Annotated in this window: 103 protein-coding genes and 5 tRNA genes (1 of these 108 running past the window's edge); 85 read left to right on the forward strand and 23 right to left on the reverse strand. The window is 30.4% G+C overall.

Annotated features, from left to right (window positions below; translation table 11 throughout):
• The 31 genes from BM227_RS12655 to BM227_RS00155 form a co-directional block, all read left to right on the forward strand.
• On the forward strand, positions 1-255 hold a 255-nt coding region (locus tag BM227_RS12655), incomplete at its 5' end, for a hypothetical protein (RefSeq protein ID WP_177201930.1).
• Positions 252-938 carry a nucleotidyl transferase AbiEii/AbiGii toxin family protein gene (locus BM227_RS00010; RefSeq protein WP_092909631.1) on the forward strand — a complete coding sequence of 229 codons (687 nt, stop codon included), beginning with the start codon at positions 252-254 and terminating at the stop codon, positions 936-938. The genes BM227_RS12655 and BM227_RS00010, both read left to right, overlap by 4 nt.
• A 163-nt stretch (positions 939-1,101) precedes the next feature.
• Complete coding sequence (locus BM227_RS00015; RefSeq protein ID WP_092909634.1) at positions 1,102-2,436, forward strand: UDP-glucose dehydrogenase family protein; 1,335 nt, start codon at positions 1,102-1,104, stop codon at positions 2,434-2,436.
• 10 nt (positions 2,437-2,446) lie between these two features.
• The gene (gene tviB, locus BM227_RS00020) at positions 2,447-3,760 is read left to right on the forward strand and encodes a Vi polysaccharide biosynthesis UDP-N-acetylglucosamine C-6 dehydrogenase TviB (protein ID WP_092909637.1); all 1,314 of its coding nucleotides are present in this window, start codon (positions 2,447-2,449) and stop codon (positions 3,758-3,760) included.
• Between the two features lie 189 nt (positions 3,761-3,949).
• A complete protein-coding gene (gene rfbA, locus BM227_RS00025; RefSeq protein ID WP_092909640.1) occupies positions 3,950-4,813 on the forward strand; it encodes a glucose-1-phosphate thymidylyltransferase RfbA in 864 nt (287 codons plus the stop codon).
• Position 4,814: 1 nt separating this feature from the next.
• Complete coding sequence (locus BM227_RS00030; RefSeq protein ID WP_092909643.1) at positions 4,815-5,030, forward strand: hypothetical protein; 216 nt, start codon at positions 4,815-4,817, stop codon at positions 5,028-5,030.
• An 84-nt stretch (positions 5,031-5,114) separates the two neighbouring features.
• The gene (gene rfbB, locus BM227_RS00035; protein ID WP_092909645.1) at positions 5,115-6,176 is read left to right on the forward strand and encodes a dTDP-glucose 4,6-dehydratase; all 1,062 of its coding nucleotides are present in this window, start codon (positions 5,115-5,117) and stop codon (positions 6,174-6,176) included.
• A gap of 41 nt (positions 6,177-6,217) precedes the next feature.
• Positions 6,218-7,711: an AAA family ATPase gene (locus BM227_RS00040; RefSeq protein ID WP_092909648.1), complete on the forward strand. Its 1,494-nt coding sequence runs from the start codon at positions 6,218-6,220 to the stop codon at positions 7,709-7,711.
• Positions 7,711-8,562 (forward strand): HNH endonuclease, encoded by an 852-nt coding sequence (locus BM227_RS00045; protein ID WP_092909651.1) that lies wholly within the window; start codon positions 7,711-7,713, stop codon positions 8,560-8,562. Before BM227_RS00040 ends, BM227_RS00045 begins: the two co-directional genes overlap by 1 nt.
• Positions 8,563-8,655: 93 nt before the next feature.
• Positions 8,656-9,837, forward strand: a complete 1,182-nt coding sequence (locus tag BM227_RS00050) for an ATP-grasp domain-containing protein (RefSeq protein WP_092909654.1) — start codon at positions 8,656-8,658, stop codon at positions 9,835-9,837.
• A gap of 28 nt (positions 9,838-9,865) precedes the next feature.
• Positions 9,866-10,585, forward strand: coding sequence for an amidohydrolase family protein (locus BM227_RS00055; protein ID WP_143089665.1), 720 nt, complete (start codon positions 9,866-9,868; stop codon positions 10,583-10,585).
• Complete coding sequence (locus BM227_RS00060) at positions 10,582-11,223, forward strand: RraA family protein (RefSeq protein WP_092909659.1); 642 nt, start codon at positions 10,582-10,584, stop codon at positions 11,221-11,223. The genes BM227_RS00055 and BM227_RS00060 overlap by 4 nt, the downstream gene beginning before the upstream one ends.
• Positions 11,224-11,632: 409 nt before the next feature.
• Positions 11,633-12,721 carry a DUF262 domain-containing protein gene (locus tag BM227_RS00065; protein WP_177201931.1) on the forward strand — a complete coding sequence of 363 codons (1,089 nt, stop codon included), beginning with the start codon at positions 11,633-11,635 and terminating at the stop codon, positions 12,719-12,721.
• 2 nt (positions 12,722-12,723) lie between these two features.
• Positions 12,724-13,851, forward strand: a complete 1,128-nt coding sequence (locus BM227_RS00070; RefSeq protein WP_092909663.1) for an AAA family ATPase — start codon at positions 12,724-12,726, stop codon at positions 13,849-13,851.
• Between the two features lie 50 nt (positions 13,852-13,901).
• Positions 13,902-14,768 carry a hypothetical protein gene (locus BM227_RS00075; RefSeq protein WP_143089666.1) on the forward strand — a complete coding sequence of 289 codons (867 nt, stop codon included), beginning with the start codon at positions 13,902-13,904 and terminating at the stop codon, positions 14,766-14,768.
• Between the two features lie 9 nt (positions 14,769-14,777).
• The gene (gene rffA, locus BM227_RS00080) at positions 14,778-15,917 is read left to right on the forward strand and encodes a dTDP-4-amino-4,6-dideoxygalactose transaminase (protein WP_092909669.1); all 1,140 of its coding nucleotides are present in this window, start codon (positions 14,778-14,780) and stop codon (positions 15,915-15,917) included.
• Positions 15,901-16,446, forward strand: coding sequence for a serine O-acetyltransferase (locus BM227_RS00085; protein WP_092909671.1), 546 nt, complete (start codon positions 15,901-15,903; stop codon positions 16,444-16,446). The genes rffA and BM227_RS00085 overlap by 17 nt, the downstream gene beginning before the upstream one ends.
• Before the next feature lies 1 nt (position 16,447).
• On the forward strand, positions 16,448-17,887 hold the full coding sequence (locus tag BM227_RS00090; protein WP_092909676.1) for an MOP flippase family protein: 1,440 nt from the start codon (positions 16,448-16,450) through the stop codon (positions 17,885-17,887).
• The gene (locus BM227_RS00095; protein ID WP_092909680.1) at positions 17,884-19,248 is read left to right on the forward strand and encodes a hypothetical protein; all 1,365 of its coding nucleotides are present in this window, start codon (positions 17,884-17,886) and stop codon (positions 19,246-19,248) included. Before BM227_RS00090 ends, BM227_RS00095 begins: the two co-directional genes overlap by 4 nt.
• A 2-nt stretch (positions 19,249-19,250) precedes the next feature.
• Entirely contained in the window at positions 19,251-19,724 is a 474-nt protein-coding gene (locus BM227_RS00100; RefSeq protein ID WP_092909682.1) for an acyltransferase, read from the forward strand.
• On the forward strand, positions 19,717-20,589 hold the full coding sequence (locus tag BM227_RS00105) for a sulfotransferase family protein (protein ID WP_092909685.1): 873 nt from the start codon (positions 19,717-19,719) through the stop codon (positions 20,587-20,589). Before BM227_RS00100 ends, BM227_RS00105 begins: the two co-directional genes overlap by 8 nt.
• The gene (locus tag BM227_RS00110; protein ID WP_092909689.1) at positions 20,589-21,485 is read left to right on the forward strand and encodes a polysaccharide deacetylase family protein; all 897 of its coding nucleotides are present in this window, start codon (positions 20,589-20,591) and stop codon (positions 21,483-21,485) included. The genes BM227_RS00105 and BM227_RS00110 overlap by 1 nt, the downstream gene beginning before the upstream one ends.
• Before the next feature lie 24 nt (positions 21,486-21,509).
• Positions 21,510-22,649: a glycosyltransferase gene (locus BM227_RS00115; protein ID WP_092909691.1), complete on the forward strand. Its 1,140-nt coding sequence runs from the start codon at positions 21,510-21,512 to the stop codon at positions 22,647-22,649.
• A complete protein-coding gene (locus BM227_RS00120) occupies positions 22,646-23,491 on the forward strand; it encodes a hypothetical protein (RefSeq protein WP_092909693.1) in 846 nt (281 codons plus the stop codon). The genes BM227_RS00115 and BM227_RS00120 overlap by 4 nt, the downstream gene beginning before the upstream one ends.
• Positions 23,482-24,015: an acyltransferase gene (locus BM227_RS00125; protein ID WP_092909696.1), complete on the forward strand. Its 534-nt coding sequence runs from the start codon at positions 23,482-23,484 to the stop codon at positions 24,013-24,015. Before BM227_RS00120 ends, BM227_RS00125 begins: the two co-directional genes overlap by 10 nt.
• Entirely contained in the window at positions 24,012-25,127 is a 1,116-nt protein-coding gene (locus tag BM227_RS00130; RefSeq protein WP_177201932.1) for a glycosyltransferase, read from the forward strand. Before BM227_RS00125 ends, BM227_RS00130 begins: the two co-directional genes overlap by 4 nt.
• Positions 25,120-26,208 (forward strand): glycosyltransferase, encoded by a 1,089-nt coding sequence (locus BM227_RS00135; protein WP_092909700.1) that lies wholly within the window; start codon positions 25,120-25,122, stop codon positions 26,206-26,208. The genes BM227_RS00130 and BM227_RS00135 overlap by 8 nt, the downstream gene beginning before the upstream one ends.
• Complete coding sequence (locus BM227_RS00140) at positions 26,205-27,371, forward strand: glycosyltransferase (RefSeq protein WP_092909703.1); 1,167 nt, start codon at positions 26,205-26,207, stop codon at positions 27,369-27,371. Before BM227_RS00135 ends, BM227_RS00140 begins: the two co-directional genes overlap by 4 nt.
• Positions 27,368-28,516: a hypothetical protein gene (locus tag BM227_RS00145; RefSeq protein WP_092909706.1), complete on the forward strand. Its 1,149-nt coding sequence runs from the start codon at positions 27,368-27,370 to the stop codon at positions 28,514-28,516. Before BM227_RS00140 ends, BM227_RS00145 begins: the two co-directional genes overlap by 4 nt.
• Before the next feature lie 2 nt (positions 28,517-28,518).
• Complete coding sequence (locus tag BM227_RS00150; protein WP_092909708.1) at positions 28,519-29,403, forward strand: glycosyltransferase family 2 protein; 885 nt, start codon at positions 28,519-28,521, stop codon at positions 29,401-29,403.
• A complete protein-coding gene (locus BM227_RS00155) occupies positions 29,403-30,146 on the forward strand; it encodes a glycosyltransferase family 2 protein (RefSeq protein ID WP_092909711.1) in 744 nt (247 codons plus the stop codon). The genes BM227_RS00150 and BM227_RS00155 overlap by 1 nt, the downstream gene beginning before the upstream one ends.
• On the opposite strand, the gene BM227_RS00160 is transcribed toward BM227_RS00155, so the two are convergent.
• A complete protein-coding gene (locus BM227_RS00160; protein WP_092909713.1) occupies positions 30,143-31,069 on the reverse strand; it encodes a sugar transferase in 927 nt (308 codons plus the stop codon). The two genes, BM227_RS00155 and BM227_RS00160, sit on opposite strands and share 4 nt — an antisense overlap.
• A 118-nt stretch (positions 31,070-31,187) precedes the next feature.
• Between BM227_RS00160 and gmd the strand changes: the two genes are divergently transcribed.
• The 5 genes from gmd (at position 31,188) to BM227_RS00185 (ending at position 36,016) form a co-directional block, all read left to right on the forward strand.
• A complete protein-coding gene (gmd, locus tag BM227_RS00165; protein WP_425431702.1) occupies positions 31,188-32,069 on the forward strand; it encodes a GDP-mannose 4,6-dehydratase in 882 nt (293 codons plus the stop codon).
• A 14-nt stretch (positions 32,070-32,083) separates the two neighbouring features.
• Positions 32,084-33,238, forward strand: a complete 1,155-nt coding sequence (locus BM227_RS00170; protein ID WP_092909715.1) for a GDP-L-fucose synthase family protein — start codon at positions 32,084-32,086, stop codon at positions 33,236-33,238.
• A gap of 189 nt (positions 33,239-33,427) precedes the next feature.
• Positions 33,428-33,814: a hypothetical protein gene (locus BM227_RS00175; RefSeq protein ID WP_092909718.1), complete on the forward strand. Its 387-nt coding sequence runs from the start codon at positions 33,428-33,430 to the stop codon at positions 33,812-33,814.
• An 11-nt stretch (positions 33,815-33,825) separates the two neighbouring features.
• Positions 33,826-34,860 carry an ATP-binding protein gene (locus BM227_RS00180; RefSeq protein ID WP_092909720.1) on the forward strand — a complete coding sequence of 345 codons (1,035 nt, stop codon included), beginning with the start codon at positions 33,826-33,828 and terminating at the stop codon, positions 34,858-34,860.
• A gap of 91 nt (positions 34,861-34,951) precedes the next feature.
• Positions 34,952-36,016 (forward strand): ATP-binding protein, encoded by a 1,065-nt coding sequence (locus tag BM227_RS00185; protein WP_092909723.1) that lies wholly within the window; start codon positions 34,952-34,954, stop codon positions 36,014-36,016.
• Positions 36,017-36,049: 33 nt separating this feature from the next.
• Here BM227_RS00185 and BM227_RS00190 read toward each other — a convergent pair whose 3' ends face one another.
• A complete protein-coding gene (locus BM227_RS00190) occupies positions 36,050-37,231 on the reverse strand; it encodes an AAA family ATPase (protein WP_092909726.1) in 1,182 nt (393 codons plus the stop codon).
• A gap of 171 nt (positions 37,232-37,402) precedes the next feature.
• On the opposite strand from BM227_RS00190, the gene BM227_RS00195 reads away from it, so the two are divergent.
• The 26 genes from BM227_RS00195 to BM227_RS00320 all read left to right on the forward strand — a co-directional run bounded on the left by BM227_RS00195 (position 37,403) and on the right by BM227_RS00320 (position 71,143).
• Positions 37,403-37,603 carry a hypothetical protein gene (locus BM227_RS00195; protein ID WP_092909728.1) on the forward strand — a complete coding sequence of 67 codons (201 nt, stop codon included), beginning with the start codon at positions 37,403-37,405 and terminating at the stop codon, positions 37,601-37,603.
• 60 nt (positions 37,604-37,663) lie between these two features.
• Complete coding sequence (locus BM227_RS00200) at positions 37,664-37,888, forward strand: hypothetical protein (protein ID WP_092909731.1); 225 nt, start codon at positions 37,664-37,666, stop codon at positions 37,886-37,888.
• A complete protein-coding gene (locus BM227_RS12660) occupies positions 37,878-38,093 on the forward strand; it encodes a PIN domain-containing protein (RefSeq protein ID WP_092909734.1) in 216 nt (71 codons plus the stop codon). The genes BM227_RS00200 and BM227_RS12660 overlap by 11 nt, the downstream gene beginning before the upstream one ends.
• The gene (locus BM227_RS13295; protein WP_092909737.1) at positions 38,083-38,292 is read left to right on the forward strand and encodes a PIN domain-containing protein; all 210 of its coding nucleotides are present in this window, start codon (positions 38,083-38,085) and stop codon (positions 38,290-38,292) included. Before BM227_RS12660 ends, BM227_RS13295 begins: the two co-directional genes overlap by 11 nt.
• A gap of 158 nt (positions 38,293-38,450) precedes the next feature.
• Positions 38,451-38,741 (forward strand): nucleotidyltransferase domain-containing protein, encoded by a 291-nt coding sequence (locus BM227_RS00215; RefSeq protein WP_092909740.1) that lies wholly within the window; start codon positions 38,451-38,453, stop codon positions 38,739-38,741.
• Entirely contained in the window at positions 38,738-39,232 is a 495-nt protein-coding gene (locus tag BM227_RS00220; protein ID WP_092909742.1) for a hypothetical protein, read from the forward strand. The genes BM227_RS00215 and BM227_RS00220 overlap by 4 nt, the downstream gene beginning before the upstream one ends.
• Before the next feature lie 92 nt (positions 39,233-39,324).
• Entirely contained in the window at positions 39,325-40,911 is a 1,587-nt protein-coding gene (locus BM227_RS00225; RefSeq protein ID WP_092909744.1) for an ATP-binding protein, read from the forward strand.
• A 47-nt stretch (positions 40,912-40,958) separates the two neighbouring features.
• Positions 40,959-41,864 carry a transposase gene (locus BM227_RS00230; protein ID WP_092909747.1) on the forward strand — a complete coding sequence of 302 codons (906 nt, stop codon included), beginning with the start codon at positions 40,959-40,961 and terminating at the stop codon, positions 41,862-41,864.
• A gap of 182 nt (positions 41,865-42,046) precedes the next feature.
• On the forward strand, positions 42,047-44,854 hold the full coding sequence (locus tag BM227_RS00235) for an SLBB domain-containing protein (protein WP_092909750.1): 2,808 nt from the start codon (positions 42,047-42,049) through the stop codon (positions 44,852-44,854).
• The gene (locus tag BM227_RS00240) at positions 44,854-45,825 is read left to right on the forward strand and encodes a Wzz/FepE/Etk N-terminal domain-containing protein (RefSeq protein ID WP_092909752.1); all 972 of its coding nucleotides are present in this window, start codon (positions 44,854-44,856) and stop codon (positions 45,823-45,825) included. Before BM227_RS00235 ends, BM227_RS00240 begins: the two co-directional genes overlap by 1 nt.
• 372 nt (positions 45,826-46,197) lie before the next feature.
• A complete protein-coding gene (locus BM227_RS00245) occupies positions 46,198-48,585 on the forward strand; it encodes a hypothetical protein (RefSeq protein WP_092909755.1) in 2,388 nt (795 codons plus the stop codon).
• 14 nt (positions 48,586-48,599) lie between these two features.
• Entirely contained in the window at positions 48,600-53,963 is a 5,364-nt protein-coding gene (locus BM227_RS00250) for a hypothetical protein (protein WP_092909758.1), read from the forward strand.
• A gap of 12 nt (positions 53,964-53,975) precedes the next feature.
• Entirely contained in the window at positions 53,976-55,556 is a 1,581-nt protein-coding gene (locus BM227_RS00255) for a hypothetical protein (RefSeq protein WP_092909761.1), read from the forward strand.
• A 151-nt stretch (positions 55,557-55,707) separates the two neighbouring features.
• Positions 55,708-57,345, forward strand: a complete 1,638-nt coding sequence (locus BM227_RS00260; RefSeq protein WP_092909763.1) for a DUF6055 domain-containing protein — start codon at positions 55,708-55,710, stop codon at positions 57,343-57,345.
• A gap of 20 nt (positions 57,346-57,365) precedes the next feature.
• Positions 57,366-57,797: a hypothetical protein gene (locus BM227_RS00265; protein WP_092909766.1), complete on the forward strand. Its 432-nt coding sequence runs from the start codon at positions 57,366-57,368 to the stop codon at positions 57,795-57,797.
• Positions 57,794-58,561 (forward strand): hypothetical protein, encoded by a 768-nt coding sequence (locus tag BM227_RS00270; protein WP_092909768.1) that lies wholly within the window; start codon positions 57,794-57,796, stop codon positions 58,559-58,561. Before BM227_RS00265 ends, BM227_RS00270 begins: the two co-directional genes overlap by 4 nt.
• A gap of 5 nt (positions 58,562-58,566) precedes the next feature.
• The gene (locus BM227_RS00275; RefSeq protein ID WP_143089667.1) at positions 58,567-59,655 is read left to right on the forward strand and encodes a hypothetical protein; all 1,089 of its coding nucleotides are present in this window, start codon (positions 58,567-58,569) and stop codon (positions 59,653-59,655) included.
• 208 nt (positions 59,656-59,863) lie between these two features.
• Positions 59,864-61,273: a mannose-1-phosphate guanylyltransferase/mannose-6-phosphate isomerase gene (locus BM227_RS00280; RefSeq protein ID WP_092909773.1), complete on the forward strand. Its 1,410-nt coding sequence runs from the start codon at positions 59,864-59,866 to the stop codon at positions 61,271-61,273.
• The gene (locus BM227_RS00285; protein WP_245756988.1) at positions 61,274-62,047 is read left to right on the forward strand and encodes an ABC transporter permease; all 774 of its coding nucleotides are present in this window, start codon (positions 61,274-61,276) and stop codon (positions 62,045-62,047) included.
• Positions 62,047-63,264 carry an ABC transporter ATP-binding protein gene (locus BM227_RS00290; RefSeq protein WP_092909776.1) on the forward strand — a complete coding sequence of 406 codons (1,218 nt, stop codon included), beginning with the start codon at positions 62,047-62,049 and terminating at the stop codon, positions 63,262-63,264. The genes BM227_RS00285 and BM227_RS00290 overlap by 1 nt, the downstream gene beginning before the upstream one ends.
• Positions 63,257-64,780 carry a methyltransferase domain-containing protein gene (locus tag BM227_RS00295; protein ID WP_092909778.1) on the forward strand — a complete coding sequence of 508 codons (1,524 nt, stop codon included), beginning with the start codon at positions 63,257-63,259 and terminating at the stop codon, positions 64,778-64,780. The genes BM227_RS00290 and BM227_RS00295 overlap by 8 nt, the downstream gene beginning before the upstream one ends.
• 110 nt (positions 64,781-64,890) lie before the next feature.
• Positions 64,891-65,235, forward strand: coding sequence for a hypothetical protein (locus tag BM227_RS00300; protein ID WP_092909780.1), 345 nt, complete (start codon positions 64,891-64,893; stop codon positions 65,233-65,235).
• Positions 65,232-67,613: a glycosyltransferase family 4 protein gene (locus BM227_RS00305; RefSeq protein WP_092909783.1), complete on the forward strand. Its 2,382-nt coding sequence runs from the start codon at positions 65,232-65,234 to the stop codon at positions 67,611-67,613. The genes BM227_RS00300 and BM227_RS00305 overlap by 4 nt, the downstream gene beginning before the upstream one ends.
• Positions 67,610-68,722, forward strand: coding sequence for a glycosyltransferase family 4 protein (locus tag BM227_RS00310; protein WP_092909785.1), 1,113 nt, complete (start codon positions 67,610-67,612; stop codon positions 68,720-68,722). Before BM227_RS00305 ends, BM227_RS00310 begins: the two co-directional genes overlap by 4 nt.
• Before the next feature lie 31 nt (positions 68,723-68,753).
• A complete protein-coding gene (locus tag BM227_RS00315; RefSeq protein WP_092909788.1) occupies positions 68,754-69,845 on the forward strand; it encodes a glycosyltransferase in 1,092 nt (363 codons plus the stop codon).
• Positions 69,827-71,143, forward strand: coding sequence for an exopolysaccharide biosynthesis polyprenyl glycosylphosphotransferase (locus tag BM227_RS00320; protein WP_092909790.1), 1,317 nt, complete (start codon positions 69,827-69,829; stop codon positions 71,141-71,143). The genes BM227_RS00315 and BM227_RS00320 overlap by 19 nt, the downstream gene beginning before the upstream one ends.
• A gap of 30 nt (positions 71,144-71,173) precedes the next feature.
• Here the strand turns inward: BM227_RS00320 and BM227_RS00325 are convergent.
• Positions 71,174-71,258 (reverse strand) — tRNA-Leu (locus BM227_RS00325).
• A gap of 154 nt (positions 71,259-71,412) precedes the next feature.
• On the opposite strand from BM227_RS00325, the gene hisD reads away from it, so the two are divergent.
• Together hisD and BM227_RS00335 are read left to right on the forward strand one after the other, a co-directional pair.
• On the forward strand, positions 71,413-72,702 hold the full coding sequence (gene hisD / locus BM227_RS00330) for a histidinol dehydrogenase (protein ID WP_092909793.1): 1,290 nt from the start codon (positions 71,413-71,415) through the stop codon (positions 72,700-72,702).
• A gap of 99 nt (positions 72,703-72,801) precedes the next feature.
• A complete protein-coding gene (locus BM227_RS00335; RefSeq protein WP_092909794.1) occupies positions 72,802-74,850 on the forward strand; it encodes an FIST N-terminal domain-containing protein in 2,049 nt (682 codons plus the stop codon).
• On the opposite strand, the gene BM227_RS00340 is transcribed toward BM227_RS00335, so the two are convergent.
• From BM227_RS00340 to BM227_RS00365, 6 genes are all read right to left on the reverse strand, one after another.
• Entirely contained in the window at positions 74,840-75,394 is a 555-nt protein-coding gene (locus BM227_RS00340; RefSeq protein WP_092909797.1) for a response regulator, read from the reverse strand. The two genes, BM227_RS00335 and BM227_RS00340, sit on opposite strands and share 11 nt — an antisense overlap.
• 218 nt (positions 75,395-75,612) lie before the next feature.
• A tRNA-Asp gene (locus BM227_RS00345) sits at positions 75,613-75,689 on the reverse strand.
• Positions 75,690-75,703: 14 nt separating this feature from the next.
• Positions 75,704-75,779: transfer RNA gene (locus BM227_RS00350), tRNA-Val, on the reverse strand.
• 8 nt (positions 75,780-75,787) lie between these two features.
• A tRNA-Glu gene (locus tag BM227_RS00355) sits at positions 75,788-75,863 on the reverse strand.
• Positions 75,864-75,887: 24 nt separating this feature from the next.
• A tRNA-Lys gene (locus tag BM227_RS00360) sits at positions 75,888-75,963 on the reverse strand.
• A gap of 83 nt (positions 75,964-76,046) precedes the next feature.
• Positions 76,047-77,132 carry a CinA family protein gene (locus tag BM227_RS00365; protein ID WP_092909799.1) on the reverse strand — a complete coding sequence of 362 codons (1,086 nt, stop codon included), beginning with the start codon at positions 77,130-77,132 and terminating at the stop codon, positions 76,047-76,049.
• Positions 77,133-77,228: 96 nt separating this feature from the next.
• On the opposite strand from BM227_RS00365, the gene ileS reads away from it, so the two are divergent.
• The 10 genes from ileS to BM227_RS00415 all read left to right on the forward strand — a co-directional run bounded on the left by ileS (position 77,229) and on the right by BM227_RS00415 (position 89,692).
• Positions 77,229-79,985, forward strand: a complete 2,757-nt coding sequence (ileS, locus tag BM227_RS00370; protein ID WP_092909802.1) for an isoleucine--tRNA ligase — start codon at positions 77,229-77,231, stop codon at positions 79,983-79,985.
• A 198-nt stretch (positions 79,986-80,183) separates the two neighbouring features.
• Positions 80,184-81,533 (forward strand): Asp-tRNA(Asn)/Glu-tRNA(Gln) amidotransferase subunit GatA, encoded by a 1,350-nt coding sequence (gatA, locus tag BM227_RS00375; RefSeq protein ID WP_092909805.1) that lies wholly within the window; start codon positions 80,184-80,186, stop codon positions 81,531-81,533.
• Positions 81,534-81,547: 14 nt separating this feature from the next.
• On the forward strand, positions 81,548-82,993 hold the full coding sequence (guaB, locus tag BM227_RS00380) for an IMP dehydrogenase (protein ID WP_092909807.1): 1,446 nt from the start codon (positions 81,548-81,550) through the stop codon (positions 82,991-82,993).
• Between the two features lie 143 nt (positions 82,994-83,136).
• A complete protein-coding gene (locus BM227_RS00385) occupies positions 83,137-84,402 on the forward strand; it encodes an O-acetylhomoserine aminocarboxypropyltransferase/cysteine synthase family protein (RefSeq protein WP_092909810.1) in 1,266 nt (421 codons plus the stop codon).
• 8 nt (positions 84,403-84,410) lie between these two features.
• Positions 84,411-85,514: a homoserine O-acetyltransferase MetX gene (metX, locus tag BM227_RS00390; RefSeq protein WP_092909812.1), complete on the forward strand. Its 1,104-nt coding sequence runs from the start codon at positions 84,411-84,413 to the stop codon at positions 85,512-85,514.
• 32 nt (positions 85,515-85,546) lie between these two features.
• Positions 85,547-85,759 carry an exodeoxyribonuclease VII small subunit gene (gene xseB / locus BM227_RS00395; protein WP_092909815.1) on the forward strand — a complete coding sequence of 71 codons (213 nt, stop codon included), beginning with the start codon at positions 85,547-85,549 and terminating at the stop codon, positions 85,757-85,759.
• Positions 85,756-86,553: a carbon-nitrogen hydrolase family protein gene (locus BM227_RS00400; protein ID WP_092909818.1), complete on the forward strand. Its 798-nt coding sequence runs from the start codon at positions 85,756-85,758 to the stop codon at positions 86,551-86,553. Before xseB ends, BM227_RS00400 begins: the two co-directional genes overlap by 4 nt.
• A complete protein-coding gene (locus BM227_RS00405) occupies positions 86,550-87,245 on the forward strand; it encodes a HesA/MoeB/ThiF family protein (RefSeq protein WP_092909821.1) in 696 nt (231 codons plus the stop codon). Before BM227_RS00400 ends, BM227_RS00405 begins: the two co-directional genes overlap by 4 nt.
• A gap of 27 nt (positions 87,246-87,272) precedes the next feature.
• Positions 87,273-88,643, forward strand: a complete 1,371-nt coding sequence (locus tag BM227_RS00410; protein WP_143089668.1) for a YcjX family protein — start codon at positions 87,273-87,275, stop codon at positions 88,641-88,643.
• Positions 88,640-89,692 (forward strand): TIGR01620 family protein, encoded by a 1,053-nt coding sequence (locus BM227_RS00415; RefSeq protein ID WP_092909824.1) that lies wholly within the window; start codon positions 88,640-88,642, stop codon positions 89,690-89,692. The genes BM227_RS00410 and BM227_RS00415 overlap by 4 nt, the downstream gene beginning before the upstream one ends.
• Before the next feature lie 6 nt (positions 89,693-89,698).
• Here BM227_RS00415 and BM227_RS00420 read toward each other — a convergent pair whose 3' ends face one another.
• The gene (locus BM227_RS00420) at positions 89,699-90,529 is read right to left on the reverse strand and encodes an ankyrin repeat domain-containing protein (RefSeq protein WP_092909827.1); all 831 of its coding nucleotides are present in this window, start codon (positions 90,527-90,529) and stop codon (positions 89,699-89,701) included.
• Positions 90,530-90,572: 43 nt separating this feature from the next.
• Here BM227_RS00420 and BM227_RS00425 point away from each other — a divergent pair, with 43 nt between their 5' ends.
• Entirely contained in the window at positions 90,573-91,451 is an 879-nt protein-coding gene (locus BM227_RS00425; protein ID WP_092909830.1) for a hypothetical protein, read from the forward strand.
• A 1-nt stretch (position 91,452) separates the two neighbouring features.
• Here the strand turns inward: BM227_RS00425 and BM227_RS00430 are convergent, their stop codons facing one another.
• The 7 genes from BM227_RS00430 to BM227_RS00460 form a co-directional block, all read right to left on the reverse strand.
• Entirely contained in the window at positions 91,453-91,839 is a 387-nt protein-coding gene (locus BM227_RS00430) for a chemotaxis protein CheX (RefSeq protein ID WP_092909833.1), read from the reverse strand.
• Positions 91,836-92,270 (reverse strand): chemotaxis protein CheW, encoded by a 435-nt coding sequence (locus BM227_RS00435; protein WP_092909836.1) that lies wholly within the window; start codon positions 92,268-92,270, stop codon positions 91,836-91,838. The genes BM227_RS00430 and BM227_RS00435 overlap by 4 nt, the downstream gene beginning before the upstream one ends.
• A complete protein-coding gene (locus BM227_RS00440; protein WP_092909838.1) occupies positions 92,251-94,548 on the reverse strand; it encodes a chemotaxis protein CheA in 2,298 nt (765 codons plus the stop codon). Before BM227_RS00440 ends, BM227_RS00435 begins: the two co-directional genes overlap by 20 nt.
• Positions 94,548-96,266, reverse strand: a complete 1,719-nt coding sequence (locus BM227_RS00445; protein ID WP_092909842.1) for a methyl-accepting chemotaxis protein — start codon at positions 96,264-96,266, stop codon at positions 94,548-94,550. The genes BM227_RS00440 and BM227_RS00445 overlap by 1 nt, the downstream gene beginning before the upstream one ends.
• 19 nt (positions 96,267-96,285) lie before the next feature.
• Entirely contained in the window at positions 96,286-97,221 is a 936-nt protein-coding gene (locus BM227_RS00450; RefSeq protein ID WP_092909844.1) for a chemotaxis protein CheV, read from the reverse strand.
• On the reverse strand, positions 97,211-98,449 hold the full coding sequence (locus BM227_RS00455; RefSeq protein ID WP_092909847.1) for a response regulator: 1,239 nt from the start codon (positions 98,447-98,449) through the stop codon (positions 97,211-97,213). Before BM227_RS00455 ends, BM227_RS00450 begins: the two co-directional genes overlap by 11 nt.
• Positions 98,450-98,727: 278 nt before the next feature.
• A complete protein-coding gene (locus tag BM227_RS00460) occupies positions 98,728-100,311 on the reverse strand; it encodes an inorganic phosphate transporter (RefSeq protein WP_092909849.1) in 1,584 nt (527 codons plus the stop codon).
• A gap of 173 nt (positions 100,312-100,484) precedes the next feature.
• Here BM227_RS00460 and BM227_RS00465 point away from each other — a divergent pair, with 173 nt between their 5' ends.
• The 3 genes from BM227_RS00465 (at position 100,485) to BM227_RS00475 (ending at position 102,822) form a co-directional block, all read left to right on the forward strand.
• The gene (locus BM227_RS00465; RefSeq protein ID WP_092909851.1) at positions 100,485-100,673 is read left to right on the forward strand and encodes a hypothetical protein; all 189 of its coding nucleotides are present in this window, start codon (positions 100,485-100,487) and stop codon (positions 100,671-100,673) included.
• Positions 100,673-102,394 (forward strand): bifunctional ornithine lipid synthase OlsF, encoded by a 1,722-nt coding sequence (gene olsF / locus BM227_RS00470; RefSeq protein ID WP_092909853.1) that lies wholly within the window; start codon positions 100,673-100,675, stop codon positions 102,392-102,394. Before BM227_RS00465 ends, olsF begins: the two co-directional genes overlap by 1 nt.
• A gap of 227 nt (positions 102,395-102,621) precedes the next feature.
• A complete protein-coding gene (locus tag BM227_RS00475; protein WP_092909856.1) occupies positions 102,622-102,822 on the forward strand; it encodes a hypothetical protein in 201 nt (66 codons plus the stop codon).
• 55 nt (positions 102,823-102,877) lie between these two features.
• Here the strand turns inward: BM227_RS00475 and BM227_RS00480 are convergent, their stop codons facing one another.
• From BM227_RS00480 to pstS, 6 genes are all read right to left on the reverse strand, one after another.
• Positions 102,878-103,237 (reverse strand): phosphate-starvation-inducible PsiE family protein, encoded by a 360-nt coding sequence (locus BM227_RS00480; protein WP_092909860.1) that lies wholly within the window; start codon positions 103,235-103,237, stop codon positions 102,878-102,880.
• 2 nt (positions 103,238-103,239) lie between these two features.
• The gene (gene pstB / locus BM227_RS00485) at positions 103,240-104,025 is read right to left on the reverse strand and encodes a phosphate ABC transporter ATP-binding protein PstB (RefSeq protein ID WP_092909864.1); all 786 of its coding nucleotides are present in this window, start codon (positions 104,023-104,025) and stop codon (positions 103,240-103,242) included.
• Positions 104,025-104,873, reverse strand: coding sequence for a phosphate ABC transporter permease PstA (gene pstA, locus BM227_RS00490; RefSeq protein WP_092909867.1), 849 nt, complete (start codon positions 104,871-104,873; stop codon positions 104,025-104,027). The genes pstB and pstA overlap by 1 nt, the downstream gene beginning before the upstream one ends.
• Complete coding sequence (gene pstC, locus BM227_RS00495) at positions 104,870-105,733, reverse strand: phosphate ABC transporter permease subunit PstC (RefSeq protein ID WP_092909870.1); 864 nt, start codon at positions 105,731-105,733, stop codon at positions 104,870-104,872. The genes pstA and pstC overlap by 4 nt, the downstream gene beginning before the upstream one ends.
• Positions 105,734-105,939: 206 nt before the next feature.
• Positions 105,940-107,160, reverse strand: coding sequence for a hypothetical protein (locus BM227_RS00500; protein ID WP_092909873.1), 1,221 nt, complete (start codon positions 107,158-107,160; stop codon positions 105,940-105,942).
• Positions 107,161-107,204: 44 nt separating this feature from the next.
• Complete coding sequence (gene pstS / locus BM227_RS00505; RefSeq protein ID WP_092909875.1) at positions 107,205-108,200, reverse strand: phosphate ABC transporter substrate-binding protein PstS; 996 nt, start codon at positions 108,198-108,200, stop codon at positions 107,205-107,207.
• Positions 108,201-108,349: 149 nt separating this feature from the next.
• On the opposite strand from pstS, the gene BM227_RS00510 reads away from it, so the two are divergent.
• The 7 genes from BM227_RS00510 to BM227_RS00540 all read left to right on the forward strand — a co-directional run.
• Positions 108,350-109,021, forward strand: a complete 672-nt coding sequence (locus BM227_RS00510) for a phosphate signaling complex PhoU family protein (RefSeq protein ID WP_092909878.1) — start codon at positions 108,350-108,352, stop codon at positions 109,019-109,021.
• Positions 109,021-109,689 carry a response regulator transcription factor gene (locus tag BM227_RS00515; protein WP_092909880.1) on the forward strand — a complete coding sequence of 223 codons (669 nt, stop codon included), beginning with the start codon at positions 109,021-109,023 and terminating at the stop codon, positions 109,687-109,689. The genes BM227_RS00510 and BM227_RS00515 overlap by 1 nt, the downstream gene beginning before the upstream one ends.
• The gene (locus BM227_RS00520) at positions 109,683-111,101 is read left to right on the forward strand and encodes a HAMP domain-containing sensor histidine kinase (protein ID WP_092909883.1); all 1,419 of its coding nucleotides are present in this window, start codon (positions 109,683-109,685) and stop codon (positions 111,099-111,101) included. The genes BM227_RS00515 and BM227_RS00520 overlap by 7 nt, the downstream gene beginning before the upstream one ends.
• A gap of 80 nt (positions 111,102-111,181) precedes the next feature.
• Entirely contained in the window at positions 111,182-112,375 is a 1,194-nt protein-coding gene (locus BM227_RS00525; protein WP_092909885.1) for an ATP-binding protein, read from the forward strand.
• A gap of 257 nt (positions 112,376-112,632) precedes the next feature.
• Entirely contained in the window at positions 112,633-113,271 is a 639-nt protein-coding gene (locus BM227_RS00530; RefSeq protein WP_092909887.1) for a 4Fe-4S dicluster domain-containing protein, read from the forward strand.
• Position 113,272: 1 nt separating this feature from the next.
• A complete protein-coding gene (nrfD, locus tag BM227_RS00535) occupies positions 113,273-114,172 on the forward strand; it encodes an NrfD/PsrC family molybdoenzyme membrane anchor subunit (RefSeq protein WP_092909890.1) in 900 nt (299 codons plus the stop codon).
• 14 nt (positions 114,173-114,186) lie between these two features.
• Positions 114,187-115,343: the beginning of a molybdopterin-dependent oxidoreductase gene (locus BM227_RS00540; RefSeq protein WP_092909892.1), read on the forward strand. The gene runs 2,137 nt beyond the window's last position; 1,157 of the gene's 3,294 nt are visible here — the first part of the coding sequence; its start codon is at positions 114,187-114,189; the stop codon falls past the right edge of the window.

The raw sequence follows: 115,343 nt of genomic DNA on the forward strand, positions 1-115,343 counted from the left end.
GCTGGTGAACTGATAGAGGCAGGAATGCCAAGAGCCGTATTGTGGAACAATGCAAAAGATAAAAAAGTTCCCATTGATATCTTTATCGTCTCGACACTTCAAAAAGCCTATAACGATTTTGTTATCGATAAACTTGTAGAGTTTTTTGGTGAAGAAAAAGTGCTTACTGCTTTGATCAAGCATAGAGATCATCTATCTGATAGACTGATACAAAGTGTGCTTTCTCATATCAAGACACTTCCTCAAAGCGCATGATTAATCCTCAAACAAACACACTTCTGAAGCGATTCAAAGAGATTCCGCTTTTTAAAGAATATCGAGCGATTCTGATTGGCGGTACCGCTTTGGCGTATCATGTTGGACACAGAGAGAGTTTCGATCTGGATATCTGTTTTCCTTTCGCAGATACGCTACCGACATTGGATTTTTTAACTCAATTTGAAAATGTGATTCCTATCGAGTTTGACCAGGGCATTATTGATACGGCTATCAATGAAGGCGGCGATATCCACGAAATAATGCAGCGTTTCATCATCGATGGAGTTAAAGTCGATTTTATGATCAATCCTTCCAGCAACATTTATGAAAGTGAAATACTCCAAAAAGATGATGCCCTCCCTTATGGGTCATTACATATCGCTTCGATAGAAAGTATTTTCAAACTTAAATCCCTATTGCTTCTCGATCGTAATAAGATCCGGGATCTTTATGATGTGGTTTATCTGATCAAACACAAAGGATTTACCGGAAAAAATCTAATCGAAACGATCAGATACTATCGTATCACTTATCTTCCCGAAGATATTGTTCAACTGATCCAAGCAAAAAAAGAAGATCCGTTTGATACGGAGGGAGTAGAGAATCCGGCGATAGAGCTTGTGGAGTATGAAGTACTCAAACAAACTCTTTTAGAAGAATTACTCAAACAATTAGGGTGAACTACCAATTGCTAAAGACAATTAGGTAGTGAAATTAATTGTAAAAAGCATAATAAGCAGGTCAAAGGTTTACTTTTTCAATTAACCAACTTTAATCATCTTCAAAGTCAAATCAAAATAAAATACAACACTTAATTATAACTTCCAAAGGACTTTAGTTAAAATGAAACTAAGCATGGTAGGCACCGGCTACGTAGGTCTGGTAACAGGCACCTGCTTTGCCGAGATGGGCAATAGCGTAATCTGCGTAGATATAGATGAAAACAAAATAGAAAAACTAAAACAAGGTATTATTCCCATCTATGAGCCGGGCCTAGAGAGTATGGTCAAAGAGAACTATAAAAAAGGTACTTTGGAATTTACTACAGACATTAAAGAGGCTCTAAAAAAATCAGATGTCATCTTCATAGCAGTTGGAACCCCTCAAGGTGAAGATGGAAGTGCAGATTTACAATATGTCCTAAAAGTTGCCCAAGATATTGGTAAATATATGACTCATAAAATGATTGTAGTAGATAAATCAACTGTTCCAGTAGGAACTGCTGATAAAGTAAAAGAGACAATCCAAAAAGAGTTAGATAAACGTAAAGTAAATATTCCTTTTGAAGTAGTAAGTAACCCAGAATTCCTAAAAGAGGGCTCTGCTATTGAAGATTTTATGAAACCAGATCGTGTAGTAATCGGTGCTGAAAATGAAGAGACTTTGGAAGTTATGAAAGAACTATACGCTCCATTTACCCATAACCACGAACGCTTCATAGCAATGGATGTAAGAAGCGCTGAGATGACTAAATATGCAGCTAACGCAATCTTGGCTACAAAAATTAGCTTTATGAATGAGATAGCAAACATCTGTGAAAGAGTAGGAGCAGATGTAAATAAAGTACGCATAGGAATAGGAAGCGATAAACGTATAGGCTATAGTTTCATCTATCCAGGTTGCGGTTACGGTGGAAGCTGTTTTCCTAAAGATGTTCAAGCTCTAAATAAAATAGCTCTAGATGCAGGATATAAACCAAGAATTATCCAAGCAGTAGAAGAGGTAAACAGAGATCAAAAAAGAGTACTTGCCCAAAAAGTAATAAAAAGATTTGGTGAAGATTTAAATGGAAAAACATTTGCCATCTGGGGACTTAGCTTTAAACCTGAAACTGATGATATGAGAGAGGCTAGCTCTATTACAATCATAAATGAACTCACTAAAAGAGGTGCTAAAATAAAAGCTTACGATCCTAAAGCAATGGATGAAGCAAAAGAGTTTTACCTAAAAGATAATCCAAACGTAGAATATACTCAAAGCAAATATGATGCACTAAACGGTGCTGATGCAATGCTTTTGGTTACAGAGTGGAAAGAGTTTAGAAGCCCTGACTTTGATGAGATGAAACAGAGACTGAAAAATCCTATCATCTTTGATGGACGAAACCAGTATAACATTGAGAAGATGAATAAAAAAGGGTTTGAGTATTATCAGATTGGGGTGCCAGAAAGTATATGAGGAACTATTAATGAGTAATTACAATATAAATATAAAAAATCCAAAAATAGCAATAATAGGTCTAGGTTACGTAGGGCTTCCCCTTGCCCACGCATTCAGCGCTAAATTTAAAGTAGTAGGTTTTGATATTGCTCAAAGCAGAATAGATGAACTCAGAAATGGTTACGATAGAACCTTGGAGTTAAGTGAAGAGCAGGTTAAAGAAGCTATCTCCAATGGAATGGAGTTTACAAATCAATTAGAAGATATTAAAGATTGCAACATCTACATAGTAACAGTTCCAACTCCAATAGATGAGCATAAAACCCCAGACCTGACACCGCTGAAAAAAGCGAGTGAAACCATAGGAAAAGTTCTGAAAAAAGATGATATTGTAATCTATGAGTCAACTGTTTACCCAGGAGCTACAGAAGAGGTTTGTGTTCCTATCTTGGAAAAAGTAAGCAGACTAAAATTTAATGAAGACTTTTTCTGTGGCTACTCTCCTGAGCGTATAAACCCAGGCGATAAAGAGCATACAGTTACAAAAATCTTAAAAGTAACATCTGGTTCAACTCCAGAGGTTGCAAAATTCATAGATGATCTATATAAAAGCGTAATAAGTGCAGGAACCCATTTGGCTCCAAGCATAAAAGTAGCAGAAGCTGCTAAAGTCATAGAGAATGCCCAACGAGACATAAACATAGCATTCGTAAATGAATTGGCTCTTATCTTTGATAAACTGGGCATAGATACACAAGATGTCTTAAAAGCAGCCGGAACAAAGTGGAACTTCTTACCTTTTAAACCAGGACTTGTAGGAGGTCACTGCATAGGAGTTGATCCTTACTACCTAACATACAAAGCAAAAGAGGTAGGCTACCATCCAGAAGTCATTCTAGCAGGTAGAAGAATAAATGACAATATGGGAATTCATGTAGCTAACAAAGTAGTAAAACTGATGATCCACAAAGGTCACACCATAAAAGGCTCCAGAGTATTAGTACTTGGAATAACATTTAAAGAGAATTGTCCAGACATCAGAAACAGTAGAGTAATAGATGTCATTAGAGAGCTTCAAGAGTTTGGTTGCAATGTAGATGTTTATGATCCTTGGGCGGATAAAGAAGAAGTAAAAAGAGAATATGATATTGATCTTTTACAAATAACTAATAACCAATTACCAATAACAAATTACAACTCTATCATTTTAGCAGTGGCACATAATGAATTTAAAAAACTAAATGATATAATCCAAAATTTAAATTCGGATATTAAAGACTCTTTAGTAGTTTATGATATTAAAGGAATTTTAGATAAAAATAGTGTTGACAATAGATTATAGTTTAAATATAAGGATAAGTTAAATGTTACCAACTAAAATGTTAATAGGCTTTTTTTTAATTTATATTTCAATATTTTTTATTGATTTTAGAAAAAATAAAGCTTTAACTGTTTTACTTTTTTTAATAGGAATATTTTATTCACTTAAAAATATATAATTTTAAATAAGAAAATAAGGAATATTATTTGCATGAAAGGCATCATTTTAGCAGGTGGAAGCGGAACAAGACTTTACCCTGTAACTAAGACTATAAATAAACAACTACTTCCAATTTACGATAAACCTATGATCTACTATCCGCTTTCAGTTTTGATGCTTGCAGGGATAAAAGATATTTTACTTATCTCAACTCCAAAAGATTTATCAAGATTTGAAGAGTTATTGGGTGATGGTGGCAATTGGGGGATCAACCTTTCCTATAAGGTACAGAAATCACCAGATGGTTTAGCAGAAGCGTTTATAATAGGTGAAGAGTTTATAGGTAAAGATAGTGTTTGCTTGATTTTAGGTGATAATATCTTTTATGGGCAAGGGTTTTCTCCTGTTCTTCAGAGATCAGCTAAATTAGAAGATGGAGCTATTGTTTTTGCATACCAAGTAAAAGATCCACAACGATTTGGTGTAGTAGAGTTTGATGAAAATAGACAAGCAATAAGCATAGAAGAGAAACCCAAAAAACCAAAATCAAACTTTGCTGTTACTGGTTTATATTTTTACGATAATGATGTAGTTGAGATTGCTAAAAATGTTAAACCTTCAGATCGTGGTGAATTAGAGATCACATCTGTAAATGAAGAGTATCTAAAAAGAAGAAAGTTAAAAGTAGAGCTTTTAGGGCGCGGGTTTGCTTGGTTAGATACAGGAACGCACGATAGTTTAATAGATGCAAGTCAATTTGTACAGACAATCGAGCATCGTCAAGGTTACAAAATAGCCTGTTTAGAAGAGATAGCTTACCGAAATGGATGGATAGATAAAGAGAAGGTACTTGAAATTGCAAAGCCATTAAGTAAAAATGGATATGGCAAATATCTTCAAGAATTGGTGAAATAGTATGGCTAAAATAGATAAAGTTAAAGAATTTATTGGTTTTTTAAAAGCTGTTTTTATTACATCTATTGTTATTATGTCTTCGTTAATAGCATATTTATATAATAAAAACATTGAAGATAATTATTTGGTTGTGGTTGCACTATTGATTGATTTTGTTATTATCGTGTTATTGTTTAAAAAAATAATCAAAGAGATAAATCTATTGGAGGACTTATAATGAATGCATTTGAAATAGGGTTAAGTATAGGTATGGTTGCATTAATATATATTACATACGAAATACTAAAATATGAACCGTTAAATGAAAAGTAGTAATAGTAATATACTTATAACCGGTGGAGCAGGATTCATAGGAAGTAATTTCATTCCATACTTTTTAGAAAAGTATCCAAACTATAAACTCATAAACTTAGATCTTCTAACTTACGCAGGAAACCTTGAAAACTTAAAAGAGGTAGAAGAACATCCAAGATATAAGTTCATAAAGGGAAATATCTGCAATAGAGAGTTGGTAGAGTATATATTTAAAGAGTATGACATAAGAGGTGTCATTCACTTTGCAGCAGAGAGTCATGTAGATAACTCTATAAAAAACCCAGGGGTCTTTGTAGAGACAAATGTAAATGGAACATATACCCTTATAGATGTAGCAAAAAATTACTGGATGGAAAAACCATTTACTTACAAAAAAGAGTATGAAAATTGTAGATTCCACCATATATCTACAGATGAAGTTTATGGAACATTAGGAGAGACTGGACTATTTACAGAAGAGACTCCATACGCACCAAACTCTCCATACAGTGCAAGTAAAGCAAGTAGCGATATGATAGTAAGAAGCTACCACCATACTTACGGCTTAAATACAATCATAACAAACTGTTCAAACAACTACGGACCAAAACAGCACGATGAAAAACTCATACCAACTATCATAAGAAATGCTTTGCAAGGAAATCCCATACCAATCTATGGAGATGGGAAAAATATAAGAGACTGGCTATATATACTAGATCACTGTAAAGGAATAGACTTAGCTTACCATAAAGGCAAAGCAGGAGAGACCTACAACATAGGAGGAAGAAACGAAAGAACAAACATCTATATAGCAGAAAAAATTTGTGAAATATTAGATGAACTTCTACCTATAGAAAAAAATAAAAAATTTAATTCATCATCTATCATCCATCATCCATCATCTTACAAAAGTTTAATAACCTTTGTACCTGATCGTCCCGGTCACGATAGACGCTATGCTATAGATGCTACTAAAATAGAAAAAGAACTTGGCTGGAAAGCAGATGAAAATTTTGAAAGTGGAATAGTTAAAACAGTAAAGTGGTATTTGGAGAAATATTTATGAAAATTCTACTAAGTAATACGATAATAAGGTTATAAAAAGATATGCAATTAACTTTTTTTGTCATTCCAAATAATACTTGCTTTCCAGAAACTGGAAAATCTCAAGTATATTTAAGAATAGATAATTGGAATGATTATAGTTATAAAACTTTGTATGAGATTGTTTTATTTGATGAAAAAGGCAACAAGCGTGAATTAGGATATGTAAAAATTGCTAATTTTGGTCAAACTACAGAAGAGAGAATAGAGTTACCAAAACAGTTTGAATTTTTGGATGAAAGATTTTTTTCTTTAGGTCAAAGTGATCATTATTATTCGACTCTTATGACACTAGAACGACAATTGAGAGAAAAGTTTCTTAGAAATATAAATGATATAGTTTTTAATGAAGAACTGCTTAAAAAGGCTTTAGACGAGGATGTAACAACTACATCATTACTTCGAGATACTAGTTTAACCACTATAAAAGGACAGTACCGACGAATACTTAATGACGGTGCCATACTTACTAGATATAATTTTGCGTATGAAACAAAACAAACAAATAATGAAGCTGGGTATAGATTGGAATTTAAGGTAGAGCCAGAATCTAATCCACCTACAAATATTCATGTACTCATAGGTAGAAATGGTGTAGGTAAAACACATCTGTTAAACAATATAGTTAAAACACTTATCAAAGAACCAAGCAATAAAGGTAGATTTGATTATATATCTGATAAGCAGAATGAAGGATATTTTTTCTCAAGAGTTGTTTCTGTGTCATATAGTGCATTTGATCCATTTAAACCATATATAAAAACAGAGGGTTTAAGATATGAATATATTGGCTTAAAAGAGATTAGAAAAGATAATATAACATCATTAAAAAATCGCGATCAATTAACAATTGAATTTGTAAAAAGTTTTGAGCACTGTTTTCATGTGGGCAAAAAAGATAGATTAAAAAAAGCTATATCATCTTTAAACTCAGATCCGTTATTTGAAGAGCTTGAGATAACTTTATTATTAGAACAAAATTGGGATGAAAATAAGATTAAATATATATTTGATAGATTAAGTTCTGGACATGCTATTGTCTTGCTCACTATTACCAAGTTAGTAGAAACTTTGGAAGAAAAAACTTTATTACTTTTAGATGAACCAGAGGGGCATTTACATCCACCACTTTTGTCTGCTTTTATAAGAACACTATCTGATATTTTAAAAGATAGAAATGCTGTTGCTATTGTTGCTACTCATTCACCTGTAATAGTTCAAGAGGTACCACGCAGTTGTGTTTGGAAATTGAGTAGATTTGGCTTAGAAGCAAAAGCTGAAAGAGTAGATACGGAAACTTTTGGAGAAAATATAGGGACATTAACTCGTGAAATATTTGGTTTGGAGGTTAGCAAATCTGGTTTTCATAAGCTATTAAAAGATGATGTTGAAAATGGATTAACTTATGAGCAAATAATTCAAAAATATAGTAATCAATTAGGTTTTGAAGCAAGGCTATTACTTAGGGCTTTATTGTCTGATAAGGATATTTTTTAATGATATATATAGCTTTTTCCGATGAGATAAAACCAGTAAAAAGTTATATGACTTGTGTCCATAGTATAAAAAAATCTATAGATAAAGATAAGTATTATAGAGTAGTTATAAACTATGCACTTATGGTAAAAAAATATATAAGGTATGCTATAAATGGCGACTTATATATTTTTAGTAATCATAAGGGAATGTTGTCTTATAAAAATCTTTTTAACACTGACGATATATCAACAGATGATTTGAAAAATTTATATACTAAAATGGTTGACAATAAAGAACCAAGAAAAATATATAACAAATTAATCTCATTGGCTCCATTAGATAGATGTCCATACTGTGGTATAGGACAAGTTAGCACACTTGATCATTATTTACCAAAAAGTAAGTTCCCAACTTTTTCTGTTTTACCTTACAATTTAGTTCCATCTTGTAAAGATTGCAATACTGGAAAAGGTCAAAGTTTTACAACTGTAAAAGAAGAGCAAACTTTACATCCATATTATGATGATTTTACAAAAGAGCAGTGGCTGTTTGCAGAAGTACAAAAAACTTCTCCAGTATCTGTAAAGTTTTTTGTAAAGGCTCCAAATAAGTGGGATGATACTGATAAAAAAAGATTGGAGAGCCATTTTAAAAACTATAATTTAGCTAAAAGATTTGCCATAGAAGCTTCTAATGAGTTAGCAACTATTAGAGAAGAATTTAAACTTTTTCTAATGAGTGAACAAGATAGAAAGTCGGAATTAAATAAAAGATTTATGACTTATAATAAAAGATACATAAATTCTTGGCAAACAGCCTTGTATCAAGCATTGGTAAATAGTGATTGGTATTGTAAATATGAACTTTAAAATACAAATTATATATCGGTATATTTTATTCAAATATACTATAATTGCTAATATTAAATAAGGTTATTAAAATTAATTAACAAGGTATTTTCAATGAATAAAAAAATAATGGTTATAGGTGGTGGTAAGTGGCAAATTCCAATAATAAAAAAAGCAAAAGAATTAGGCAACTATGTAATATGTACAAATTTATATAAAGATTCTTTAGCTTTTAAATATGCAGATAAATCTTTTGTTGTAGATGTTTTGGATAGAGAAAAAAATTTAGAAATTGCATATAAAATAAAACCTGATGGTATTATAACAGATCAAAGTGATATAGCTGTAAAGACAGTAGCTTATATATCTGATCAATTAGGTTTAAAAGGTGTAGGAACTGATATAGCCGAATTATATACTAATAAATTTAGAATGAGAAAAGAATTAAATGTTAAAAATCTTTTTCATCCGCGATATAAATTATGTGAGTCTTTAGAAGATGTCATTGAATTTTTTAATGAAATACAAAATTCTATAGTAATCAAGCCATTATCAAATCAATCTAGTCGTGGTGTATTTAAAATTGATTCAATTGAAAAATTAAAAGAAAAATTTGATATAACAATGAGTTTTTCTATAAATAATAAAATATTAGTTGAAGAATATATTGGAGGAGTTGAACTAACTGCTGAAGGGTTCAAATCACCTGATAGGCATTATACATTAGCAATTTCAATTAAAGAACATTATAAAAATTTGCCATCAGTTGCTAAATCATTAACTTATAAGTATAAATTTAATGAGTTTGATAAAAAAACTCTTGAAAATATAAATGATAACCTTTTTAGTAAACTTTCTTTTGGTATTACACATGTGGAGTACAAGTATTATAATAGCAAATTTTATCTTATTGAAGCGGCAATAAGAGGTGGCGGGACAAAAATTTCTTCTCATATTATTCCTGTAATATCAGGCGTAGATGTAAATGAATTATTAATCAAATCTGTTTTAGATGAAGAAATTTATATTAAAAAAAATGAAAATAAAAATTTTGTAATTCTAAAATTTTTTGATTTTAAAACTGGTAAAGTATTAAAAATTCATGGGATAGAATATCTAATTAATAATAAAAATATTATTGATTTTGATTTTGAATTTAAAGAAGGTGATTTTATTTCATCGCCAAATGATGATAGAAGTAGATTAGGGTATTTTATAGCATATGCAAATTCAGAAGAAGAATTAGAACATATTGTTAAAAACATTGATAAAAAGGTATACCTAGAATATGTTTAAAATATTTGACTCACATATACATTTTAATATGAAAGAAAAAGATATAGTTAGTGACTTTAAAAAACAAGCAGAAACTTTAGATGGATTTATTTTAATTTTAAATAATCAAGAAGAAAAAAAAATTTTTGAAAAAAATTTTTTAAAAGATTTTATTTATCAATTTCCTTTGTCTGCAATTGCAATCAATTATGAATTAGCAAATTATGAATTTTTAGAAAAGATAAATAATAATGGAATAACTTTAGGTATTAAACTACATCCAAGATTATCCAACATTACAAGAGATAAATTTACAAGAGTTGTAAATGTTATAGAGCAAATTGATCCTGAGTTTATTATTATTGACTGTTTTTACTATGGTTCAAGCCTTGAAACTCATATAAATTTAGATTTGTCAATATATATTGCAAAATATTTTAAAAATAATAAAATACTATTAGCTCATAGTGGTGGACATAAAATTTTAGAATATATGCTTTATACAAGAGATTTAAAAAATATTTATTATGATTTATCTCTTACTTCAAATTATTTAAGATATACTTCTGTAAGATTAGATATGATTAATTTTATAAAATTTAATTACTCTAAGATTTTCTTTGGTTCAGATTACCCAGATTTTAGTATTGAGTCTGCAGTTGATATTTATTTAGATTTAACTAAGGAAGCAAAGCTAAATTATGACAAAATAAACTTGATTTTTGAACAAAACTTTGTATCATTTCTAAATTTGGAGGGTAAATTATGAAAAATCAGATTATAGATTTTATAAAAAGAAATAGAGTTTCATCTACAGAAATAGCAGATTGTTTAGGTAAACAAGGTGCTATATTTAATGCCAATGCAATTAATAAAGGACATTTTGCAGTTGGAAATGTATTTTATGCTTATGCAATTAATGGAACAAACTGGGATGTTCATGAACAAATTCAGACAGTTAATGATGGTGATATAGTTTTTATTGAAGCTTTTGATAATTTAGATAAAGCAATTTTTGGTGATTTGGTTTCAAAATATTTGCTTCTTTATAAACAAGCAAGTGCAATTGTTACAAATGGACTTTTAAGAGATGCACCAAGACTTATAAAAGAAAATTGGAAGATATGGTGCAAAGGATTTAGTCCTGTTGGATATATAAATGATAAGGTTGAGTTAAGTTCAGAGCAAAATAAAATAATAAAAAAACATAAAGAAAAATATCAAGGGGCAATTGCTGTCTGTGATGATACTGGTGTAGTTATTATTCCAAAAGAATATCATACAAAATCTTTTTTAGAAAGAATTGAGTTTATAGAGCAACAAGAAGATATATGGTTTGATTGTATTGATAGGAGAAAATACTCAACATTTGAAACAGTTTGTTTAAAAAAGTATAAAAGTCAATAATTATGAAAGGACTTTAAATAAATTAGATAGGTTATTAGAAAAACAAAGTAAGAGGAAAATCAAAATAACTACAGAGTTTCCTTTTATTGGAAGAGGAAATGTTTTAAGAGATGGGATTATTACGCATTAAAAGATTAATCAAGAGATAGATAAGATTTTAGGGTAAATTATGCAGATAAAAGATGTGTTTGAATTTTATCAAGAGTATATCAAACCGACTTATGCAGAAATAGAATCGAAAAGAAATCAAATATCGATTGAACTTTTGTTTGAAACATATGAATCATTTGATCATCTAAAAAGATTTTATTTTAGATCAAGAAAATTAAAATAAAAAATAAAAATAGTATAAAAGATTTATCTAATTAAAAAAAATTATGAGAAATAATTTTTTATACAAGGAATGAAAATGACACAAGAGATTGAAATAGTAGATGATATAGAAAAAGAAGAGTTGAGTAATATAAGTGAACCATATGATGTGTCTAAAATAGATATTTTAAATGAACCTGAATATGTTGACAGAATGATAAAAAAGTATGAAAATAAAGAGCTTATTTTGAATCCTGATTTTCAAAGAAATGAAGTTTGGAATGATAAACAAAGAAGTAGATTAATTGAATCTATTTTAATAAAAATACCAATTCCAAGTTTTTATATAGATGCAAGAGATGAGAGTAGATGGATAGTTATTGATGGATTGCAAAGATTAAGTAGTATTATAAGATTTACAAAAAATGAATATCCATTGAAAAATCTTGAGTTTTTAAAAGAATTAGAAGGAAAATATTATAAAGATTTAGATAGAAATTATCAAAGAAGAATAGAAGATTATAAGTTGACACTTTATTTAGTCAGACCAAATACTCCAGAGGAAATAGCTCTTAATATTTTTACTCGTATTAACACTTTAGGATCACCTCTTTCTCCTCAAGAATTAAGACATGCTATTTATAATGGTAAATCAACAGAATTATTAAAAGAAATAAGTAATTCAAATATTTTTAAAAAAGTAGTCTCACCAACTTCTGCTATGACAAAAAGGATGGCAGATAGGGAATTAATTCTTAGGTTTTTGGCTTTTAAAATTCATAAATATGAAAATTATCCAAAATCAAATAATTTATCTGTTTTTTTAGCAAATACAATGAAAGGTATTAACGATATGAATGATAAAGAAATTGATAAATTAAAAAATTATGTTTATAGTGCTTTAGAAAAAACTTTTATAGTATTTAATGAATATTCTTATAGAAAAATTTATCTGGTTGATGACAAAAAAAGACCTATAAATAAATCTCTTTTTGAAACAATTAATTATTTCATTGTTGATTATAGTGATGAGTATTTAATTTCTAACAAAAAAGTAATAGAAAAACATTTAAGAGATTTATTAACAAATGATAAAACATTTGAACTTTCTATCTCACGATCAACTAATAATTATGATAATGTAATGTATAGATTTGATAAAATCAAAAATATTTTTAAGGTTTGAAAATGAAAAAAATAACACTAAAAAATTTTAAATGTTTTGAGCATCAAGAAGTGGAATTTAAAAATTTGACTGTATTATCAGGAATAAATGGTAGTGGAAAATCGACTATTATTCATAGTTTGCTTTTATTATTACAAAGTAATCAACCTTATTATAGTTTAGTTTTAAATGGTTATTATCTTGAAGCTGGAGTTGCTAAAAATATTTTGTATCATAATGCAAAAGAAGATATTATTTCTTTCCTTTTAGAGTTTGACAAAGGGAGTGTAGAGTTTAGTTATATGGTTGATGAAGCTAATGAAAGAATTATTTTTAAAAATAAAGATATAAAAAATACTTCAAATGATAAACATTTAGTAACTTCGCAAGAAGAATTTATTATGAGGCGATATTATATAGAAAATTTTGTATCAAAAGTTATAGATTTTATTAGTGCTGATAGGTATGGTCCAAGACTACAATATCCTGTTAGTAATATGAGTAAAAAAGTTGGTAAATTTGGAGAATTTACTCCTTATGTTATCAATGAATATAAAGATGAAATTATTAAAAATAAAAATATTTATTTCAACAAAGAGATTAAAAATAGTTCACTATTAAGTGAAATTAACCATTGGCTTTCATATATTTTAGATGGTGCAAGAATAAATACTAAAACATTAGAAGAGGTAAATATATCACTTCTTGAAATTACAAATTATCCTTCAAGCATCTTAGATTTTACATCTCCTGTTCATATGCCATATGGTGCGAGTTATATACTACCTATAATAGTAAGTTGTTTAATGGCTTCTTTTGTAAATAAATCTATAGTAATTATAGAAAATCCAGAATCTCATCTTCATCCATCTGCTCAATCAAAATTAGGAGAGTTTTTTGCTATTTGTGCAAATGCTGGGATTCAGATTATATTAGAAACTCATAGTGATCATATTATAAATGGAATAAGAAAAGCAGTAAAAAAGGGTATTATTTCAAATAATGATGTATTATTTAACTTTTTTTCAAAGGGTGATAATTTAGGTGAGCATAAATTACATAAAATAGAAATAAATAAAGATGCACAACTTTCTCATTGGCCAAAAGGCTTTTTTGATCAATATGAAAATGATTTAATGGATTTGTTATGAAATATATCTATTTAAATCAAATATGCTTAGAAAATTTCAAAAGCAGTTTAATGAATGAAACTATAATAGAATTTTTTAAAAATTTGATTTATTTATTAAAAAATTTAAGGGAAATTGAAGTAGAAATTATTTTTGATTCTAACATTTCTCAATTTAAATATAATAATCAAAGTTTGTATTATTTTTTAAAAAACTTGCCAAGAGATATGAAAGAAATATTATTGGTAAAAATTACTAAGAATATACCGTTTTGTTCTAATGAGTTTGATGAGTATAGTGATAATGAAAATATAGTTTTAGGTGATTGTAAAATTAAAGAGATGAATATAGATATCTTAGATAGTTTTTTAGCTTGTGCTTTGTATCATAATGCACCAATTTTATCTACAAAATTGTGCGATATAGAAGAGCTTACAAAAGAATATATATTTATTGAATGTAAAAATAATAGTCATAAATTAGCTAATTTTTGTATAGAAAATAAAAATGAAATTGTTGATTCATTAAATAAAAACTATCAAAATGAAATAAATAATTGGCAAAAATGGAAAGAGTCAATTAATGTTTTGTATAAATTTGTTAATATTACTGATGAATGTTTTGAAGAATTATGTAAATATAGCTTTAATTCAGTTTATGGTAAAATAGTTAGAAATTTTATGAAAAATATTGATTATTATATTAAAAAAAATGAATCTATACATTTAGATTTTTCAAAATGTTGCTCAAATACAAAAATAGAATCTGACACAAGATTGATTAAATTTAAAAGAGAATTAAGTATAGTAAATTGCAATGGAAATAAAGAAATTGCAAATTGGCATACTTGGATAAATAAAGATTTTAGATTATATTTTACTATTGATAAAATTAATAATAAAATTTGTTTTATAAAATTTTGTAAAAAAATAATATAAGAGAAAAAAATGATTCCATTCAATAAATCACCATACACAGGCAATGAAGATAAATATGTTTTAGAGTCTTTGCATAGTTCTAAAATTAGTGGCGATGGAATTTTTAGTAAAAAATGCCAAAGTTGGTTTGAAGAAAAATTAAAATGTAAAAAAGCTCTTTTAACTCCATCTTGTACTCACGCTTTAGAAATGGCTGCAATGCTCATAAACATTCAACCTGGTGATGAAGTTATTATGCCATCATATACATTTGTATCTACTGCAAATGCTTTTGTGTTAAGGGGAGCTAAAGTTGTTTTTGTAGATATTCGACCAGATACTCTAAACATAGATGAAACAAAGATAGAATCTGCTATTACAGAGAAAACTAAAGCCATAGTTCCAGTACATTATGCTGGTGTTGGTTGCAAGATGGATGCTATTATGAAGATAGCAGATATATACAATCTTTTTGTCATAGAAGATGCTGCTCAAGGCATGATGAGTAGTTACAAAGGTAAACCATTGGGAACTATAGGGCATTTAGGAGCTTTTAGTTTTCACGAAACAAAGAACTATACGAGTGGTGGTGAAGGTGGTTTGCTTATCATAAATGATGATCGTTTTAAAGAAAGAGCAGAGATTATTCGAGAAAAAGGAACAAATAGAAGCCAATTTTTCAGAGGGATGGTAGATAAATACTCTTGGGTAGATATAGGAAGCAGTTATCTTATGAATGATATTAGTGCTTCTTATCTTTGGGGTCAGTTAGAAAAAGCTGATGAGATAAATAACAATAGACTTGAAAGTTGGAAAATGTACTATGAAGGACTAAAAAGTTTAGAATATGATGGCTTTTTAGAGTTGCCAGTTATTCCACAAGAGTGTATTCATAATGCTCATATGTTTTACATTAAAGTTAAAGATTTAAGAACCAGAACAGATCTTTTGGAACATCTAAAATCTAAAGGTATTAATGCTGTGTTTCATTATGTACCTTTACATAGTAGTGAAGCAGGCAAAAGATTTGGTAGATTTAATGGAGTTGATGAGTTTACTACTAAAGAGAGTGAAAGATTGATAAGGTTGCCTATGTATTATGAACTTAAAGCAAAAGACGTAGAAAGAGTAATAGACGTTATAAAGGATTTTTATGATAAAAAGTTATGAAAAATTTAAAGAATATATAAATGAAGATGAAAAAGTTAATTTTGGTAAATCCCTTTCTTTTAAAGAAAAAATATTTAATAATAAATATAAATTACTACTACTACTACTACGATATTGTAACTTTATGATCAATAAAAAAGATAAGAATTTAGTAGAAAAGATAGCTTTTAAGATAGCATTAAAATTTTATAATCATTACAAACATAAGTTTAATATAGAAATAAAACCTAAAGTAAAAATAGGGAAAGGTTTTAGAATACCACATCCAATAGGTATAGTCATAAACTCCAATGCTAAAATTGGAGATTACTTTACAATTTTACAAAATGTTACTATTGGCAATAAGAGAGAAATTGATGATGTAGCTGTTATTGGTAATAATGTTTCAATTGGTGCTGGTGCAGTTGTTGTTGGTAAGGTGAAAATAGGTAATTATGTAGAAATTGGAGCAAATGCGGTAGTTGTTAAAAATGTGCCTGATAACTGTATAGTAGCTGGAGTTCCGGCCAAAATAATCAAACAAAAATAAAATGTCATTAAAACGAAAAACTATAAGTGGCTTAAAGTGGACATCGCTTTCTAGCATATTTACTGCAGGAATATCTTTTTTACAGTTAATCATTTTGGCTCGTATTTTAGGACCTGAAGTTTATGGGATTATGGCTATACTTATGGTTATCATTGGATTTGCAAATCTTTTTGTAGATTTAGGAATTAGTAGGATTATCATACATAAACAAGATAATATTACTCAAAATGAACTTCATTCAATGTATTGGATGAATGTATTTTTAGCACTGTTTATGTATTTAGTTATATATTTGTTATCTCCATTTATTGCACATTTTTATGCAAATATTCAAAATCTTGAAATTTATATTAGATTAATTGCAGTTACATTTATATTTAGTTCGTTTGCAATGCAGTATGTTGTTTTATTTCAAAAAGAGATGGAGTTTAAAGTTATTGAAGTTGCAAATATGATAAAAGTACTTGCAAATTTTTTAATTGCACTATTTTTAGCTCTTAATGATTTTGGCGTTTTAGCATTAATTTACTCGACTATACTCTCTTCTCTTCTTTATAGCATTATTATAGTTTTTAAGGGAATGAAGTATCATAAGATAAAATTTTATTTTAATTTTTCAGAAATAAAAGATGCTATGAAGTTTGGACTATATTTTTCTGGTAGTAAAATAATAGGTTCCATTACGGGATCTTTAGATGTTATTCTTATAGGTAAGTTTTTTTCTCAAGAAGTTTTAGGAGTTTATAACATAGGCAAAAAACTTATTTTTCAAATTTTATCTATTATGATGCCAATTATACAAAAGATCATTTATCCTTTGCTTGGAAAACTGCAACAAAATAGAGATAAACTAAAGATTATTTATATAAAGGTTATATCTATTATCTCTTTTATAGTGATTCCAGTATATTTTTTATTTTTTATTTTAGCTGATGATATAGTTTTTATCTTTTTAGGTAGTGACTGGATAAATGCAAGTAACATTATAAAAGGTTTTGTGATTTATGCAATTTTTGTAGCTATAGGAACGCCTATAGGTAGTTTATTGACAGCTACAGGGAAAGTTAAGATAGGGTTTTATTGGAATATTTACAGCTTAATAGTAAGTTTTTTAGTTGTCTATTTATCTGTAAATAGTGGAAACATAAATTATGTACCTATTGGTTATTCTGTACTTGTAGTTTTAAACTTGATAGTAAATTATTTATTTGTTATTAAAAAAGTTATTGATACGACTTTTTTTGAGTATTATAAAAATATTTTTTTAAATATATTTATAGGACTAATAGTATCGTCTTTTGTCTATTTGATAAAGTATAAATTTACTAGTAGTTTATTTACTATTATAATAATATATATTATTTATATAGTATTATATCTTATTTTAGTATATTTAATTAATAATAATATATTCAAGTATATCAAGGAGATTAAAAATTGAAGCAAATAATAAAAAGAATCTTGCTTGCAATTGTGCAAAAAGGGTATTTGAATTTTATTGCTAGAAATTTAAAACTAAAGTTTTATAAAGAACTTGAAATTAAAAAAGTACCATTAATAAGAGATGTTTTATATACCTATTATGAAAGTATACTTAATAGAAAACATATAAATTGTGATGAAGATTTAGAGAGTCAACCAAGAGTGTTTTTTCTTACAAATATCTTTCCCTTATGGGAAAAAAGTACAAGTAATTTTTTGAAAATAAATGCAGATATAGCTAATGTTTATATAAAAAATGGAATAGAAGTGAATTTTATATTAGCTAATCATTCTCATCTTTCATATTTAACAAATAGAGGAATTAAATGGAAAGATTTTATGAATGTAGATTATGAACAAATAGAAAATAAAATTAAAGAAGATCTTTATAATATGTATAAAATTGAGAGGGATAAAGTTAAGGTACATATATTAAATAAAAATAATGGAAATATAAAATTAAAAGATTATATAGAAAATGTCATTAACTTTTTTAATAGTTTAAATTTAACGAAAAAAGATATAGTAGTGTTTAGTGGAGGTAAATGTAAATCTGATTTGCTTCAAATAATTATGCCTAAGTTATGTTCAAAAAAAATATATTTAACTACAGGGGCAAAAGAAGAGGTAGAATGTAGCAATTATGATTATGTATTAACTTCCAACAGTAATTTGCTAAACAAATATAAAAATGCAATACTGCCAATCAATGTAAACTTTTCACCTTTTAAATGGGAAGAAGATGAAAATATCTCTAATAAAGAAAAGATAATAATTGAAAGTTTAGAAAAAGAAAGTATTATATTTGTATCGTCTAAACAACGATATGCCGATAGTATAGATAACAAATATATAGATATATTAAATAACATTATGTTGAAGCATAATAATTTATATTTAATCTTGATAGGTGATAGCAAAGAAAGAATATTATCAATATTAGAAAATAAAATTGAATTTAATAGTAATAGAATCATTTGTATAGAATTTATAAATAGTTTATATACTTTTTTCAAAGAGTTAAATAATAATAATTTTAAAACTTTATATATCTTACCAAGAATTACAGGTAGTGGAGTTAGTAATTTAATGGCTGCTTGTGCTAAAATTCCAACAACAATTTTTAAAGGTAATGATGCTGATGGAAACTGGATACCTTCTAAATATTTTGTAGAAACAAAGGAAGAGTACATAAATCAGATAGAAGAGTTTATAAAAGATGAGAAAAAAATAGAAGAGTTTATAAATGATTTTGAAAAGTTTAGAAGAGAAAAACAAAAAATTGGTGAAAAGTTTTATTTGGAGTTATTAAAAGGATAATTATGAATTTATTAGAATATATATGGAAACAATATAACTATAAATGGCTACTTCCTTTTAGAAAATTAAAATTTTATATGATAGGGTCTAAAGTTGGAAAAGTAAAAATTTATGGAAAAGTAAAGGTTGGTGGTTGGTATCATAATATTACTATTGAAGATAATGTAACATTGAATGAGGGTGTTTATTTACAAGCAAGAGAAAAGATTATAATTAAAAAGAATAGTAGAATTTCTTCTTTTGTAAAGATTTATACAGCTAAACTTACTGTAGAATCTTCTAGAAAACATATAAGTAAACCAGTAGTCATTGAAGAAAATGTATGGATTGGTAGTGGTGCAATCATATTGTCTGGAGTAAAGATAGGAAAAAATAGTATTATTGGAGCAGGTTCAGTTGTCTCAAAAAATGTAGAAGCAAATAGTTTTTATGCTGGAAACCCTGCAAAAAAAATAAAGGATTTAGAAATTGAATAAGTTACCAAGTTTTATTTTAGTTGGAAGTGCAAAATGTGGAACAAGCTTTTTATTAAAATATTTAAGGCAACATCCTGACATATTTTTACCAAGAACAAATGAATTATATTTTCATTCTAGTTTTAAAGACTATAATGGTCCATTTGATAAACCATATGAAAAAAAAGTTACTAAAACATTTGATGATTATAAAAAAAATTTTGAAAAAGCTAATGACAGACAAATAATAGGAGAATTTGCTACAGATTATTTATATGCTTATGAAAATTCAATTGAAAGTATTAAAAAGTTTATTGGTGATCCTAAGATTTTAATTATTTTAAGAAACCCTATAGATAGAACTTTTTCTCATTATAAACATATGCTTAGTAAGTTTGAAGAACCATTAAGTTTTTTTAATGCATTGAACGCACAAGAAGAAAGAAGAAAAAAAGGATGGAGATGGGTTTATCAGTATAGTAGAATAAGTTCATATTATGAACAAGTAAAGGCTTATTTAGAAAATTTTAAAAATGTAAAAGTCATAGTTTATGAAGACTTAAGAGACAACCCTGAACAAACTATAGATGAGATTTATGAATTTTTAAAAGTTAAGAAAATTCACTTTGAAAATATTAGTGAAAAAGTAAATGTAAAAAAGATTCAAAAAAATAGGCATATTGCTCATATAGGCTCAATCATTTCTAAAATTGAAAAAGTACTTTATAAAAAATCTTTATTAGGCGGATACATAATAAGTAAAAATGAAATAAAAATATCATTAAGTACTTTAGAAAAAACAACTTTATATGAGGATAGATTTAAAACTGATATAGCAAAACTGGAAAGTTTACTAAATCGTGATTTATCAATTTGGAGATATTAATGAGTAGTTTTATTTTTAATTTGTTTCCTATGTATTTTATAAAATTTAATCCTATTTTGCTTTATCATTCATTAGGTAAAAATAGTAATTTTGAAAAAAATATTGATCATGTAGATCTTGAAGTCTTGGATTCAACTTTGAAAACTATGAAAAAATATTTTAAGTTTGTATTTATAGATGAGTACATAACTGCTAAAGATAAAAGCAAGCTAGGTGTAATTACTATTGATGATGGATACAAAAATGTAATCGATGAAGCATTACAAGTTTTTGAATACCAAAATATTCCTATTACTATATTTATAAACTCTTCTACATTTGAAGGGAAAATTTTCTGGAGAGATAAAATAAGATATATTATAGATAATCATTTGGAAAAGGAGTTTATTAGTAATTCTAAATTAGGTAATGTAAAAAATTTTTATAGAGATACAAAATCTCCAAATATCAATAGTGCTATAGTAGATAAAAAACTAGATCTGTTTTTTGAACAAAATAATATAAAAATTGAACAAAGTTTATGTTTTAATAGTAAAAAATATTTAATAAAGCATCCATTAATTATGTATGGCAATCATACATATTCTCATTATGTATTGTCATCTCTTACAAAAGATGAGCAGTATATTGAAATAAGTAAAACAAAATTATTTTTACAAAAACAAGATATTAATTTATCAAATGTATTTTCTATTCCATTTGGTGGTATTGATACGTATAATCAAGATACTGTTGATATAGTCAAAGATTTAGGCTATAAGTCTATGCTTTTATCAAGAAGTAGATTGAATAATCCAACAAAAGATACTTTTTTTATTGAAAGGATTATGTTGAAAGATAATGATTTAAGTTTTATTAAAAAAGCATATTTTTTAAGTCTAATTAAAGATGATTAATTATTATAAAGGATGTTTTAAATAATGAAAATAACATACATAGCAAACTCATCAGTTCCATCAACAAGTGCAAATAGTGTTCATGTAATGAAAATGTGTGAAGCATTTAAAAAGAATGGAATCAATATAAAACTGGTTACTCCAGATAAAGGAGAAAAAGAGTTATTAAAAAATTTAAATGAATATGAGTTCTATGGTATCACATATAAATTTCCTATTAAATTTTATAAAATGTTTTTTAACTCAATGAGAGGTATAAAAGTTTATTTATATTATTTATATGTGGTTTGGAAAGAGTACAAAGATGCAGATATTATTTTTACAAGAGAACCAATAGCTTCATTTTTTTGTATACTTTTTAGAAAAAAACATATTTTAGAATTACATGGTCAATTAAAGTTTGTTTCATATAAATTATTTAAATTATTTAAATTATTTAAATTATTTAAATCAAGATATATGTTAAATATAATTGTAATATCTACACCACTGAAAGATATATATTTAAAAGATTTTGATATAGATGAAAATAAAATAAATGTTTTACCTGATGGTGTAACAGTTGAAAATTTTACAAATATAAGTAAAAAGCAATTGCTTAAAAGTGATATTAACATAGGGTACACAGGAAGTTTATATAAAGGTAGAGGTATAGATATCATTTTACATATTGCAAGCAATCTAACTGAAATTAATTTTAATATATACGGGGGCGAAAAAGAGCAGATAAATTATTGGAGAGATTATTGCAAAAAAAATTGCCTGAAAAATGTAGTATTTTTCGGTCATATACCAAATAAAGATATTCCCAAAGTACTGTGTAATCAAGATATTTTATTAATGCCATATCAAAAAAAAGTTCAAACAAGAGGAATTCAAAACACATCATCTTGGATGTCTCCTATGAAAATGTTTGAATATATGGCAAGTGGAAGAATTGTTGTTTCTTCAGATTTACCAGTATTACGAGAAGTTTTAAATGAAAAAAATGCATATTTAGTTGCTCCAGACGATAAAGACGAGTGGGTAAATATGATTAAATATATTCTTGAGAATAGAGAAGAAGGCATAAAAAAAGCAGAACAAGCTAAAATTGATGTTTTAAAATATACTTGGCAAAATAGAGCTAAAACCATAGTAGATTCTATAAAAGGGAAATTATGAAAACTATTGTATCAATTACATCACTTGAAAGAAGTGGCTCTACAATACTTGATCTAAGCCTATCTAAACATCCTAAAATGATTAGTTTTGGAGAAGTTTGGAGAACCTTGTCTCCTGGTAGAAGTATAGACAGGGTTAAAAATATGGATTGTAATTGTGGTCATAAAGTAAAAGATTGTGAGTTTTGGAGTAAAGTTTTTGAACAAATAGAAAGAGAAAAGTCAATAAAATGGATTGAGAGATATTACATTTTTTTAGAAATATTTTATAGTTTTTATGGAGATGATTTTATTCCTATAGACTCATCAAAATTCTTAAGGGCTATTGAAAAGTTTAAGTTGTTAGATGATTACCAAGTAAAAACAATTTTTACAATTAGAGATGTTAGAGGTTGGACATATTCCATTAAGCTATCTGAAAAAAGAAAGAAAGAGATGCCTTTAAAGCTTATTTTTGATTTTAATGAATTTAAATGGCAATGGAAAGCATACATAAGATATAATTTTCTTAGAAAAGTACCTGGATGGCTCTCTTATGAGTGGATGTATAGAAATAGAAAGATATTAAAATTTTTAGAAAAAAATAACTATAATTATCTAAAAATAAGTTACGAAGAATTAAACTTTAATGATAAAGTTTTTGATAAAATATTTAATTTTATTGGTTTAAATAATACTGTTTTGCAGAACTCAAAAGCTCATATTGTTGATGGAAATAGAACAGCATTTTCTAAAGATTTATCTCTAAGATATGATTTAAAGTGGTTAAGAGATAAGCCTATTAATATAATGTTACCTCAAGTAGGATATTTTAATAAAAAATATGTCTGGGAATGGGACTGATGATATATAAATTAATTAATAATTTAAGGTTTTTTAAGAAAAATAATATCTATATTTCAAAATCAGCTAATATAAGCTTATTGACAAAAGTTAGAGTTTTAAAAGAAGGCAAAATTAAAATAGGTAGTAATAGTAAAATTTATGAAAACTGTTTAATAGATGCAGGAAAATCGAAATTAATTATAGGAAATAATGTAAAAATTCATAGATTGTGTACATTGAGTGCAGGTAAATATTCAAGATTAATAATAGGAGATAATGTATTAATTGCAGAAAAGACTTCAATTTTTGCTTCTAATCATCAGTTTAAAGAAAAAAATATTTTAATAAATCAAAGAGGAGTAATTTCAAAGGGCATAGTAATTGAAGATGATGTATGGATAGGAGTAAACTGTATAATTTTAGATGGAGTAAAAATTGCTAAGGGATGTGTTATAGGGGGGGGAAGTGTGGTAACTAAGAATACTGAGCCATATGGTATATATGTAGGCAATCCTGCAAGAAAAATAGGAGAAAGGGTTTGAAAATTTCTATATTTATTCCTTCTTTTGAAACAGGAGGTGTAGAAAATAATGTTATATTATATTCAAAAATTTTTGTAGAAAATTCTATTGAAACTGAACTAGTATATGTAAGAGCAGTTGAAAAGAAATTAAGTAAAGTAGATGAAAAAGTAAAAAAAATTAAAATTGGTAAAAAGATAAATATACCGTTTATTCATCCAAGAGTTTTAGACTCTTTAAGTTTAATTTGGGACTATTATAGATATTTAAAAAATAATGAGGTATTAATTTTTTCATTTCAAAATAGTGTTGTAGCTATTATTCTGGCAAAATTAACAAGGAGAAAAATAATTATAAGAGTTGCTAATCATCCAAATAGTGCAAAAATTGAAAAATCTTTTACTGTAAAACTATCTAATTTTTTAAAAAAGGTAATTTATAAATATGCAAATTTGATCATTACAAATTCTGAAGTTACAGCACAAGCCTTAAAACAAATTACAAAAAATAATAATGTAAAAACAATATATAATCCATCTTATTCTCTAGATCTTATAAGTAAAAGTAAAGAGGATATAGTGGATGAAAAATTTAATAATATAATCGGATCAAAAATTATAGCAGTTGGAAGATTAGTAATTCAAAAAGATTTCATAACTTTACTAAAAGCATTCAAAATCGTAAAAGAAAAAATCAATGATGCAAACTTAATAATAATCGGTGAAGGAAGCGAAAGATTAAAAATAGAAAAGTTAATAAAAGAACTAAATTTATATGATGTATATTTACTTGGATTTCAAGACAATCCACATAAATATGTTTCAAAAAGTGATTTATTTGTGTTAAGTTCATTATATGAAGGCTTGCCAAATGCATTAATTGAAGCTATTGGAGTTGGAACACCTGCAGTTTCAACAAATTGTTTAAGTGGACCTAGTGAAATATTACTTGATGGAAGAGGTGGAGATTTGGTAGAAGTAGGAAATTATAAAGCTTTAGCAAAATGTATAATTAAAAATTTAGAGGATAGAGATTATGCTATATCAAAATGGAAAATTGCATATGACAATTTAGATAGATTTTCTTATGATAATATAAAAAATAAATTACTTGAAATTATAAAAAATGTATAAGAAAGAAGTAATATTTTTTCATCCTTATTTTAGTGATGGGGGTGTTGAAAGAACAAATTTAACTTTAGCAAAAGGTTTAATTGAAAATAATTATAAAGTAACATTTTTAACAACAAATTTTACAAATCATTTTTTAAAAGAGATTGAAGGTATTGGAATCAATTTTGTATCTTTAGGAAATAAATCTGTTTCAAGAGCCATTTTTGATATTAAAAATTTTTTAGATAAAAAACAAGAAAAAGTTTATTTTATAAGTTGTCAATATTATGTAAATGTAATAAGTATGATAGTCTCTAAAATAGTAAAAAATAGAAATAATATAAAATTTATAAATTTTGAAAGAAATCATTTAGACGAATTTAAATATAAAGAAGGAATAAAAAATAAATTAATTCCATTATTTGTAAAAAAACTGTATAAAAATTCGGATGTCATTTTAGCGAATTCTAAAGAAACTGCTAATGATTTACAAAGGTTTATAGATAAAAAAGTAGAATATGTATATAATCCTACAATCAATAAGAGATTAGATTTTTTAAAAGATGAAAATATTTGTGAAGAATGGTTTTTAAAAGATAATAGACCCTTTGTTTTAGGAATTGGTAGGTTAGCGATTCAAAAGGATTTTCAAACACTTATAAAAGCATTTAAACTTTTTAATGAAAACAAGAATTATAGACTAATTATTTTAGGTGATGGTGAGTTGAGAAATAAACTTCAAGAAGTGGCAATAAATTTAGGCATAAAAAATGATGTTTTTATGCCAGGTTTTGTAAAAAATCCTTATAAATTTTTAATAAAAGCTGATTTATTTGTATTAAGCTCATTATATGAAGGTCTTCCCAATGTTCTTATAGAGGCATTATATGTAGGTTCTAAAGTATTATCTACTAATTGTAAAAGTGGTCCAAAAGAGATTTTATTAAATGATGATAGATTTTTATGTAATGTTGGAGATGTTAATGGTATGGCAAATAAAATGAAATTTTTAGTTAAAAATGAGATTAAAAGAGATTTTAGTTTAGAAAGATTTAAGTATGAAAATGTAATAGAAAAATTTATTAAGGTTATTGAACAATGAAGAAAATAGTTTTTTGGGCACCATATTTTAAGAAAGTAGGAACAATAAAAGCTACAATTCATAGTGCCAAGTCTTTAAGAAAATACGGAAATTATGACATAGATTTAATAAAGGTTTATAAAGAATGGGAAGAATATAAAGAAGAATGTAAAAATTTTAATATTATTGATTTTAAATTACAAAAAGTTTTTCCAAAATTGCCTTTAAATGATTTAGGGTATAGGTTTTCAATGCTATTTATTATATTATTTTCTCTTCCTAAATTAATAAATTATTTTAATAGAAAAAAACCAGATGTTGTATTTTCATATTTACAAGGTTTTACTCCATTATTAGCTAAAAGTTTATCACATCATAAGTTTAAATTGATTGTAAGTATTCAAGGATTACCAAGTTTTTTGGCTAAAGAGGAAACAATAAAAACTTATCCAGTTTATAAAAAAATAGAAAATGAAATAAGAAAATTTGTTTGGAAGAGGTTATATAAAAATGCTGATTATATTATAACTCTTACGGAAAATACTAAAATTAATTTAGAAAAATTTTTAGATACTAAAAATATAAAATATATTCCCAACCCTGTTATTAATGAAGAAGAAGTTTTAAAAAAAGCTAACGAACCACTAAAGGATGAACTTTTTATAAAAAATGAATATATATTGGGAATTGGTAGATTATCTGTTCAAAAAAATTTTGCTACTTTAATAAAAGCCTTTAAAATAGTTAGTAAAAAATTTCCTGATTTAAAATTGATCATTTTAGGAGAAGGAGAATTAAAAAAAGAACTAGAAAGGTTAATTGATGAATTAGAATTAATTAATAGAGTTATTTTATATGGATTTGTTGGTAATCCTTTTAATATTTTAAAAAATGCGAAGATATTTGTACTTAGCTCTTTATGGGAAGATCAAGGTCATGCTTTGGTTGAGGCTGCATATTTAAAAATTCCTTGTGTTTCTACTAAGTGTCCAAGTGGGCAAGAAGAGCTTTTATCTTATGGAGAAGCAGGTTACTTATGTAATATAGGTGATGAAAAAAATATGGCAGATAAAATTTTAGAAGCTTTAAATAGTAATAATAAAGAAAAGATAGAACTAGCTTATAAAAACTCATTGCAGTTTAGTGGTAAAAGCTTTTATGAAAATATAAAGGGTTTGATTTGAATATAGCTATAAAAGCAAAGTATTTTAATTTTAAAATCCTTAATTCCTATAGAAAAATTAATATTAAAAGAGCTGATGAATTTATATTATTTTTTTTGATATTTAGCTCTCCTATAGGATTTAGATTTTTACCTTTTGGTTTAGTGCATATTGCATTTATAGTTGGGGTAATTTATTTATTAGTTAGAATATATTCTACACGCAGTTTAATAGTGTTTGATAAAGTACAATTTTATTTTTTTTTATATGTTATTTATTTTGTTGTTGATCAAATATTAGTTAATGGTTCTTTTAAGCATGTTTTGAATTTACTTATAAGTTATTTATATTTTTTTCTTATAGTTAATATAGGTATTTACATTGATAGAAATAGAATTATTTGTTTATTCAATAAAGCTATTTCATATTTACTGTTATTTTTTTTAGTTGAAGTTATCTATAGATATTTACATCCAGGTGGAGGTGACTTTTTACATAAGTTTAAAGAAAATAGTTTGTTTTTTATGGATTCAAATTTTGCGGGATTAGATTTAATTTTATTGTATTTTTTATTAATTTTAATAAGAAATAAAAGATCTGGTATTTATAGGAAAGCTGTATTTATTTTCAATATTCTTTCTTTATCTAGGGCAAGTATCATTTCTTCTATTTTCTGGAAATATTTTTTTAAAAAAATAAAAAGTCCAAATCAAGTATTTAAATATGCTATTATAGCAATAGTATTATTAGTAATTTTTGTAATATATTTTTATGATACTATAACGCATGATGGTAGTTTAAGAAGCAAATTTATTTTTACCGAACAAGCATTTAATTTTATTCAAGCAATTCCAACAGAAAAGATATTATTAGGGTATGGTGCCAATAGTAGCATAGAATTATTTGGACACTTTCTACATAATTATGTTTTAGTGTATGTAATAGATCAGGGTATTATAGGATTATTTTTAATTTTTGTATTTCACTATGTTCTTGCCAAGCAGACAAATGGAATGTGGTTAATAGTATTTTTACCTTATTTGATGGTAGCTATGTCAGTTGTAAGTTATGCTAGCCATGTAGTTTATATGGCTGCTGGTTTAGTGTATCTTTTATTTGTAAATAAAAATAAAATAAAATTTATTGTATATAAAAAAGGATATTGAAAATGAAAGTAGATTTGGTAATAGCTACATATAATAGAGCTAGTTTTTTAAAACAAACATTAGATAATGTATTAGAATATCAAAATGAATTAAATAAAATCTTTGTTATTAATAATAATTCTCAGGATAATACTATGGATATTTTGATAGAGTATGAAAAAAAAAGTCCTAAAATTAAAGTTTTTAATATGGATAAAAATTTAGGAGCACCAGGAGGTAAAAATATTGGTCTAAAAGAAAGCAAAGCAGATGTAGTTATAGTATTAGATGATGATGCAATTTTTTGTTCATATAATCCTATAAAAGAAATTATAAATATTTTTAAGCAAGAAAAAGATCTAGGAATTATTCAATTTAAAATTATCAACTATCAAACAAAAAAAATACTCAATTATGAGTTCCCTGGCAAACTTCCTGAAAAAAATGGAGATAAAGAATTTTATACAGGATATTTTATAGGTGCTGGACATGCTATTAAGAGAGAAATGCTAGAAAAGGTTGGATATTATCCGGATGACTTTTTTTATGCACATGAAGAACTTGACTTAAGTTATAGAGCTATAAATAATGGATATAAAATAAAATATTATCCAAAAGTAGCTATCTATCATAAAAAGGCTCCTGGAGGTAGATTGTCTCCAAAAGAAGTAATAAAGCATAATTTTAGAAATAGATTAATAATGAATTACAAATATTTACCACTAAAATATCGCATAATAAATAATTCTTTATGGTTTTTGAAAACACTAAAAGATTCAAAAAATTTGTTAATACCTTTAAAGGCTATAGTAGAATATATTCAAATAAAAGATGATTTAAAGATAAATAAACTTAAAGAAAAAGCTATTGATTATTGTAGGCAATATAATGGAAGGCTATATTACTAATGAATTTAGTTTCCGTAATTACACCATCTTACAACTCATCAAAATTTATTGCTAAAACAATTGAATCTGTTTTAAACCAAACCTATCAAAATTGGGAAATGATTATAGTTGATGATGTTTCATCTGATAATTCAAATGAAATTATTGAAGGATATAGAAAAAAAGATAACCGTATTAAATTAATTAAATTAGAAAAAAATAGTGGTCCAGCAATAGCAAGAAATATAGGGATAAAAAAAGCAAAAGGAAGATTTATTGCATTTTTAGATAGTGATGATATTTGGTTACCACAAAAATTACAAAAACAAATTGATTTTATGATAACTAATGATTTAAGCCTAACTTATAGTGCTTATGATACTATAGATGAAATAGGAAATAAAATTAACACTAGATATATTAAAGAGTATATTACATATACTGATATGTTAAAAACAAATCATATAGGTAATCTTACAGGAATATATGATAGTAAAAAAATAGGTAAGTTTTATATGGATAATGTTGGACATGAAGATTATACTTTATGGTTGAAAATAATGAATAATATAAAAGAGACTAAAGGTTTAAATGAGCCTTTGGCTCAATATAGAATAATATCTAATTCAATATCTGCAAATAAACTTAAAGTAATAAAATGGCAGTGGAATATATATAGAAATATTTTGAATTTAAGTTTATTAAAAAGTAGTTATTATTTTGTATATTATATTTTTAATGCTATTAAAAAAAGAAAAGCTTAAACCCCCTTTTTCCCAATAACCGTCATAGCTGTCATCCAAACTATTTTAAGTTCAAGCAAAATGTTCCAGTATTTGATGTAGTAAAGATCATACATTAACTTTTGCTTAGCATCTTCACCATTTTCTCCATAGGGGTACATTACCTGTGCCCACCCTGTAACTCCTGGTCTTACCAAGTGTCTTTCATTGTAGTAAGGTATGATCTTTTCAAATTGATCTGTCCAGTACTTTCTTTCTGGTCTTGGACCTATGAGATGTATTTCACCTTTTAAGATGTTCCACATTTGAGGCAGTTCATCTAGTCTGGTTTTTCGCATAACTGCTCCCCACTTAAATACTCTAGGATCATCCTTGCTTGCAAATTTTGGTATGCCTTTTTCTGCATCTGGAACCATACTGCGAAACTTAATGCAAACAAACTCTTTGCCATTTAGCCCAACTCTTTTTTGTTTAAAGAGAATTGGACCATCTGGAGACTCTTTTTTTATGCGGTAGGCACAGTAGATCATAACAGGCCAAGAGAAGAAAAAGAGCCAAAAGATCCCAAAAAAGTCTATTGCTCTTTTTTGAATGTATTGCCATTTGGTGTATGGTTTTATGTTTTCTAAAAAGCTTATATCTGTATGATCTTCTGGAATGTAGCATTTTTGCATATGTTTTTCTAAAAAGTGTTCTATGGAGATGAAAGATACACCTTTTAACTCTAAGTTTGTTAGGTAAGTTATGAGTTTGTCTGGAATAGATTCAGAGGTGTTTAGAATGATGAGTTTTCTGTTTTTGTTTTCCAGAGCTTTTTCAATGGCTTCTATGACATCTTCGCTATTTTTCTCTTTATATGGAATATTTGTAATATCTTGAAATTTTTTTTTAAGATTCTCTAGCTCATACTCTGTAAATTTATACTTATTACCTAGAACTATCATACAGAATTACCTTTTGTTTAGAGTAGTGTAATTATAATGATCTTATTTGAATGTTTAGTTAATTTAACTCTTCAAGCTATTTCAAGTCAAACTTAATGAGATCTATAACCTAGCAGCTATGAGCCACGTTGCTGTAAGCTTTGAAACACCAGAGTATGTGGCAAATGCTGACGGTACAGGAACTTTGCGAATTCTTGAAGCTGTACGTCTGCTGGGTTTGACTGACAAGACACGTGTTTACCAAGCCTCAACTTCAGAACTCTACGGAAAAGTACAAGAGATTCCTCAAACTGAAAAGACACCATTTTACCCACGCTCTCCATATGCTGTAGCTAAAATGTATGCTTACTGGATCACAGTTAACTATCGTGAAGCTTACAATATGTTTGCTTGTAACGGGATTTTGTTTAACCACGAATCACCAGTGCGAGGTGAAACATTTGTTACCCGTAAGATCACCCGTGCGGCGGCTAAAATAGCACTTGGATTGCAAGATAAACTCTACCTTGGAAACTTAGATGCAAAACGTGATTGGGGTCATGCAAAAGATTATGTAAGAATGATGTGGATGATTTTGCAAGCTGATGAGCCAGAAGATTGGGTAATTGCAACAGGCAAGACAACATCTGTTAGAGACTTTGTAAAGATGGCATTTGGGTATTTGGGTGTAGAATTGAGGTTTGAGGGTGAAGGGATTGATGAAGTTGGGATTATAGATAGTGTAGATACGAAAAGATTAAATGAATTAAACCTAAATCCTAAATCCTCAAACCTAAATCCTGGCAATATTGTAGTAGCTGTAGATCCTCGTTACTTCCGTCCGACTGAAGTAGATCTACTCATAGGTGATCCTACTAAAGCAAAAGAGAAACTTGGCTGGGAGCCACAATATACTCTAAATGAGCTTGTAGATGAGATGATGGCAAGTGATTTGAAGCTTATGAAGAAGGATGAGTACTTAAAAGATGGTGGTTATACCATTATGAACTACTTTGAGTAGAAGGTAGTGTAAATATGAATAAGCAAAGCAAAATTTTTGTAGCTGGTGGAACAGGGTTGGTAGGAAGTGCGATTGTTAAAAATTTGTTGGAAAAAGGCTATACAAACATAGTAGCAAATTATCACAATCGTACTCCAGATAACTCAACATTCAAAACAGAATCTATTGTTTGGAAAAAGTTAGACCTTTTAGACCCAATTGCTGTGGCAGAATTTTTTGAATCTGAAAAGCCAGAATATGTTTTTCTAGCCGCTGCAAAAGTTGGCGGTATTGTGGCAAATAATACTTACAGAGCTGAGTTTATTTATGAAAATCTGCAAATTCAAAATAATGTCATTCACCAAAGCTACTTAAATGGTGTAAAAAAGCTTATGTTTTTAGGCTCTACCTGCATCTACCCAAAAAACTGCCCACAGCCTATGAAAGAGGAGTACCTTTTAACAAGTGAGTTGGAATATACTAACGAGCCATACGCCATAGCTAAGATAGCCGGCATCAAGATGTGCGAAAGCTACAATTTGCAATATGGTACAAACTACATTTCAGTAATGCCTACAAACCTCTACGGACCAAATGATAACTTTGACCTTGAAAAGAGTCATGTTCTACCAGCTCTTATAAGAAAGATTCATTTGGGTAAAGCTTTAGAAAAGAATAACTGGGAAACAATAAGAGAAGATCTAAACAAGTTACCAATAGAAGGCATAGATGGCAATGCAAGTGAAGAAGAGATACTTAAGATTTTAGAGAAATATGGAATAAAAAAATTCAACATTCAAAATTCAACATTCAAAATTAACATAGAAATCTGGGGTTCTGGAAAACCGATGCGAGAATTCCTTTGGAGTGAAGATATGGCAGATGCCTGTGTTTACCTAATGGAAAATATCGATGTCAAAGATTTAGACAATAATCTCAACCCTCAATCCTCAACCCCCAATCCTCACTTCCTAAACATAGGCACAGGAAAAGATATATCTATTAAAGATTTGGCATATTTAATAAAAGAGATAGTAGGTTTTAAAGGAGAGTTCTACTTCAACACTCAAAAACCTGACGGAACAATGAAAAAACTAACAGATCCATCAAAGCTAAACAGCCTAGGCTGGAGACACTCTGTAGAGTTAAAAGAGGGCATTGAGAGAATTTACAACTGGTACCACCAATAATCGGGTCAGAGCTTTACTTTTTCTGGGACTCTTGTGCTTGCATTCTCTGTGAGAAAGTCCCAACCCCTAATAGGGGATGCGACTTCAGTCGCACAATTTATGCTTTAAATATTGAATTACCGTGATGGAGCTTGCTTTATTAACCCCCTTTTGTTAAAATAGTTTATAAATCAAAAAGTTGGAGAAAAAATGCACTATACAGTACCAAGAGAGCTTTTTGAAGATTTGGTAAAAAGTGTAGGTAAAGAGAGTGCAGAGAAGTTTGTAAATGCTATAGAGATATTTTTAGAAACAATTCAAAAAGAGAGCCAAAAAGAGATAAGTGAGAAGAAAGAGACATTAAAAGCGGAACTATATAATGAATTGAGAAGTGAGCTTGCAACCAAAGAGTTTGTAAGAGCAGAGATAAATGAAGTAAGGGCAGAGATAAATGAAGTAAGAGCAGAGATAAGTGAAGTGCGTTCAGAGATAAAACAAAATAATCTATTACTAAAAGTTTTAATAGGTATATCAATATTTGCTTTGACTATTTTTAATCCTAATTTTGTAACGCTTATTGAAAAAATAGTGAAGTAAAGGAAAAACAGATGCTAAAAAAACTTCCAATAGGCATACAGACATTCAGTCATATAAGAGAAGAGAACTATATTTATGTAGATAAAACAGAAGATGCTTTGGAAGTAATAGAGAATTATAAATATGCTTTTTTGTCTCGACCAAGAAGATTTGGTAAGAGCCTTTTTTTAGATACTCTAAGAAATATTTTTGAAGGAAAAAGAGAGCTTTTTGAAGGGCTCTATATTTACGATAAATGGGATTGGAGCATAAAGTATCCTGTTATTAAGATCAGTTGGGATGGTAGAAATAGAAGTATAGAAGATTTAAAACTAAATACAGAAAAATTTATTAGAGATAATCAAGAAAAATTAGGCATTAAATGTGAAGCTCCATTGAGTCATCCTACTTGCTTTGCAGAATTAATAGAAAAAGCTTGTAAAAAATATAACCAAAAAGTGGTAGTACTTATAGATGAGTACGATAAGCCAATCTTAGATGTCATAGAAGATAAAGAGCAAGCAAAAGAGCATAGAGAGTATATAAAAGGTCTATACTCAACATTAAAAGGGGTAGATGAGTACATACGCTTTGCATTCCTAACCGGTGTAAGTAAATTCTCTAAAGCAAGTATCTTTAGTGGTTTAAATAATTTAGAGGATATTTCACTAACTCCAAAGTTTGGCAATATCTGTGGTTATACTCAAAACGATCTTGAAACAACTTTTAAAGAGTATCTGCAAGATGCAAATATGCAAAAGATAAAAGAGTGGTACAATGGCTACAACTTTTTAAAAGATAATCTCTATAATCCATTTGATATTTTACAGTTTATTAGAAATGATAAAGTATTTAAAAACTATTGGTTTAAAAGTGCAACTCCAACATTTCTAATCAAATTAATTGAGAAAAACAACTACTTTTTACCAAAACTTTCAAACTTGGTAGTTGGTGAAGAGTTGGTTGATAGTTTTGATATTGAAAATATAAGTTTAGAAACGTTGAGCGGGTCAGAGGTTTACTTTTTACTAAAAAGTATCAATTTAAATCGTACTTTACGATTATAATCTCTTATGTAAAGTTGGCTTTAGCCGACAAGAGCATTTTATTTTGATATAATTTTTGAAAAACAAAATAGCAAGCTATCAAAGGGACAAAATGCAAAACATACTTTTTAGAGAAGAAAGATTGATTGACAGAGAAGAAGAGAGAAGGTATATAAAAGATTGGTTTGAGAAGGTACCAAAAGAGATACTCTGGATCTATGGACCAAAGTCAACCGGTAAAACTACCATAATAGAGTACATAGTAGAGAATGAACTCTTTGATGATTTTAAACTATTTAAGAGTGAAAAGTATAATGTTAAATATATAAACTTTAGACAAAAACTTTTTGGAAATTACGACTCATTTATAAATTCTATGACATCAACTATAGATGCATCTTCATATAGCTTAACCGCTTCATTTAACTTGGGCTTTTTTAAGATAGAATCGAAGCTTTATGAAGATATAAAAGCAAAAAATGTAGATCTCTTTGATGTTCTTTTTGATGAGCTAAAACAGAGTGGTAAGAGAAATGTACTTATATTTGATGAGATTCAGAGTTTAGAGAATATCTATGTAGATAAAGAGAGAGAACTTCTGCACGAGTTTTTGAACTTTTGTGTAAGACTTACAAAAGAGACACACCTGTCTCACGTTGTACTGCTAAGCTCAAATACAATCTTCATAAACAAGATCTACAACAATGCAAAACTTAAAGTTACAAGCAAATTTTACAAGATAGATCATCTAAGTTTCAATGTAGTAAAAGAGTGGTTGAGTGATGAAGGTTTCAGTAGTGATGATATAGATCTGATCTATGACTATCTTGGCGGAAGTATTGCTCATATTCAAAGATTGATGAGAGAAAAAGAGTGGCAAAAAGAGAAGAGTTTAAAAGAGTTATTAGATGAGATGGTGCAGTTTGCCTGGAGTGAAGTAAATCTATTCTTAGAGTATAGTAAAAAGATAGACAGAGATGAGAAAAAGTATTTTTATGAAATAATTAAAGATATTTTGAATAAAGGTTACTATATTAAAACAAAAGATGATGATAAAATCATATCTGTCATAGAAAAATTTTGTGAGATAGAGATACTCTTCTTTGAGCCGTCAAATAATAGGGTCTATGCCAACAGCAGAGTTTATGAAAAAGCATTTGAGAGGTTTATAAAATAAGTAGGTCAGAGCTTTACTTTTAACCAAAATAATTTAATACAAAAATCCAAATAACCAAAGAGGGATTCTGTTTTTAAAACCTATTTCAATATCATCTGCTACTATGAAGGAGTTTTGCAAATCTTTTATTTGGTTGAATCTTTTGTTTTTGCCACCTATCTCGAAAATGTATTTATCATCAACCAAAAAATCTCCTTTTTTTGGAATCTCTATCTTGTGTTGAAAAATCATAGACCTAAAGAATACCTCTCTGATGGTTCCAATGTTAGGTGTATCACAATAGGCATAATGCAGGTTTGTATTGTTAAAATATATCTTATCCGGTTTTGCAAAGATATTATCGCTTTTTGATTTTGGTCGAATAATTGTGATTATTTTTGCTTTATGCAGATAATCTAAGTATCTGTATAGAGTTCTGTAATCTTTACCCATATTCATTTTACCTAAGAGTTCATTGATATTTGGGGTGTATGGAACACTCTCGCAAAGAATCAATAAAAGTTTTTTTAAGCTTTTGATGTTTTGATATTCGATATTAAAAATTGAGGGTATATCAACTTCTAATACGGTATTTATAGTCTCATTTAGTTTTATTTGATAGTTTGAGTATTTGTCAAAATAAAATGGGTAGTATCCATACTGTAGATACTCTTGAAATACTTTTGGTGTGTAGTATTTGGATAGATCGTAGGCGATATCTATGTGATGAGATAGGATATCCTCCAAGGAGTAAGTCTTTATTTGATTACCAGATTTCAACTCTAAAAACTCTCTAAAACTTAAGCCCTCTATCTCATAAATTACAACCCTTCGGCTCAAATCTGCCTTTGAATTATCAATCCTCAAAGCACTGCTACCGCTAAAGATAACTTCCAACTCTAAAAAATCATATATCTTTTTTAATTCAAGTTCAAAACCTACAAATTTGTGTATCTCGTCTATTATGAGCAGTTCTCCTCCTTCACTCTCGAAGCTTTTGGCTATGTCAAACAAAGAGTCTATTTTGATAGCATCAGCACTTATGTATAATTTTTTAGACATAGGCAGAGGATTCTCTTTTAGGTATTGTAGTAAAAAAGTTGTTTTACCTGCTCCCCTTGCACCGATGATTCCTGTCAATCTGTCAAAATTAATTTTATAAAAAAAGTATCTTTTGTATTGAGTTTTTACTTTTTTGAGCAAAAGTTTTTGCAATTCTCGTATTTCATCAAGCATAATATTCCCTATAAATTTGATATATATATCAAAAAAAGCATATCATAATTTGATATACATATCAATAAAATAAAGCAGGGTCAGAGCTTTACTTTTTTAGAAATTTGCTTTATTAACACCCTTTTGTTAAAATAGTTTATAAATCAAAAATTTGGAGAGCTTTTTGAAGATTTGGTAAAAAGTGTAGGTAAAGAGAGTGCAGAGAAGTTTATAAACGCTATAGAGAAATTTTTAGAGGTAATTCAAAAAGAGAGTCACGGTAATTCAAAATTAAGCATAAATTGTGCGACTGAAGTCGCATCCCCGATTGGGGTCGGGACTTTCTCACAGAGAGTGCAAGCACAAGAGTCCAACAAAAATGTTGTAGTTTGATTTAAGATAGGTATATTGTAGTTCTATATTACAATAGTTAAAACAGATAAAGGAGTAACAATGTATGCGGTGGAATTTGAAGCCAATATTAGAAATGGGGTGGTTGAAATACCTCAAGATGTGAAAGATTTAGGGGATATTCGGAAAGCTAAATTTATAATGATGTTTGAAAAAGAAGCAAAAAAGAAAGCGGTAAGAAAAGAAGAAAAGAAAGAAAAAATGAGTGCTATTTCTATTGATACCATAGGTTTTAAATTTAATAGAGAAGAAGCTCATGAGAGATAAAGCTTTTTTAGATTCAAATATTATATTGTACTCCTATTCAAGAACAGAATATGATAAAAATAAAATTGCTAATGAGCTTATATTTTCAATTGAATATACCTTGATATCTACTCAAGTTATCAATGAGATTACAAATATTTTATATAAAAAGTTTAAAATAGATACTGAAAGTATAAAAAATGTGATATTGGAGATTGGTAAATAATCTTGAGATTGTTAGTTTTTCTTTAGATACACAGATTAAGGCTATAGATATTAAAGAAAAATATAAACTTCAATATTATGACTCTTTAATTTTAGCGACTGCATTAGAAAATGGTTGCAATATTCTTTATAGTGAAGACATGCAACACAATCAAATCATAGAAAATCAACTCAAAATCATAAATCCTTTTATATGTTAAATAGGTTAGAGCTTTAAGTTTTTCATCTTTTGTTATAATATTCTCAAAAGATAAAAGAGTGGTACAATGGCTATAACTTTTTAAAAGATGATGTCTATAACTCTTTTGATATGGAAAATAAAAGTAAAGTTTTTAATATGGTTTAAAAGGTGGTTTGAATGAGATTAACACAACATGAGATTAGATCAATAAAAAAAGCTTTTGAAGAAGTATTTGAAGGTGGTAAAATTTATCTTTTTGGGTCTCGTGTAGATGATACAAAAAGGGGTGGGGATATAGATTTATATTTAGTTCCATCTAAAAAATTTGATGATGAGAGAGAACGAAAAATAAAATTTCTTATAAAACTTGATGAATATATTGGTGAACAAAAAATTGATGTAATTTTAGCAAAAGATAAAAATAGACTAATAGAGCAAGAAGCATTAAGATATGGAGTAGAATTATGAGAAATATAAAGCAAACTTTTATAGAAAAGTTACATGAGTGTAATCAGCATAAAAAAAGATTATTAAAAGCAAAGAGCTATTTGAAAGATATAATGCCATTAGATATAGATAGATATAATACTCTTAATGAAGTACAAATGAGCTTTATAGATCAGATGATCTTTAGATTTTCAAAGCTTCAAGATACAATGGGGGAGAAAATATTTCCTAATATTTTAGAACTGCTTGGAGAAGATATTAAAAAACTAACTTTTATAGATAGATTAAATCGTCTTGAGGAGCTTGAACTTTTGTATAAAGATGAGTGGATGAGTTTAAGAAAAGATAGAAATGAGATAGCTCATGAATATAGTTTTAATCAAGATGAAGTAGTAGATGGTATAAATTTAATTTTTGACAGAACAGATGATTTATTAAAAATTTATCAAGATATATATAGGTATTGTTTTGAAAAATTTGAATTTGTAAAAGAATCTAAGATATTGGAGTAAAGCGGGTCAGAGGTTTACTTTTTCAGGTTGGTGTTTTAAGTTTTTTATCTTTTGTTATAATATTCTTAAAAGATAAAGAGCAGGAAAAGCAAATGCTAAAAAAACTTCCAATAGGCATACAGACATTTAGTAAAATAAGAGAAGAAAACTATATTTATGTAGATAAAACAAAAGAGGCTTTGGAAGTAATAGAAAATTATACCTATGCTTTTTTGTCTCGTCCCAGAAGATTTGGTAAAAGCCTTTTTTTAGATACTTTAAGAAATATTTTTGAAGGAAAAAGAGAGCTTTTTGAAGGGCTTTATATTTACGATAAATGGGATTGGAGCATAAAGTACCCTGTCATTAAAATTGATTGGAGAGGTGACTTTCAAACATTAGATAGCTTAAAAAGCGTAGCAACAAGAATATTTAACCAGAATAAAGAGAGATTGAAAGTTAACTGCAAAGATATAGACAATTCAGTAATGTGTTTTGATGAGTTAATCCAACAAACCTATGAAAAATATAATCAAAAAGTAGTTATCTTAATAGATGAGTACGATAAACCGATTCTTGATGTCATTGAAAATAGAGAGCAAGCAAAGATAAATAGAGAGTTTATAAAAGCCCTTTACACTATTATAAAATCAAATGATGAATACATTCGCTTTGCATTCTTAACAGGTGTAAGTAAATTTTCTAAAGCAAGCATATTTAGCGGTTTAAACAATTTAGAAGATATTTCACTAACTCCAAAATTTGGAAATATCTGTGGCTACACTCAAAAAGACCTTGAAACAACCTTTAAAGAGTATCTGCTTGGTACTAACCTTCAAAAAGTTAAAGAGTGGTACAATGGTTATAACTTTTTAAAAGATGATGTATATAATCCTTTTGATATATTGAAGTTTATAAAGAATGATTTAGTATTTGATAACTACTGGTTTAGTAGTGGAACTCCAACATTTCTAATTAAACTCATAGAAAAGAATAACTACTTTTTACCAAAACTTTCAAACTTGGTAGTTGGCAAAGAGCTAGTTGACAGCTTCGACATTGAAAATATAAGTTTAGAAGTCATCCTTTATCAGTCTGGGTATTTAACAATTGATGAGAAGATAGTAGAAGAGTTTGGCTTTAATACAATCATAAAATATAAGTTAAAACTGCCAAACCTTGAAGTAAAAGCTTCACTAAATAACTATATATTAGAACATCTTTTAAACCAAACAAATGGAGAAAAACTACAAAACCAGACAAATCTATATAAGGCATTGGCAAATGCAAAACTAGATGACTTTAAAAATACTCTAATCTCCATCTTTGCATCAATCCCATACAACAACTACTCAAACAACTACATTCAAAACTATGAAGGCTTTTATGCTAGCTTAGTATATGTTTACCTTCAATCTCTAGGAATAAAAATAATAGGAGAAGATGTAACAAACCAAGGAAGAATAGACTTAACTCTTTTCATAGAAGATAAGATTTATATTATAGAGTTTAAAGTAGTTGATAGTGATGGTAAAGAAAAAAACAGTGCATTAGCACAAATTAAAGAGAAAAACTACCACCGAAAATACCTTAACTCTAAACTTCTAACTTCGAACTCAAAACTCTACCTTTTAGGCATAGAATTTAGCAAAGAGGAAAAAAATATTGTTGGTTTTGAGTGGGAGAGCATCAATAATTGAGCGGGTCAGAGGTTTACTTTTTTGATAAATAAAAATAAAGATTACTTATGCCAAGACAAAATAGAATAGAGCAAAATGGTTTTTACCATATTATTAATCGTGGAGTTGCTAAAAATACCATTTATCATGATGATGAAGATTTTAATAAATTTTTAGAGATAGTTAATGATACTAGTGATGAGTATGGATTTGAGATCTACTCATTTTGTTTAATGAATAATCATTATCATCTTCTTATGAAAATCATTAATCAAAATCTTTCTATGTCTTTACAAAAAATTAATGCAAGATATAGTATTTATTACAATAAAAAATATGAAAGAGTCGGTCCACTTTGGCGAGGTAGGTTTAAGTCTTGGTATATTTATGATGGTAATTATTTAAATGTACTTGTAAGATATATAGAGTTTAATCCTGTAAAAGCAAAATTATGCAAAAAAATAGGTCAATACAGATGGGCTATGAGTAGTCGTGGTTTTAGGTTTTCAATGTTAAACTATGAACTAATTGACTCTACTAATTTTGATAAAGAGATGGATTTAAGCGAATTAAAAAAGATTGATGAACTTTACAATACAAAAGTTAAAATGAAAGATATTATTGATAAAAAAGAGTTAAAGCCACTTGAAGAGTATTTTGAAACACTGCCAAAAGAAGAAGCTATTTTTTGTGCTATCAAAAATGGTTACAAAGCTTCACAAGTAGCTGAACATTTAGATCTTTCCAAATCTACTGTTTCAAGAATTTTAAAAAAATATAGACAAAAGATAAAACTATTTAATAAGCTAAAAGATAAAGGAGTGTTTCAGAGCTATAGTAAAGATGTAGAATATGCTACGGTAGGTGAGAAGTTAACTATTGAGAATCTTCTAAAATATGGTGACTTAAATGATATAGCGCTCGGTTTTAAACTTTTTGGCAAAAGACCTATGAAAAAAGCTTTAGGTTATTAAGCGGGTCAGAGGTTTACTTTTTCAAGGTTTACTTTTTCATATTTGAACGACTGCTGTCGATACTTCATAATCTTTAATTTTAAGCTCTATTTTGTTACGATCTCATCTAATTTTTTTATTTTTTAATTGAAAATTATAAATAGCGTGAACGCTGATTTGGCAAAATATAAAAAGGAGTGGTTTTGAAAAAGTTTACAGGTGCTTTGGTTTATCTGTTATTTATTTTATTTATAGGTGGTACACAAGAGTTATTTGCTGGTTTAAGTAATGAGCAGTTAACCCAAGCTGTAATTGCTAACCCGAAATTGCTCAGTGAACCTAAAATAAATGATATGCTTAAATTAAAATCACAAAGAGGTTCTTCAACTGATATTAAAAATAATGAAGAGTTGAAAGTAGAAAATAATATTACCACTTTTGAAGATTTATCTAAAAATGAAAATGACAAAAATGAAACTACTAGTGATCTAAATAAATTTGATGCTTTTAAATCTCCTCTTGAGACTCCGGATCTTAACAAATTATTTAAAAATTTAGAAAAACAGCAGATAAAAGAGGATTTTGTTAAGTTAAAAAGATATGGTGATGAGTTTTTCCTCAATAGAAACAGAGTCAACTTATCTTCTTTACCTGTACCTGAAAACTATCAGCTTGTACCAGAGGATGAAGTATCTATTACTCTATATGGTCCTAAAAATGACAATTGGAAATTAACTATAGATAATGAAGGGCGCATAGTTATTCCTGGGTTTGGTCCTTTAACTGTAGCTGGTCTTACTTTTAAAGAAGCAAAATCACTCATTTCAGACACAATAACAAAGGCTTACCCTAACACTGGTGTTTTGGTAAATGTTACAGGATTTGCCACTATTCAAGTAATTTTATCGGGAGAGGTTGATGCTCCAGGTGTTTATAATATCAGGTCATTTTCTACTGTTAAAGATGCATTAATTGCAGCACATGGCATAAGTGAAAATGGATCAATGCGAGATGTTGTTGTAAAACGAAATAACCAAATCATTAAACATATAGATTTTTATAAGCTAATGAGATATGGAGATAAAAGTCAAGAAATATTGCTGAAAGCTGGTGATGTAATAGTTGTTAAACCAGTAAAGAGTCTTGTTACTCTTGCAGGGTATGTTAAACATCCGGCTATATTTGAGGTAAAGAGAGGTGAAACACTTGGTGAACTCATAAAACTTGCTGGTGGATTAAAAGCAAATGCAAGCAGTTATGGAATAAAAATAAAAAGACATGAAAACTTTAAAAATATAAAAATAATCTCACTAAAACTTTCTGAAGCAAATAGGGTTAAGCTTAAAGATGGTGATAAGATATATATTTATGACATGGATGAGGCTAATATTCAGAAGGTTACACTATATGGAAATGTTGTAAAGCCAGGCTCTTTGGGTTTACCAAAAGAGGGCATGACTTTTTATGAACTCTTTGCTCCAATTGTTAAAGAGAAAGGGCTTAGAGGAGTGTTTTTAAAAGACACACTGTTTGATTATGCAGTAATTCTTCGCATAACTCCTGACTTGGAAGAGAAGCTAATAGGTTTTAATCTAAAATCAGCACTAGAGGGAAAAGTTTCTATTCCTCTTTATAGTAGAGATGAGATTTATATATTCAACTCATTGGTTGTCAAGCCGTCAGAATCTATAACAGTAATTGGTGAGTGTGTAAGAAGCGATATAAAAAATAGCAAGGAAATTATCAGTAAAGACAATGTAGAAAATAATGTAACATTAAGATATATTGATGGAATGACACTAAATGATGCCATAACAACTGCAGGACTTAAATGCTCTATAGATAAAGAGCATATTAGAATAACATCTTATGACCCAGTAACATCTCAACCTTCAACAAAAGTTGTAAATCTGTTAAAAGAGAACAACTATAAACTTCAACCTAAAGATGAAATTTTTACATACTCAGCATTAGCTACAAATCCTCCAAAAACAGCATACATAAAAGGAGAAGTATATAATCCTGGCAAATACCCAATAAATGACAATACAACAATTAAAGAACTCATACTGGCTGCAGGTGGTTTGACTGAGAGAGCAGGTAATAAGGTTGAAATAGTCCACTATATAGTAGAAGATGGGAAACGCAAAAGAGTAATTGAGCATAGTATAAAATCGCTCATAATGTCAGAAAAATCTCCAAAAGTAAAAAATTATGATGAAATTACAATTTTTAAAATACCTTATTGGTCAGAGAAAAAAACAGTTACCATAAAAGGGCAGGTATTATACCCAGGAACGTACCCTATTGAAGATGGTGATAAGCTTGCTGATCTCATTAAAAGAGCAGGTGGTTTTACAAGTAATGCATTCATAGAGGGAGCTGTTTTTACTCGTAAAGATATTAAAAAGATGCAAGAAAAAGGGCTGGAGCGTGAAGTAAAAGAGCTTGAAAAAAGAATAACCTATATTGCTGCTTCTCCTTCTCAAGCTGGTGAAAATAGTGGTGATAAACAGATGCTTATTTCACTGCTCGATAATTTAAAAGAGGAGATAAAAGATATAAATATGACCGGTAGAATAGTTGTAAAACTTGATAAAGATATAGATGAATTCAGTAAATCACCTTACAATATAATTTTAAAAGATGGTGACACTCTTTATGTACCATCACAAGAAGATAGTGTTGTTGTTTTAGGAGAAGTTTTAAACCCATCTGCTCAAATATATAACCCTGAGTATACATTTAGTGACTATATTGAACGATGCGGTGGATTAAAAGAGAGTGCAGGAACAGATACAATATATGTAATTCACGCTAACGGTGAAGCTGAAAAAATAGAAACAGGTTACTTCTTTGCATCGAATGTAAAAATTCAAAAAGGAGATACTATAGTTGTTCCTATGAAGATCGACACTATATCTAATATTCAATTAGCAAAAGACATTACATCTATTTTCTATCAGTTAGCTGTATCAGCTGCAGCACTTAAAACAATAGGATCATTATAATGAAAAAAGAAGAGATGATGTACCCAAATCAACCATACCCGCCTGTTTGCATTGATGATGAGGATGAAATAGATCTAAGAGAGCTTGGAAGAACTATTTGGAAGTATAGATGGAAGCTTTTACTGTTTACTATAATCGTAACATTTATAACAGTACTGTCTATGCTTGCAAAACCAAATACATATACGTCATCTGCAAAATTGATTCCACAAGAGAAACAGAGAGGTCTTCCTGGAGGACTTAGCAGTTTAGCTTCTCTTGCCGGCATTGATGTAGGAGGTGGCGGCGGTTCTTTAAGACCAGATGAAGCATTAAACGCTTTAGCTAATGATTATAAATTTATGAGAGAATTTTTACTGCGCAATAAATTCTTTGATCGTTTAAACTCCCCAGATGCAGACAAAAACTATGTTTTTGCTTTTGGCTATGATGGTATATATAGATTGTTACACTCAAAAGATAAGAAAACAGAAGAAAATAAAAATATCGAAGACTCGCTTTTTAATGCATACAAGCAGTTTAGTAAAAAACTTTCAATTAGCAGTGACAAAAAGTCTTCTTTAATAACTATTAGTTTTAAAGATCCAGATCGTTTTTTAGCACGTGATGTTGTGTTGGCATTTTTACAAGATGCTTCTAAAAAACTTAAAGAGAATGATTTAAGTGACATAAAAAAGAAGATTGCTTACTATAAAGAAGAGTTGGCTAAAACAACAGATGCCAGCCTTAAAAAACAACTTAGCGATCTTATATCTGCTTTAATACAAAAAGAGGTTCTTGCAAAATCAAGCAAGTACTATAATGTAAAACTTTTTACACCACCTGAAGTACCATATGTAAAAGACAAAACAGGACCAAAACGCGGCTTAGTTGTCATTGTTGCTTTTATAACATCAATCATTTTAGGTATTTTTGGGATCTTTTTTATAGAGTTTTTACGTGGAGAAAGTGAGAAAGAATCAAATGATTAAATAATAGCTAAACCTCCGGTTTTATTGGAGGTTTTGATATTTTCTACATAATTTATAGTTAAAGTTATAAACCAAGCAAAAATAATGTAAACTTATTTTTATATTGATACATCAATACAAGCTTCAATAAGTCCTTACAAAATTTAGTAAATCCAATAATTTAAAACTTTTTATACTATCAGAAATTGATTTTGTTATTTTAACATTAACTATTTTAGTTGTTTTTAAAGAATTTTTTTATAGAGTTTTTAAGTGAAGAAATATAACAAAAATCCAATAATTGATAAAACTATTAATCAGTTTTTGTTTATTTTAAAAGAAACTGTTGTAGAATTGATTGTATGTGATCTTAAAGTATAAAAAGGAGTTTAGATGTATAAAGGTAGAAAAGTAAGCTTGGCTGCAAGCTTAGCTGTTGCAGGAGTAATTGTTCTTTCAGGATGTGGCGGTGGAGATTCCACACCAACTACAGAGACAACAACAATTAGTGGTACAGCATACGATGGACCAGTAATTGATGCAGACGTTTGTGCATATGATGTAAATGGTAATAAGTTGGGGTGTACAACAACTAATAATGATGGTACATACTCGCTTACAGTTTCAGGTACTCCTTACTATTTGGAAGTTAAAGGAAATGATACTGCAAAAGATATAGGTGCAGATGAAAAAGTTGGTACTGCTGATGATATAAACTTTACATCAAACGACTATATGAAAGCACTTTATAGCGATGGTGGAAATATTACACCGTTAACATATCTTCAGTATCTTACAACTACAGATATGACTTCAGATGGAATTAGTTCAGAAATTAATGATTCTACTAAGTTTGATATAGCTAAAGTAGTGGTATCAGTTAAAATTATACAAGGTTTGGGGTTAACTACAGAAGAAGCATACAAAGCATTAGCTTATATTATAAATAATAATGTTGAGTATAGGGCTTTGAGTTTTACTATTACAAGTGATGCTCTTAAAAATGCTATTAGTAAAGTTAATTCAACTATCACAGTAGATGATACAATATTAAGTAAAGTAGCAGAAAGTATAACAAATATTATTAGTACAATTGAGGCTTTGGAAGGTATACCTTTTAAAGATGTAAGTACTGATATTTCTGCTACCATTAAAGTAGTAATATACACTATAAAAGTAGAAGTAGAAGAAGCGGTCAAAACAGGTTCTGCTGAAGGTATTGCAACTACCTTAGATGAAATAAAAACTTTGATTGATAAAGAAAAAAGTAAGTTGGAATCTACAGACACAGGAACAGACACAGGAACAGACACAGGAACAGACACAGGAACAGACACAGGAACAGACACAGGAACAGACACAGGAACAGACACAGAAACTGTAGTAACAGAAGATGGAACAGAAATTAATGTAACTATTCTTAGTGGCTATGACATTTTAACTGCAACAGCAGATATGAGTGATACATCTTTAAATGTTAAATCTATAGAAGATGTAACAGCTGATGCTAGTGGTATTTTTAATTTGAAAAAATATTATATAAAAGTTGATCCTACTCCAGATCTTGACAATGTTACAGATGTAAATAACACATTTACTGCAATAAAAGATAAACTAGGTGAGTATTTAGATCTAAACTTAAGCTTAGTTAATGATACTACATCTGATACTTTCTCAAAAGATGTAAATGTAACTGTTTATATAAAAGGTGATGATGGTGGCTGGTTAACTGGTACTGCAGAAGCAAAATTTGAAAAAATTGATGGAAACTTTAAAGTAACTGTTGCAGAGGGTACTACTTTACAACTATGTGGAGCATTTGGTGATTTAGATATGACTTGTGCTACTAAAACCAATTATGGTGTAAATGCAATTACAAGTGATGGAAAGAATTTAATTTTCAATGCGTCAAGCATTATAAACGAATTTGCAAACAATGAACAGGTAGGAGATACTATTAAGAAAAACTTGGTTAAATATGTTACAAGAGCAAATACATATGACGCATATTTGGTAATAGTAGATAAAGACGGATATGACTTCATAGGAAATACAACAGAGGTAACTCTACCTATACCTGATGATAAATGGCCATATACTACTGGGAAAATAAGAAAAGCTACTCAAGTACATTTAGATGTTTTAGATAACTTCCCTCCTGAATTAACATTAACTACAAGTTCTATTAGTGCAAATATTGATGCATCATTCAGTGAGATAATAGGAACAGCAAAAGATCCTGAAAGTGATGCATTGACTTGTACTGCTACAAGTTCTTCATTAACAACGTTAACTTGTAATATTGCCAGTGATGGAAATGTAACTTTAAACGGTACTGCTCCAAGCACAGATGGCACATATAGTGCAAATGTAAAAGTATGCGATGCTAAAGCTTGTGTATCTAAAGATATAAGTGTAGAAGTAAGTGATCCACTTGCTGGATTTAAAGATGCAGCTGATAGAATAAAAAGCTACTATACTGTTAATCCTGTTCTTTTTACACTTTTGAATAATGGAGATGTTAACTCAACTAGTGTTACAGGTGTAACAGTAAAAAGTTATTCTGATTTACCTATAGCCGTTGCATTAGATCAATTAGACGAAGATACATCTGCTGGTGGAATAATGTATGTATATGATGATAATGTTGATAGCAGTAAAGCTTTTTTGAAAATTACTTATCAAGGTACATATGAAGGTAAAAATGTAACTATTTATTATAGTGGAGATGAATTTAATACTACAATTCAAAGTGGAGATATACATTTACCATTACCATAATTAAGGAGTAGGTTATGAAAAAAATAGGATTTTTATCTATAGTAGCATCATCCGTTTTAATTACGAATGTTTGTGCGCTTGATATTAATTTAAAGGCAGGATGGAATGCAGTTGGCATTTCATCTGCAGGTGATTATGATATATCAACAATTGTTGATACGTCAAAAGTAGAAAGTATAATTGCATATAATGGCAATATTATTGAGAGCTACGATCCATTAAAACCTACTTATAGTGATTTTACTACTCTTACCGCTGGAAAAGGATATTGGGTTAAAGTAAAATCAGATACTGTTCTTAACATAGGGGATACTCCAATTTCATTGAGCACAGTAACTTTTAACATTGGATGGAATTTACTTGGAATTCCATCTATGAATATAGCAGATATTTCTACTGAATTATCTGCAAAAGATATGAAAATTGATAGTGTTATAACATATAATGGAAGCATAATTGAGAGCTATGACCCTTTAAAACCATCTTATAGTGATTTTAGTTCTACTGTTAACGGTAAAGGCTACTGGTTCAAAATTTCTAAAAAATTAACTCCTGTACCAATTCCTACACTTGATGGATACACTGTAACACTATATAGTTCTACTTCTGAAACTGTATCAGCAAGTTTAGTAGATACTATTAAATCATCTACTTTGAATGAATTAACATCTGTCCCAGACTGGGAAAACGTTACAAGTGTTGTTTTAGGAAGTGGAGATAATGAAAAAGAGTACACTCCTGCGACACTTAGTTCTTTAAGTGATGATGATATAGCAAATTTAAAAGATGAGTTAGCCGGTACGGCAGTAGCAAGTGCATCTCTTTACATCTATGGAGTTAGTGAAGGTTCGGCACCTTATGCATTAGTTGATGCATTGGTTTATAAAGTAGAGAGTGACGATACAACTACATTGGTTGGTACAACAGATATAAGTGGTTTCATAACAGCACCAACTTTAATTAGTGGTACTAAGCTACTTATTAAAAAAGATGGTATGGCTGATAAAATATATACTATCGATGTAGCTGGAACTAATTACATATTTATGACTGAAGATAATGCACTGGAGCTTCCAGAAGAGAAAGCACCTACAACGACTACTACTTCAGGTAGAGTTTTAGACTACATAAGTGAAACCTTTAAATTAAAAGATAACATAGGTTACTATTCTCCAAGTAGTAGTGATAGTCTGAAAAAAGACTTACCTGTAAGAAGAATTAAACCTGCTCCTGTAGATACATTAGATGAGAGTGATAAACTCAAGTCACTAATCGATAGTAAAGCAAAAGAGGGTTATAAGAGTGATGTTTTAGCTTCTTTTGATTTCTATTTAAAAATATCTAGAAGACTTGGTGGCAAAGGGTATGGTGACTTTAGTGATTATTATCCTACAGAACCATACATTACTATTGCACTGCCAGGTACTGATAAATATGAAATAGATGATGCTCTAGCCGGATCTGGAGGAGAAATTAGAGTATTCTATTTTGATGGTACTGAATGGAGAGAAAAAGCTTCTCCAAGTATTACACTCAAAACAGTTAATGATGAAACTACAAAGATCAAAACAGGCTATGCTAGAAAATTTGATCTTTCAACCCCTGTTTTAGAACTTAAAGGGACAGGATTTTATCCACATGTAATTGTACTCGACAAGAAAGTTAGTTTTACATATCCTGTTAAGTTTCACATAACAGATAGTAGTGATGCAAATCTTTCTGATGCAGCTGTTTTCATTGGTGACAGACTAATAGGAACTACTGATGCAAATGGTTATGTAGATTATAACATAACAGCTGGTTATGGTGATGTAAATTTCCATGTAAAAGCCATGAAAACAGACTATAAGAGTGCTGATAAAACAGTATACATTAGTAGTTTAACAGAAGGTTCAGATACAACAGTTAATTTGAAACTTGAAAAGATCTCTACAACTGCCTCTATTGAAGGATTTGTTTATGATACAAATGAGACAAATCCAGTCTATCTAAGTAAAGTAGATCTATATTTCCCTTATGCTTTAGCTTATGTTAAAGCTGATGTATATAAAGATGGTAAACTTGGAGTAGAAGTTGGTAATCAACCAAATACCAAGTATAAGTGGTATATGAAAATACATGAAGATGCAGTCCCAACTACTGGAGTGGCAAGGATCAGTAAAGATAGATGGCTTCTAGTCAAAGAGGGTAGTTCAAGTGACAACGGTAACTTCCTAAGCTACCAAGATATGAAAAGAATGGTAGCAGAAACTAAAGATAGTACAGACCCTGAAGATGTAAAGTCTATGGTCAGCGGTTTGTTTGACATAGCAGTCATAGCTGAACACGACATAGACGGAGACGGTTCACCAGACCTTGTGGAGCTCTCTGCAACTGAAGATAAAGCTAGTACAGACTTTACATCAACTTATGCAAGTGATGTAGAGATAGACAACTATGCAAAAATAGTTGGCACAGTAAAATTTAATTTTGATGTTGATAAGTTTGCCGGTTCTGCTACAATAGATTCAGATATAGCTCCTGCAGTGAAAGTTGATGGAGTTTGGGGTTATGGTTCATATGATGCAGATGATACAACAACTTATTATAATAATGTTAAATATGTTGATAATGGAATAAATGGCGATCCTGCTGCAGATGATGCTGCTTTTAAAGTTCTTCTTACCACTGATTATTTTAAATATGATGGATTAGATGAAACAGCTATACAAGCAAATGGTGATTTTATATTAAATTATGGCACTGCAGTAATAGCTGATTTGACTACTTCATCTACAACTGGAACCAAAACAGTTGTACTAGTAAAAAGTGATACAGGATATAGCTGGAAGTTGTTAGATATAGTAAATGATTATGAACTATATGCAAAACTGTACGATATGAATGCTAGTATGACGATTGGTCAAAAGGTTTGGGATAGTACAACACATAGCTATACTGTATTTGACGGTAAAATCCCTTATAGTAAAATCTCAAAATTCATTTCTCAAAATGAGATAATGGAAAAATTAAATATGACTCTTAGTCAAATAGCAGATGAAGCTGGTGCAAGTGATGATGTTAAGAGTGCTGTTGCTAGTTCAGGTGATGCAGATAAGCCTTTGATTTCAACTGGTATGACAATAGTTCCAATGGTTGACTTGCATGCAAAAAATGATGCAGGAAAAGACATTATTCTTGTTGAAGGAGAAACACTTCAACAAGGTGCTATAGCTGATATAACAAACTACATCTTGACAGGAGATGTAAATGTTAATCCACCAGTTTCAGCACCGAGAGTTTTAGTAGACAGTACAGACAGAAGTGGTAAGTTTATATTCTCTAAATTACCTTTGGAGTATGCTAAACTTGGAGATAAAGATATCTCAATGCTTACACTTGGAGCTTCAAAATATGGTCATTATGACTCTCCAGTTATAAATGTTGCAGAATATAGTGCAGGTAAGGTTGAAAATATTAAAATCAACCTTAAATCAAAAGGTATTGCAACTGTAAATGTAGAAGTAAAAGATGCAGATACAAATGCAAGTATAGATGCAAATATAACTATTGATGGGCAGTATAAAGAGGTAACTTCTGTTATTGATGATTTTAAAGAGTATTCATCTCTTGAAAGCAAGATTGGAAGCAAAATAGCGTTTGATGACATTATTTCAGGTTTAAGAACTATAACTGTTACAGCTGATGGTTACTATCCGCAAGCAATATCTAAAACAGTCTATAAAGATAATGAAAACAATGTAACAGTTTATCTAAAACCTGCTACTGGAATAGATGATGTCATAGAGCCAAGTATAGGTCTAGTTTCATTTGTACCAGATGAGATAAATGGAATTATTAAACTAGAGTTAGTTGGTTTAGATAAAGAAGATGGTACTTTAAAAAAGTTGGCTGATGGTAGTTTTGCATCTGAAGTAGTTGTTTATGATAATGGTGACAGAATTTATCCACGTGTTACAATGAACAGTGATGGAACAATTGAGGTCATCATTGATACTCCAAAAATAGGTGAAAATGAGATAGTAGTAAAACTCATTAACCCTAAAGGAGAGAGAGCTACTTCACCAATTGTTATAGATTTCTACCCTACAATGGGAGCAATTAAAGGTAGTGTGGCAGATTTTATTGATGACAACCACGACAGCGTGATTGATGATGGTTACTTTGTAGTAGTAGATTTATATGATGATAAAATGAACTATATTGAATCAGTAATGACAGACAAAGCTGGAAGCTTTATGTTCCCAATGGCTCCAGTAGGAAGTGTTTATGCCAAAGCCATACTGATAGATGAAAAGTATGGTACGATAAAAAAAGAGAGTGACTATACTAATGTTGTTGTTGCTGTAGGTAGTATTAAAAAAGTCAACTTGGCTCTTAAAGATAAGAGCGGAGATACCTCTATGTGGATTCCAGAGGTAGATTTTGATCCAGCTATAAGTGAAGATTCACTTGAGAGTGAAGCAGAAGCAAGAAGTGGAACTGTTACCATAAAAGGGAAAGTTAATCACTATGATCCAGCTGGTCAGTTAATGGTAATTGTTAACTATACTCCATATTTACTAAATGAGAGTGATATTTCAACTGAAGATACTACTGATGGATCTTATAACTTTACAAAAGATGTAAACTTGAGTAGAGGGCTTAATCAAATTTTTGTGAAAGCACTTAACCCAAGTGGATTTTATGATACAACTCCTATTTTAGAAGTAAACTATGGAAAAGCTGAAAATTATATGCTTCACTTGAGTGTAAAAGATGATAGCAATGCAACTATTCCGTATGCATATGTAAGTATCATTAATCCAATGAGTGGAATCTATATGTCTGAAGACACAAATGAGAGTGGTGAAGTTAAAGTTGAAATTCCATATACTGACACTGCATATGAGATTGATGTATTTGCGCCAGGATATATTTCATCACCAGTATACTTGTCTGATTTAATTGAAGCAGATAATGCAGATGGTGTAGAAGATAAAAATATAACCTTGAATATCAATCTATTCTCTGACACATATATACCTGATTGGTATATTGAAAGTGTTGAATATACTCAAGACTTATCATTTGAAGTACCATATGGAGTTGTTGTTGTATCTGAACCTGTTACATTTACAGTTAAACCTAGTGATGAAGCCACACATACATACAATGTAATAGTAAGAAATGAGCTAGGAGAAGAGATCTTAAATACAACAACAACAGGAGCTCTTACTCATACATTCAGTGAAGTAGGAAACTATGAGATAGAGTTTAAAGATGAAGAAGGAACAATTTCACCATATATTATATATATCAATGTTGCTGGACTTGATGAAGTTCTGCCTGAACCACCGGTGGCACCTGTTATTCCAACACCGTCTATTGGACTATAAAAGGAGGAAAGTATGAAAAAGCTTGTTACAATAGGTTTAAGTTTAGTTACAGCGGGGATGCTTTTAGCATCTCCAAATGACTCTTATGATTCTGGATTAAAAAGAGCAATTGACTCAACTAACTCACTAATTATGGATAACCATTTCATAAAAGCTGGGGTTAGTGATGACGGTACTTTTGGAGTTAATGGTAATACCAAACCTGGGTTTGAGTTAGATCCTGATGGTGAGGGAAATTATACTTTTGTTAAAGAAGATGGAACAGAAGTGATTCCAGATTATTTAACTCCTGGTTCTCCATTTGAGGGATTTAGTATTAAATTTACTCTTGATGATAATAGTACAGTTTATAAAGTTAATGAAAATAGTTACACAACAGATATTACTGAATCAAACATTACAGCAGTTGACAAATCTACTGATGGTAACATAACAGCTGTAATGCATCAGGCAATTGTGAGCGAAGGAGCAACGAATTATATTGAAATTAAACAGCTATATACACTCGTACCTGGAAGTACAACACTAAATATTCAAGTATATATAACAAATATAAGCGATCAAACACTTAAAGATGTTAAATATGCTAGATTTTTGGATCCAGATCCGGATAATTTGGTATATGGTGATTTTGATACAAAAAATCAGCTAGGACTCAATATAGAGACTCCTGATGGAAATATTACTTTGCCTAGTCAAAATATTGCTTATGCATTAGGTGCTAAAACAAATATGCCAGTAGGATTATTTACTTTTGATGAAAAGTATGAGCATAACGCTGTTATTTCACCTAGTTGGACAAAAGATCCAGATAAAATATTGCTTGGTGGATGTGATGGAGATGGAGATGAAAATGCAACAAGTTGTTCAGATGGTGACTATACAATAGGAATGGCTTTTAAAGTAAATGAAATAATGCCTGGAGAGACTGTAGTATTGAACCTCGGCTACCTTTTTGGAAATTCACTGGCTGAAGCTATAGAGTCTTCTACAAAAGCTGTACTTGATAAAACATTTATAGATTCATTAGGCTTAGGATGGCACTTAGTTGGTACAAGTGAAGCAATATTGGATATGTCAATATTTGATAGTGCTGACATTGTATGGGTTTATCAAGATGGCTCTTGGCAATGGTATACAGTAAATGACATATATAAGCCAACGCTTGTAGATAGTGGATTCCCAGAAATTAAATCTATTAAACCTTTAAGCGGAATTTGGGTTTATAAAAAAGAGATTACAATTCCAGTAATTGAAACAATAACTACTTCATCATCTGCAGATTTGGGTACAGTGTATATGGTCAGTGAATCTGAAATTATTTCTAAAAAATTTGATTTAGTTGATGATACTGGTAGTACTGTTACAGTAGAGTTTAATTCAGATTATACTGTAACTGTTGTAGATGCAGATGGAAGCACATATGATTATACTTGGAGTGTAGATAGTGATGGAAAACTGTTTTTAACTTCTGAAGGAGAAGATATTACAGTAACCTTTTATGGACCAGTTGAAGCTGGTACAAAACTTTACTTAGAGTTTGATGATGGTACTTCTGAAGTAAATACTATTACATTAGTAACTGATATTTAATTTATTAATTTCCTCTTCTCCTTAAGTAGGGGAAGAGGTGTAATTGTAAATTTATAATTTACTAATTTTATGGTACATTAAAGTAATTATAAATTTGCAATTATTGTTAATCTTTTTGTCTTAAATTAAGTTTAATATGGGAAAATGAAATATGAAAAAACTTTTAATTTTAATTATTTTAGTTAGCTACTCTTTTGGTATTACTGATATATTATATAAACCTGTTGTATATAGCTCCACTTTATCAGCACGAACACTTTACTCTGCTACACCTTATTACCCTGAGTATCTCTCTTCAAGTATTGATAAAGATGACAAAAATATTTTTATTTATTCAGGTCATTTTAGAGTAATTTATGGAATATCATATGAAGATTCGATTTTAACAAGAGATTTAGCAAACACAATATTGAGTGCAGCAAATGAAGTATGGGACAAAGAGATAGATGAATTTGGATTTAAAGCTCCAAGGAATAGTGAAAATTACTATATTGATATATATATTGGAAATAGAAGTGCATACAATAAAGATAGTGGTTCATATATGAATATAAGTAGTTATTATGCTGGATATGCTACAGCCTATAGTGACGGTACTCCATATTTTGTCATAAATCCAAGTGTTGACATAAATATTTTAAAAGTAACTATTGCTCATGAGTTTTTTCATACCATACAGTATGCTTATGGTTTAGGAGATGTATCAAATGAAATTTGGTATAAAAATTTATGGTTTATGGAAGCTACTGCTACAATGATGGAGGATGAAGTATTTGATTATGTTAACGATTATGTTAATTTTATCAAATATTACATTGACAGTACATATAAATCTATTGAATATTACAACTCTGCAGTAGAGTATGGCAAAGTGATCTTTGCAAAGTATTTAAAAGAGAAGTATGGATTGAATTTCATTAAAAGTTTTTTTGAGAGTTATAATGTAGAAAAAAGTGCATTAGATGTTTTAAAAGAGAAGTTTGTTGAAGAGAACAGCTCTTTTACGGATGAAATGTTGGAGTTTGGTACTTGGATGGTAAATAAAGATAGTTTTTTTGAAGAAGGAATTTCTTATCCATCTCCTTATACATTTGATTTAGATGATAATTTAAGTGTAGAAGAGTATGGGCTGGTTTTTATTAACAGGGGTTCAGATAGATATTTAGTAAGCTCTAATCCTGAGTATGCTCAATGCAATTTTAAAGGTGAAAAAGATTTAATAGATAATGTAGATATTAACGGATTAATTTTTTTAAATACTAAAAATATACCAATTTATACTGATATTTCAAAAAATAATAAATTTAATGGTTATTCTTTAAAAGCTGGTTGGAATATGGTTTCAAATATTTTAGATAGAAATTTAAGTTTGGAAGATTTATTTGTAAACAATGAAATAGTATGGCTTTTTAGGGATGGAAAATATTATGCATATTCAGCAAATAGCACAATACAAAAAATTATTGAAGAAAAAAATATAGATATTCTTGATAATCAAATGTTACCTGGTGAAGGTGCTTGGGTATATGTTGAAAATGATGAAGTTATTGATTTTGATAATGAAAAAGTTTCAGGTTTTAATCTTAATTTAAAAGAGGGATGGAATTTTATTTCTATTGCATCAAGTTCATTTGATATTAATAAAATAATTGAACCAGTAATAATTTGGTTTTTTAATAAAGAAAGTGGAAATTGGGAGTATTATACTAATTTAGATATAGAGTTATCTTATGAAAAGATTGATAAAATAATTCCTGGAAATGGGTATTTTGTCTATTTTTATCCATAAAATTAAAGAAGGGGAGATTTGTGAAATACTTTAATTTACTGTTTTTGTGTTTAGGGATGGCTTTACCTCTTTACTCTGAAAACATACCTATGCCACCAGCTATGCCATCAGTTAATTTAAATACTAAAAATGATTTAAAAAAAATTGAAAAAAAAGTTACAAAAAAATCAAGTTCAAAGAATTCATGTTCACTTATTCCACCTATGATAGTCAATCTTCCACCTATGTTAGAAGATGACTTAGAAAAGTGTAAAAACAGTATGTATCTTCCAACAAAAACAATTGCAGAAAAAAAGTTGAAGATGCTTTTAAAAAAAGAGGTAAAAGTAAATAGTGTAGATATTGTTAATGGTTTTAGTATGCTTTATAAAATTTATACTAATAAAGGTATCTATTATTGCAATAAAAAGATAGATAAGTGTCTATTTGCTTCTGTTGGAGTTATTGAATGAGTCGATACTTTTTATTTGGCTTACCTGTTATAGTTTTAGTTTATATAATTACTTTTTCGGAACCTACTGTTACTAAAGTTAATGATGTTAGTATTAAAAAAGAGGTATCTGAAAAATATAGTTCAAAAAATAATACAATTTCAAATGATATTGTAATTGAATATGATTCTACTTCCTCAGATAAAATAAATGTATCAAAAAGTTTAAATAATGAAAAAAAAATTATGAAATCAGATAAAGTAGAAGATAAAAGATATACTGCAATAAACAATGAAAAAGACTATAGCTCTAAAGTTGAAAAAAGTATTCTTATAAAGAAAGAGAAAGATATAAGAAGTAAAGAAATAACAAAATTAACAATAGATGAAAATGTAAAAAAGATCATTGGAAAACCTAATTTGAAACCAGTATATAAAGATTGGAAGAAGAGTGGTGAACTTTATTATAATGTTTATGTGGAAGTAGCAAAAAAAGAAAATCTAAAAATACAAAGTGAGTATTCTAATTCAGAAAATGTAAATCAGAGTTTGACTCCTCCAAGTATGCCTATTATTACAACTGTAAATATTGAGAATGAAACAGTTCATGTTATATTACCTGAAAATACAACAGAGGCATATGTAGTAACTAAAGATAGTACTGACAGTGATTTAGAGTCGCAAACTGATAGTAGTAAAAGCGATACTGATAATATAAACTATACTCAGATAGATACTACTAGCAATGAGGTTATTGTAATGACTCCTCCATCTATTGGTGAATGATGTTAATGCGGTTAAATATATTACTACTACTTATATTATCAGTACCACTTTTTTCTGATGGAACTTTTAACCTTCAATTACTAAACAGACATGCTTTTGTATTACCTGAAGGAAAGATACAAGTAAAATTTGGTTATTTGCGTATTAATGATGCACTTGATGTTTTCAATATAAAAGAGCAACAGATCGGTGACCTTGAATCAAAATATGGCACAATGGGTGATATGACAGGTGCTGAAATAGAAGTAAGGCATGGTCTTACAAAGAATGATACACTTTTTTTAAATCTTCAGCAGTGGAATATAGCATACAGTAGCTCAAAATTAAAAAATCGTCATTTAGAGTTATTTGAAAGACACCTCTTATATTCTAATAAATACTTAACCACTTTTAATACTATAACTGCAGATGGTGGTGTTATATTTGATAAAGCAGATGACCTTCATATTACAAACGATAATCTTATAAATAATATGATTCAGAAAATTAAACCGGGAACAAAAATTAAGATATTGGATGGTTCTATAATAATTGATGATCTAAAGCTTACTTTTTATGATAAAGACGGAGACAAAATTTACCCTCACGTTGTAACCAAAAACATGTCTCACAGTGCACTGTTTGCCCGTTTAGCTACTGGAAAAAGATTTAGTTCAAAAGCAATATTAAGTCTTTATGCTGGTATAAGAAGAAGCAAAGTGACTTCAAGAGTAGAAGCTGCTCCAATAGGTGAAAACTCATTTTTAGATAGTCAATTAAAAAAGCTTGAACCAATAAATTTTAATAGATATGAAACTATGGTAAATGTTGGTATAGTTTATGGTTTGGTCTTCTCACGCAAATGGTTTGCTGAGTTTAGTTATGAGTTTGATAAATTTTTTCGTGGAGATGATTTGACTTATATGGATACAAACCACATTATTAAAGCATCACTTACGAGGGCAATTAATCGTAATTTATCAATTTTTGCCGGTGGACAGATTATGTTTCATCAATTAAATACAGATCTCCCTTATCTCTATAATGAATATACTAAAACTCAATTTGACAAGAAGTATGGTTTTATTAATTTAGGGTTTGTATATACATTTTAAAATTTATAATATATTTTCAATTACTTTTTTAAATTAAGTGAAGATTTAAAGTATTATATGGTGTTTTGAAAATATAGATTAAGATTTGTACGATATAATTCCAAACAAAAAATCTAATCTTATTCTATCAAAGATTATTAAGAAGATAAAAAAATTTTCAAAAATCACTATTTTGCTTATAATAAACCTACATTAAAAAGAGAGAAGTATGACAAATATTGTTTTATGTGGTGGCAACGGGACCAGGCTTTGGCCATTAAGCCGAAAATTGATGCCAAAGCAATTTATAAAATTATTTGATGAAAAGTCTCTTTTTCAGCTTACTATAGAAAGAAATGATGTATGCTGTAGCAAAAAGTTGATAATTTCAAATACTGAACAATATTTTTTAGCGCTAGATCAAATAGAAGAACTAGATAATGCAAAGCTAAAAACTTCTCATAATACAAACTATTATAGAGAAAGTTCAACATTTTTGTTGGAGCCAATTGGAAAAAACACTGCACCGGCTATTGCACTCGCTTGTTTCTCTCTAAATCTTGAAGATGTTGTATTAGTCTCTCCATCTGATCATCTTATAAAAGACAGTATCAGTTATGAAAAGGTTTTGCTAAAAGCTGAAAAATTAGCTCAAGAGGGGTTTTTAGTTACGTTTGGTATTAAACCAAGGTATGCTGAAACTGGCTTTGGATATATTGAAGCAGATGGTACAGATGTAAAAGCATTCCATGAAAAGCCAGATGAATCAACTGCTCAAAAATATTTAAAAGCAGGAAATTACTATTGGAATAGTGGCATATTCTGCTTTAAAGCAGGAGTTTTTTTAGAAGAGTTAAAAAAATATTCACCTGAAATTTATGAAATGGCAAAATTAGCCTATGAGAGTAGTAAAGAAGAAAAAGATATTATTAGAATAAATTATAATGATATGATAAAAATTCCAGAAGATAGCATAGATTATGCTGTAATGGAAAATAGTAAAATAGTTAAAGTAGTAATTGCTGATTTTGGATGGAATGATTTAGGAAGTTTTGATGCATTGTATGAAGAGTTACCAAAAGATGAAAATGGTAATACGCTTAACTCAGATTATATATCTATAGATAGTAAAAACAACTTAGTATTTTGTGATACTAGGAAGATAGCAACAATTGACATTGAAAATACAATTATAGTAGATACGGGTGACGCAATTCTCATATCAAAAAAAGGCTCTTCTCAAAAAGTAAAAAAAGTTGTTGAAGAGATTAAAAAAGATACAGAGTTACATAATATTCATCTTACTGCTCATCGTCCTTGGGGAACATATACAGTATTAGAAGATACACCAGGCTATAAAATAAAAAAAATAGTAGTAAAACCAGGAAAAAGGCTTTCGCTTCAAAAACATTTTCATAGAAGTGAGCATTGGATAGTAGTGAGCGGCACAGCAACAGTAACAGTAGGCGATAGAAAATATTTAGTACGACCAAATGAGTCTACATACATAAAAATGGGAGAAGTGCATAGGCTTGAGAATGAAGGAAAAATAGATGTAGTTCTCATAGAAGCTCAAGTAGGCGAATATACAGGTGAGGATGATATTGTTAGAATTGAAGATGATTTTAAGAGATTTTAAATGAAACATAATATTTTGCTAGCTTTTGATTTTGCAAAAAGGGAATTAAAAGCAAAATATGTAGGTACTAGTATAGGACAGTTTTGGTATTTATTGTCTCCATTAATTATGATATTTATTTACTCAGTAATTTTTTCAGATTTTATGAAAATGAAATTAGACATAGTTGATAATAGTTATGCATATAGCATATATCTTATTCCTGGACTTTTAGCTTGGACTTCATTTAGTACTATAGTGATGAGATTAAATAATTCCTTTTTAGAAAAAGCAAACTTGATTAAGAAAATTAATGTACCAATGTATTCATTTCAGTTGGGTATAGTGTTAAGTGAGTTATTTATGTTTTTCATTTCTATGTTATTAGGAGTTATATTTTTAGTAATAGTTAAACAACCAATTACAGTAGAATTCTTATGGTTACCTATAATTATGGTATTGCAAACTATATTTGCTTTTGGAATTGGAGTAATATTTTCTTTATTTACCCCTTTTTTTAAGGATTTAAAAGAGATTATACCGATAATAATACAATTATGGTTTTGGATGACTCCTATAATTTATTTAAATACAATGTTGCAAAATAAATATCCTAAACTATTAATTTATAATCCAATATATTATTTTATTGAAGTGTATCAAAATATTTTTTTATTTGCTAAACCACCATCAATTGATAAAATATTAATTGTTTTATTGTTGTCATTTACAACACTTTTTATAGCTATTTATTTTTACAAAAAAATGGTATCCACAATAAAGGATATTATTTAATGAAAAAAGTCCTTGAAGTAAAGAATGTAACAAAAATATTTAAAATGTATAATAATAATTTCGATAGATTAAAAGAGCTATTTACAAATAAATCTTATCATAAAGAATTTATAGCGAATAACAATATATCTTTTGATTTATATCAAGGTGAAACTCTTGGTATAATTGGAGTAAATGGTGCAGGTAAATCAACTATTTTAAAACAAATAGCTGGAGTATTAGAGCCAACAAGTGGAAAAATAATTAGACATGGCAGGGTGACTGCACTTTTAGAGCTTGGTACAGGTTTTAATGACCAAATGACAGGAAGGGAAAATATTTACTTAAATGGCTCACTTATTGGAATGTCTTATAAAGAATGTAAGGAGAAAGAAGAACAAATTATAGATTTTAGTGAATTAGGTGATTATATAGATGAGCCTATTATAACATACTCATCTGGAATGAGAATGCGCTTAGCATTTTCTATTGCTATCTTTTCAAAACCACAAATCCTTATAGTAGATGAAGCACTCTCAGTTGGAGATGCCCATTTCAGTGCAAAGTGTACAAGAGCACTAAAAGATAGAAAAAAGGAAAATATGAGTATAATTTATGTTTCACATGATTTGAATTCTCTAAAACTTCTTTGCGACAGAGTAGTATTGCTTAATCATGGTGAAATTATAAAAATAGGTGACCCTGAAAATGTAATAAACTCATATAATTATCTTATTGCTAAATTAAATGAAAAAGAAGAGAAAATAGAAATAAAAAGCACCAAGAATAACTCTTTTGGAACTTTTGATGTAGAGATAAAAAAAGTTAGTATAAAAGGTGAGAAATCTAAATCTAATATTATTAGTTCTGGAGAGATTGTTGATATAACGATTAATATTGATTCTAAAATTAATATTAATGACGTAACTGTCGGCATAATGATACGTGACAAATTTGGTCAAGATATATTTGGGACAAACACATTTTATCATAACATGAAAATTGATTTTAAAGCTAATAAAAGCTATTTATGTAATTTTCATTTCCCTTTAAATATAGGTATTGGAAAGTATAGTATTACTGCTGCAGTACACTCAAAAGATACTCATCTTGAATATTGCTCTCATTGGCTTGATAATGCAGCAAAATTTGAAGTAGCTGGAATTATAGGAAGTTATTTTAGTGGGTTATGTAGACTTGAACCAAAATTATCACTGAAAGAGTGCATAAATGAATAAAATGAAAATTGATAACTCTATTGAAAGTTTAATGAATAAAATTAAACATGATGTAGAAAAAAGAAAAAATATTATTAATACTTATAAAAATAAGAGAAATACAAATTTAGTGTTTACTCCCCAAAAAAATATTATCAATAAAAGAGATATACCTTTTGTATATAAAGATATTTATGAATATTCAGATTTTACAAAATTTCAGGATATTGAGTTTATTAAAAATTTATATAAAGGTATATTAAGAAGAGAAGTAGATTCAAATGGCCTAGAATATTATTTAAAATTATTAAGAAGTGGAGATAAAAGTAAAAGTGAAATAGTTTCTTTAATAAGATATTCAAAGGAGGGGAGAAGAAAAAATATAAAAATACTTGGTTCTAAAAAAAGATTCTTTCAAGCAGTTTTATATAAAGTTCCATTAATAGGCTATATGTCTAAAATTTTTATTACTATATGTACTTTGCCTAGATTATTAAAAAGATTAAATAGTTATGAAAGTTATATCGCACAAGAATCAATAATAAACTATAAAAATGATTTATTGCTTGAAACAGCATTACATCAGAAAACTGAAGAGTTAGAAGAAAAATTAGATGAAAAGGTTAAAGAGTTAGAAGAAAAATTAGATGAAAAGGTTAAAGAGTTAGAAGAAAAATTAGATGAAAAGGTTAAAGAGTTAGAAGAAAAATTAGATAAAAAAGTTGAAGAAAAAGATTTTGAATTATACTTAGAAACTGTATATTCTATAAAAGAATATATGAGGAATTCTCAAAAAAAACTACAAGATCTTATAAACGAAGCAGAAAAAAGATTGCCAAGAGAAATTTTAAATGAAAAAGAATTACTAACTATAGTAAGAGAGAAAAAGCATAAGTATGATTCTTTTTATGTAGAATTTGAAGATAAATTTAGAGGCTCAAGAGAAGATATTAAGCAAAGAGTAAAAGTATATTTGCCTTATATTGAAAAGTTATTAGTTAAATCTAAAGAAAATATTAAAATATTAGATATTGGATGTGGTAGAGGAGAATGGATAGAGTTATTAACAGAAAATGGTTATAGTGCAAAAGGTATAGATATTAATCGTGTAATGGTTGATAGATCAAAAAAACTAGGTTTAGATGTTCTAGAAGCAGATGCAATTGAATACCTGCAGACATTAAAAAATGAATCATTAACAGTTGTAACTGGTTTTCATATTATTGAACACCTTTCTTTTGATATACTTATGAAACTTTTTGAAGAGAGTTATAGAGTTCTAAAAAAAGGTGGAATGATAATTTTTGAGACACCAAATCCTGAAAATATTATTGTTGGTGCTTGCAATTTTTATATTGATCCTACGCATAAAAATCCAATACCACCTGTTACTAGTAAATTTATTGCTGAAAAATGTAATTTCAAAGATGTAAAAATTAAATATTTAAATGGAAATTTTGGAGTTAACTTTACTGATAAATTTATTGATAATCAGTTTGGAAGTCAATTAGACTATGCTGTTATTGCATATAAATAAAATTTTTTAATTTGCTTATTTATAAATGTCTTTTAGTTATTATGATTTTAAATGAAATATTGAAACAGTAAAAAGTATTTATAAAATAAAGTAAATAAAGGAGTAAAATATTGGCAACTCAAAAAGAAATATATGAAAAGCTTATCAACTATGTAAATAAACAACTTGAGTCAAATAATCATAATAAATTATATTTTGATCAATCAGAAACAATTGATAAATCATTATTTGAATTTCCAGTTAGTGATTTGTTATCAATTAAAGATGAAGAACAGTTTGTAAATGAATGTTTTTTAAAAATTCTTGATAGATATATTGATAATGGCAATTTGCATCTTATAAGTAAATTAAAGAAAAAACAACTATCAAAAAAAGATATAATTAATATTTTATATTCTTCAAAAGAACGTAAAGTTAAGCATTTAGATTTAAATTTTGATGGAGATAAAATATGATATATTTTGATATTTCAATTTTATACAAAGCAAGAGCAAATACTGGTATTCAAAGAGTTTTAAAAGAAATAATAAAAAGATTTATAGAAAATAATGAGTATTGTATTAACATAATTGTTTTTAATGAAAAAGTTCAAAAATTTAATACAATAAAAAAAAGTTCTTTTTTAAAGTATTTAACATGTGAAAATGTTAAAACTTTTAATTTTGAGATTGAGTCAACAATTAGTATTGATGATATTGCCAGTGTTGATTATCAAAAAAAAAGAAATATATTTTTTGATATAGATGCTTATTGGAATAATCATTTAAAAAGAACTTATTTGTATCCAAAATTAAAACAACGCAACATTATTATATGTAATATTGTACATGATTTAGTTCCAGTGATGTTTCCATATTATATGGAAAAGAATACATTAAGAAATTTTATAATTAATTTATCAGCAACATATAAATATAGCGATATAACCTTCTTTCCTTCTCGATCGACTGAATTAGATTATTTTAATATTGCTGACAAATTAAATATTAATGTTAATGGTGTTACAAGAGTTATTAAATGGGGTTCAGAAATTTCCAATAAAAAAATATTAAACAATTTATCAAATGATATAAATAAACTTTTGGTCTCTAAATATATATTGTTTGTTGGGACATTAGAACCTAGAAAAGGACAACAACTTCTTTTAAATGTATTTGAGAAAATAACTGAACAACATAAAGATGTTAATTTAGTATTTATAGGTAAAGAAGGATGGAATAATAATGAATTTATTATGAAATTAAAACAACATTATTTGCTTTATAAGAAAATTTTCTGGCTAGATAAAATAAATGATAATCAATTAATAGAATTTTATAAACATGCGTTTTTAACAGTATATTTATCTGATTATGAAGGTTTTGGATTGCCTGTAGCAGAAAGCTTAGCACATAAAAATATTATTATTACATCTAAAAACAGTTCAATATATGAAGTCGGAAAGGACTTTGCAGATTACATAAATTATAATTCAGAAAATGAATTGTATGAACTAATTAATATTTATTTAACTGATGACTTACTCTATAAGCAAAAAAAACAGTTTATACGCAATAATTATAAACCATATTCTTGGGATTCAACTTATAATTCAATAATAACTATATTCAATAACTTAACAAATGATCAAATAAAAATAAAAAATAAAAATAAAAAATTACAATTTGTATTTATTAGTATTAATTTAAATAATATTGAAAAAACAATTACCGAAATTGACAAATATATAAATTTTGTAAAAGAATATATTGTTATAACTAGGCGTGAATTAGTAGATAAATTTAAAAATATTAAAACAAAATATAAAATTATAATAATAAATGAGGAGGAGTTATTAAATGAATTATATAAAGATTTTATTAATAAAGATCATGTATCTAAAAATTGGTTGCTTAGAGTATCTTTATTAAATATTGAAGAATTAGATGAAGAATTTATAATGTTAGATGATGATAATAGACCTTTAGTAGAAATAGATATAAAACATTTTATTGAGAATAATAAATACAAAGCATATTATTTTTATGATTTGTTAGATTGGAGTTGTTATATAACTGACTATGATATAGGTCAGCATAATATGAAAGAAGTTTTAGATAAAGACATGATGGAGTTATTATCATATTCTTCTCATAAACCTCAAATTATTAATAAAACTTTATTTAAAGAAGCAGTTAATAAATATTTTGAAATTGGACTTAAGAAGCCTATTGATGAATGGAGTATATATTTTAATTATGCAGTTTCAAACTATCCACATCTATTTAGAAAACTAAAATATGACACATTGAGCTGGCCACAGCATCCGTCTAATTGGAAGCAAAAATATATACCTGATAATTATTTATTTGAAAATTTTTATGAAGACAACATTAAAGGAAACTATAAAAAAAAGATTAATCATAAGAAAAAAGAACTTGAACCATATTTAGAAACTGAAAAATTTGAGGAAGAAGATAAAAAATTCTATAGATTATTTAATATGGTACATGGTGTTATGACTTTTAAATATAAAAACTCTAATATATACATATTTAATATTCCTTATTTTATTAGAGCTAAAAATAAAAGTTGGAAAAAACTACATATAAATTATAAAGCAATTAATTTGAATAATAAAAAAGTTAGTTTAATGTACATAATTAATAAAAAAAATGGAGCTAGTACAGAGTTGTTTATACAGAACAATTATGAAGACAGAGTAATTGAATTTGGAATAAGTTGTGAATCATTAAAACCAGGCGAATATGATTTGCTAATTGATATTAGTATTGATGGAATACAATTATTTGGTGAAAAGTCTCCATATCTTGTAAAGTTGTTTGTAAAATGAAGAAAATTATAATAAATGCTATTCCTTTATTATCAAAAAAAACTGGCGTAGGAAGATATATCTATGAAATTACTAAATCAATAATTAATAGTAATGAATTCAAATTATCATTTTATTATGGGTATATATCTGAAGAATTTTTAGATAATTCAAAAATTCAAAATACATTTTTAAAAAAAATTATTCTCAAATTTGACTTTTTAAAAAGAATAGTAAGAAAAATATTGATTTTTTATAGTAGATTTAATAAGAAAAAGTATGAATTATATTGGGAACCAAACTTTATACCTTATAAAGGGATAAAAGCAGATAAATTAATTATATCAGTACATGATTTTTCTTTTATTCTGTATAAAGACTTTCATCCAAAAGAAAGAGTTGAATATTTTGAAAATAACTTTTTTCCAAATATATACAGAAGTGACGTAATAATATGTTTTTCTTATTTTACAAAGAAGGAGATACTAGATATATTAAAAATAGATGAAAAAAAAGTAAAAGTAATTTATCATGGTGTTGATCATAATTTATTTAAAGTTTATAATGATTTTAATATTAATTTTACTTTACCAAAAAAATTCATTTTTTGTGTTGGCAGCATAGAACCTAGAAAAAACTTACTTGGATTACTTAATGCATACAATCAACTTGACGAAAATATAAAAGAAAAATATAAATTGGTATTAGTTGGCTTTAAAGGATGGAATAACGATAGTATTATGGATATGATAAATAAAAATAACAAGTATGTTCATTATCTAGGTTTTATTTCTGATAAAGAGTTAGCAAAAGTATATAATTTGGCTTCTTTGTTTGTCTATCCATCTTTTTATGAAGGTTTTGGTTTACCAGTTCTTGAAGCTATGGCTTGTGGAACTCCCGTAATAACATCAAATGTATCATCTTTGCCAGAAGTTGGAGGTGATGCTGTAGTGTATTGCAACCCTTATGATGTAGTTGATATAAAAAATAAGATAAAAATGGTTTTAAATAATGAAAATCTTCAAGAAGAGATGATTAAAAAAGGATTAAAAAGAGCACAAGAGTTTACTTGGGAAAAAGCAGCTGAAGAACATATAAAAGTTTTTAAAGAGGTTTTAGATAGTTGAATTATTTTGTTTATAGAGAATATATAAATAAATGAAAGTAGCAATAGTACATGATTGGCTTGTAACAAATGCAGGTGCTGAGAAAGTATTAAAAGCCATTTTAGACATTTTTTCTAGTGCTGATGTCTTTAGTTTAGTTGATTTTTTAAAAAATAAAGATAGAAAAAATATATTAAATGGTAAATATGCAAAAACTTCATTTGTTCAAAATTTACCATTTGCAAAGAGACATTTTAGAAACTATTTGCCACTTTTTCCAAGAGCTATTGAAAGTTTGAATCTGGGTGGATATGATTTAATAATCTCATCGTCTTGGGCAGTAGCTAAAGGGATAAAAAAAGATAAAAATCAGCTTCATATATGTTATTGTCATACTCCAATAAGATATGCTTGGGACCTTTATGAAGAATATACTTCAAATTTAAAGCAACCAAAAAAATTTTTAGTCCAAAAGACTTTAAAATATATTAGAGAATGGGATATTAAGAGTAATAGTAGGGTTGACTTTTTTATAGCAAACTCCATTTATGTAAAAGAGAGAATAAAAAGAATTTATAAAAGAGATGCTGTTGTTATTTATCCACCTGTTGATATAGATAAATTTACTCTTTACACAAAAAAAGAGGATTTTTATTTAACTGCTTCTAGACTTGTTCCTTATAAAAAAACCAGATTGATTGTAGAAGCTTTTAACAAAATGCCAAATAAAAAGTTAATTGTTATAGGTGATGGTGAAGAATTAACATATATTAAAAATATTGCTAAGAATAATATAACAGTTTTAGGGTATCAAAAAGATGAAGTTTTAATAAATTATATGCAAAGAGCCAAGGCTTTTATCTATGCTGCTGTTGAAGATTTTGGAATAGTACCTATAGAAGCACATGCTTGTGGTACTCCAGTTATTGCTCTCAATGAAGGTGGTACAGCTGAAACTATAATCGAAAATTTAAATGGTATACATTTTAAAAAACAGAGTGATTTAGATATAATTGAGGCAGTTAATAGGTTTGAAGCTTTAAAGTTTGATTATAAGAAAATCAGAGAAAGTAGTTTGAAGTATAGAATGTTTCAAAAAGAATTTAAAGAGTTTATTGATAGACAATGCAAAAATATATTTTAAAAAGCTTACTAATTATAAGTGACATTATATGGATGATTACTGTTTTTTATATTGTTTTTTATATTAGACAAAATTTAAATATAGAAACATTACCTGAATTTTCCTCAATAGCATTAAAAGATTTTTCATTTGTGATTTTTATAATTTTATTACTTTTTTATTATGAAAAAATATATGATTTTAGATTTGATTTTTGGCAAGATACATTAAAGATATTTAAATCTTTAGTTATATCCTTTTTAATAGTTTTTTCAATTTTAGCTTTAACTAAAACAAATTTAGAATTTTCTAGATTGTTTATTATATTATATTTCATAATTGCATTTATTACTTTTCCATTTTTTAAAAGATTTATAAAAAGTGTGCTTTTTAGGTTTGATTATTTCAAAGAGAAAGTACTGATAATTGGTAAGGAAAGTGAAAAAAAGATATTTGAAAAAGAGTTAAAAGAAAATTGGTATTTAGGTTCTATTTATAGCAATGAAGACTTTGATAAAGTTATAATACTTTCTGAAGGGTTTTCAATTCAAGAGTTAAGTAATCTAATAGAAGTATATTTAGAAAAAGTAAGTGAAATATTTATAGTACCATATTTAAAAGATATAAATTTTATTCATTCGAATATATTGGAATATTCTAACGTTCGTTTAAATACTATTCAAGTACAAAACAAGCTTTTAATTAAAAAAAATTTAATTATAAAAAATTTAATTGATAAAATTATTAGCTTAATAATACTTCCATTTTTTATTTTATTACATATTTTCATATTTGTCTTAATTAAGTTAGATTCTAAAGGAAGTGTGTTTTTTAAGCAAAAAAGACTTGGTAAAGATGGAAAAATTTTTGAAGTATATAAGTATAGAACTATGTATAAAGATGGAGATAAATTATTAAAGAAATATTTGCAACTAAATCCATATGAGATTGAACATTATAAAAAATTTCATAAATATCAAAATGATCCAAGAGTTACAAAAGTTGGTAAATTTTTAAGAACCACATCTTTGGATGAGTTACCTCAAATAATTAATGTGTTAAAGGGAGAGATGAATTTCGTAGGTCCAAGACCTTACATGATAGATGAAGAAAAAAAACTTGGAGAACATAAAGAACTAATATTAAAAGTAAAACCTGGTATAACTGGTCTTTGGCAAGTAAGTGGTAGAAATGAACTTGAGTTTAAACAAAGAATTGAATTAGAAATGTGGTACATCAAAAATTGGTCAATTTGGGCTGATCTTGTAATTTTAATGAAGACTATTAAAGTTGTATTAAAAAAGACTGGTGCTAAATAAATAGTTAAGAGTCAAATAGTAAATTTTATGTGGTGCGGACGAGAGGACTTGAACCTCCACACCTTGCGGCACCAGATCCTAAGTCTGGCGTGTCTACCAATTCCACCACGTCCGCAAAATAATGAGTAGTAAGTATACAAAAGCATACTTAAATAATAGTTTAAATACAATATAGTTTATAGAGATAGGTAGTGAGTACCTAAAAAAGTAAACAGATAGATTTTTCGACTAAAGTCGACTTTAGCCGACAAGTTCTGGTGGAGGATTTTATGCTTTTATTTAATACAACAGACAGCGATTTTAAAGAGAAGTTTAGTGAACTGCTTGGTCGCGGTGCTATGGATATAGAGCAAGTTTCTGAGATTGTTAAAAATATTATAAAAGAGATACAGTCTGAAGGAAATGAAGCTTTAAAGCGACATATTGCAAAGTTTGATCGATGGGAAGTAAAAGAAGATAGTGACTTAATGGTTGACCCACGTGATATGAAAAAAGCTTACGACAAATTAAGCAGTGAATTACGTGATGCATTGCACTTAGCATATGATCGCATTAGAAACTATCACGAAAAACAGATGCCAAAGAGTTGGATAGACTTTGACAAAGCAGGAAATACTCTTGGTCAGAAAGTTACTCCTGTTGATCGTGCCGGTTTGTATATTCCAGGTGGTAAGGCTGCTTACCCAAGTTCACTTTTAATGAATGCAATTCCTGCAATTGTTGCAGGAGTTGAAGAGATTATAGTTACAACACCAACTCCTGACAATGAGATAAATGAACTGCTTTTAGCTGCAGCTCATCTTTGTGGAATTACAAAAATGTTCAAAGTAGGCGGTGCCAGTGCTATTGCGGCTATGGCGTATGGTACGCAAACTATTCCAAAAGTTGATGTTATTACTGGTCCGGGAAATATATTTGTTGCAACAGCTAAAAAGCTTGTTTACGGTGATGTAAACATCGATATGATCGCAGGTCCGAGTGAAATAGGCATTTTAGCTGATAATACAGCTATTCCTGAGTATTTGGCTATAGATCTTCTTTCTCAAGCAGAACATGATGAGATGGCAAGCTCTATACTCATTACACCTTCGGCAGAGTTGGCTGAGTCTGTACGTGAATTAGTTTATGTAGAGCTTGCAAAACTTGAGCGTGAAATGATTGCAAGAAAATCAATTGAAGAGAGAGGTGCCATAATAGTTACTGAAACTATGGAAGAGGCTGTAGAGTTAATGAACAGAATTGCTCCTGAACACCTTGAAGTAGTAACTGCGAACCCTTTTGATCTTTTGCCACATATTAAACATGCAGGTGCTATTTTTCTTGGTTCATTTACTCCTGAGCCAATTGGTGATTATATGGCTGGTCCTAATCATACATTACCTACAGGTGGTACAGCCAAGTTTTACTCACCACTCAATGTTGAGAATTTCTTGAAAAAGTCATCTATTATCTCTATGAGTGAAGATGGTATAAATGAGATTGGCGAAGCTTGTGCGCTATTGGCAAAGACAGAAGGTTTGACAGCTCACGAAAAGTCTGTACGTATTCGCTTGAAGTAGTTAAGGCAGGACTGGAGTCCTGCTTCCAGACTCGGAAACGGGACTTTCTCAAAGAGAATGCTAAAGAACAAGAGTCCCGTAATTAATAAAAGGGAATAGATGAAGCAGTGGAGTTACAGTTTTAATAGTGAAGAAGAGTTTTCAAAGTTTGTAAAAGATAATAATTTAAAAGATAAAGAGCAGATACTTGTTCAAGTAAACTGTGGTGTTTTAAAACAAAATATTTTTGAACATGTGCAAAAGGTTATTAAAAAAGAGTTGCCACAAGCCATAATTGCAGGAGCGAGCAGTGTTTCTCAACTTTATGATGGGCATGTAACCTCAAATAAAATAGTATTTTCTATTACTCATTTTGAAAAAAGCACTCTTTCGCTATTTGAGTATACTTTTCCATCTTTTGATGAGTGTGATTATTCAAATATAGTAAAACTACTATCTAATTCTCTTAGAGATGATACAAAAGGTATTTTGCTTATTACAAATGCGGTATATTTTGATATTGAAAAACTGATTAGCAATATTAACAAGCATTTTGCACATATTCCAATATTTGGAGGTATTGCATCAGACAGTGATCCTCTTTTTAATTTTACAATTTTTTCTCAGAATAAGATTTATTTTGAAGAGGGTTTAATAGCTGTAATTTTCAGCGGAGAATCGCTGCAAGTCTCTTGCAACTACTATTTTGATTGGGAAGCGATTGGTAAGGAATATACTGTTACCAAGGCTGACGGGAGGTATCTATCGGAGCTTGACGGACAGCCTATTATGGATATTTACAGTAAATACTTTGGTCCAATGGATAAAGACAAGCTTCTTAATGTTTCAATTTCTCATCCACTTATTCGTACTTCATCTGAATTTGGACAGGTGGCAAGAGCACTTTTAGAGTTAGAGGGTGAGAAAGGACTTTATACTGGAGAGTTTGAAGAGGGTGAAAAAGTTCAAATAGGCTTTGGTCACTATGAACGTATGATAGGTCGCTATGATGAGATTCAGAAGACTTATGAAAATATACCAGCAGAAGTAGCATGGTTTTACATTTGTATATCTTATAATTATGGGTATATGGATATTTTAGATGCTTCAGCATCATTTTATAAAAATTCAGATCAGTTATACGGGTTAATAACTTTTGGTGAGTTTAGTCAAAGGGAAGGAAAAAATAAGTTTTTAAACTTTACTTTAACACGTGTAGTGCTTTCTGAAAGTAGTGATTCAAGAATAGAAGTTAATAGTAAAAAACCTATTTTAGATAAAAAGGATGAACTGCTTGTTACTCTTTCAACTCTTGTTGCTTCAAGTAGTCATGAAATTATGAATCTTAACCGTTATCTTGAGCAAGAGGTTCAAAAACGTACAAAAGAGTTAGCAGAGTTAAACTCTTCACTTGAAAAACGCATAGAGCTTGAAGTTAAAAAGAATAGAGAAAAAGATAAAATGCTCTATCATCAATCCAAGCTTGCATCAATGGGAGAGATGATAAACAATATTGCTCATCAATGGAGACAGCCACTCAATATAATTGCTTTAGTTATGCAAGATTTGTCGCTTAAAGCTCAAATTGGCAATATTTCATATACAGAAATAGCTAATGCTGAGAAGAAAGTTAATGAAACACTAAAATATCTTTCAGATACTATTGATGATTTTAGAAGCTTTGTCTCAAATGGTGAAAACTTTTCTAGTCCAGGTGGATTTGAAGTCTGCAAAACAATTAAAAATACAATTAGATTAATTTCTATTGTATTGGAAGATAAAAATATAGATTTGATATTGAAATTGCCTGAAGATGACAAAATTGTTAAGGGAAGCTCAAATGATTTAAAGCAGATACTTTTAAATCTTATCTATAATGCTATTGATGTTCTTAGGGAAAGAGAAGTAGAAAACCCAACAATTAAGGTAGAGGTCAAGTATAATAAATATATAAATATTATTGTGAAAGATAATGGCGGTGGTATAAATCCTAAAATAATTGACAAAATATTTGAACCATATTTTACTACAAAGTATAAAGCTCGAGGTACAGGACTAGGTCTTTATATGTCAAAGATGATTGTAGAGAAGAGATTTAATGGAAAAATAAAAGCCCGCAACACAAGTCGCGGGGCAATGTTTTGGATAGAGTTGCCAATTATGGCTTAACGTCGTAGAATACTTTAAGAGCGCGAATAATCATTGCATTTTTAGAGATGCGCTCAACTTTAGCGTCAGCGTGGACTTTATCATAAAGATCCATTGGTAGAGTAATTGAGAAAGTTTTTGTCTCAATTTTTCTGCGTTTTGCAATTGTTTGGTTGATATTCTTAAGCATATCGATAATTTTATTAGAATCGATAGGCTTTTGAATGAAACTGTCTACTCCAATTTTGATTGCTTCTGAAATTTTGCTCATATCATTGCTTGCAGAGATAATTACAATAATTTGATCAGGGTTAATGTCACGGATCTTTCTTGCAAGTTCAAGTCCATCCATACCTGGCAGAATGATGTCAATAAACACAACATCAGGTCTTCTCATTCTGTAAAGATCCAATGCATCTTCTGCGTTCATTGCAGAGTCAATTGAGTTAAAGAAGTTGCTGAAAGTAGATACCATCAGCTCATTTGCTTCTTTCTCATCCTCTACAACTAGTGCATTTAACTTTTTTGTTTCGTTTGCAATTTTTACAATATCGTTGTCAATCATTATGTTACTCCTTGGTATTGTTGTTTTAGAAGTATAACATTTAGAAACATAAAGAAAAATTAACGTAATTAATTATGTGAATAACTTGAAGGTAACAAGAAGATTATAGGTGACTATTTACGTTAATGGACGACAGTTTAATGGGTGTAGATTAAAATAATTTATATGCAATTAGTGGAATAATACTGTTTTGATTAGGATGTTTTGATTGAAGAAAATGGCGCGGTGGACGAGACTCGAACTCGCGACCCCCGCCGTGACAGGGCGGTATTCTAACCAACTGAACTACCACCGCACCGATAAGAAGAATGGTGGTCGCTAGTGGACTCGAACCACTGGCATCCACCTTGTAAGGGTGGCGCTCTACCAACTGAGCTAAGCGACCGAATAATTTGGCGACCCCTAGAGGATTTGAACCTCTGTGTCCACCTTGAAAAGATGGCATCCTTGGCCACTAGATGAAGGGGTCAATATGACCCTTACAACATTTACGTGGTGACCCGTGTTGGATTCGAACCAACGGCCCATTCCTTAAAAGGGAATTGCTCTACCAACTGAGCTAACGGGTCATCTTTTATTTGCTTTCCTTTGCAAATGTGAGCGAAATTATATGCAAAAAATTTTTATTTGTCAAGGGTTTTTGCAAAAATTTTTAAAAAAAATCATTTGACCCTATTTGAAGCAGGATTTTATAGGCATAAAACATGCTTTGTTCTTGTATATATTGGCGGTCTCCTTCGAAGTGTAGTTTCTCTATAATTGTGCGTTCATCTGCTATTGCACCTATAAATACAGTACCTACAGGTTTTTGTGCTGTTCCTCCTCCAGGACCAGCTATTCCACTGATTGCCAGTGCATAATCTGCCTTGGTAATCTCTTTGGCTCCAATGAGCATCTGCTCAACACACTGCTCACTTACAGCACCATAATATTCTAAAGTCTCTTTCTCTACACCAAGCCATCCAGCTTTAAGTGCATTTGAGTATGTCACAAGTGAGCCGTTAAATACATTTGATGCTCCAGGCTCTTTGGTTAACTGTGCTGCTACCAACCCTCCTGTACAACTCTCTGCAAAAGTTACACTCTTTTTTGCCAATGTCAATTTTTCAATGATATATGCAAAAATATTGTCAGTTACAATAGCTTTATCTGGAAGCAATTGTTTTGCTCCTTTTAGAAACTGCTCTAATTGTCCATATTTTTTACTGACAGCCTCTATCTGAAGCCATCCTGGTGTCAGAGTTGTTATATTTATATTTATCTCATAAGTTTTGCTCAATGGATCAAGTAAAATTTTTGCACTCTCTTCATCCATATGAAAAATATGCAATATACCTCTATCTTCACTATGTTCAATCAAAAAAATAGGTAAGGTCTGTCCAGGTTCTGCCATTACAACGTTTATTGCAGAGTTATTGAATTTGATTAAGAAGCTGTTATCATCATAAATTTCACTTTTTGAAGGTATTAAAAGGTTCTCTTTAAGAATTAAAGTATCATCTATCATTGTTGAAATAAGTTTACTGACTGGTGTAAAGGCATTTTTATTTGTAACAATTATAATATTTCCTTCTTGAGCCATTTGCTGTTGCAAAAGTGTAACAGTTTCAGTGCTGGTTTCTGGTAGTTTTATAATTTGTTCTAAAAAGCCTAAATGATTTAGTTCACGTTCAATATACTCCATAAAAGGAGTGTTGAGGTATAGATTTTTGCCAATGATTATTAGACGGTTTTTCATAATTATCACCTCCGTAGTTTTGCTATTATATCAATAAATCAGCACATTTTAATCACCTTTTTACTATAATCGATTAATTTTTCTCCGGAGTGATGAATGGACTACAAGGCAACACTTAATCTTCCAAAAACCGATTTTCCTATGCGCGGAAACTTACCGCAGAATGAACCTAAACGCTATGCGAAATGGTTTGAACAGAAGGTTTATGAGCGTATGAAAAAGAACCGCGAGGGCGCGGAGATGTTTACGCTTCATGATGGACCTCCTTATGCCAATGGAAAGATACACATTGGTCATGCATTGAACAAAATTCTTAAAGATATCATTGTCAAAGACAACTACTTTCAAGGGCGTGCAGTACGATTTACACCAGGCTGGGATTGTCACGGTCTGCCAATTGAACAACAGGTTGAAAAGAAGATAGGCAAAGCAAAAAAAGAGCAGTTGCCAAAATCTAAAATACGTCAGCTTTGTCGTGAACATGCTGCAAAATTTGTTGAAGTGCAAAAAGAGGGCTTTAAAGCTCTTGGTGTTATTGCTGATTGGGAGAATCCATATGTAACGATGGATTTCCGCTTTGAAGCAAACATCTATCGTACACTATGCAATGTTGCAGCAAAAGGGCTTTTGGTTGAGAGAAACAAACCTGTTTACTGGAGTTGGGCTGAACGTACTGCATTGGCAGAAGCAGAAGTGGAGTATGAAGATAAAGAGGATTACTCTATCTATGTCGCTTTTGAGTTGGGTGACAAAGCAAAAGAGAAGTTGGGACACCCTGAAGCTGCTGCAATTGTCATTTGGACAACAACACCTTGGACGCTTCCTGCTAATGTTGGTATAAGCCTTAACCCTGATGAGATTTATGTGCTTACCAAAGATGGCTACATTGTTGCAGAGAAGCTCTTTGACAACCTGCTTGAGAGTGGGGTTGTGGAAGGTCCGATTGAGATGCGAATTCCTGCTCGTGATCTTGAAGGAATGGTAGCCATTAACCCACTTAATGGTCGTCCTTCACGTATTGTACTTGGTGAGCATGTTGTAATGGAAAACGGAACAGGTGCTGTTCACACTGCTCCTGGTCACGGAGAAGATGACTACCGTGTAGGTTTGGTTAACAACCTTGAAGTCATTATGCCTGTTGATGAAGAGGGCAGGTATGATGAGACAGTTGTGCATCTTGGACTTTTGCCTAATGCAGAAGAGTTTGTAGGCAAGCACATTTTTGAAGCTAATGAAGAGATTTTAAAACTTCTTGGCAAGTCACTTTTGAAAGTTGAAAAGTTTGTTCACTCTTACCCACACTGTTGGAGAAGTCATACACCTTTGATTTTCCGTGCTACAAAGCAGTGGTTTATCAGTGTAGATGGTAAGCCAGATGGTGAAGAGAAGAGTTTGCGTGAAATAGCACTTAGTGAGATAGAGAAGACTAAGTTTTACCCTGAATGGGGACGAAATCGCCTTAACTCTATGGTTGAGGGCCGTCCTGATTGGTGTATTAGCCGTCAGCGTGACTGGGGTGTGCCTATTGCATTTTTCCGTCACAAAAAGACAGGTGAAGTAATTTTGGACGAAAAAGTTCTTAACTTCATCGCTATGATATTTGAGATGAAAGGGTGTGATGCTTGGTATGATATGAGCATTGAAGAGCTTCTATACCCAGGCAGTGGTTATGATCCGGCTGATCTAGAAAAAGTTATGGATATTTTAGATGTATGGTTTGATAGTGGTTCTACCTGGTATGCTGTACTAAAATCTCGTAACTATGATGCAGGAAAATTCCCTTCAGACCTTTATCTTGAAGGGAGTGATCAGCATCGTGGATGGTTCCAAAGCTCACTTCTGCTTGGATCCGCTGTTGAACATAAAGCTCCATACAAAGCTATCTTGACACACGGCTTTACTGTTGACGAGAAGGGCGAAAAGATGTCCAAGTCAAAAGGTAATGTCGTTGCACCTGATGAAGTTGCAAAAAAGTATGGTAGTGAAATTCTCAGGCTTTGGGTAGCGATGAGCGAGTATAAGAGCGATCTGAAAATCAGTGATGCTATCTTAAAGCAGGTGGCTGAAAACTACCGAAAAATACGCAATACATTCCGCTTCTTGCTTGCCAATGTCAACGATCTTGAAGAGTTGGTACCAGTTGAGAAGATGGGAGAACTTGATCGCTGGATTGTAAAGAAAGCTAAAGAAGTCTTTGCATCTATGCGTGCATCGTTTGATATGTATGATTTCTCTAAAGGGTTCCATACTCTTAATAACTTTTTAACAAATGAATTAAGCGGTATTTATCTTGATCTTACAAAAGATCGTCTCTATTGTGATGATAAAGATGATATTACAAGACGATCTAGCCAGAGTGCAATGGCAATGATTGCTAAAACTCTATTGCCATTGGTTGCACCGGTCCTTACATATACTGCCGATGAGTTGATGGAATTTGCACCTGCTGTTGTTAAAGGGGAAGCAAATGATGTATTTGATCTTATTTATAAACCGCTTCCTGATGTCCAGAGTGTAATGGATGAAGATTATATGATTCGTGCTAGAGAAAGCTTCTTTGAAATTGTTGACAGACTGAAAAAAGAGAAAGCAGTCAAGCAGACATTGGAGCTTGGAATTGTTACAGAGAGTGAAAAGTTAAAAGTTTTAGATCACAAAGATGCTGAAGATTGGTTTGTTGTCAGTGAGATTTCCAAGGCAAGTGCAAGTGAAGTTCTTGGTGAGTTTGAAGTAGATGGTGATCGTTTCACTATTGTTAGAGCAAGTGGATACAAATGTCCAAGATGTTGGCGTTTTGCTGCACCAAAAGAGGATGGACTTTGTGAACGATGTGCAAAGGTGTTGAATGTTTGATTTAAGTCAACCGATTAGCTGGCAAGTAATTGTCGGAACAATCGGTTTGATATTACTAATAACAGCACTAGGTGTTTTGGCAGTAAATAAAAGATGTTAATAGTTTGAGTTGGGAGTTAAGAGTTAGGAGTTAGGGATTGAGTAATTTCTAAACTCCGAACTCCTAATCCCGACCTCCAAATAAAAAGGAGATATGATTTGATTACATTAAAAGAGGCTTTGCAGTTACCAAAAGAAGAGATTAAAGCATTACGTGATGATTTAAAGAAGAGAATAGAAGAGAAAAAGGAGTTAAACGCCTATATCTCTGTAGATGAAGCAGGTGATGGTGTACCTTTGCTTATAAAAGACAATATTCAGGTAAAAGGGTGGAATATTACCTCTGCTAGTAAAATTTTGCAAGGGTATGTGGCACCTTACAATGCAACAGTTATAGAGAAGATAGAAGCTGCCGGACTTTCACCTTTTGGCCGTGCCAATATGGATGAGTTTGCTATGGGAAGCTCAACTGAGAGCAGTTTTTATGGTAAAACACTTAATCCTCACGCCCCAGAGCGTGTTCCTGGTGGATCATCTGGCGGGTCTGCTGCTGCAGTTGGTGCAGGTGTTGCTATTGCTGCACTTGGAAGCGATACTGGAGGTTCTATCCGTCAGCCTGCAGCATTTTGTGGAATTGTGGGTATGAAACCAACATATGGACGTGTAAGCCGTTGGGGGCTTGCAGCTTACAGTTCTAGCCTTGATCAGATTGGACCTATGACACAAAATGTTGAAGATGCAGCTATTTTGTATGATATTATCAGTGGACATGATAGTCACGACAGTACCAGTGCTAACATCGACTATACACCTGTAACTCCAAATCTTGATCCAAATAGAAAACTTAAAATTGCTGTTATCGATAATTACATTAAAGATGCAAGTGCAGAAGTACAAGCAGCATATGAAACAGCAATTAAAGCTTTAGAAGATGCCGGTCATACAATTGTGCATAAAGAGATGATGGGTGCAAAATATGATATTGCTGCATATTACATCATTGCTACAGCAGAAGCTAGTGCAAACTTGAGCCGCTATGATGGCATTCGTTACGGAAATCGTGCTGAAGATCCTAAAGATCTTAAAGACCTTTACCTGCGTACACGTAGTGAAGGGTTTGGCGATGAGGTTAAGCGACGTATTTTACTTGGAAGTTTTGTTCTTTCAAGCGGATATTATGATGCTTACTATCTTAAAGCTCAAAAAGTACGACACTTGATTAAAGATGAGTTTGAAGAGGTCTTTAAAGATGCAGACCTGATTTTAAGCCCTGTTGCACCAACACCAGCGTTTAAATTTGGTGAAATGGCTGATCCGCTTCAAATGTACTTGAGTGATGCTTATACCATCGGGGTTAACCTTGCAGGTCTTCCGGCAATCAGCCTACCAATTCAAAAAACAGCAGAAGGTCTTCCTGTAGGACTTCAGTTGATTGGTAAACATTTTGATGAACAGACAGTTTTTGATGGTGCATTAAGCCTTGAGGCGGCAGTAGCATATAATAAATAAAAAGGAGATCACCTATGAGAATAAGAAAACGCGCCCTGACATTCGAAGATGTCCTTTTGGTTCCAAAACACTCAACAGTTTTGCCTAAAGAGGTAGATATATCAACACAGTTGACTAAAAATGTTCGCTTAAATATTCCTATTGTATCAGCGGCAATGGATACTGTTACTGAATATCGTGCGGCAATTGCTATGGCACGTCTTGGCGGTATTGGTATTATTCATAAAAATATGGATGTAGAGACACAAGTAAAGCAAGTAAAAAAGGTAAAAAAGAGTGAGTCTGGAATCATTATAGATCCTGTATTTATGCACCCCGGGCAGACTCTAGGTGAAGCAGAAGCTATTATGAGAGAGTATCGCATTTCTGGTGTGCCTGTTGTAGATAAAGATATGAAACTACTTGGAATACTTACAAACCGTGATATGAGATTTGAGACTGATATGGGCAAAAAGGTCGAAGATGTAATGACTAAAATGCCTTTAATCACTGCTAAAAAGGGAATCTCTCTTGATGAAGCAGCAGATATTATGCATAAAAACAAGATAGAAAAGCTTCCGTTAATTGATGAAAACGGTGTTTTGACAGGTCTTGTTACAATCAAAGATATAAAGAAACGCAAAGAGTATCCTAATGCTTGTAAAGATGATTTTGGTCGTTTGCGTGTAGGTGCTGCTATTGGTGTTGGACAGTTTGACAGAGCTCATGCATTGGCTGAAGCTGGTGTAGATGTATTGGTGCTTGATTCAGCGCATGGTCATTCTCAAGGAATTATAGATACACTTAAAAGACTTAAAGCTGAGCTTGATGTTGATATTATTGCTGGAAATATTGCAACAAGTGAAGCTGCAGAAGCGTTGATTGAAGCTGGTGCAGATGCGATTAAAGTAGGTATTGGACCTGGTTCAATTTGTACTACAAGAATTGTTGCAGGTGTTGGTGTTCCTCAAATCAGTGCTATTGATGAGTGTGCTCAAGTTGGACATAAGTATGGTGTGCCTGTAATTGCAGACGGTGGTATCAAATATTCAGGAGATGTTGCTAAAGCATTGGCTGTTGGTGCAAGTTGTATTATGGCTGGGTCTATTCTTGCAGGAACAGAAGAGAGTCCTGGTGAGACAATTATGTATCAGGGACGACAATATAAAAGCTATCGCGGTATGGGAAGTATTGGAGCAATGACTAAAGGAAGTACTGACAGATATTTCCAAGAAGGTACTGCTGCTGATAAACTGGTACCTGAAGGCATTGAAGGTCGTGTACCTTACCGTGGACGAATTGCTGATGTTATTCATCAGCTAACAGGTGGTTTAAGATCATCTATGGGATATTGCGGTAGTAAAGATATTCCAACTTTCTGGGAGCGTGCAGAGTTTGTTGAAATTACCAGCGCAGGTCTTAAAGAGAGCCATGTGCATGATGTTATGATTACAAAAGAGGCTCCAAACTATCATATATAGAGTTAAGAGTTAGGGGTTAGGAGATTTCCTAATTCCTAGACTCTAAAAATTAATATTTTAGGTGTATTTCTATAGAACATTGGCAATTGAAAAATATCTAAAATATTAAGGTTTTATAGATAAGTTATATTCAAGGATTTACAATGACCCAACAAACCAAAGCACTCCATGCAGGATATGAAAAAGATAGCCAAGGCACAATGGCAGTACCAATTTATCAGACAACAGCATATGAGTTTCGTGATGTAGAACACGCTGCAAACCTCTTTGCCCTAAAAGAGCTTGGCAATATCTACACTAGACTAAATAACCCAACCACCGATGTTTTTGAAAAACGATTTGCTGAAATGGAGGGTGGTGAAGCAGCTCTTGCTACTTCAAGCGGAATGGCTGCCATCTTTTATGCAATTGCCAATGCTGCAGAAGCAGGAGATAATATTGTCTGTGCAACACAACTTTATGGCGGAACATTAACTCAAGCTGCTCATACTCTAAAACGCTTTGGTATTGAAGCAAGATTTTTTAATGTACATAAACCAGAAGAGATTGAAAAGCTAATAGATGAAAAGACAAAAGTAATATTCTTTGAGACACTTACAAACCCTAGCATTGATGTTGCAGATATTGAAGCGATTGTAGAGATTGCTAATAAATATAATATCTTAACAGTTGTAGATAATACTGTAGCAACTCCAATCCTTTGTCAGCCTCTAAAATATGGTGTAGATGTAGTAGTTCATAGCGCTAGTAAATATACAACTGGTCAAGGTCTTGCTATTGGCGGAATAATGGTAGAGCGTAAAGGGTTGGTAGAAAAGATTAAAGATAACCCAAGATATCCACAATTTAATGAACCAGATGTAAGCTATCACGGACTTATTTATGTAGATGTGCCACTTCCTGTATATACACTGCGAGCAAGATTAAGCTTGCTAAGAGACCTTGGTGCAGTAGTAGCACCTTTTAATAGCTGGCTCTTTATTCAAGGATTAGAGACATTGCCAATAAGAATGCCAGTTCACTCTAATAGTGCTAAAAAAATAGCCCAGTTTCTAGAAGAGCATCCAAAAGTACTAAAAGTTAATTACCCAGGTCTTAAGAGTAACTCAAACTATGAAATGGCAATGAAATACTTTAAAGATGGCATGAGCAGTGGTCTTCTTAGCTTTGAAGTTGAAGATTTTGAAACAGCTAAACAGATTGTAGATAGAACTAAAATATTCTCTTTGGTAGTAAATATAGGTGATAGTAAAAGTATTATCACCCACCCAGCAAGCACAACACATCAGCAATTGAGTGATGAAGAGATGAAAGCTTGCGGTGTTAAACCAGGACTTATACGTCTTAGCATAGGATTGGAAGATCCTAATGATTTGATTGAAGATTTGAAACTTGCTTTAGAAGGGTAGCATTAACGTTGAAGTTAGAAACAAAAAAAGAGCTTTTTACCAATCCTCTCTATCTTGAGAGTGGACGAATTCTTGAACCGTATGAGTTAGTTTATGAAACATACGGGGAGATGAATGAAGATAAAAGTAATGTCATACTGGTAACACATGCATTAAGTGGAAGTCACCATGCAGCAGGTCGGTATGATGGCGATAGAAAACCTGGATGGTGGGATGGGCTTATTGGTGATGGAAAAGCTATAGATACTTCGCGTTTTTTTGTAATATGTGTCAATGTAATTGGTAGTTGTTATGGATCAACCGGTCCTATGTCACAAATGTATCCAAGCCAAGAGCGTTATCGGTTAAAGTTTCCTGTAATTACTGTTAAAGATATGGTTAAAGCACAACGCATACTTCTAAGCCGCTTGGGAGTTGATCAACTGCATGCAATTATTGGCGGTTCAATGGGTGGTATGCAAGCTCTTCATTTTGCTATTGAGTTTCCTTCTATTTCCAAACATACCATTGCAATGGCAGCAACACATGCTACAAGACCTTGGGCAATTGCTTTTAATAAAGTAGTCCAAGAAGCGATCATCAAAGATCCTAAGTTTAAAAATGGCAATTATGATCCTGAAGATTTTAAAGATAGTGGTTTTACAGGACTTGCAGTGGGCAGAATGGCTGGACATATAAGTTATCTAAGTCCTGAGTCAATGGATAGAAAGTTTGGCCGTGCTTACGTAGAGACAGATGGTCTGTTTGAGCTTTTTGGAAAATTTCAGGTTGAAAGATACCTCGAGTACAATGGTTACGGTTTTAGCAAATGGTTTGATCCTTTAAGTTATCTATACATTACTAAAGCAATCAATATTTTTGATATCTCAAGAGGGTATGATTCTCTTGATGAAGCACTAAAAAAGATCAAGACAGATTTGCATCTAATCTCTTTTAAGCGTGATTTGCTATTTATGCCTGAAGAGATGAAAGAGATTAAAACGGTAATGGATTCACAAGGTCAAAGAGACTTGGTAAGTTACTATGAAATTGACAGTGATTACGGGCATGATGCCTTTTTGGTTGAGCTTGATAAGTTCAGTGACTATGTTGCAAATGTTTTGAATCAATAGCATATTTGGCTGTATAAATTTAAGGAGAAGCTATGGCAAAAGAGCTTGGATTTGAAGAGAGAGTAGAGGCAGCGAAGAAGATAATGGAGCAGTTGATGGATCCTGAGATTCCATTGGAAAAGAGTGTTAAACTCTATAAAGAGGGAATGGAGCTTTTAAAAGAGGCAGGAAAGATTCTTGAAGAGGCAAAAATAGAGGTTGAAACTATTGAAAAAGAGGAGATTGATCCGGAGGAGCTTATATGATTAATCTGGCTGCGCTTCAAATGCCAACTCAGGGAATGAATCCAAATGCTCTAGAGCATTACTTTAAAACAGCCAAAGAAAAAGATGCTAAATTAATACTTTTGGGAGAGTATGTTTTAAACCACTTTTTTAAAGAGCTTGAAAAGATGCCTATAAATATGATAAAAGATCAAAGTGAGCATCATTTAAGGGTAATCAAAGAGCTTAGCAAAAAGTATGATATGGTGGTAGTTGCTCCTCTTGTTCAAGTAAAAAACAAGGTTTGCTATAAAACTATTGTAAAAGTTACTCCTAAAACAACACATACCTATTATCAGCAGATACTTATTGATTATGGCCATTGGGATGAAGCAAAATATTTTGCAAATGAAGTTAAAGAGTTTGAAGATCCAATGGTTTTTACTCATGAAGGAGTACGATTTGGTGTTATAGGAGGTTTTGAGCTTCATTTTAACTGGTTTTTTGATCGTCTTAATGCCAGGGATGTAGATGTGCTTTTACTTCCAACGGCTGCAACATTTGAATCACTGCAAAGATGGCGTGAAATTTTAAAAACAAGAGCTTTCTTGCATAATATCTATATTTTAAGAGCCAATCGTGTCGGTGAGTATCTTGATAAAGATATTAAGTGGAAGTTTTATGGTGATTCTATGTTGATTACTCCTATGGGAGAGATTGAAAATCTTCTTGAAGATAAAGAGTCTTTGATGGTTGTTACTGTTGATCGCAAAGAAGTTCGTGAAGCCAAGAAGCTTTGGGGATTTGAAAAACAGATAAAAAGGAGAGGCGGATGAATGATGCAGCAAATTTTAAGGAAGACTATTTTCTCTACTTTAACCGACAGGTAATGCTTTGGGGAGAAGATACACAAGCTAATCTTCAAAATAAAAAAATTGCAATTATTGGTTCAGGTGGACTTGGCAGCTCTTTAGGTTTGGCATTGGGTGCTAGCGGAATAGGGCATATAGACTTAGTTGACTTTGATGAAGTTTCAGTACACAATATTCACCGTCAGATTGCTTTTAAAGTAGGTGATGAAGGGAAAAAAAAGTGCGAAGTTGCTGCAAAACTGATTGAGAATCGTTGCCCATATGTTAAAGTAACTCCTTTTGATATGAAGTTTGAAGAGTTTGCAAAAGAGAAACGAACTTATGATCTTATTTTAGATGCTACTGATAATTTGCCAAGTCGTGCTCAAATAGATAAGTTTGCTAAAGAGATTGGCTCTCCTTGGATTTATGGTTCTGTAGAAAGCTTTAATGGACAGGTATGCTTCATTGAAAAGAGCAGTTTTGATGCTTTCAAGGTTATGGATAGAAAACCTGCCGGGATTGCAGCTCCTATTGTTATGCATATAGCATCTCTTCAAGCAAATTTGGCACTACGCTATCTTGCTGGAGAATCTGTAAAAAAAGATCTTCTTTACTATTTATATTTCAATGATGAGGGTGAGTTGATAACGCAAAAGTTTAAAATGCCTGTTTGATTATAAAATAGTAATTTAAGGTTTGTAATGTTTAAAAACGGTTTCACTAAATTTAATGACAAAATTGAAACCATAATTAAATCTGCAAAAGAGTCTATGAATGACTTATCAATACCAATACGAACGAAAAAAATTGCAATTACAGGCCTTAGCAGATCAGGAAAAACAATATTTATAACGTCTCTCATTGAGCAACTGCTTCATCAGAAAAAAATTGACTTTGTAACATCAAAGCATAATACTTTTAAAGTTAGTTTATTGCCTCCAAAACCTTCTGTTAAACGTTTTGACTACTACACATTTAGTAAAGATATTAAAATAAATCATAAATGGCCAGATGGTACTGATAGTATTAGTTCAATTACTTTAGAGTTTGAAAGTAAAAGCAGTTTCCCTATGCAGGGCAATTCAAAATTCAGAATAGAGCTTATAGATTATCCAGGAGAGTGGATTTTAGACCTTGCTTTATTGCAGATGAGTTTTGATGAGTGGTCTAAAAAGGTTATTGATTGGCTAAAAAGTATAGATGAAGAGTTGGCAATAGACTATTTAAAAGAGATAGAAGAGTTAACAGATAAAAGCTTTGGCAAAGAGATAGAAGAGAAGATACACTTTAAATATGCAAATATGATCATGTTTTTCAAAAAAAAGAGTTATTCAAATCTTACACCTGGAAGATTTTTAATGCCAGCAGACTTGGCTGATGATCCTCTACTTATATTCGCACCTATTTATAAATCAAATTCTCCTTTATATCATGCCTTTAAAGAGAGGTATGAAACTTATTTGAATGATGTTGTCAAAGATATACAGCTTGAGTATTTCAAAGGGTTTGACAGGCAGATAGTTTTAATAGATGTTGTCAAAGCTCTTCAAAATGGACCTAAATGTTATGAAGATATGAAAACAGGTCTTAGAAGTATGTTATCTATTTATGAACATAAAGATAAAAACTTCATTTTGCAATGGTTTACTCCTTCCATTAAAAAAGTTACATTTGTTGCTACTAAAGCAGACTTGGTTGCATCATCTCAGCACAATAACTACCTCTCTTTACTCAATGAAATGGTTGAAGGTATTAGAAAAGATTTAGATATTAATCATATCAAGACAGATACATTTGTAGTTGCATCAGTAAAAAGTACTCAAACTGTAATGGGAAAGTATAATGGTAAAACACTATCTTGTGTGAGAGGAATTGATGCAAAGGAGAATAGGCTGGTTGAAATATATCCAGGTGAAATGCCATCATCCTTTCCTTCTCCTGATCAGTGGGATACAGAAAATTATGCTTATGAAGAGTTTTTACCTCCAAAAAAATCATATAAAGATGATGAGCCCTTTGATCATATAAATATGGATCGCGTTATTGAATCGATTATAGGGGATCTGTTATGACAACAAAACCTTTTAAAAAGGTTGTAGAAAATGATATTGCAAAGAGTGAAAAAAAAGAGAGTATAAAGCCATTTAAAAAAGAGGTATCAGATGAATTTACATTTGAAGAATCTGCATCTTACGACTTTGAGAGTATTGACAAAAGTGAGATAAAAGTCTCATTTATAAAAAAATCTATCAAATTTTTCAGTGGATTAAGTGGTATTTTTACAGCTTTGGCTTTCTTTATAATAATTGCGATAATTGCAGATACAATTCAAACAGTTAACAATATCATAACTTCCGGTACTTTTGCAGAGTATATATATTTGGGAGGTTTACTCTTTTTATTGCTGGTTCTTTTTTTTAATATATTTTCTTTTATTAAACAGTTAAAACAGCTAAAAAGTTCTCAACGTATCAAAGAGGAGTTTAAATCTCAAAAGAGTAAACCAACAGAAAAGATAGTTACATTAGCCAATATACTGTTTGAACACTATAAAAACAGTTCTGATAAAGATTTGCTATGTAAGATAGATGAAGTTAAAAATAAGATAAACGACTCTGTAGTTTATGAAGATATTTATAATGAGTTGGATAATTCAGTACTTTCTGTTTTAGATAAAAAAGCCAAACAAAAGATACATAATGCTTCTGTTCAAGTAGCTCTTTCTACAGCTATATCTCCTGTGCCTTTAGTAGATATGGTGCTGATAGTATGGAGAAGTACTATGCTAACAAAGGATATTGCTGCTATTTACGGGTACAAGCCTGGAGCTTTTACAACAATTTTTCTTCTAAAGCAGGGGGCTATGAATGCACTTTTTGCAGGAGTTACTGAACTTGCAACAGACCTTTTAAGTGATGTAACAAGCTCTTCATTTATATCAAAAATTTCATATTCGGCAGGTCAGGGCATAGCAAATGGAATATTGATGGCAAGACTTGGGTATGGAGTTATGGAAGCTTGTCGTCCAATAAGTTCAAAAGATAAGAGGAAAAGTTTTTTTAAAACGATTGTCGCATCTATAGTTGAGTCATTTAATTTTTCAGAGCAAAAGGATAAGTAAATATTTTTAAGAACCAAGATGGCTTTCTAGCAGTTGTTTAAGTTCATAATCTTTTTGATCTTTTGCAATTTTCAAATATTTACCATCATGAAAATCAGCTTCACCACCTGCACTTAACAGCATATCTAAAATGTCAAGTTTTCTTTTCTTTATTGCCCAAATTAGAAGTTCATAATTGTTTGCGTTAGGGTTGGCACCTCTTCTTAATAGTTCATATGCAAGTTCAGTATGACCATTTTTTAGTGCTTTTCTAAGAGCATACTCTTCATCGGCATGATAGTTAGAGCCTCTTTTTATCAAAAAATTGACAATTTCACTATGTCCATTTTCAGCCGCATATCTTAGAGCAGCATCTTTACCTGTTCTGATATCAAGCCCCTCTTTGTAAAGATATTTAACAATATCAAAATGTCCCTCTTTTGCTGCCAGAGCAATAGCAAGGTCAAATCGTGCATGTATATTTGCACCTTTGCTCTTTAAATATGCAACTACATCTAAATGACCATTTCTTGCTGCCCAAATAAATGCATCATCTTTTAATGCATGTATATCTGCTTTTTTTTGTAAAAAAAACTTAACCAAATCTAAGTATCCACATCCGGCACTGTATCGGAAGTAAAAGTCATCAAATAGATGAAGATCAATACTGCTGTTGTCTGACAAAATTTTCAATGCTTCCAAATTTCGGCTATCTGTTATCCAGAACATAGTTTTAAATTGATGCTCTATTTTAATATCTTTAGCATTGTTTTGTAGAATTTTTAAAACTTTTTCATTGTTATTTTCTAAACAGGCTTTGTATAACTCCTCCTCTATTTTTTCTATCTTTTTGTCCAAAAAATCTCCTTTTTTGTTATAATTTTATAACAAGAGGGTTAATATGGATATTAAAGAGATAGAGAAATTAAAAAACAGTCTTATTCCTGATATAAATAAGTTTTTAGAATCTATAGTTAAAGAGTTATTGAATTCAAAAGTAAAAAATGACACTTTAAGTCCGCTTTTGCTTACCCATAAAGAGTTTGTAGATCTTTCACTATCTAGAATTATAAAAAAAATTAAAGAAAAAATATTTCTTCTGGCAAAACAGAAAGGAATGCCGGTTGGAGATAAAATTTTTGAGGTTAAACTTGAATATCTAAGTGCTTATATCTTTAAATATGATATGAAGCACGATAATGTCATTTACAATAGAATTGCAAAATATATTATAAATTTAATCAAAAAAGATCCACAATCTCTTAACCAGTTTGTTTCAACATTACGTAGAGATGTTTATGCCGGTAAATATGGAAAATTTCGCTACCCAGAACTGTACCCTTTTGATAAAAACAGATATTCATCACCTATACCTGAATTAAAAAAAATTTTAACACATGTAGACTCTATTAAAAAGCAGTTAAAACATAAAGAGAGTGAATTAAATAAGGTTACTAAAGAGTTGGATGCAGCTAAAGAGACACTTTCACAATTAGAGTTTGCAATAGAAGATACAAAAGAAATAGTTGTCAATCTCAAGAAAAAATATAAAGAGGTTGAATTAAATAACCGTATGTCTATGGTAAAAAATCAATATAAATATTTTGGTTTATTAACAGAGAATTTAAAGAAGAAGATTGAAAAATATGAAAAAGAGAAAAACTTTTTAATGAAAAGTATTAATGGCTTTAAAGAAAAAAACAAAGAGTTACTAAATAAAGAGGAAGAGATTATAAATACAATCTCTTCTAATTTGAAGAAGCATAAAGTAAAACTGTAAACTATTGTTTTTGAATTGAGACAGCTATTTCTAATATTGAGTTTTTAAAAAAGAGGCCATTTTTAACTTTACATTTATCGCATAATATAGGTAAAGATAATTCATACCCTTTATTTAATTTAGTTTGAATATTTCCTGCAATTATATTTAGCATCTCTTTTATTAAATCAATTTTCATATCTTCATTTACTATTCCAAATAATTTTTTTGACATTTTTGTTAAAGATTCATCTGAAACTCTTAATACAAGAAAAAAGTTTTTTGCCCCACTCAATAAAATTTTTACACATTTGCATTTTTCAAATTCAATTTTCTCGACTATCTCTATATCTTCTGAAAAATAGATGTCAGAATACTCTTTAACACTTAAAATTATGATATCTTTCATTGTAACTCTTCTATACTAAGTAAAATGTCTATATTTAACAGAGTTACCATCTCATTTGAGTCTATCTGCACTAAACCTTGAATATACTTGCTATCCATTCCTATTGAAATATCTGGAGTATTCATTATATTTTCGTTTGTTATTTCAGCAATTTTTTGAATATTGTCAACTACAATACCTATGATTTTATTTTCATTTGTTTTGATGACAATTACAACAGTATTTTCATCATATGTAGCTTTATTTGCAAAACGTTTTCTTAGATCAACAACAGCTATAACTTCACCTCTAAGATTTGTTACGCCTATTATCCACTCTTTTTCATTGTATAGAGGTGTAATTATAAGTCCTGAATAAACTAATATACCTTTAATTCTATTAAGCTCTATTCCATATGTAGAGTTTAATAGATTAAATACCATTATTTCCATTAGAAACCTTCTGTTTTTTACTCTCTTCAACAATATTGGCTATATCAAGAATCAATCCTACGCTACCATCACCTCTTATTGTTGAAGCACTTATTCCTTTAACTTTTCTGAAGTTCTTTTCTAAAGATTTAACAACAATTTGTTCTTGTGTCATAAATTCATCAACAAAAATAGCTACTTTACTTGTTTCAATTTTTGAAATTATCACTATTCCTTTTGTTAAATCATAATATTTTGGTTCAATTCCAAAAAATTTATGAAGTCTGATAACTGGTATAAACTCATCTCTGACGATTAGGATCTCTTCACCATCATTTACAACATTTTTAATGATCTCTTTAATTGGTTGAAAAGATTCAAGAACCATATTTAAAGGGTATATAAATTTATGATCACCTACTTTTACATTTAATCCATCTAATATTGCTAATGTTAATGGAAGTATGATTACAAATTTTGTTCCTATACCTTCTTTTGTATAGACTTTTATGGTGCCACCAATAGAGTTGATATTGTTCATAACAACATCCATTCCAACACCTCTACCGCTGATATCGGTTACTTTACTAGCAGTAGAAAGACCTGGAGAGAAGATAAGCATAGCTATATCTTCATGACTCATTCTTTCAAGTTCATCTTGTGTTATAATATTTTTTTCTACAGCTTTTGCTCCTATTTTAGCTGTATTTATGCCAGCACCATCATCTTCTATGGTAATAATGATCTGTCCGCTTTCTTGTGCAGCAGAAATTGTTATTTTACCTTCTTTAGGTTTTTTTGCCTTAATTCTTTCCTCAACTGTTTCAATACCATGATCCAAGGCATTTCGTAAAATATGTGTTAGAGGATCCATTAATGACTCAACCATTAGTTTATCAATTTCAACAGTATCTCCATAATGTTCAAATTTGACATTTTTACCAAGCTTCTTTGACAAATCTCTTATGACTTTAGGTAATTTTGAATATACTGAGCTCATTGGAATCATCCGTACGCCCATTACAGACTCTTGTAACTCTCTAATATTTCTATCAAGGACTTCCAATCGTTCTGTGATCAAATTTTTAATTGAATAATCTTCCAAAGCTTCTGCAAATTGAAATAGCATACTCTTTGTAATTACTAAGTCACCGACTTTATTCATCAATATATCTATTTTATCAAGACTTACTCTTATGGAGTTACTAGAGACAATATTTTTTAAAGTTACTTTTTTGTTTTCATTACTTTTTTTATCTTTTTTAGGTTTATCTAGATTATCTTTTTTTATACTTTGTTGCTCTTCCTTTTGAGCTTTTTCTATAGAATCATTTGAAGATTGATGCTTGATTGCGTTATTTATTTTTGTCTCATCAAAAATTTCAAAGCCTAAATTATTTTTTGAATCTTCATCAAATATCTCAAAACCTTGATCAGTTGAAGTTGAAATAGTCTCATCAAATAACTCAAAGCCAACATCATCAGATTGTTTTAGTTTTGAAATTTCTTTTTTTATATCTATAAGGATATGTTCAATTTCATGTTTATTATTATTTAGCTCTTCGTCTATAAGTGCTTCTGCTATTTTTATAGCTTTTTTAAAAAATTTATTGGTTTTAGCATTATATTTATAAAAGCCATCTCTTATTTTATCTAGATACTCTTCTAGTTCATGTATATACTTTGGAAAAAACTTAAATCCTATAAACTGAGAGCTAGCCTTTAGTGTATGAATTTCTCTAAAAAGTTCGCTAATTTCTTCTTTGCTTAAACTGCCAACAGTGTTAAAATCATTTAGTCTTTTATTTATTTTTTCAAAAAGATCAACAATCTCTCCTCCATTCATTTCAATCAATTTTTTTTGATTTGTATCGTACTTATCTCTATTTTTGGTAGCTAAATCATTAGTCGTTTTTTTTGTAAAGCTATCTATCTGTTTTTTGAATTGATTATATTTCTCTTCAAATTCATCATCGTCTAAGTTGTCAGAAAACTCTTTTTGAAGTATGTTGTTTAGTTCATCACTGCCATCTATAAGAAACTCAATAATTTCTGGTGTAGCTTCAAATGCACCATTTCTGATCATATCCATCAAAGATTCAAAAAGATGGACAATTTTTGAAAACTTTTCAAATCCAACAGAGCCACTACCTCCTTTAAGAGTATGAATATCTCTAAATAGAGTATCCATCTCTTCTTTACTTAAGGAGCCATTCTCTTCAGCTTCTAATAATAGAGAGTTGATATTTTCAAAAAGTTCTTCACTCTCTTCTATGAAAGCTTCTTTGATTTCATCCATCAATTATCACTTACAAATTTTTTATTTTTAACTTGTTCATACAGTTCATTTGAAATTTTTGAAAGGTCATATGTTACAACATAAGTATTTTGCATAATAACTTTATTCTGATTAGTCATTTCATCTATATCTTTAATAAGTTTATTGATTGATTCAATCTTTTTCATCTCTCCATCTGCCTCATTTGCAACTGAATTGACTAACCCAAGTGTATTTGAAACATTTTTTACAACTGACAAAAAGTTCTCTTTCATATTTTCTGAAATTTCAATACCTTCAGTTGATTTGACTTGTGTTTTGGAGACAAGCTCTTTAATCTTTTTAGCAGCTTCTGCACTCTTATTTGCAAGGTTTCTAACTTCTTGAGCAACAACTGCAAATCCTTTTCCAGCTTCTCCTGCTGTTGCCGCTTCAACTGCAGCATTTAGTGATAAGATATTTGTTTGGAATGCAATAGAGTCAATAACACTAATTGCTTCACTTATGTCATTTGTAGAAGAGTAGATTTCTTGCATTGCATTAAGAGTATTTTCTGCCAGTTTTTGACCCTTTTGGGCAGAGTCTGAAGTTTTATTTGCTACCTCTTTCATTTGATTTGTTTTATGCACTGTTGATTCTATTGCTTGCATAATGTCATCTATCTGATTTGTAGCAATATCAATATTTTTATTTGTTTGAGACAATGTTTTTGAAAGCTCATCAATATTTTCTGTCAGTTTATTAGATGTCTCTTGTAATACTTCACTTTTTTCTGCTAAAGATTTGGCAATAAGTTGTGCTGAATTGCTAAGAGAATCACCAAGTTTATTGACGCCATCTATTAGTACCTCTATTTCACCTTTTGCTTTTAAAGAGACTCTAGGTGTGTAATCTTCTTGTTTATAATTTTCTAGTACAGATAAAATAGTAGAGTATAGTTTTTGTATCTCATCTAAAAATGTGTTAAGACTTTTCTTAAGTTCAGCTATTTCTGGGTTGGCAGGGTTTGAATGTATTCTGTATGAGAAGTCTCCTTCTGACATTGAATGAACTACATTTCTTATCTCTTCTACACACTCTTTATCTTTTTGTAAATCTTTTTCAATTTTTTCAATATTTTTATTAATTATGTCAGCAATGACTTCAAACTCATCATTTGAGTTTATATTTAATTTTGTAGGATTAGATATATTTCTATTTAAGTATTCAAAAAATGTAACAAGACCGTTTTGTAAAATATCAATATTATTTATTATTCTTTTTGCAAATATATAGAGAGCTAAATTGATAATTATGTTTATAATTAAAATGATTATAAACATAATAATATTCTCTTTTGTAATATCCAGATTGTCTGAGATTTTCAAATCAGATTTAATTTTAGCTATAGAAGATTTTAAATATTGATCTAGTTTTGTTGGTAATGTAGTGTTTTGATCTTGTTTTTCAAAATTTGGAAGATAACTTAATATTCTGCTTCTATATGGTTCTCCTAATGTGTTTAGATATTTTCTAATTTTATCAATATGTATTTTATTCTTATCATTTTTGTATTGCAAGAATTCTATATAGATATTTTGTAAAATAACCTCTTTTTGATATATCTCATGATTTTTCTCAATACTCTCTTTAGTCATAGATATTCTGTAACCAATTGTTATTTGCAATATTATAAATGCAATGAAAATCCCCACTCCCAACCAACTGTTTTTTGTTCTAATGCTGACAATTTTTTTCATATTTTTCCTTTTATTTTTTTTATTGTTCTAAATACTGTTTTATATATTTATAAAGGGTTTTTATATCTGCCTTATTTATAAGAGCAATTGCTCCAAGACTTAATACTTTGTCATTAACACCAATGTTTGTCATACTGGTTAATGAAAGTACCGGTAAATCTTTATAAACTGGATTTTCTTTGATATATTTAATAACCTGATAACCATTCTTTACAGGCATTTCTATATCTGTAACAATAAGTCCTATTTCACTCGGTAACATAGTTTCTAATCTATCTATAAGTAGTTGCCCATTTTCAAAAATCTCATATTTTATGCCAATAGAAGAAAAAAGTTCATTCAATTTATCAATAACTGTAGTTGAATCTTCTGCAACAAGAAGGTATTTATCTGAGTGAATAGGTGGTAATTTAGCCATTGTTCCAATATCGTAAATAGTTGTTCCTTTCTCTTTTGCAACATTAATATCTGATAAAAGTTTTTCAGCATCAAATATAATGCAGGTTTTATTAACTCCATCATCAGTTTCAATTTCTGTTACATAAGATATTTTTGGGTCATTTCCGCTTGGAAGTTTTAGGTCACTACTGTTTTTCTCTTCAATTTTTATGATATCTTTTACTAGGATTCCTATTTTTCTTTCATTATAGTTACAAACTATGATAATTTTATATACATCTTCATCAATATCATTATCTCCAATCCATCTGTCAAGATTTACAATTGTTATGTATTCGCCACGAAGATTAATAACACCGTTTACTAATCCATTAGCAGAAGGAGTTTTAGTAATTTCTATACTTTCTTTAATAAGAAATGTCTGAATTTTAGAGATATTGATAGCATAAATTTTATTGCCACCTGTATGAAATATTGCCAACTGCATAACATTTCTAAGATAGCTTTTTGTAATGTAGTCAACATTTTTTTGTATATAATTTTCATTATTGAACATTTTTCTCTTCTCTTACTATCTCAATCATTTTTTGTGCAAGAGGTACTACACTTTCAGGTTTAAAAGGTTTAACTAAATATCCTTTTACGCCTTTGCTTACCATTTCTCTAACTTTTTCTCTTGCACCTTCAGTTGTTGCCATTATAATTTTTATATGGTTATAGATCGGATTTTCTCTAATTTTATCAACTGTTTCAGAACCATTAAGATTTGGCATATTCCAATCCATAAAAATAATATCAATTTCAGGATTTTTTTTCAAAACATCTAAACACTTAACACCATCTTCTGCTTCATAAACTTCTACATCTTCAAAATTGTTTAAAATGGAGTTTTTGATTATCAGTCTCATTGTTGAACTGTCATCAACAGTTAAGAATTTTACTTTAAATGTATCTTCCTCAGGCTCTTCCTTTACAGGAATAAGATCATTAATAGTGTATTTGACAATATTATAGTCTGTATCAACCGCTATTAACTCATCATTTTGTGAATCAAATATAATGGGTTTAATATCTTCATCAATTACAAAATTTTCTGATGTATCAATATTTAGTGCCTGAAAACCATTTTCATATTGCATTATTAACAAGCCATTTTCATACTTCATTTTATTAATACAGAAATCTAAATATATGGTATCTGTAACTCTACTGTTTTTTAGATCATAAATTTTAAGTTCATTGTTTTGATTGGCTATAAAACATAAATCGTTTGCTATTGTAAAAGAGGTTATGTTAGCAGTGTCATTATATTTAAATTCAATTTTTTTCTCTATGATATTAATGCCCTTAATAAGATTTTTACTTTGTGCAATGACTATATAATCAGTGTAAAAAGATATATTTTCAATTTTTGTTTTAAATATATTCAAGTTTATTAAATTTTTTCCGCCAATAATACTATGAATTGCAATTGCACCACTGTTTTTACCTACTCCTATTAGAACAGAAGAGAGTGTAACACAGCTAATATTGTCCAATAAAAATTTTGTTAAAAGTATGTCATCTTTAAAGTTAATTACTTTTACATTTTCTCCAACTGTAACAATTTTATTTTCATGAATAGATTGATATTTTGAAACATTTGCAATAGTATATTTTGGAGATAACGTATTTTTATCTATTATTTTTATACTTTTATCTGTAAATATAAGTATATTGTCATCAGCATACATAATATTGGTTACTTTATTGCCATATTTTATTAACTTTTTTGTTGCTGGCATTTAAAATCCTTTTATTTACACATATCTGTAAACAAATTCTTTAGTTATATAAAGGAAACTATTTTAACATTTAAAAATAAAAAACTCCTTCACTTTATATTAATAAAAATAAAAAATTTAGAAAATTAGGACGATTTCAGTTTTTTTAGCAGATAGCAGAATATAGTTATAAAAGATATTGATTAGTTTAGAATAGTTTTTATGCGGTTTTAAAGAGTTTAGGCTTACTTCTGTATTCTTAAATATAGAATACAGAAGCAATAAAGTTTCTAACAGTTTTAGAGCATTACTCCCTTAATTACAAAAAATATGATTGCTGAAAGCACAGCTGCAGCTGGAACAGTTATGATCCAAGCTGCAACTATCTTTTTGACAGCATTTCTTTGTACATATTTAGTTTTATAAACATTTTTAAGAGCTTTGTTCTCTTTTTTAATACGTTTTTCATACTCATTTATTACTTCAAACAAATATACTATTCGCTCATAATCTGCTTGTGTCTTTGTATCTTTTGATTCAATAGTTTTAAGTTCATCTTGGAATGCTACAAGTTTAGACTTTAACTCTTCAAGTTTCTCTTTTTCCTCTTTAATGCGATATTCCAGTCGTTGTGTGCGGTCTAGCCATTCACGCAAGAATCCAACACCAAAAACACCCCCAAGTGCAATATGGGTTGAGCTGACAGGAAGACCAAGCTGAGAAGCAATAATAACAGTAATAGCAGCAGCTAATGCAATAGAAAATGCTCTGATTTGATCAAGCTCGGTTATCTCACTACCTACTGTTTTAATTAGCTTAGGACCATATAGTGCAAGTCCAAGAGAGATGCCTACAGCACCAATGATCATAACCCAAAGAGGTATAGCAGCTTTTGTAGAAACTGTAGCGTGAGTTAAAGCATCATATATACCTGCAAGAGGTCCAACGGCATTTGCAACATCATTTGCTCCATGTGCAAAACTAAGAAGAGCTGCTGCAAAAATGAGTGGAATAGTAAAAAGTCGATTTACACTTGATCGCTCATTATCTAGTGAATCTGCATATTTGGTAATTGTTGCTTTTACAAGGAAAAATATTATTATTGCACCAATAAAGCCTAAACCTGCCGCTGTTGGGAATCCAAGCTTGACTACATGCTTAATACCTTTTAAAATAACATAAGTTATAAATGCCCATCCCATTACAGCAACATAAAGCGGAACCAATTTCATTGCTGCTTCTTTAGTATTCTCTTTGTATATAATAGTCTTTTTAATTGCATACAAAAAAGCAGCAGCGATTAAACCACCTAAAATTGGAGATATTACCCAGCTTGCTGCAATTTTACCCATAGTTCCCCACGCAACTATGCCAAATGTTCCCGCTGCAGCAATACCTCCACCCATAACACCGCCAACAATAGAGTGAGTGGTTGAAACAGGAGCTTTAAGGTATGTAGCAAGATTAAGCCACAGTGCTGCAGCCAATAGTGCTGCTGTCATAGCCCATACAAAATGATCAGGATGGGCAAATGCCATAGGATCTATGATCCCCTTTTTAATTGTACCTGTAACATCACCACCTGCAATAAGGGCTCCTGCAGATTCAAATATAGCTGCAATAATGATAGCCCCCATCATTGTCAACGCTTTAGAACCAACTGCTGGTCCAACATTGTTTGCAACATCATTTGCACCAATATTCATTGCCATATACGCACCAAACAGTGCCGCAACTGCAAGGAATGGGTTTCCTGGAATTTTATCCCAAGTGGCCAGTAAAACTATGACCATAAAAATTAGGGAGAACCCAAGACGTAAGAAGTCGGTTTGACTCTTCTTTACAGCCTTTTTCTGCATCTTCTCGAAAGTATTTATCTCCATATAACAGCGCCTTAGTATAAAGATTACAAAATGGTAACAAAGGATAGATTAAAATCTGCAAAGAAATTGTAAATCTTGTAACTTATATGTAACCATTTTGTATTGCAATTGCAACAAAACTATCAGATACTTTCATTGTTTAATTGCTGTAGTTCCAAAAAAGGAGTTGTGGAATGGAAGAGATAGTTTTAAAACTGGTTGAGTGTCTATGTAGTAAATATGGAATATCTACTGAAGAGGCATACTCTATGATCTACAGTGAATGGGAATATGTTGAAGAGATGGTTATATCTGGTGCAAATGAAAAGAAGCTATGTAAAAAGATTGCAAAAAGACTTCTTGATCTGTATATGGTGGCATAATGGCTGTTCAGGTAGAAGAGTATATATCTAAAAGTTATCCCTCATTTGTTAACTATCCAAAACCATTTCAATACAGCATTTTAAGTTTTTTTAAAAGATTTTTTCATGAAGATGAGATAAACAGCTTTTTAAAAGAGCACGCTCATAAAGATGCTTTTGGTTTTGTTGAAGCAGTACTAGATTATTTCGATACAAAAGTTGTAGTTGATAAAAAAGAGATGGCACGGATTCCTGCTTATGGAAAAGTGGTTATTATTGCAAACCATCCTCTTGGAGCTTTGGATGCCTTGGCTCTAATATATCTTTTGCAAGATATTCGTAAAGATATTAAAGTTCTAGCAAACGATTTTTTATACTCATTTGATAATCTCAGAGAGCTTTTGATTCCTATAGACAATATCTCAGGAAAGATGAAGAAGAGTTCAATTAGCTCCATTTATGAAGCCTTAAACAAAGAAGAGGCGGTAATTATATTTCCATCAGGAGAGGTTAGCAGGGTTTGCCCAGATGGAATTAAAGATACAAAGTGGCAAAACGGGTTTTACAAGATAGCTAAAAAAGCAAAAGCACCCATTTTGCCAATATACATTGATGCAAAAAATTCAAAAAGTTTCTATCTTCTTTCAATGATCAACAAAAGTATCTCTACTGCAGTTTTACCAAATGAAATGTTCAAGTTTAAAAATAAAACTATAACTTTCAAAATAGGTAAACAGATACCTTATAAAAACTACTCTATACAATCACTCGGATCTAAAGAGATAGTACGACTATTGCGAAAACATTTTTACAATGTTGCAAAAGGCAAAAAGGGCATATTCAAAAGTGTTAATGAGATTGCACTTCCTGAACCTCGCAGTGAGATAAAAAATGAGCTTAAAACAGGTATTGAGTTGGGAACAACCTTTGATGGAAAGAAGATAATTCTTTATGAAGGTACGAAGATGAATGCCCTCTTTAGAGAGATTGGTCGTCTTCGTGAAATATCATTTCGTCAGGTAGGAGAAGGGAGTGGCAGAAAACGTGATATTGATGATTATGACTTTATATATAAACATCTCATAGTATGGGATGATGAAGAGCTGGAAATTGCAGGAGCATACCGTGTCGGAGTCTGTAAAGATATTATAGATGTGTACGGCATGGAAGGGTTATATACATCCACTCTTTTCAATTACGATGCAAGGTTTAAACCATATTTGCAAAATGGTATAGAACTAGGTAGAAGCTTTGTTCAACCTCGATACTGGAACTCTAGAGCTTTGGACTATCTTTGGCAGGGAATTGGAGCTTACTTGCGTCAGCATCCTGATATTAGGTATCTATTTGGACCGGTAAGTCTGAGTGCAACATTTACAGAAGAAGCAAAAGCATTAATTGTATATTTCTATACTCTATATTTTGGCTCTAAAGAACCGCTAGTAAAACATAAAGAGCCATTTAGATTAAGCAATGAAGTAAAAACTCATCTGGCTTCAATTTTTACTGGCAGTGACTACCGAAGCGATATGAGAGTATTAAAAGAGGAACTAGAGATTAGAGGATTTTCTATTCCAGTTCTTTACAAACAGTATGCTGAAGTATGCGAAGATGGTGGAATGGAGTTAATGGATTTTGGAATAGATAGGGAGTTTAACCACTGTATTGATGGTTTTATAGTTGTAGATTTAAAACGACTAAAACCATCTAAGAGAAAACGTTATATAGGAGAAACAGTATGAAAAAAAGATGGAAAGCAGTGTTTAAGTCAGTTAGAAGCAGATATGGATATATTGAGAGTATGATCGTTTATCGCCACAAAAACTCTTCAGAATTTAATTATCTCTTTCAGGTTTAATCCTGGAAGGTTATATATTTCCCTCATATTGACATTCACAATAGTTAAAAGCTACAATATGTGTAATTTATTGCAAAAAGTAGTAAATTATATTATTTAAAGGAGCCTTTTATGGCAAAAACACTAAAGAAAAAAGCGGTAAAAAAAGTTGTTGCTAAAGCAACTAATAAAGCAGTTGCAAAAAGTATTATTAAGAAAAAAAAGGCAGATAAACTTGCAAAAAAAGCTATAAAAGCTATTTTGAAAAAGAAACCTACAAAAATAAAAGCGGCTAAAAAAATTGCTAAGAAAGTGATTAAGAAGGCTGCATAATCATATCATTAGGAAAGAGTTTAATTTATTCTTTCCTATGAGTTATGCTAAATACTCAATCAGTATCATTAGATGAATTATATGTAATTTTGATTGATAGGTATCGCATAAAAAAGAGTGAAAACAAAATTAATATCAATAGTGTTAATTTTGTAGTATCGATATGCTCATGAGTAATGGCAATCATTAATTCTCTTATTGCATAGATGATTGCAGCATCTACCATATATCTAATTTTTATACGATGTTTTTTGAAAAAAAGAAAAATCATTTGAACTACTTCTATAATAACGATTAGTTCAAGAAGTAAAATTATTGTTTTGGTAAAGTCGCCGCCGACTATAATAAGTGTTGCAAAAATGAATACGGCGACGACAATATCAATATATTCTCGTAATTTTGATAGTATACTCATAATTATCCAAACTTTCCTGTGATGTATTGCTCAGTCATCTCTTCTTTAGGTGTAATAAACAGCTCTTCTGTAACACCAAGTTCTATGAGATCACCAAGATACATAAATGCAGTATAGTCACTTACACGGGCAGCTTGCTGCATATTGTGAGTAACAATGATAATAGTTACTCTATCTTTTAGTTTAATAATAAGCTCTTCAATAGCTTGAGTTGAGATTGGATCTAGGGCTGATGTTGGTTCATCAAAGAGTAAAACTTCTGGCTCAACTGCAATGGCTCTAGCAATGCATAGACGCTGTTGTTGCCCACCGGACAGTGCAGTACCTGAACTTTTAAGACGATCTCCAACCTCTTTCCATAGTGCTGCATCTTTTAGTGCCTGTTCAACTCTTCCATCAAGTTCACTTTTAGATTTTATGCCTTGCAGACGTAATCCGTATGCTACATTGTCATAAATGCTCATAGGAAATGGTGTAGGCTTTTGAAAAATCATTCCTATCTGTGTACGCAGTTTAATAAGATCCTCTTTCTTATCTAAGATATTACGCCCTTTAAAGTGAATGTCTCCTTCATATCTATTTCCAGGGTAGAGATCATGCATTCTGTTAAAGCAGCGCAGCAAGGTTGTCTTTCCGCAGCCACTTGGTCCAATTAATGCTGTAACAGCACCTTTTCCAATTGGCATATTTATATTTTTCAAGTTAGGTTTTTCAACACCTGCGTAGTAGAAACTGAAATCTTTTACCTCAATAATATGTTCATGTGTTACTTCACAAATTGTTGCCATTAGCGGTTTCCTTTTTTATTTCTAATAATAATACGTCCAATAATATTTGCACCCAGAACGAATAGGGCTAAAATAAGGGCTGCTGCCCATCCTTGATTGATCCAGTCGTCATATGGACTTGTAGCGTAGTTGAACATAGTAACAGTTAGCGATGCTATCGGCTGATTTAGATCAGTCGAGAAAAAGTTATTACTAAATGATGTAAACAGTAATGGTGCAGTTTCTCCTGCAATACGTGCAACAGATAGCAATATACCTGTTAACATTCCTGTTTTTGCTCCTCTATAAACAACTTGAATAATAACTTTATATTTCGGTGCTCCCAGTGCTGCTGCTGCTTCTCTAAGACTTCCTGGGACTAACTGTAACATATCATCTGTAGTTCTAAGAACAATCGGTACCATCATTACAGCTAAAGCTGCAATTCCTGCCCATCCACTAAAGTGTCCAATTGGCTCAACCAAAATAGCATAAACAAATGCACCTATTACAATACTAGGTGTACTCATCATAATATCTGAAATATCTCGTATTACTCGAGCTAATTTACTCTTTTTCCCACCATACTCACTTAGGTAAGTTCCTGCTAAAACACCAATAGGAACACCTATAATAGAAGCACCTATCACTAAAATAAGCTGTCCTACAAGAGCATTTCTAAGACCGCTAGGTTCTCTTCCTGGAGGAGCCATGTCATAAGTAAATATATCTAAGCTTAAAGCATTAAAACCTTTATATAAAAGTACGCCTATAATCCAGAAAAGAAACAGCATCCCTGCTATTGCTGCAGCAGAGGAAAGAATCATAATAATTTTATTTAAAAGAATTCGTCTCTCTTGAAGTGTCATATCTTTTGCTCCTGAAGGTTTCTAAGGAACCAGAATTTTGCTATGGCAATAACAGTAAAACTTATTACAAGAAGAATGAGTGCCAAGTAAAATAGACTGGAGTAGTAAAGATCTGTATCTGCTTCAGTAAACTCATTTGCCAATGTTACAGGAATACTTGTAGCCGCTTTAAAAATAGAGTCAGGCACTTTATGTGCATTACCCATTACAAAAGTAACTGCCATAGTTTCACCAATAGCACGACCAAGAGCTAGAATAATAGACCCAATGATTCCACTTTTAACATAAGGAATGACGACATCTTTTAGTACTTCCCATCTTGTAGCCCCCATACCGTATGCTGACTCTTTTAAAATAGCTGGAGTTGTCTTCATAGCATCTCTTGTAATAGCTGCCATAAAAGGAAGAATCATAATAGAGAGTACAAATCCGGCAGTTGCCAGTCCAAGTCCATTCCCACCCCATATGTCACGCAATATTGGTGCAAGATAGAAAAGCCCCCACATACCATATATTATGGAAGGAATAGCTGCAAGAAGTTCTATTGCCATACCTACAATAGTAGCTATCCAAGGTGGAGCAAGTTCACTCAAAAATATAGCAATTCCAATAGCAACAGGTGTAGCTATGAGCATAGCTATGATTGTCGAAACTATTGAACCATATATAGCTGGATAGCCACCGAAAATATCCATATTTGGAGCCCATTTGCTATTTGTAACAAACTGCAAGCCAAATGCGTCAATAGCAGGTTTTGCCTCATTGAATAGTACAACAAATAGTGCCGCAAGAACGATCAGTACTAAGATCGCAAAGAAGCGGGTTGTGTTGTGGAAGACAGTGTCGAGAATTCGATTCACACTCTTTCCTTTGCTGAAAATTATGTGGTGAATTATAAGAGGTTTTGGTTACAGAATTATTACATTGCTTTGGTAAATGAAAGAAGGAGGCGGTAAATACCGCCATACCAGGGAGTAGTTATGAAATTTGCAAGCTTTCTGAGCCTTCGTTTTGGCAAAGGCTCATTTAAGCCAGCAGAGCCAAAGCGCAAATGCGCTTTAAGCTCTTACCATTTAACTTCTGCAGATAGCATATATTGATCTGCTTTTCCTTTTCCAAAATTAACAGAATCATATGATTTAAGATTACCAATAAATTTTACATTTTTATTATATTTGTAAGCAACACCAGCTATATATTGATCTTTATCCAAGTTTCTATAAATTCCTGCATCTGCTTTATCTTCTGTTTTCCAATAGTCATATCTTCCAAAAATAGACCATTTGTGAGCAGGGCGGAATTCACCATTTACAGTGTAGCCAGTACCACATCCTTTTCCTTCGTTGTATGTACTAGAAGAAGAGTCAACATACATACCTGCAATTAAGAACATAGGTTGATTATAAACAGCGTGAATACCCCACCACTTCTTTTTAGAAAAATCATTTACATATGGGTCATCTTTATAATAGTTTTTATCTTCATATTGTCCAGTTAAAGAGATATCAAGATACTCATCTTCAGTTGCATGAACATGTTTTTTACCTGTTCCAAGAATATTAGCAGTTAAACGCCACTCATAAGACATAGAGTTACCTTGTGCTGTACCGTGATATCCTTCACCATTATATATACCTAACTCTGAGCTAAAATAATCTGTTTTAGTTTTGAAATTGATACCTATATCTGCTGAATTTGTCAGGTCAGCTGCTGTTCCATCTTCAATAAATGTTTTTGAGATAGAACGATATAGCCATCCATGATGTTCTTCCCAGTCAATCCAAGTTCGGTGAGCTTGACCAAACTCTACACCTGTGTATGGAAGAACATTATCTAAATAAAGGAAAGCATATTTTAAACGAACTTTCCAATCACCTGTGTCATCTTGATGGGTATCAAGAGTAATTCTCATATAATCTTTTTTATTCCAGTAAGCTTTAACTTGTAAATAGTTTCTTCGAGTTTCAAATTTACTTGTATCACTGTTTGCAGATGTTTTATCATCAGTATATGTATACCCAAGATAGTGAACACCACTGAATTTAAGAGTAGGAACACCAGACTTTACTTTTACACCAAGCTTTTTGTTAATTTTAGAAAGCATAGTTTGCTTTTCAATGTACTGCTCTTTTGCACTTACAAAATCACCAAGTTCTACACGATTTGCACCTGGCTTAGTATAGATAGCACCTGTCTCTGTGTCTTGATAAAGTGTAATAGCTGCTGCATTTGCTGCTGAACCAAGAGCTGCTAAAGCTGCAAGAGATAAAACTGTTTTTTTCATCATGATTCATATCCTTTATATTTATTTTTTAATTTTTGAATACTAAATTAGTAAATTCCGTGTTCTTTCCAATAACTTCTGATCATATCTTTAGTTTGTGCAGGAAGTGGAATATAACCAAGTTTTTTCGCATCTTCATCACCATTTTTGAATGCAAAATCAAAGAACTTGACTACCTCTTTATTCATCTCTGTCTTCTCACGAGGAAGAAGAATGAAAGTTGCCGCTACAATTGGGTAGCTGTTGTCACCTGGCTGAAGTGCAAGAATTTGATAAAAATGATCTTTAGCAGTCCATTTTGCATATTTTGCGGCTGCTTTGAAGTTTTCTTCTTTTGCTTCTACCCACTTACCGCTTTTTGTTTGAAGAACTGCTGCTCCAAATCCATTTTTCAGTTTGTAAGCATACTCAACATAACCGATGCTGTAAGGGTTTTGAGAGATTAGGCTAGAAACACCTTCATTACCTTTACCACCAAGACCTGTAGGCCAGTCAAGTGCTTTACCTATTCCTACATTGTTTGCCCAATCTTCACTAACATGTGCAAGGAAGTAGCTGAAGTTGAAAGTTGTACCAGAACCATCTGCTCTGTGGCAAACTACAATCTCTTTATGAGGAAGTTTAACACCTGGGTTATCTTCTGTAATTCGTTTATCATCCCAGAATTTAATCTTTCCAAGGAAGATGTCAGCAAGATCTTTGTTCTCAAGCTTTAATTCGCCATCTTTAACACCTGGAATATTGTATGCTGCAACGATAGAACCTATAACTGCCGGGAATTGATATAGACGTTTTTTGTCTAATTTTCTAGGTTTTAAAGGTTTGTCGCTTGCACCAAAATTTACAGTTCGAGCTGAGATTTGTTTAATTCCACCACCTGAGCCGATAGATTGGTAATTCACCTGATTGCCGGTATTTTTTTGGTAAATATATGCCCAGTCAAAATATACCGGAGCAGGGAATGAAGCTCCAGCACCACTGATGTTTCCTGCGCTTGCTGCGATAACACCGGCTGCTAGAGCCGCAACTGTCTTCTTAAGCATTCTTACTCCTTACTTGTTTTTACGACGAGATTTTAAAATAGTAAGGATACAGTTTGGTTACAGTAGATATAATGATTGTTACCAAACTGTTACCAAATAGGTCTAAACTTATGCAATCTATTTTTATTATTTAATGAAAGGTAAAAGGTATGCTTTCAAATTTTCAAGAGAAGCTTGATCAAATCAATCATATGATGCAAAATTTCGCCGAAATGATCATAAAGAGCGAGAAATTATGTTTTGATGGTTTCAAAGAGAAAGATATGAATCTATTAGATGAGGCACGAGATACTATAAAAGGCTGCAGGGTAACAGCAAATGAGATAGATAATGAGATAATTAAGACATTGGCTCTGTATGGACCAGAAGCAACAGAGTTGCGTGAAATGGTTGGGTATTTAAAGATTACTAATGAGCTAGTAAATATGGCTGGCAGTATTAAGTCTTATGTAAAGCATAACAAAGCTTTAATTGTAAGTGATTTTAATATGGAAGATATGAAAGACTCTTTTATTCCTCTTCATCAGAGTGCATATAACTCTATTAAACATATGGTAGAGATGATTGATTTGAAAAGAAGTGAAGAGGAGATTCGTGCTCTTTTTCGATCTATAAAAGTTGAAGAGTCAAAAGGTGATGATCTCTACTCAATAGTACAGAAAGATATTTCTGAAATGCTTTGTCATATTGATGTTGATCCTTTGGATTATATGACAGTTTTGAAATTGGCTAAAAAACTTGAGAATATAAGTGATCATTCGGTTAATGTCGCTAAGCTTTTACTTTTCATAAAAACTGGTGGAGAATTGGAGAGTTACTAATGGCTCTAATTGCTATTATAGAAGATGAACAAGATTTGCTAGACCTTTTAGAGTATCATTTGCAAAAAGAGGGTTATGAAACTTTTGCAGCAATTTCAGTTAAACCTATTGAAAAACTTCTTGAAGAAGAGACACCTGACCTTATGATTGTAGACAGAAACCTTCCTGGGGTAGAAGGTAGCGAGTTTGTCCAACAATTAAGAAGCAGAGGTTACAATATACCAGTCATTTTTCTTACTGCTAAAGTTTCTGATACAGAGATAGAAGAGGGTTTCTTGCGTGGTGGAGATGATTATGTTACAAAGCCATTTAATGTAAAAGAGTTGATGCATCGTGTTCGGGCAGTACTTAGAAGAAGCAAACCTGAAGAGAGTAGTGAAATTATATATAGGGATATTACAATAAAACCTAAGAGTTATGAAGTCTTTATTGATGGCAAGAAGATTGATTTAACACGTTTGGAATTTAAACTTTTACTTGAACTTGTTACACATAAAAATATGGTTTTAAGTCGTGATCAGCTTCTTGAGAAAGTTTGGGGTGATGATGGAGACTATCAGGATCGTACTGTAAATGTTGCAGTTAATCGTCTAAAAGAGAAGATTGATCCAGATAAGAGTAAAAACTATATTAAATCAATTCGAGGGGTAGGGTATCAGGTTTGTTAAAACGTTATTTTAAACTTCCTCAGATATTTTTTATCAATTTTTTACTTTTACTTTCTGGTACATTGTTGATAGCATCTTTTATTGTTTATTACTCTGTGCAAGAGATTGAAGTCAAACAGTTTACAAATCAGCTTAGAAGTGAGATCGCTTATGTTCGTACTAGGCTAGATGAGGGAAAGTCTCTTGAAGTTGCAGCTAATGAGATGAGTGAGATAATGGGACGACCTTTAAGGGTTACACTGATTGCAATGGATGGAACGGTACTTTTTGACAATGAAGCAGATGTAAGCAGTATGGAAAATCACGCCAACCGTCCAGAAGTTATGGCTGCAAGAAGAGATGGTTTTGGTACAGCAGTTCGTTACTCCCAAACAGTAAAAAATGATCGTATTTATGTTGCAAAGACTATTAAGTGGAATTCAAAACCTGCAATATTGCGCCTTTCAGTTTCATTAGAAACTATTATGCAGGATTTTAGGATGCTTTGGTTTCGCATGGCATCTGTATTTCTATTAGCATTAGTAACAGGATATTTTATAAGCAGAGCTTTACAGAGACGAATTGATGAAGAGCTTGGAAAACTTACAGATTATCTAAAAGCAATTGCCGATAAAAATTATAATGCCAACTTTAGTGCCGGATTCTCTAAAGAGTTTACAACTATTGCGGTATTGCTCAAAAAGCTGGCTAAACGGCTTGAGAAAAATGAGAAAAAGAAGCGTAAATATAATGCAAAGATCAGACTTATCAGTAAACAGCGCAGTGATATGATCTCTGCAATAAGTCATGAGTTTAAAAATCCTGTAGCTGCCATTATGGGATATACTGAAACACTTTTGGATGATGATGGCGTACCTGTAACTATTCGTAAAAAGTTTTTACAGCGAATTGAGCAAAATGCCAGACGTATTACACAGATGATAGATCGCCTAAGTTTTATGACGCGTATGGAAAGCAGTGAAATTCAGCCTGAAATGAGCGGTTTTGATATGGAAAAAGTTGTTAAAGATGCTATCTATACCCTTAGTCAGAAGTATCAGGGCCGAAATATAAAAATTCAAAGCAAACCTGTAAATATTTATGCAGACAAAACCATGATGGAGATGACAGTCATTAACCTTATTGATAATGCACTAAAATACTCTGAAGATGATGTTGAAGTAGTACTAAATGAGAAGGAGTTTTGTGTTATTGACAAAGGAGATGGAATTCCTGAAAAAGAGATTGATGAAATTACTAAAAAGTTTTATCGAATCAATAAAAATAGCTGGGACAACTCTATGGGGTTAGGCTTGGCAATAGTTTCTTATATTCTTAAACTACATAATTCACATCTGCACATAAGCTCTGAAGTAGGAAAAGGTACAAAAATCTGTTTTCATATACCTTCTTTTTCTCAAATCAAAAGCTAATTTTAATTTTATTTACCAAAAGTTTAAAATGGATTTTAAGATTTATGTTATAATCATATAAAAATTAAAATGGATTTTAAATGATAAAGTATATTCTTAAAAAGCAAGTTAGAATAATTAACTCCATCTCTCTTAATTTTATTAGAGAAATATATATGCAAAAACTTATCTCAACAAATAGGCTTGTTGGGCTTGTGGGACAAAGAGGAGTTGGTAAAACAACTCTTTTGCTTCAATACTTAAAAACAAACTATAAACCAACGGAATATCTATATTTTAGTGCTGATGATGTATATATTATAGATAGCTCTATTTATGATATAGCAGATGAGTTTGTAAAACTTGGCGGAAAAGTTATAGTTATAGATGAGATTCATAAATACAACAATTGGGCAATTGAGCTAAAAAGCATATATGACTCATTTCCTGATCTTATTATAAGATTTAGTGGTAGTTCTATGCTGAATATTTTGGATCAAAAGTATGATCTTAGCAGAAGAGCTGTTATATCTTATGTTAAACCTCTCTCATTTAGAGAGTTTTTAAAACTTTCGCAAAACATTAATTTGCCGCAATTTAAATTAGATGAGATACTTGAAAAGTATAATGATATAAGTTCATCTTTGGCTTTGGAACATCCTACTCTTTATAAAAACTTTCTAAAATATCTTCAAATAGGATACTACCCATTTTTTATGGAAGATGAGATTGAGTATAAAAATAAACTCTTTAATGCGTGTGATAAGATTATCAATGAAGATATTCCATCCTTAAAGAAGATCGACTTTACTCATTTGTCTCTCTTTAAAAAGTTTATTGCAAAACTGATCTACTCAAAAGTACCATATAAAGTTAATGTTTCTGCACTTAGCAAAGAGTTTGGCATATCTCATCCAACACTACTGACATATTTAGATATTTTAGATAAAACAAAGATCATCAGAGCGATAAAAAAGTATTCAAAGAAGGTATCGCAAAAGCCAGATAAGTTACTCTTTTCAAATACAAATTTGCTCTATAGTTATGCTGATGAGTTTGGAGTAGAAGTTGACATAGGTACTGTTAGAGAGACATTCTTTGCAAGTTGTTTTGAAAATATCTATTATAGTGATATTGGAGATTTTAGAGTAGATGACTATATATTTGAAATTGGAGGTAAAAATAAAAGCTTTAAACAGATAAATGGCATAGAGAAAAGTTTTTTAGTAATTGATACTGACTACAGTATGGAAAGAGGTAAAATACCTCTTTGGCTGTTTGGTTTAATTTCTTAATTTTTCTCAAATCAAAAAAAATGAACTACCTTCCAAATTAATTTGAATCAATAAACTTCTAACTTATATATTGCTACTTATATAAGAAAATATTTTAAAAAAGAGTCTTCATTCAGCTTTAATTAAAATAATCACTGATAGACTGAAAATGTCGTGATATAGGCATTTAATAGAGTTCTAACAAGCTTATAAAATTTATAAGCCTGTTTGATGAGCCTATATTGAAGCACCTAGCATAAAAAATTCAGGAGGAGTCTATGAAGCTCGGCTTTTTAGTAGACCTGGCTCTTTGCATGGGATGTAAAGGGTGTGAGGTCTCTTGTAAAGTGGAAAATGAAGTTCCGCTTAGTATGTGGCGTTTGAGAGTCAAGTATGTTGATGTGGGAACATTCCCTGAAACTAAAAGAACATTTACACCTCTTCGATGTAACCATTGTGAAAATGCACCTTGTGAGCGTATCTGTCCAGTTAGTGCATTGCATTATCTTGAAAATGGCATTGTAAATGTAGATAAAGAGCGATGTATAGGGTGTGCAGGTTGTGTAATGGCATGTCCATATGGTGCAATCTACATAGATCCAGAAACTAATACAGCAGACAAATGTACATATTGTGCTCACCGTGTTGCCGGAGGTATGATGCCTGCTTGTGTTGTTGCTTGTCCTGTTGAAGCAAATATATTTGGAGATCTTGATGATCCGACAAGTAACATTAGCCGTTATATTATGGAGCATCAGGGTAATGTGAAGGTTCGCAAGCCTGAGAAAAATACTCATCCAAAACACTTCTACACAAGTGGTGGTGAAGTTAACCTCAATCCATTGGCAAGCAAGCGTGAAGAGGGTTATAACCTCTTTAACAATATAACGCACCTAAAACATGTTGGAGGTCACTAAAATGGTTGAACATACTACTGCTGCGACCAATGCAATCGTAACCCTTGATGTCGCACTTCCAGGAATTATATGGGGTTGGATGATTACACTGAATATGTGGGCAAAGAGTATAGGAACCGGTGTTGTTCTTATAGGTGTCTATCTTTTGAAAAAGTATGGAGACAGAGTTGCAAGTATTAAAACACTTATGCCTGTAGTCTCTTTTATTTTTCTAAATATATTCTTGTTATTTACTCTGCTTGATCTGCATCAGCCGCTTAGAATGTGGCATATCTTTTTCTATCCGCACTGGACCTCTGCTATTACTGTTGGTGCTTGGTTGGCAACTATATTTACCGGAATTATTTTTGTAATGGCTGCAGGGCATATTATGAAAAAGATTACTGATGAGCAGTATAACAAGTTAATGTGGGCAGCATTCATTTTTGCAATTCCTGTTACTCTATATACTGCAACAATTATGGGTGAAGCATCTGCAAGAGAGTTGTGGCAAACTCCTACTGAACTTGTTCAGATGGCATTGGCTGCTTTTATTGGAGGTTCTGCAACATATCTCATTTTAGGTGTTGGTGATAAAAATATTAAAAGAGATTTAGCAATTGTTTTAGCGGTAAGTGCTGCACTTTCATTCATTATCTATATGGGTGAGTACTATTTTGGTGCAATGAAAGCTGAAGAGGTTGCTGCAACAATCGCTTTTGTAAAAGATGGTGGTGAATACCATACAATGTTCTGGATTGGACAGACACTTGGATATATCCTACCTGTTGCTTTTGTGATTTTTGCACTTAGATCAGGAGCTAACAGTTTGCTCTCTTTAGCATCTATTTTGGCATTAACCGGTCTTTGGATTGCCAAGCATGTTTGGCTTGTTATTCCGCAATTGTTGAATCTTAGCTGATCGAGGAGAAGAGTATGATAAATGAAAATAGAAGAACATTTTTAAAAGGGGCAGCATTTAGTGTTGCCGGTGTAACATTGGCTACAGGAGTTTTTGAAACTGTAGCAGAAGCCAGCAAAGATACTACAGCGGAGTTTACAAATACACCAGAAAGCTTGGATTTTTATCCTCCTCTTGAAAAGTGGGATAGTTTCAGAGAGCTTGACGGAGATGACTGGAAACGTGGAGGTATTGATCGTAAGGGAGTTAGAAGTGAAGATAACCCTGATGGTATAGAAGTTCATGACTATACAATAGTTCCTTGTGTCTGCTCTAACTGTGAAGCAGGATGTGGTTTGACTGCATGGGTTGATAAAAAGAGTTTAACTGTTAGAAAATATATGGGTAATCCTTTGCATAGTGGAAGTCGTGGACGAAACTGTGCTAAAGGTTATGCTGTTGAATCACAAATGTATGATCCTGATCGTATTCCATTTCCTATTAAACGAGCTCCTGGTTCTAAGCGTGGAGAGGGAAAATGGATCCGTATAAGCTGGGATCAAGCATTAAAAGAGATTGGTAAAAAGATGCATGATACGCTTAAAAGCGGTGATGAAATCTCTAAAAAATCGATTATGTACCATGTTGGCCGTCCTAATGAAAATGGTTTTGGACATCGTGTACCTCATACAATGGGGCTTGATGGTTATGATTCACATACAAACATCTGTTCTGCAGGTGCTCGCCAAGGCTCAATACAGTGGGCAAATGATGACAGAAACTCTCCAGACTGGGCAAATGCAAAGTTGGTTTTCTTACAGTCTTCACATGCCGCTGATGCAGGTCACTACTTCCAGCAGTCTGCAGGATTGATTGCAGATGCCCGTAAGAAGGGTGCAAAGATGGTCGTACTTGATCCACGACTTAGTAACTCTGCAGGTATTGCAGATCTTTGGATTCCTGTATGGCCTGGAACTGAGACGGCACTATACCTTTATCTTGCAAATCGTGTTTTAAATGAGAAAGATAAAAATGGAGATGACTTGATTGATCATCAGTTTGTCAAAAACTGGCTCAACTGGGATCGTTTGATGGCAAACAAAGAGTACCTGAAGTTTATGGTTCTAAAAGGGTATATCTCTAAAATGCCAAAAGATGAGAGCTATGAAAGTTTCATCTCTTTAATGAAAGA

This window comes from Hydrogenimonas thermophila (assembly GCF_900115615.1).
Taxonomy (GTDB): domain Bacteria; phylum Campylobacterota; class Campylobacteria; order Campylobacterales; family Hydrogenimonadaceae; genus Hydrogenimonas; species Hydrogenimonas thermophila.

Coding starts and splice junctions, on each gene's coding strand:
- BM227_RS00010 (WP_092909631.1), top strand. CDS start 252: ATGATTAATCCTCAAACAAACACACTTCTGAAGCGATTCAAAGAGATT.
- BM227_RS00015 (WP_092909634.1), top strand. CDS start 1,102: ATGAAACTAAGCATGGTAGGCACCGGCTACGTAGGTCTGGTAACAGGC.
- tviB (WP_092909637.1), top strand. CDS start 2,447: ATGAGTAATTACAATATAAATATAAAAAATCCAAAAATAGCAATAATA.
- rfbA (WP_092909640.1), top strand. CDS start 3,950: ATGAAAGGCATCATTTTAGCAGGTGGAAGCGGAACAAGACTTTACCCT.
- BM227_RS00030 (WP_092909643.1), top strand. CDS start 4,815: ATGGCTAAAATAGATAAAGTTAAAGAATTTATTGGTTTTTTAAAAGCT.
- rfbB (WP_092909645.1), top strand. CDS start 5,115: ATGAAAAGTAGTAATAGTAATATACTTATAACCGGTGGAGCAGGATTC.
- BM227_RS00040 (WP_092909648.1), top strand. CDS start 6,218: ATGCAATTAACTTTTTTTGTCATTCCAAATAATACTTGCTTTCCAGAA.
- BM227_RS00045 (WP_092909651.1), top strand. CDS start 7,711: ATGATATATATAGCTTTTTCCGATGAGATAAAACCAGTAAAAAGTTAT.
- BM227_RS00050 (WP_092909654.1), top strand. CDS start 8,656: ATGAATAAAAAAATAATGGTTATAGGTGGTGGTAAGTGGCAAATTCCA.
- BM227_RS00055 (WP_143089665.1), top strand. CDS start 9,866: ATGAAAGAAAAAGATATAGTTAGTGACTTTAAAAAACAAGCAGAAACT.
- BM227_RS00060 (WP_092909659.1), top strand. CDS start 10,582: ATGAAAAATCAGATTATAGATTTTATAAAAAGAAATAGAGTTTCATCT.
- BM227_RS00065 (WP_177201931.1), top strand. CDS start 11,633: ATGACACAAGAGATTGAAATAGTAGATGATATAGAAAAAGAAGAGTTG.
- BM227_RS00070 (WP_092909663.1), top strand. CDS start 12,724: ATGAAAAAAATAACACTAAAAAATTTTAAATGTTTTGAGCATCAAGAA.
- BM227_RS00075 (WP_143089666.1), top strand. CDS start 13,902: ATGAATGAAACTATAATAGAATTTTTTAAAAATTTGATTTATTTATTA.
- rffA (WP_092909669.1), top strand. CDS start 14,778: ATGATTCCATTCAATAAATCACCATACACAGGCAATGAAGATAAATAT.
- BM227_RS00085 (WP_092909671.1), top strand. CDS start 15,901: ATGATAAAAAGTTATGAAAAATTTAAAGAATATATAAATGAAGATGAA.
- BM227_RS00090 (WP_092909676.1), top strand. CDS start 16,448: ATGTCATTAAAACGAAAAACTATAAGTGGCTTAAAGTGGACATCGCTT.
- BM227_RS00100 (WP_092909682.1), top strand. CDS start 19,251: ATGAATTTATTAGAATATATATGGAAACAATATAACTATAAATGGCTA.
- BM227_RS00110 (WP_092909689.1), top strand. CDS start 20,589: ATGAGTAGTTTTATTTTTAATTTGTTTCCTATGTATTTTATAAAATTT.
- BM227_RS00115 (WP_092909691.1), top strand. CDS start 21,510: ATGAAAATAACATACATAGCAAACTCATCAGTTCCATCAACAAGTGCA.
- BM227_RS00120 (WP_092909693.1), top strand. CDS start 22,646: ATGAAAACTATTGTATCAATTACATCACTTGAAAGAAGTGGCTCTACA.
- BM227_RS00125 (WP_092909696.1), top strand. CDS start 23,482: ATGGGACTGATGATATATAAATTAATTAATAATTTAAGGTTTTTTAAG.
- BM227_RS00135 (WP_092909700.1), top strand. CDS start 25,120: ATGTATAAGAAAGAAGTAATATTTTTTCATCCTTATTTTAGTGATGGG.
- BM227_RS00140 (WP_092909703.1), top strand. CDS start 26,205: ATGAAGAAAATAGTTTTTTGGGCACCATATTTTAAGAAAGTAGGAACA.
- BM227_RS00150 (WP_092909708.1), top strand. CDS start 28,519: ATGAAAGTAGATTTGGTAATAGCTACATATAATAGAGCTAGTTTTTTA.
- BM227_RS00155 (WP_092909711.1), top strand. CDS start 29,403: ATGAATTTAGTTTCCGTAATTACACCATCTTACAACTCATCAAAATTT.
- BM227_RS00160 (WP_092909713.1), bottom strand. CDS start 31,069: ATGATAGTTCTAGGTAATAAGTATAAATTTACAGAGTATGAGCTAGAG.
- gmd (WP_425431702.1), top strand. CDS start 31,188: ATGAGCCACGTTGCTGTAAGCTTTGAAACACCAGAGTATGTGGCAAAT.
- BM227_RS00170 (WP_092909715.1), top strand. CDS start 32,084: ATGAATAAGCAAAGCAAAATTTTTGTAGCTGGTGGAACAGGGTTGGTA.
- BM227_RS00175 (WP_092909718.1), top strand. CDS start 33,428: ATGCACTATACAGTACCAAGAGAGCTTTTTGAAGATTTGGTAAAAAGT.
- BM227_RS00180 (WP_092909720.1), top strand. CDS start 33,826: ATGCTAAAAAAACTTCCAATAGGCATACAGACATTCAGTCATATAAGA.
- BM227_RS00185 (WP_092909723.1), top strand. CDS start 34,952: ATGCAAAACATACTTTTTAGAGAAGAAAGATTGATTGACAGAGAAGAA.
- BM227_RS00190 (WP_092909726.1), bottom strand. CDS start 37,231: ATGCTTGATGAAATACGAGAATTGCAAAAACTTTTGCTCAAAAAAGTA.
- BM227_RS00200 (WP_092909731.1), top strand. CDS start 37,664: ATGTATGCGGTGGAATTTGAAGCCAATATTAGAAATGGGGTGGTTGAA.
- BM227_RS12660 (WP_092909734.1), top strand. CDS start 37,878: ATGAGAGATAAAGCTTTTTTAGATTCAAATATTATATTGTACTCCTAT.
- BM227_RS00215 (WP_092909740.1), top strand. CDS start 38,451: ATGAGATTAACACAACATGAGATTAGATCAATAAAAAAAGCTTTTGAA.
- BM227_RS00220 (WP_092909742.1), top strand. CDS start 38,738: ATGAGAAATATAAAGCAAACTTTTATAGAAAAGTTACATGAGTGTAAT.
- BM227_RS00225 (WP_092909744.1), top strand. CDS start 39,325: ATGCTAAAAAAACTTCCAATAGGCATACAGACATTTAGTAAAATAAGA.
- BM227_RS00230 (WP_092909747.1), top strand. CDS start 40,959: ATGCCAAGACAAAATAGAATAGAGCAAAATGGTTTTTACCATATTATT.
- BM227_RS00240 (WP_092909752.1), top strand. CDS start 44,854: ATGAAAAAAGAAGAGATGATGTACCCAAATCAACCATACCCGCCTGTT.
- BM227_RS00245 (WP_092909755.1), top strand. CDS start 46,198: ATGTATAAAGGTAGAAAAGTAAGCTTGGCTGCAAGCTTAGCTGTTGCA.
- BM227_RS00250 (WP_092909758.1), top strand. CDS start 48,600: ATGAAAAAAATAGGATTTTTATCTATAGTAGCATCATCCGTTTTAATT.
- BM227_RS00255 (WP_092909761.1), top strand. CDS start 53,976: ATGAAAAAGCTTGTTACAATAGGTTTAAGTTTAGTTACAGCGGGGATG.
- BM227_RS00260 (WP_092909763.1), top strand. CDS start 55,708: ATGAAAAAACTTTTAATTTTAATTATTTTAGTTAGCTACTCTTTTGGT.
- BM227_RS00270 (WP_092909768.1), top strand. CDS start 57,794: ATGAGTCGATACTTTTTATTTGGCTTACCTGTTATAGTTTTAGTTTAT.
- BM227_RS00275 (WP_143089667.1), top strand. CDS start 58,567: ATGCGGTTAAATATATTACTACTACTTATATTATCAGTACCACTTTTT.
- BM227_RS00280 (WP_092909773.1), top strand. CDS start 59,864: ATGACAAATATTGTTTTATGTGGTGGCAACGGGACCAGGCTTTGGCCA.
- BM227_RS00285 (WP_245756988.1), top strand. CDS start 61,274: ATGAAACATAATATTTTGCTAGCTTTTGATTTTGCAAAAAGGGAATTA.
- BM227_RS00290 (WP_092909776.1), top strand. CDS start 62,047: ATGAAAAAAGTCCTTGAAGTAAAGAATGTAACAAAAATATTTAAAATG.
- BM227_RS00295 (WP_092909778.1), top strand. CDS start 63,257: ATGAATAAAATGAAAATTGATAACTCTATTGAAAGTTTAATGAATAAA.
- BM227_RS00305 (WP_092909783.1), top strand. CDS start 65,232: ATGATATATTTTGATATTTCAATTTTATACAAAGCAAGAGCAAATACT.
- BM227_RS00310 (WP_092909785.1), top strand. CDS start 67,610: ATGAAGAAAATTATAATAAATGCTATTCCTTTATTATCAAAAAAAACT.
- BM227_RS00315 (WP_092909788.1), top strand. CDS start 68,754: ATGAAAGTAGCAATAGTACATGATTGGCTTGTAACAAATGCAGGTGCT.
- BM227_RS00320 (WP_092909790.1), top strand. CDS start 69,827: ATGCAAAAATATATTTTAAAAAGCTTACTAATTATAAGTGACATTATA.
- hisD (WP_092909793.1), top strand. CDS start 71,413: ATGCTTTTATTTAATACAACAGACAGCGATTTTAAAGAGAAGTTTAGT.
- BM227_RS00335 (WP_092909794.1), top strand. CDS start 72,802: ATGAAGCAGTGGAGTTACAGTTTTAATAGTGAAGAAGAGTTTTCAAAG.
- BM227_RS00340 (WP_092909797.1), bottom strand. CDS start 75,394: ATGATTGACAACGATATTGTAAAAATTGCAAACGAAACAAAAAAGTTA.
- BM227_RS00365 (WP_092909799.1), bottom strand. CDS start 77,132: ATGAAAAACCGTCTAATAATCATTGGCAAAAATCTATACCTCAACACT.
- ileS (WP_092909802.1), top strand. CDS start 77,229: ATGGACTACAAGGCAACACTTAATCTTCCAAAAACCGATTTTCCTATG.
- guaB (WP_092909807.1), top strand. CDS start 81,548: ATGAGAATAAGAAAACGCGCCCTGACATTCGAAGATGTCCTTTTGGTT.
- BM227_RS00385 (WP_092909810.1), top strand. CDS start 83,137: ATGACCCAACAAACCAAAGCACTCCATGCAGGATATGAAAAAGATAGC.
- xseB (WP_092909815.1), top strand. CDS start 85,547: ATGGCAAAAGAGCTTGGATTTGAAGAGAGAGTAGAGGCAGCGAAGAAG.
- BM227_RS00400 (WP_092909818.1), top strand. CDS start 85,756: ATGATTAATCTGGCTGCGCTTCAAATGCCAACTCAGGGAATGAATCCA.
- BM227_RS00405 (WP_092909821.1), top strand. CDS start 86,550: ATGAATGATGCAGCAAATTTTAAGGAAGACTATTTTCTCTACTTTAAC.
- BM227_RS00410 (WP_143089668.1), top strand. CDS start 87,273: ATGTTTAAAAACGGTTTCACTAAATTTAATGACAAAATTGAAACCATA.
- BM227_RS00415 (WP_092909824.1), top strand. CDS start 88,640: ATGACAACAAAACCTTTTAAAAAGGTTGTAGAAAATGATATTGCAAAG.
- BM227_RS00425 (WP_092909830.1), top strand. CDS start 90,573: ATGGATATTAAAGAGATAGAGAAATTAAAAAACAGTCTTATTCCTGAT.
- BM227_RS00430 (WP_092909833.1), bottom strand. CDS start 91,839: ATGAAAGATATCATAATTTTAAGTGTTAAAGAGTATTCTGACATCTAT.
- BM227_RS00435 (WP_092909836.1), bottom strand. CDS start 92,270: ATGGAAATAATGGTATTTAATCTATTAAACTCTACATATGGAATAGAG.
- BM227_RS00440 (WP_092909838.1), bottom strand. CDS start 94,548: ATGGATGAAATCAAAGAAGCTTTCATAGAAGAGAGTGAAGAACTTTTT.
- BM227_RS00445 (WP_092909842.1), bottom strand. CDS start 96,266: ATGAAAAAAATTGTCAGCATTAGAACAAAAAACAGTTGGTTGGGAGTG.
- BM227_RS00450 (WP_092909844.1), bottom strand. CDS start 97,221: ATGTTCAATAATGAAAATTATATACAAAAAAATGTTGACTACATTACA.
- BM227_RS00455 (WP_092909847.1), bottom strand. CDS start 98,449: ATGCCAGCAACAAAAAAGTTAATAAAATATGGCAATAAAGTAACCAAT.
- BM227_RS00460 (WP_092909849.1), bottom strand. CDS start 100,311: ATGGAGATAAATACTTTCGAGAAGATGCAGAAAAAGGCTGTAAAGAAG.
- BM227_RS00465 (WP_092909851.1), top strand. CDS start 100,485: ATGGAAGAGATAGTTTTAAAACTGGTTGAGTGTCTATGTAGTAAATAT.
- olsF (WP_092909853.1), top strand. CDS start 100,673: ATGGCTGTTCAGGTAGAAGAGTATATATCTAAAAGTTATCCCTCATTT.
- BM227_RS00475 (WP_092909856.1), top strand. CDS start 102,622: ATGGCAAAAACACTAAAGAAAAAAGCGGTAAAAAAAGTTGTTGCTAAA.
- BM227_RS00480 (WP_092909860.1), bottom strand. CDS start 103,237: ATGAGTATACTATCAAAATTACGAGAATATATTGATATTGTCGTCGCC.
- pstB (WP_092909864.1), bottom strand. CDS start 104,025: ATGGCAACAATTTGTGAAGTAACACATGAACATATTATTGAGGTAAAA.
- pstA (WP_092909867.1), bottom strand. CDS start 104,873: ATGACACTTCAAGAGAGACGAATTCTTTTAAATAAAATTATTATGATT.
- BM227_RS00500 (WP_092909873.1), bottom strand. CDS start 107,160: ATGATGAAAAAAACAGTTTTATCTCTTGCAGCTTTAGCAGCTCTTGGT.
- pstS (WP_092909875.1), bottom strand. CDS start 108,200: ATGCTTAAGAAGACAGTTGCGGCTCTAGCAGCCGGTGTTATCGCAGCA.
- BM227_RS00510 (WP_092909878.1), top strand. CDS start 108,350: ATGCTTTCAAATTTTCAAGAGAAGCTTGATCAAATCAATCATATGATG.
- BM227_RS00515 (WP_092909880.1), top strand. CDS start 109,021: ATGGCTCTAATTGCTATTATAGAAGATGAACAAGATTTGCTAGACCTT.
- BM227_RS00525 (WP_092909885.1), top strand. CDS start 111,182: ATGATAAAGTATATTCTTAAAAAGCAAGTTAGAATAATTAACTCCATC.
- BM227_RS00530 (WP_092909887.1), top strand. CDS start 112,633: ATGAAGCTCGGCTTTTTAGTAGACCTGGCTCTTTGCATGGGATGTAAA.
- nrfD (WP_092909890.1), top strand. CDS start 113,273: ATGGTTGAACATACTACTGCTGCGACCAATGCAATCGTAACCCTTGAT.